The sequence below is a fragment of the Micromonospora zingiberis genome (assembly GCF_004331455.1).
Lineage (GTDB): Bacteria > Actinomycetota > Actinomycetes > Mycobacteriales > Micromonosporaceae > Micromonospora > Micromonospora zingiberis.
Genome location: NZ_SJJR01000008.1, coordinates 1 through 115343, shown reverse-complemented (window position 1 = coordinate 115343; position 115343 = coordinate 1). Strand labels below are relative to the sequence as shown.

Annotated in this window: 80 protein-coding genes and 3 pseudogenes (1 of these 83 running past the window's edge); 40 read left to right on the top strand and 43 right to left on the bottom strand. The window is 71.6% G+C overall.

Annotation, left to right across the window (positions count from 1 at the left end; genetic code table 11):
- Window positions 1-1088 carry the 5' portion of an acyltransferase family protein gene (locus E0H26_RS14220; protein WP_165521867.1) on the bottom strand. It extends 94 nt beyond the left edge of the window, so 1088 of the gene's 1182 nt are visible here — the first part of the coding sequence; its start codon is at window positions 1086-1088; its stop codon lies beyond the left edge, outside the window.
- A 338-nt stretch (window positions 1089-1426) separates the two neighbouring features.
- Between E0H26_RS14220 and E0H26_RS14215 the strand changes: the two genes are divergently transcribed.
- Both E0H26_RS14215 and E0H26_RS14210 read left to right on the top strand, forming a co-directional pair.
- Window positions 1427-2674, top strand: a complete 1248-nt coding sequence (locus tag E0H26_RS14215; protein WP_131304084.1) for a cytochrome P450 — start codon at window positions 1427-1429, stop codon at window positions 2672-2674.
- A gap of 61 nt (window positions 2675-2735) precedes the next feature.
- Window positions 2736-3956 (top strand): cytochrome P450 family protein, encoded by a 1221-nt coding sequence (locus E0H26_RS14210; RefSeq protein ID WP_131304083.1) that lies wholly within the window; start codon window positions 2736-2738, stop codon window positions 3954-3956.
- Window positions 3957-4019: 63 nt separating this feature from the next.
- Here the strand turns inward: E0H26_RS14210 and E0H26_RS14205 are convergent, their stop codons facing one another.
- Together E0H26_RS14205 and E0H26_RS14200 are read right to left on the bottom strand one after the other, a co-directional pair.
- A complete protein-coding gene (locus E0H26_RS14205) occupies window positions 4020-4574 on the bottom strand; it encodes a TIGR03086 family metal-binding protein (RefSeq protein ID WP_165521866.1) in 555 nt (184 codons plus the stop codon).
- Between the two features lie 197 nt (window positions 4575-4771).
- On the bottom strand, window positions 4772-6157 hold the full coding sequence (locus E0H26_RS14200) for an aminotransferase family protein (protein ID WP_240742165.1): 1386 nt from the start codon (window positions 6155-6157) through the stop codon (window positions 4772-4774).
- Between the two features lie 469 nt (window positions 6158-6626).
- Here E0H26_RS14200 and E0H26_RS14195 point away from each other — a divergent pair, with 469 nt between their 5' ends.
- The 3 genes from E0H26_RS14195 (at window position 6627) to E0H26_RS14185 (ending at window position 10801) form a co-directional block, all read left to right on the top strand.
- Complete coding sequence (locus E0H26_RS14195; RefSeq protein ID WP_131304081.1) at window positions 6627-7442, top strand: hypothetical protein; 816 nt, start codon at window positions 6627-6629, stop codon at window positions 7440-7442.
- A gap of 368 nt (window positions 7443-7810) precedes the next feature.
- Window positions 7811-9190 (top strand): FAD-dependent oxidoreductase, encoded by a 1380-nt coding sequence (locus E0H26_RS14190; RefSeq protein ID WP_240742164.1) that lies wholly within the window; start codon window positions 7811-7813, stop codon window positions 9188-9190.
- Window positions 9191-9484: 294 nt separating this feature from the next.
- Window positions 9485-10801, top strand: a complete 1317-nt coding sequence (locus tag E0H26_RS14185) for a DUF4872 domain-containing protein (RefSeq protein ID WP_240742163.1) — start codon at window positions 9485-9487, stop codon at window positions 10799-10801.
- 4 nt (window positions 10802-10805) lie between these two features.
- On the opposite strand, the gene E0H26_RS14180 is transcribed toward E0H26_RS14185, so the two are convergent.
- Window positions 10806-12383 carry a 4-hydroxyphenylacetate 3-hydroxylase family protein gene (locus tag E0H26_RS14180; RefSeq protein WP_165521865.1) on the bottom strand — a complete coding sequence of 526 codons (1578 nt, stop codon included), beginning with the start codon at window positions 12381-12383 and terminating at the stop codon, window positions 10806-10808.
- Window positions 12384-12674: 291 nt separating this feature from the next.
- Here E0H26_RS14180 and E0H26_RS14175 point away from each other — a divergent pair, with 291 nt between their 5' ends.
- Window positions 12675-14303 (top strand): MFS transporter, encoded by a 1629-nt coding sequence (locus tag E0H26_RS14175; protein WP_131304079.1) that lies wholly within the window; start codon window positions 12675-12677, stop codon window positions 14301-14303.
- A 151-nt stretch (window positions 14304-14454) separates the two neighbouring features.
- Here E0H26_RS14175 and E0H26_RS14170 read toward each other — a convergent pair whose 3' ends face one another.
- Window positions 14455-15849, bottom strand: a complete 1395-nt coding sequence (locus E0H26_RS14170) for an FAD-dependent oxidoreductase (protein WP_240742162.1) — start codon at window positions 15847-15849, stop codon at window positions 14455-14457.
- Between the two features lie 287 nt (window positions 15850-16136).
- On the opposite strand from E0H26_RS14170, the gene E0H26_RS14165 reads away from it, so the two are divergent.
- The 4 genes from E0H26_RS14165 to E0H26_RS14150 all read left to right on the top strand — a co-directional run bounded on the left by E0H26_RS14165 (window position 16137) and on the right by E0H26_RS14150 (window position 20204).
- Window positions 16137-17225: an RNA polymerase subunit sigma-70 gene (locus E0H26_RS14165; protein ID WP_131304078.1), complete on the top strand. Its 1089-nt coding sequence runs from the start codon at window positions 16137-16139 to the stop codon at window positions 17223-17225.
- 215 nt (window positions 17226-17440) lie between these two features.
- Window positions 17441-18640, top strand: coding sequence for an acyl-CoA dehydrogenase family protein (locus E0H26_RS14160; RefSeq protein ID WP_206025108.1), 1200 nt, complete (start codon window positions 17441-17443; stop codon window positions 18638-18640).
- A 31-nt stretch (window positions 18641-18671) separates the two neighbouring features.
- Entirely contained in the window at window positions 18672-19094 is a 423-nt protein-coding gene (locus tag E0H26_RS14155; RefSeq protein ID WP_131304076.1) for an SgcJ/EcaC family oxidoreductase, read from the top strand.
- A gap of 93 nt (window positions 19095-19187) precedes the next feature.
- Window positions 19188-20204 carry an SDR family NAD(P)-dependent oxidoreductase gene (locus E0H26_RS14150; RefSeq protein ID WP_131304075.1) on the top strand — a complete coding sequence of 339 codons (1017 nt, stop codon included), beginning with the start codon at window positions 19188-19190 and terminating at the stop codon, window positions 20202-20204.
- 55 nt (window positions 20205-20259) lie between these two features.
- On the opposite strand, the gene E0H26_RS14145 is transcribed toward E0H26_RS14150, so the two are convergent.
- Genes E0H26_RS14145 through E0H26_RS14130 form a run of 4 tightly spaced genes read right to left on the bottom strand, consistent with a single transcriptional unit; the run spans window position 20260 to window position 28058 of the window.
- Window positions 20260-21642, bottom strand: coding sequence for a condensation domain-containing protein (locus tag E0H26_RS14145; protein ID WP_131304074.1), 1383 nt, complete (start codon window positions 21640-21642; stop codon window positions 20260-20262).
- A 15-nt stretch (window positions 21643-21657) separates the two neighbouring features.
- A complete protein-coding gene (locus E0H26_RS14140) occupies window positions 21658-23151 on the bottom strand; it encodes a tryptophan 7-halogenase (RefSeq protein ID WP_131304073.1) in 1494 nt (497 codons plus the stop codon).
- A 30-nt stretch (window positions 23152-23181) separates the two neighbouring features.
- A complete protein-coding gene (gene cmdF, locus E0H26_RS14135; protein WP_131304227.1) occupies window positions 23182-24789 on the bottom strand; it encodes a tyrosine 2,3-aminomutase in 1608 nt (535 codons plus the stop codon).
- 5 nt (window positions 24790-24794) lie between these two features.
- The gene (locus E0H26_RS14130) at window positions 24795-28058 is read right to left on the bottom strand and encodes a non-ribosomal peptide synthetase (RefSeq protein WP_240742161.1); all 3264 of its coding nucleotides are present in this window, start codon (window positions 28056-28058) and stop codon (window positions 24795-24797) included.
- A gap of 282 nt (window positions 28059-28340) precedes the next feature.
- Between E0H26_RS14130 and E0H26_RS14125 the strand changes: the two genes are divergently transcribed.
- Window positions 28341-28625 carry a phosphopantetheine-binding protein gene (locus E0H26_RS14125; RefSeq protein ID WP_131304072.1) on the top strand — a complete coding sequence of 95 codons (285 nt, stop codon included), beginning with the start codon at window positions 28341-28343 and terminating at the stop codon, window positions 28623-28625.
- A gap of 149 nt (window positions 28626-28774) precedes the next feature.
- Here E0H26_RS14125 and E0H26_RS14120 read toward each other — a convergent pair whose 3' ends face one another.
- The 13 genes from E0H26_RS14120 to E0H26_RS14060 all read right to left on the bottom strand — a co-directional run bounded on the left by E0H26_RS14120 (window position 28775) and on the right by E0H26_RS14060 (window position 48126).
- Entirely contained in the window at window positions 28775-29464 is a 690-nt protein-coding gene (locus tag E0H26_RS14120) for an O-methyltransferase (RefSeq protein ID WP_131304071.1), read from the bottom strand.
- Between the two features lie 80 nt (window positions 29465-29544).
- The gene (locus E0H26_RS14115; RefSeq protein ID WP_131304070.1) at window positions 29545-30909 is read right to left on the bottom strand and encodes a cytochrome P450; all 1365 of its coding nucleotides are present in this window, start codon (window positions 30907-30909) and stop codon (window positions 29545-29547) included.
- Complete coding sequence (locus E0H26_RS14110) at window positions 30906-31487, bottom strand: flavin reductase family protein (RefSeq protein WP_420812842.1); 582 nt, start codon at window positions 31485-31487, stop codon at window positions 30906-30908. Before E0H26_RS14110 ends, E0H26_RS14115 begins: the two co-directional genes overlap by 4 nt.
- Before the next feature lie 20 nt (window positions 31488-31507).
- Entirely contained in the window at window positions 31508-31948 is a 441-nt protein-coding gene (locus E0H26_RS14105; protein ID WP_131304069.1) for an acyl-CoA thioesterase, read from the bottom strand.
- A 1-nt stretch (window position 31949) separates the two neighbouring features.
- Window positions 31950-37688 (bottom strand): type I polyketide synthase, encoded by a 5739-nt coding sequence (locus E0H26_RS14100; protein ID WP_131304068.1) that lies wholly within the window; start codon window positions 37686-37688, stop codon window positions 31950-31952.
- Window positions 37685-38695 (bottom strand): RnfABCDGE type electron transport complex subunit D, encoded by a 1011-nt coding sequence (locus E0H26_RS14095; protein WP_131304067.1) that lies wholly within the window; start codon window positions 38693-38695, stop codon window positions 37685-37687. The genes E0H26_RS14100 and E0H26_RS14095 overlap by 4 nt, the downstream gene beginning before the upstream one ends.
- Before the next feature lie 6 nt (window positions 38696-38701).
- A complete protein-coding gene (locus E0H26_RS14090) occupies window positions 38702-40651 on the bottom strand; it encodes a CRTAC1 family protein (RefSeq protein WP_131304066.1) in 1950 nt (649 codons plus the stop codon).
- A 371-nt stretch (window positions 40652-41022) separates the two neighbouring features.
- Complete coding sequence (locus E0H26_RS14085) at window positions 41023-42018, bottom strand: DUF1702 family protein (RefSeq protein WP_131304065.1); 996 nt, start codon at window positions 42016-42018, stop codon at window positions 41023-41025.
- A gap of 58 nt (window positions 42019-42076) precedes the next feature.
- Window positions 42077-43135 carry a carboxymuconolactone decarboxylase family protein gene (locus E0H26_RS14080; protein ID WP_131304064.1) on the bottom strand — a complete coding sequence of 353 codons (1059 nt, stop codon included), beginning with the start codon at window positions 43133-43135 and terminating at the stop codon, window positions 42077-42079.
- Entirely contained in the window at window positions 43132-44787 is a 1656-nt protein-coding gene (locus tag E0H26_RS14075; RefSeq protein ID WP_131304063.1) for an FAD-dependent oxidoreductase, read from the bottom strand. The genes E0H26_RS14080 and E0H26_RS14075 overlap by 4 nt, the downstream gene beginning before the upstream one ends.
- Window positions 44784-45314 (bottom strand): DUF5987 family protein, encoded by a 531-nt coding sequence (locus E0H26_RS14070; RefSeq protein ID WP_131304224.1) that lies wholly within the window; start codon window positions 45312-45314, stop codon window positions 44784-44786. The genes E0H26_RS14075 and E0H26_RS14070 overlap by 4 nt, the downstream gene beginning before the upstream one ends.
- Before the next feature lie 334 nt (window positions 45315-45648).
- Window positions 45649-47145, bottom strand: coding sequence for a polyketide synthase dehydratase domain-containing protein (locus tag E0H26_RS14065; RefSeq protein ID WP_131304062.1), 1497 nt, complete (start codon window positions 47143-47145; stop codon window positions 45649-45651).
- A 30-nt stretch (window positions 47146-47175) separates the two neighbouring features.
- Complete coding sequence (locus E0H26_RS14060) at window positions 47176-48126, bottom strand: DUF1702 family protein (protein WP_131304061.1); 951 nt, start codon at window positions 48124-48126, stop codon at window positions 47176-47178.
- 457 nt (window positions 48127-48583) lie between these two features.
- Between E0H26_RS14060 and E0H26_RS14055 the strand changes: the two genes are divergently transcribed.
- The 6 genes from E0H26_RS14055 to E0H26_RS14030 all read left to right on the top strand — a co-directional run bounded on the left by E0H26_RS14055 (window position 48584) and on the right by E0H26_RS14030 (window position 66367).
- On the top strand, window positions 48584-49390 hold the full coding sequence (locus E0H26_RS14055; RefSeq protein WP_131304060.1) for a TIGR03084 family metal-binding protein: 807 nt from the start codon (window positions 48584-48586) through the stop codon (window positions 49388-49390).
- 468 nt (window positions 49391-49858) lie between these two features.
- Window positions 49859-50602, top strand: coding sequence for a helix-turn-helix domain-containing protein (locus E0H26_RS14050; RefSeq protein ID WP_131304059.1), 744 nt, complete (start codon window positions 49859-49861; stop codon window positions 50600-50602).
- Between the two features lie 1039 nt (window positions 50603-51641).
- On the top strand, window positions 51642-53084 hold the full coding sequence (locus tag E0H26_RS14045) for an MFS transporter (protein ID WP_165521864.1): 1443 nt from the start codon (window positions 51642-51644) through the stop codon (window positions 53082-53084).
- Between the two features lie 56 nt (window positions 53085-53140).
- Window positions 53141-53665, top strand: coding sequence for a winged helix-turn-helix transcriptional regulator (locus E0H26_RS14040; protein ID WP_131304057.1), 525 nt, complete (start codon window positions 53141-53143; stop codon window positions 53663-53665).
- Window positions 53666-53749: 84 nt separating this feature from the next.
- On the top strand, window positions 53750-65656 hold the full coding sequence (locus tag E0H26_RS14035) for a non-ribosomal peptide synthetase (protein ID WP_206025104.1): 11907 nt from the start codon (window positions 53750-53752) through the stop codon (window positions 65654-65656).
- A gap of 288 nt (window positions 65657-65944) precedes the next feature.
- Window positions 65945-66367 (top strand): toxin-antitoxin system YwqK family antitoxin, encoded by a 423-nt coding sequence (locus E0H26_RS14030; RefSeq protein ID WP_131304055.1) that lies wholly within the window; start codon window positions 65945-65947, stop codon window positions 66365-66367.
- A 110-nt stretch (window positions 66368-66477) separates the two neighbouring features.
- Here the strand turns inward: E0H26_RS14030 and E0H26_RS14025 are convergent, their stop codons facing one another.
- Together E0H26_RS14025 and E0H26_RS14020 are read right to left on the bottom strand one after the other, a co-directional pair.
- Window positions 66478-68118, bottom strand: a complete 1641-nt coding sequence (locus E0H26_RS14025; RefSeq protein ID WP_165521863.1) for an amidohydrolase — start codon at window positions 68116-68118, stop codon at window positions 66478-66480.
- Entirely contained in the window at window positions 68115-68699 is a 585-nt protein-coding gene (locus tag E0H26_RS14020) for a TetR/AcrR family transcriptional regulator (RefSeq protein WP_131304053.1), read from the bottom strand. The genes E0H26_RS14025 and E0H26_RS14020 overlap by 4 nt, the downstream gene beginning before the upstream one ends.
- Window positions 68700-68977: 278 nt before the next feature.
- On the opposite strand from E0H26_RS14020, the gene E0H26_RS14015 reads away from it, so the two are divergent.
- Together E0H26_RS14015 and E0H26_RS14010 are read left to right on the top strand one after the other, a co-directional pair.
- Window positions 68978-71728, top strand: a complete 2751-nt coding sequence (locus E0H26_RS14015) for an AfsR/SARP family transcriptional regulator (protein ID WP_240742160.1) — start codon at window positions 68978-68980, stop codon at window positions 71726-71728.
- A gap of 438 nt (window positions 71729-72166) precedes the next feature.
- Window positions 72167-74329 carry an AfsR/SARP family transcriptional regulator gene (locus tag E0H26_RS14010; protein WP_206025102.1) on the top strand — a complete coding sequence of 721 codons (2163 nt, stop codon included), beginning with the start codon at window positions 72167-72169 and terminating at the stop codon, window positions 74327-74329.
- On the opposite strand, the gene E0H26_RS30605 is transcribed toward E0H26_RS14010, so the two are convergent.
- The 8 genes from E0H26_RS30605 to E0H26_RS13975 are packed head-to-tail and all read right to left on the bottom strand — an operon-like array spanning window position 74242 to window position 84458.
- Window positions 74242-75279: a glycosyltransferase gene (locus E0H26_RS30605; protein WP_165521861.1), complete on the bottom strand. Its 1038-nt coding sequence runs from the start codon at window positions 75277-75279 to the stop codon at window positions 74242-74244. The two genes, E0H26_RS14010 and E0H26_RS30605, sit on opposite strands and share 88 nt — an antisense overlap.
- Window positions 75276-76538 carry an FAD-binding oxidoreductase gene (locus E0H26_RS29930; RefSeq protein ID WP_131304050.1) on the bottom strand — a complete coding sequence of 421 codons (1263 nt, stop codon included), beginning with the start codon at window positions 76536-76538 and terminating at the stop codon, window positions 75276-75278. The genes E0H26_RS30605 and E0H26_RS29930 overlap by 4 nt, the downstream gene beginning before the upstream one ends.
- Window positions 76535-77374 (bottom strand): hypothetical protein, encoded by an 840-nt coding sequence (locus E0H26_RS13995; RefSeq protein ID WP_131304049.1) that lies wholly within the window; start codon window positions 77372-77374, stop codon window positions 76535-76537. The genes E0H26_RS29930 and E0H26_RS13995 overlap by 4 nt, the downstream gene beginning before the upstream one ends.
- Window positions 77367-79454: an ATP-binding cassette domain-containing protein gene (locus tag E0H26_RS13990; RefSeq protein WP_131304048.1), complete on the bottom strand. Its 2088-nt coding sequence runs from the start codon at window positions 79452-79454 to the stop codon at window positions 77367-77369. The genes E0H26_RS13995 and E0H26_RS13990 overlap by 8 nt, the downstream gene beginning before the upstream one ends.
- Complete coding sequence (locus E0H26_RS13985) at window positions 79451-80530, bottom strand: glycoside hydrolase family protein (protein ID WP_131304047.1); 1080 nt, start codon at window positions 80528-80530, stop codon at window positions 79451-79453. Before E0H26_RS13985 ends, E0H26_RS13990 begins: the two co-directional genes overlap by 4 nt.
- Window positions 80523-83252, bottom strand: coding sequence for a thiopeptide-type bacteriocin biosynthesis protein (locus E0H26_RS13980; protein WP_165521860.1), 2730 nt, complete (start codon window positions 83250-83252; stop codon window positions 80523-80525). Before E0H26_RS13980 ends, E0H26_RS13985 begins: the two co-directional genes overlap by 8 nt.
- Complete coding sequence (locus E0H26_RS29320) at window positions 83249-84211, bottom strand: acyl-CoA dehydrogenase family protein (RefSeq protein ID WP_165521859.1); 963 nt, start codon at window positions 84209-84211, stop codon at window positions 83249-83251. The genes E0H26_RS13980 and E0H26_RS29320 overlap by 4 nt, the downstream gene beginning before the upstream one ends.
- A gap of 25 nt (window positions 84212-84236) precedes the next feature.
- Complete coding sequence (locus E0H26_RS13975) at window positions 84237-84458, bottom strand: hypothetical protein (protein ID WP_131304045.1); 222 nt, start codon at window positions 84456-84458, stop codon at window positions 84237-84239.
- A 307-nt stretch (window positions 84459-84765) separates the two neighbouring features.
- On the opposite strand from E0H26_RS13975, the gene E0H26_RS13970 reads away from it, so the two are divergent.
- From E0H26_RS13970 to E0H26_RS13955, 4 genes are read left to right on the top strand one after another with little or no spacing between them, the layout of a single operon-like run.
- Window positions 84766-85407 carry a TetR/AcrR family transcriptional regulator gene (locus E0H26_RS13970; RefSeq protein ID WP_131304044.1) on the top strand — a complete coding sequence of 214 codons (642 nt, stop codon included), beginning with the start codon at window positions 84766-84768 and terminating at the stop codon, window positions 85405-85407.
- Window positions 85404-86177, top strand: coding sequence for an SDR family NAD(P)-dependent oxidoreductase (locus E0H26_RS13965; protein WP_131304043.1), 774 nt, complete (start codon window positions 85404-85406; stop codon window positions 86175-86177). Before E0H26_RS13970 ends, E0H26_RS13965 begins: the two co-directional genes overlap by 4 nt.
- Window positions 86174-87052, top strand: a complete 879-nt coding sequence (locus E0H26_RS13960) for an ABC transporter ATP-binding protein (RefSeq protein ID WP_131304042.1) — start codon at window positions 86174-86176, stop codon at window positions 87050-87052. The genes E0H26_RS13965 and E0H26_RS13960 overlap by 4 nt, the downstream gene beginning before the upstream one ends.
- 16 nt (window positions 87053-87068) lie before the next feature.
- Entirely contained in the window at window positions 87069-87809 is a 741-nt protein-coding gene (locus tag E0H26_RS13955) for an ABC transporter permease (protein ID WP_131304041.1), read from the top strand.
- A 139-nt stretch (window positions 87810-87948) separates the two neighbouring features.
- On the opposite strand, the pseudogene E0H26_RS29925 reads toward E0H26_RS13955, so the two are convergent.
- Window positions 87949-88125, bottom strand: a pseudogene (locus E0H26_RS29925) (IS256 family transposase); the annotation flags it as partial.
- 248 nt (window positions 88126-88373) lie between these two features.
- Here E0H26_RS29925 and E0H26_RS13945 point away from each other — a divergent pair.
- Window positions 88374-88661: a hypothetical protein gene (locus tag E0H26_RS13945; protein WP_131304040.1), complete on the top strand. Its 288-nt coding sequence runs from the start codon at window positions 88374-88376 to the stop codon at window positions 88659-88661.
- Between the two features lie 815 nt (window positions 88662-89476).
- Here the strand turns inward: E0H26_RS13945 and E0H26_RS13940 are convergent.
- Together E0H26_RS13940 and E0H26_RS13935 are read right to left on the bottom strand one after the other, a co-directional pair.
- Window positions 89477-90112 carry a response regulator transcription factor gene (locus E0H26_RS13940; RefSeq protein ID WP_131304039.1) on the bottom strand — a complete coding sequence of 212 codons (636 nt, stop codon included), beginning with the start codon at window positions 90110-90112 and terminating at the stop codon, window positions 89477-89479.
- Window positions 90064-91371: a sensor histidine kinase gene (locus E0H26_RS13935; protein WP_240742159.1), complete on the bottom strand. Its 1308-nt coding sequence runs from the start codon at window positions 91369-91371 to the stop codon at window positions 90064-90066. Before E0H26_RS13935 ends, E0H26_RS13940 begins: the two co-directional genes overlap by 49 nt.
- 111 nt (window positions 91372-91482) lie before the next feature.
- Between E0H26_RS13935 and E0H26_RS13930 the strand changes: the two genes are divergently transcribed.
- Window positions 91483-92511 carry a fatty acid desaturase family protein gene (locus tag E0H26_RS13930; RefSeq protein ID WP_131304038.1) on the top strand — a complete coding sequence of 343 codons (1029 nt, stop codon included), beginning with the start codon at window positions 91483-91485 and terminating at the stop codon, window positions 92509-92511.
- Window positions 92512-93198: 687 nt separating this feature from the next.
- Here E0H26_RS13930 and E0H26_RS13925 read toward each other — a convergent pair.
- Window positions 93199-93669, bottom strand: coding sequence for a hypothetical protein (locus E0H26_RS13925; protein ID WP_131304037.1), 471 nt, complete (start codon window positions 93667-93669; stop codon window positions 93199-93201).
- A 31-nt stretch (window positions 93670-93700) separates the two neighbouring features.
- On the opposite strand from E0H26_RS13925, the gene E0H26_RS13920 reads away from it, so the two are divergent.
- Window positions 93701-93928: a hypothetical protein gene (locus E0H26_RS13920; RefSeq protein WP_131304036.1), complete on the top strand. Its 228-nt coding sequence runs from the start codon at window positions 93701-93703 to the stop codon at window positions 93926-93928.
- Here the strand turns inward: E0H26_RS13920 and E0H26_RS13915 are convergent.
- The 5 genes from E0H26_RS13915 to E0H26_RS13895 all read right to left on the bottom strand — a co-directional run bounded on the left by E0H26_RS13915 (window position 93910) and on the right by E0H26_RS13895 (window position 98754).
- A complete protein-coding gene (locus E0H26_RS13915) occupies window positions 93910-94254 on the bottom strand; it encodes a DUF6985 domain-containing protein (protein WP_420812844.1) in 345 nt (114 codons plus the stop codon). The two genes, E0H26_RS13920 and E0H26_RS13915, sit on opposite strands and share 19 nt — an antisense overlap.
- Before the next feature lie 447 nt (window positions 94255-94701).
- Window positions 94702-95190: a flavin reductase family protein gene (locus E0H26_RS13910; RefSeq protein ID WP_131304035.1), complete on the bottom strand. Its 489-nt coding sequence runs from the start codon at window positions 95188-95190 to the stop codon at window positions 94702-94704.
- Window positions 95191-95309: 119 nt separating this feature from the next.
- A complete protein-coding gene (locus tag E0H26_RS13905) occupies window positions 95310-96206 on the bottom strand; it encodes a sulfurtransferase (protein WP_131304034.1) in 897 nt (298 codons plus the stop codon).
- Window positions 96199-97089, bottom strand: coding sequence for an alpha/beta hydrolase (locus tag E0H26_RS13900; RefSeq protein ID WP_206025100.1), 891 nt, complete (start codon window positions 97087-97089; stop codon window positions 96199-96201). The genes E0H26_RS13905 and E0H26_RS13900 overlap by 8 nt, the downstream gene beginning before the upstream one ends.
- Before the next feature lie 306 nt (window positions 97090-97395).
- Entirely contained in the window at window positions 97396-98754 is a 1359-nt protein-coding gene (locus E0H26_RS13895; protein ID WP_131304033.1) for an FAD-binding oxidoreductase, read from the bottom strand.
- A 209-nt stretch (window positions 98755-98963) separates the two neighbouring features.
- On the opposite strand from E0H26_RS13895, the gene E0H26_RS13890 reads away from it, so the two are divergent.
- The 12 genes and pseudogenes from E0H26_RS13890 to E0H26_RS13835 all read left to right on the top strand — a co-directional run bounded on the left by E0H26_RS13890 (window position 98964) and on the right by E0H26_RS13835 (window position 112958).
- Window positions 98964-99941: a LysR family transcriptional regulator gene (locus E0H26_RS13890; protein ID WP_131304032.1), complete on the top strand. Its 978-nt coding sequence runs from the start codon at window positions 98964-98966 to the stop codon at window positions 99939-99941.
- A 483-nt stretch (window positions 99942-100424) separates the two neighbouring features.
- Window positions 100425-101528, top strand: coding sequence for an ABC transporter substrate-binding protein (locus E0H26_RS13885; protein WP_131304031.1), 1104 nt, complete (start codon window positions 100425-100427; stop codon window positions 101526-101528).
- A 60-nt stretch (window positions 101529-101588) separates the two neighbouring features.
- Complete coding sequence (locus E0H26_RS13880) at window positions 101589-102905, top strand: NtaA/DmoA family FMN-dependent monooxygenase (protein WP_165521858.1); 1317 nt, start codon at window positions 101589-101591, stop codon at window positions 102903-102905.
- A complete protein-coding gene (locus E0H26_RS13875) occupies window positions 102902-104083 on the top strand; it encodes an acyl-CoA dehydrogenase family protein (RefSeq protein WP_131304029.1) in 1182 nt (393 codons plus the stop codon). Before E0H26_RS13880 ends, E0H26_RS13875 begins: the two co-directional genes overlap by 4 nt.
- A 38-nt stretch (window positions 104084-104121) precedes the next feature.
- On the top strand, window positions 104122-105174 hold the full coding sequence (locus tag E0H26_RS13870; RefSeq protein WP_165521857.1) for a ketopantoate reductase family protein: 1053 nt from the start codon (window positions 104122-104124) through the stop codon (window positions 105172-105174).
- Window positions 105171-106001: an ABC transporter permease gene (locus tag E0H26_RS13865; RefSeq protein WP_131304027.1), complete on the top strand. Its 831-nt coding sequence runs from the start codon at window positions 105171-105173 to the stop codon at window positions 105999-106001. The genes E0H26_RS13870 and E0H26_RS13865 overlap by 4 nt, the downstream gene beginning before the upstream one ends.
- Window positions 105998-106804 carry an ABC transporter ATP-binding protein gene (locus tag E0H26_RS13860; RefSeq protein WP_131304026.1) on the top strand — a complete coding sequence of 269 codons (807 nt, stop codon included), beginning with the start codon at window positions 105998-106000 and terminating at the stop codon, window positions 106802-106804. The genes E0H26_RS13865 and E0H26_RS13860 overlap by 4 nt, the downstream gene beginning before the upstream one ends.
- Window positions 106801-107655, top strand: coding sequence for a fumarylacetoacetate hydrolase family protein (locus E0H26_RS13855; RefSeq protein WP_131304025.1), 855 nt, complete (start codon window positions 106801-106803; stop codon window positions 107653-107655). Before E0H26_RS13860 ends, E0H26_RS13855 begins: the two co-directional genes overlap by 4 nt.
- 74 nt (window positions 107656-107729) lie before the next feature.
- The gene (locus tag E0H26_RS13850) at window positions 107730-108995 is read left to right on the top strand and encodes an NtaA/DmoA family FMN-dependent monooxygenase (protein ID WP_131304024.1); all 1266 of its coding nucleotides are present in this window, start codon (window positions 107730-107732) and stop codon (window positions 108993-108995) included.
- Window positions 108988-111918 (top strand): FAD-binding and (Fe-S)-binding domain-containing protein, encoded by a 2931-nt coding sequence (locus E0H26_RS13845; RefSeq protein ID WP_131304023.1) that lies wholly within the window; start codon window positions 108988-108990, stop codon window positions 111916-111918. The genes E0H26_RS13850 and E0H26_RS13845 overlap by 8 nt, the downstream gene beginning before the upstream one ends.
- Window positions 111919-112304: 386 nt before the next feature.
- Window positions 112305-112439: pseudogene (locus E0H26_RS13840) on the top strand (LexA family protein); the annotation flags it as partial.
- Window positions 112440-112526: 87 nt separating this feature from the next.
- Complete coding sequence (locus E0H26_RS13835; protein WP_206025096.1) at window positions 112527-112958, top strand: hypothetical protein; 432 nt, start codon at window positions 112527-112529, stop codon at window positions 112956-112958.
- A gap of 260 nt (window positions 112959-113218) precedes the next feature.
- Here the strand turns inward: E0H26_RS13835 and E0H26_RS13830 are convergent, their stop codons facing one another.
- Window positions 113219-113755 carry a GyrI-like domain-containing protein gene (locus E0H26_RS13830; RefSeq protein ID WP_131304022.1) on the bottom strand — a complete coding sequence of 179 codons (537 nt, stop codon included), beginning with the start codon at window positions 113753-113755 and terminating at the stop codon, window positions 113219-113221.
- Window positions 113756-113865: 110 nt separating this feature from the next.
- Between E0H26_RS13830 and E0H26_RS13825 the strand changes: the two genes are divergently transcribed.
- Entirely contained in the window at window positions 113866-114699 is an 834-nt protein-coding gene (locus tag E0H26_RS13825; RefSeq protein WP_131304021.1) for a phytanoyl-CoA dioxygenase family protein, read from the top strand.
- Here E0H26_RS13825 and E0H26_RS30415 read toward each other — a convergent pair.
- Window positions 114699-114805: pseudogene (locus tag E0H26_RS30415) on the bottom strand (IS630 family transposase); the annotation flags it as partial. The gene E0H26_RS13825 and the pseudogene E0H26_RS30415 sit on opposite strands and share 1 nt — an antisense overlap.
- Before the next feature lie 95 nt (window positions 114806-114900).
- Here E0H26_RS30415 and E0H26_RS13820 point away from each other — a divergent pair.
- The coding region (locus E0H26_RS13820) for a TrmH family RNA methyltransferase (RefSeq protein WP_476703377.1) at window positions 114901-115343 on the top strand (443 nt) is incomplete at its 3' end.

The window sequence follows — 115343 nt, the reverse complement described above, 5'->3', positions numbered from 1 at the left end:
AGCACGCAGACGAGGTACACCCCGACGAGGAAGGCGATGCCGGTGAAGGTGCCGAACTGGTACGGCTGGTATGCCGCCCGCACGCCGAGCTGCCCGTTGACCGCCGCGTGCAGCAGGAACAGCACGTGCACGTGGACCAGGAAGAAGGCGTACGAGATCTCGCCGAGCCAGACCATCGGCCGGTTGTTCAGCAACGACGGGCGGCCCTTGACGTCACTCGCGGCGGCGGCGGTGATCAGCAGCGACATGGGAATGAGCAGCGCCGACTGGTAGCCGTCCATCAGGTTCAGCGGAATGGTGGCCACGTAGACGGCCACCAGCAGCAGTACCGGCCAGACCGTGCGCAGCCCGATCCACCGCCCGGAGAGCAGAATCCGGGCCATCACCATGCCGACCAGGAACTCGAACAGCCGGGCCGGCGGGAAGAAGTAGACGAACCACTGTTCGGTCCAGGTGAGCGTGGTCGACATCGGGGTCAGCGGCCCGTCCGGCAGTGCCGCCCGGGCGATCACCGGCAGCAGCATCGCACCGGCGGTGAACAGCCCGGCGGACAGCCACAGCCGCTGCGGCCGGATCCGGTTCACCAGCGGCAGCAGCACCGGGAAGAGGGCGTAGAACAGCAACTCGACCGAGAGCGACCAGGTGACGCCGTTGACCGCGAACAGGTGGTAGTTCGGATCGGGCAGGAAGCCCTGGATGAGCGGCAGGCTGGCCAGCGTCGGCCCGAGCATGACGGGCAGGCCGGCGATCAGCATCAGCGCCAGCACCCCGAGATACACCACCACGTGATTCGGGAAGATCTTGAAAAAGCGGCGGCGGAAGAACGCCCCCGTGCTGTCGCTCGATCGGGCCGACCAGGTGAGCACGAAACCACTGAGGACGAAGAAGAACGCCACGCCGACCGACCCGGCGTTGTGCGCGACGATGCCGTACACCTCGTTGACGTTGCTGTCGCGGAACATCGGAAAAATCAGCCCGTGTCCGATGAATACCAGACTCGCGGCGATGATGCGCAGTGCGGTCAGCGAGGGAAGTCTCGTCGGAACCGATGTGGTGGCCTTTGTTGCCGCCCCGTCTATCGCTGTCATTGTCGCGGCCGTCCTTTCCGGGCGCCGGGCTATATGTAGGTGCATGCGATTGCCGTTCGCGTTGCCGGCAATCTAGCAACGCGAATCCCCCATCAGTTCTCTGGAATTGCGCATTCTCGCGGTCGCGCTCCGGCCCTCGATGACCCGCTGCGCCGCCAGCGCAATCGGGAGGATGCGCTGGCCAGGCGGGGGAGGCGACCGTTGACGGCGTCGTGTCAGCAGTGCCACCGGCCGCGTACGACGGGGTGTCGCGTGGGCGTCGCCACCGGACGGGCGCGCGGCGGCGCAGCGCCCGTCCTGCGGGACGACGGTTCCGCTTTTCCGTTCGAGGGGTGGCCATGGCCGTGCCAACGAAGACCACATCGGAGCCGGGTTCGTCGGAGTTGCCCAGCTACCCGATCCCCCGGGAGTGCCCATACCGCCCATCGCCACAGACCGGCCGGCTGCGTGAGCCCGGACCGATCTCGAAGGTACGGCTCTACGACGGCAAGGTCGCCTGGTTCGTCACCGGCCCCACCGAGGCGCGGGCCCTGCTCGCCGACAAGCGGGTCTCCAACCGATCGGACTTCCCGAACTACCCGGTGATGGACGAGCGCCACACCCGGATGCGGGCCACCCGGGAGATGGCCAAGGAGGAGGAGGGCGGCTTCGCGGGCGCCCTGTTCGGGGTGGACCCGCCCGAGCACACCCGGCAGCGGCAGATGCTGGTGCCGCGGTTCACCGTACGGCGGGTGGCGGTGTTGCGCCCGGAGATCGAGCGCATCGTCGAGGAGTGCCTGGACGAGTTGGTCGACGAGGGCGCCCCCGGTGACCTGGTGTCCACCTTCTCCACCCCGGTGCCGACCCGGGTGGTCTGCGCCTACCTCGGCGTGCCGTACGCCGACCGGGCCATCTTCGAGCCGCTGGCCCGCGACCTGTTCGAGCCGGAACGGGCCGACGCGGCGATGGAGTGGCTGACCACGTACCTGACCGACCTGGTCGAGGCGCGGCGCAAGCAGCCGGCCACCGGACTGATCGACGACCTGATCGCCAGCCAGGTCGCCAAGGGCAACCTGACCATCAAGGAGCTGGTCTCCTTCGCGATGGCGATCCTCGTCGCCGGCACCATCACCACATCGAGCATCATCGGACTCGGCACGCTCGCCCTGCTGGAGCACCCCGACCAGTACCGCCGCCTGGTGGCCGACCCGGACCTGGTGCCCGGCGCGGTCGAGGAGATGCTCCGGTACATCTCCCTGGTCGAGCAGCTCGCCCGGGTGGCCACCGAGGACATCGAGATCGGCGGTCACGTGATCCGGGCCGGTGACGGCATCCTGGTCAGCTTCGCCGGCGCCAACCTCGACCCGAGCGTGACCAGTCACCCGGATCTGCTGGACGTCACCCGGCCGCCGTCGAACCACCTCGCCTTCAGCTACGGCATCCACCACTGCCTGGGCCACAACCTGGCCCGCCTGGAGCTGGACATCGCGTTCCGTGCCCTGGTCCGGCGGCTGCCCGACCTGCGGCTGGCGGTGCCGGCCGCGAGCCTGCCCACCTACCAGAGCGGAGACGTCCAGCGCCTGGCCTGTCTGCCCGTCCTGTGGTGAACGCGCCCGCCGGCCCCGCGCCGGCAACCTGCCCACCCCGCCGCAGTCCCCGAGGAGTCCGATGCACAACGTAGACGGCGCGGTCGCGCTGAGCCCCGAGGTGTTCGCCAACCCGCTGGCGCTGCTCACCCAGCTGGGCGAGCGGCGTCCGGTGCACCGGGTGACCCTGCCCGACGGCATGCCCTCCGTCCTGGTCACCGGCAACCGCGAGGCGCGGGAGGCGTTGTCCGATCCTCGGCTGGTACGCAGTGTCGAGGCCGCCGACCCGGAGCTGCACAAGTTCCATCCGTTGGCCAGTGACGACTACCCACTCTCCCGGCACATGCTCTTCGCCGACCCACCGGACCACGCCCGGCTGCGTCGGCTGGTGTCCAAGGCGTTCACCCGGCGCCGGGTGGAGCAGATGAAGCCGCGGATCCAGGAGATCACCGACCGGCTGCTCGACGCGGTGCACGACAAGGGGCAGGCGGATCTCGTCCGCGACCTGGCCCTGCCGCTGCCGATCGCAGTGATCAGCGAGATGCTCGGTGTGCCGTTCGAGGACCGCGACGAGTTCGAGCAGCACGCCGAGACGCTGACCGGGATCAACGCCTCGGCCAGTTTCGACGCCATCATCTCCGCCGGGGTCTGGTTCGACAGCTACCTCTCCGACCTGGTCGAGTTGCGGCGCAGGGAGCAGCGCGACGACCTGATCTCGGCCATGATCAACGCGCAGGAGCAGGGTGACCGGCTCACCGACCTGGAGCTGCGGTCCAACGCGCTGCTGCTGCTCAGCGCCGGTTTCGAGACCACGGTCAACCTGGTGGCCAACGGACTGCTGGCGTTGCTGCGACACCCGGAGGCCACCGCGTTGCTGCGCGCCGAGCCGGAGCTGATGCCCAACGCGGTCGACGAGCTGCTGCGCTACGACAGTCCGGTCTCCTGCGTGACCTACCACTTCGCCCGGGAGTCGCTGGAGATCGGCGGCTTCGAGATCCGTCCCGGTGAGCACGTGGTGATCGCCGCCGCGGCGGCCAACCACGACCCCGCCGTGTTCGACGAGCCGGGCCGGCTCGACCTGCGTCGGCCGAACCAGGGGCAGATTCTCAGCTTCAGCCACGGCATCCACTTCTGCCTCGGGGCGCCACTGGCCAAGCTGGAGGGTGAGGTGGCGTTCGAGACGGTGCTGCGTCGCCTCGACGGGCTCGCGTTGGCCGTACCGGCCGACGAGCTGACCTGGAAGGCCAGTTTCGTGCTGCACCGGCTGGAACGGCTGCCGGTGACCTTCACGCCCTCCACCTGAGCCACCGCCGCCGGCCGTGGCTGGCGGTGGTGGGTCCGACGGCCGCCGGCCCGGTTCCCCGGGTCAGCGGCCGTCGTCGTAGCGGCCCAGATAGGCCAGCAGGCGGGCCTGTTCGTCGGCGTCGGTCGGCGCCGGGACCGCCGGCCCGAAGCCGAACCGGACCTCCTCCTCGCCGACCAGTTCGATCGTCTGCCAGAGGTGTGCCACGTCGGCGGGGTCGATGCGGGCCCGCCAGCCGAGGGCGCGGGCCAGGTCCCAGTGGTGCACCACCAGCTCGACGCCGACGGCACGGTCGATGATCTCGGCGTACGTCCAGTCGCCCAGCCGCCCGCCGACCGGTACGGAGGCGATGGCGGGATCGGTGAGCCCACGGCACACCTCCCGCTGGATGGACTGCCATGCCGCGAGCGGGTCCCCGGTCACCGACGGGACGGCGGGCGCCGACGTGTCGACCCGTCCGAGGTGGATGGTGTTCATCTCGGCGACGTGGGCGGCCAGGTCCCGTACCGTCCAGTCGCCGCAGGGTGTCGGGGCGTCCCACCCGGTCTCCGGGACCGTGGCGACGGTCCGGGCGAAGGTGTCCGAGCGACGCAGGTAGCGCTGCACGACCTCGTCCATGCCGGCACTATAGGCCGGTCCGGCGGCCGGACCATCCACACACGCCGGCGCACGGTTCATGGGCGAACGCCGTTGCGGCGCAGTGGTGTCCGGCCCGCCCGCACTCGGCCGCCGCGCCGCGACGGCGGCGTCCGGTGCCGAACAGGCCGGTGTCCGGCAGCGGCCGTCGCCGCTGCCGGACACCGGGTGTGTGCCGGTCAACTGGGGTTGATCCGGCCGGCCTCCACGTCGAGCCGGGAGAGCACCTGCACGATCGCCGACGACGCCCGCTTGGCCTGCTGGTCGTCGAGGACCAGCGGCGGGGACAGCACCAGCGTCGGGCCGTAGTTGCGGGTGATGACGCGGTGCTGCTCGTACAGCTCGTCGGCGACGGCGAGGGCGAGATCCGGCGATACCGGCTCCCGCGTCTCGGGGTTGCTGACCAGCTCGATGCCGACGGTCGCACCCTCGACCCGGACCTCGCCCACGGCCGGCAGTGCCGCGGCCGGTGCCAGCCCGGCCCGCAGCCAGTCGCCGATCTCCAGCGACCGCTTGAGCAGCCCCTCGTTCTCCAGCAGGTCCAGGTTGGCCAGCGCCACCGCGCAGGCGGTGGGGTGACCGGAGTAGGTGTGGCCGTGGAAGAAGCTGGCGCTGCCCGCGGCCATCACGTCGGCCACCCGGTCGCGCATCAGCACCGCGCCGAGCGGCAGGTAGCCGCTGGTCAGGCCCTTCGCGGTGACGATGATGTCCGCGTCCATGCCGCGCTCGGCCGAGTCGAACCAGGCACCGGTACGACCGAACGCGGTGATCACCTCGTCGGCGATCAGCAGGATGCCGTACCCGGTGAGCAGCTCGCGCACCCGCGGCCAGTAGTCGGCGGGCGGGGCGATGACGCCGCCACCGCCGAGGATCGGCTCGCCGATCATCGCCGCGACGTTGTCCGGCCCCAGCCGCTCGATGGTCGCCTCCAGCTCCCGCAGCAGGAAGTCGGTCGGGTTCTCACCGCCGTACATCTCGCTGTGGTACGGGTACGGCGGGGTGACCTTCTCCACGTGCGGCAGGTTCGGCCCGACACCGACCTGCATGTCGGGGATGCCGGTCGCGGTACCACCGCCGAGGGTCGCGCCGTGGTACCCGAAGTGCCGGGCGATGATCCAGTTCCGTTCGGTCTGCCCACGCCGGTGGTGGAACAGCCGCGCCAGCTTGATGGCGGTGTCCACCCCCTCCGAGCCGCCGGAGGTGTAGAAGACCCGGTTGACGTCGCCGGGGGCCAGCGCCGCGAGCCGCTCGGCGAGCAGGGCGGACTTGTCGTTGCCGAACTCGAAAAAGCTGGTGAAGTGGGCCAGTTCGGTGATCTGTGCGGCGGCGGCCTCGGCCAACTCCCGGCGGCCGTGGCCGACCTGGGCCACCCAGATGCCGCCGCCGAGCATGTCGAGCAGTTCCCGGCCCTCGGTGTCCCACACCGTGGAGCCGATGCCCCGGACGATCATCCGGCGGAACGGCCGCTGGTCGCGCTGGTGCGAGTGCAGGACGTAGCGCTTGTCCAGCTCCCCCACATCGGCGCCGGACACGGCGCGCCCGGCCCTGGTCGTAGAAATCGTCACGTGACCACTCCCTCGTTGCAGACGATTCGGGCTACCGTTACGCGTGCCGCCGGGACATCCGCAGTGGTGACCCCGGCACGGCGGGCGGTTCTCGGCACCGCCGGCCGCCGCCAGCGGCGACGGCAGCGCGGACGGTGGTCCACCATGTCCGCCGCCACATTCGCCGGCCGGGCGGCACGGCGTGCGCACCCGGCCCCTGCTGGTGGATTCCTCGAAACAATGGCATCCGGCCGTCGCCGGAACATCTTCCGCCGTGCGCAGCGACCGTCACTGGCGGTATCCACCCGATAACGCGCGCCGCGTCGGCTCGGACGGGAAACAAGCACTCTGGAAGATGCCGGCGTGCCGTTTCGCTGATTACCGTACGCGTTCTAGGTGACGCTGGCGGCGCCCCGAAACCCGGGGGCCGCTGGCGCATTTCAACAGCGGCGACCGGAATTGATGCCGCGTTACCAGGATGGGGGAGAATATGCCCGTACGGGGCAGAAAGATAACCGGGGCGCTGGCCGCGGTGGCGCTGGTGTTCGCGGCCGGCTGCGCCGACAGCGGTACGGCCAACAACGAGGCCAAGGTGGAGGTGTCGGCTCCGGCGACGCCCGCGGCTCCGGCGGACCTCAAGGATCTGCTGACCAACCCGCATGAGGACCCCAGCCAGGACGAGGTGCTGACCTTCGACTTCAAGCAGGTCGCCGAGAAGGCGCTGCTGGCACCGCCGAAGGGGATGGCCTTCACGCCGGACTCCTGCGTCAACTACGTGACCATGGGCGATGCGTCGGAGACCCCGCTACAGACCGCACCCGCGGCCACCATCGCCGGACTGAACGGCTGGATGCAGTTCAACACCGCCAGCCCGGTGGGCAAGGACCACAACCTGGGCCACGACAACTTCTTCGCGCAGTTCGTCGTCGAACTGCCGGAGGGGCCGGAGGTGGCGAAGATGCACGCCGCCGCCGTCGCCTGCGCCGACGGCGACATCACCCTGGACGGCAAGGTTCCGGGCAAGCTGAGCAACGTCGACTTCCAGACTCCGCAGCTGGCCGGTGCCGAGGCCATGGGGCTTCAGCAGCGGATCGTCTTCCCGCCGCAGAAGGACGCCGCGGGCACCAAGGTGCTCGAGACGTTCTACGGTGGCGTCGAGCCCAACGGGGGGATCGACCGCTACAAGCACATCGTCATGGTGGTGATGGGCAACGTCTTCTACTACGGCATCGTCACCGACGCCGACACGGCGAACAAGATGGCGGCCAACTTCCACAAGCTGGCCACCGCGCGCGGCCTGGGCTGAGCCCACCCGCACCTCCGTGCCCACGCCCGCCAGGGGCGTGGGCACGGTCGCGTTCGCCGACGGATACGGATTGCGGTCACGTTCCCGACCGAGGCAAAACAGAAGATGCCCACGGCACCATTGAATGCCACCATTACCTCGTGGCCGAAAAGGCGAAATTCAGCCCGCACGGCGGTTTCGGCGATTGCCAGTCAATGGTTCGCCCCTGACCGGATCGACCCGGAACTAACCTCGCAGAACAATTCGGCGCCATTGTCGGCGGCTTACTGATCGACGTTCGCCGCAGGGCGCGAGGGTTGCCGGCCACAACTCGCGCACAACCGCTGACAGCGTCCCCGGTTTCGCTCGACAGGTAGGAGATGGTCGCCGTGGGTTCGGTAGTTGGAAATCGCGTGGTGGTGCTCGGCGGAAGCATCACCGCCCTGTTCGCCGCCAGCGCGCTCAGTGAGGGCTACCGGGAGGTTGTCCTGGTCGACCGCGATGAGCTGATCGACGTCTGGGAGGCCCGGCGCGGTGCCCCGCAGGGCCGGCACATCAACGGCCTCATCGCCCGCGGCGCCCGGGCGATGGAGGACCTGTTCCCCGAGATCACCGCCGAGATGGTCGCGGCCGGGTGCCCGCTGACCGACCTGGCCGGCACGGTCAAGTGGTACATCAACGGCCGGCCACTGGCCCAGACCCGGGCCGGACTGACCTGTGTGGCCGCCCGGCGGCCGGTCATGGAGGCGCACGTACGGCGGCGGATCGCCGCGCTGGGCAACGTCACCTTCATGGAGCGCACCGACATCACCGGCCTGGTCTTCAGCCCGGACAAGTCCCGGGTCATCGGCGCCAGGGTGCAGCGCCAGGGTGAGGGCAACCAGGAGGAGACGCTCACCGCCGACCTGATCGTCGACGCCACCGGCCGCGGCTCGCGTACGCCGGTCTGGCTGGAGGCGCAGGGTTACCCCCGGGTGGCGGAGGAGGGTACGAAGATCGGGCTCGCCTACGCGACCCGCCACTACAAGCTGCGACACGACCCGTTCGGCACCAGTCACTCGATCATCTCGGTGGCCAACCCCGTCAACCCCCGGGGCGCCATCTTCACCAAGTCCGACGGCAACCGGGTCGAGCTGACCACGTACGGCATCATGGGCGACCACCCGCCCACCGATCTGGAGGGCTTCAACCAGTTCGTCAAGTCGCTGTCCGCGCCGGAGATCTACGAGGGCATCTCGGACGCCGAGCCGCTCGACGACCCGGTGCTGTTCAAGTTCCCCACCACCCTGCGGCGGCGTTACGAGCTGATGTCCCGGTTCCCCGACGGGCTGCTGGTGATCGGCGACGCGGTCTGCACGCCGAACCCGGTGTTCGCCCAGGCGCAGACGCTCGCCGCCCTCCAGGCACTGGCCCTGCGCGACCTGCTGCGCACCGGCCAGGCGCCCAAGGCCAAGGAGTTCATGAGGACGGTCGGGCGGATCATCGACCCGGCCTGGGAGATGACCGAGGCGATCAACCTGAGCTTCCCCGACGTGGAGGGCAAGCGCACCCCCAAGGTGCAGGTGCTGCTCGGCTACATGAAGCGACTGCACCTGGCCGCCACCAAGGACGCCAGCCTCACCGAGGCGTTCATGCGCTCCGCCGGTCTGGTCGACCCGCTGGAGGCCCTGCTGCGCCCGAGCGTGGTCTGGCGGGTGCTGCGGCACTCACACGCCGAGATGCCGCTGATCAACGGGCGATACCTGCCGCTGATCGGCGGGCGGAGCTAGCCGGCCCGGGTCGGCGTCCTCGGTGGAACGCGGGACGTCGACCCCGGCCCCTCAGTCGCCGGTCGTCCCCGGGAACCTGGTCGGCATCTCGGGGACGACCGGCCCACTCGGCACGGCACCCCACGGACCCCGTCGCACCCGCGCGGGGTCCGTTCGTCGTCGCGGGTGGGCCACGCCGGCCCACCCGAATCGCCCCCCACCGTCGCCCGGAGCACGTATCCTCCGACGAGGCGCCGACCGGCCCGGCCCGGCCACCCGGACGGCCACCCTGCGACAGCTCGCCTGAGGGGGACGATGACCACCCGCAAGCCCAGCGAGACTCGGATCCGTACCCGGATGGCCCGCACCGGCGAGGGCTACGCGACCGCGCGGGCCGCGCTCTCCGGAGCCCGTACCGGCCCGAAACCGGTGACCGACGCCGGCTGGGCGTTGCGTGGCGGGCTGCACGCCGAGACCTCGAACGTGACCAACGTGCTGGCCCACCTCACCGGCGACACCGCCGGTGAACGCCTCAGCGAGGCGATGCTGCTCGGGGTCGGGGGTGGCCTCGGCGCCGGCTACATGCTCTGGGAGATCAAGGGACAGACACCGAACCTGTTCCTGGGCTTCCGGTACCGGTGGACCTTCCACGACTGGGCCGAGCGGACCATGGACCGGCTCGGCGTCGGCTACCAGGTGAAGACGACCGGCAGCAGCAAGGCCGCGGCCAGCACCCTGCAGGAACAGCTCGCCGAGGGCAGTGCGGTGCTGGTCGTGCCGGACCGGCAGGTGGTCGGCTACTGGCACCTGCCGGCGGAGCCGGCGCTGGCCGGTCGGGGCCGGCCGGTCTTCTCCGGTGCCCGGCGCAGCCCGGTGGTCGCCTACGCGGCCACCGACGACGGCATCCGGCTCGACGACCGCAACCTCGCCCCGCTGACCGTCGACGCGGACCTGCTCGCCGACGCCCGCGCCCGGGTCACCTCCACCAAGAACCGCATGGTCGTGGTGCACACCGTGCCGGAGACGCTGCCGCTGGCCGAGGCGGCGCGGGCCGGCATCGCCGACTGCGTCGCGCACCTGGACGCCAAGGCCGCCACGGTCTCCCTACCGGCGTGGGGCAAGTGGAGCCGCCTGGTGACCGACCAACGCAACGCCAAGGGCTGGCCCAAGCTGTACGGCAAGGCGGGCATGGCCACCACGCTGCTGTCCGTCTGGGAGCACGTCGAGCCGGCCGGGCTCACCGGCGGCAACCTGCGGGACCTGTACGCCGACTTCCTCGACGAGGCGGCGCCCCTGCTCGGCGACGCCGCCGACGCGGCCACGGACGCGGCCCAGCAGTTCCGCCAGGCCGCGCGGCTGTGGCACGAGGTGGCCGAGACCGCGCTGCCCTGGGACGTGCCCGAGTACGCCCGGCTGCGGGAGCTGGTGGCCACCATCTCCGCCGGTGTGGCGGCCGGCGACGGCGCCCTGGCCGAACGTGCCGAGGCCGCCGACGCGCTCTGGGACCTGGTCGCCGAGTACGACCGCAAGCCGCCCGCCGAGCCGGACCTGGCCCAGCTCTCCGCGCAGATCCAGGCGGTCTACGAGGCCGAGCGGGAGGCCGTGGACGCGCTGCGTCACGTGCTGCGGTGAGCCGCTACTGCTCCTCGCGCAGCACGTCGCGCAGCCCGCGCAGGTGCTCGAACGAGCTGAGGTCGTCGACCCGCCAACCGTCCAGGTCGTACTCCGCCAGGCACTGGTCGACGAACGCCTTGTAGCCGTCCAGCTCGCCGCCGAGCACCTGGGCGTTGAGCAGCTCGACCCGGGTGTTCTCGTGGTTGCCGGCGTAGTTGCGCTCGTACAGCTCGTGCCGGCCGCCGAACTCCGAGCCGACCGCGTCCCAGAGCAGTTTCATCAGCTTGACCCGCTGCACCGCGTCGACGCCGCCCGAACCACGTAGGTAGGTGTCGAGGTACCGGCGGATGTCCGGGTTGGCGAAGTCCTCGGCGCTGGAGTTGACGTAGATGAGGCCGCTGGCCACGTCCTGGAGCACGATCTCCCGTACCCGCGCGTAGCCGACCTGCATGAACCATCGGTACGCCATGCCGTACGCCGGGTTGGGCAGCACCGCGCCGTTGTGCCAGGGCACCGGGTTGCGGGCGGCGGCGTCGGACAGCCCCCAGAACAGGTTGCGCCAGGCCAGCACCTCACCCAGCCGGCTCTGTACGCCACGGAAGTCAGCGGTGCCGGTCGTCTCCAACGCCTTGGCCAGCAGTCCGGCGATGAACTCCAGCTTGACCGCCAGTCGGGTGCAGCCGTGGAAGGTGAAGCGCTCGGTGAACCCGGAGCGGCCGGCGAACATCTGCACCTTGCCCAGGTCGCCGTAGATGAACACGTTCTCCCACGGGATGAGGACCTTGTCCAGCACCAGGATGGTGTCGTTCTCGTCCAGTCGGGAGGAGAGCGGGTAGTCGAACGGGCTGCCCATCACCGCGGCACTGGCCGCATAGGACGGCCGGCAGATCAGTTTCATTCCCGGCGCGTCCATCGGCACGGTGGCGACCAGGGCGAACTCGCGCTTGCGTACCGGCAGGCCGTAGTGCGCCAGGAAGTTGTGGTGGGTCAGCGCCGAGGCGGTGGCGACCACCTTCGCGCCGCTGACCACCACTCCGGCGTCGGTCTCCCGTTCCACGTGGACGAAGACGTCGGAGACCTCGTCCGGCGGCCGGGACCGGTCCACCGGCGGGTGCACGACGGCGTGGTTCCAGTAGAGGACCTTCTCCTGCGCCTCCCGGTACCAGCGGCGGGCGTTGTCGGCGAAGGGCGCGTAGAACTCGGCGTTGGCGCCGAGGGTGCCGAGGAACGAGGCCTTGTAGTCGGGGCTGCGCCCCATCCAGCCGTAGCTGAGTCGGGACCAGGCGGCGATCGCCTGCTGGTCGGCCACCAGGTCCTCGGCGGAGCGCGGCGTGGTGAAGAAGCGGTGCGTCCAGCCGTCGCCGCCGGAGTCGGTCGGCGCGGTCAGCACCGGGCGCGTCCGCGGGTCGTGCAGCGCGTCGTAGAGCCGGGCGGTCATCCGGACCGGATTGCGGAAGGCGGGATGGCGGGTGACGTCGCGCACCCGGTCGCCGTAGAGGTAGACCTCCCGGCCGTCGCGCAACGACTCTACGTACTCGTCGCCGGTCATCGGCCGGGTCGGGCGTACCCCGGCCGCCGGGCGGTCTGCCAGTTCGGTCATGGATCGCCTTTCGCCGGGCCGGGTGGGCCGTCGGGGGGCGGAGTGGACCGCGCGGTCGGGCCGGGCCGGGTCCGCCTTCAGCATGCGCAGCGCCACCCGACGGGACAAGGTCGTACGCCGCAGTGCGCAACCGGGAAGACGCCCGCGCCCGGAACCCGGGCGGGGTGCCTGCGGCGCCCGGATCGAGGCTGCGTGATGCCCCGGTGGCGGACAGCGATGACTTTCCGGGGTCGCCACCGTCTCAACATTGAGCCGCAGGACAGCGCGGCCGATATCGAGAGGACCAGAAGCATGACTACAGTCGACGGGCAGGCGGGATCAGCCGCCGCCCCGGGGGTGGCACCGCGGGCCACCTGGCGGGAGTGGCTCGGGCTGGCCATAATGTGCCTGCCCACCATGTTGACGACAGTGGATCTCAACGTCATGTTCCTGGCGTTGCCACATGTCACCGCGGATCTGGGTTCGAGCAGCACCGAGCAGCTGTGGATCTCGGACATCTACGGCTTCATGATCGCCGGATTCCTGATCACCATGGGCACGCTGGGTGACCGGATCGGACGCAAGAAGGTCCTGCTGTTCGGCGGTGCGGCGTTCCTCGCGGCGTCGCTGCTGGCCGCGTTCGCGACCTCCACGATCGTCCTGATCATCGCCCGGGCCCTGCTCGGTGCCGCCGGCGCGACGTTGATCCCGTCGATCCTCGCCCTGCTGCGCACCATGTTCAAGGACCCGAAGCAGATGGGCGCCGCGATGGGTCTCTGGGGCACCTCCCTGATGGCCGGCGTGGTGCTCGGCCCGGTCGTCGGTGGCCTGATGCTCGGCGCCTTCTGGTGGGGCTCGGTGTTCCTGCTCGCCGTCCCGATCATGGGCCTGCTGCTGCTCGCCGGTCCGGCCCTGCTGCCCGAGTCGAAGGACCCGGCGGCCGGCCGGCTGGACCTGTTCAGCGTCGCGCTGTCGCTGCTGGCCATCCTGCCGTTCATCTACGGCCTCAAGGAGCTGGCGCGCGAGGGCTGGGCGCCGCTGCCGGCGGTCTCCCTGGTGGCGGGCGTGGTCTTCTTCGTGGTCTTCCTGCGTCGGCAGGCCACGCTGGCCCACCCGCTGCTGGACCTGAGCCTGTTCCGGATCCGGGCGCTGTCGACCGCGCTGACGATGGCCCTGATGATCGCCTTCGTGATGGGCGGCGCCGGCCTGATGGCCAGCCTCTACATGCAGATGGTCGAGGGGCTCAGCCCGGTGCGGGTCGGCACGCTGCTGCTGATCCCGTCCGTCGTGATGATCGTGGTCGGGAACCTGGCACCGGCGATCGCCCGCAAGGTGCCGCCCGGTTACGTGCTCGCCGCCGGCTCCCTCATCGCCGCGGTCGGCATGGTGGTGCTGACCCAGGTGGGCAGCACCGCCGGGCTGACCACGTTGCTGGTCGGTCTCGGAGTCGTCTACGTCGGCGGCGCCTCGGTCGGCCCGATGACCCCCTTCCTGGTGATGTCCTCCACGCCGCCGGAGAAGGCCGGTGCCGCCGGCTCGGTCTCCTCGGCCGTCGGCGAGTTGGGCGTGGCCCTGGGTGTGGCGATCCTCGGTCTGGTCGGCACCGCCACCTACCGCAGCCAGGTCAGCGTCCCCAGCGAGTTGCCGGCGGACGCGGCGAACACCGCCAAGGAGAGCATCGCCGGTGCCACCGTGGTGGCCGAGCAGGTCGGTGGGCCCACCGCGGGTTCGCTGCTCGACTCGGCGCGGGAGGCGTTCACCAACGGGCTGAACAACGTCGCGGTGGTCTGCGCCGTCCTCTTCGTGGTCCTGGCGCTGGTGTCGTTCATCGGGCTGCGGCACGTGCCCTCGCTCGGCGACATGCCGATGCCGGGAATGCCGCCGAAGGAGCCGAAGGACCCGGAGGCCGCCGGGGACGCCGCGGCCCAGCCGGTGCACTGACCCGGCGGTGAGCTGCATCGGGTCGTCCCGGCCACCCGCGGGGGGTGGCCGGGACGGCTCGCGCCTGCGCTGTCCGTGCCGTCCCGGCACACCGGAGCCCTCCGTCCCACGGCAGCAGCGGGCGTGGGACGGAGGGCTGATCCGGCGGAAGTCAGGCGCTCGGCGGTGCCGCCGAGCCGGCCGTGGGAGCGGCGAGGGAGGGGTTCGCGGGCGGGGCGGCCGGGCGCAACGGCGCGTGGCGCAGCACCCGCAGCACCATCGACGGGCGCATCAACGCCTGCGGCGGGTCGATCAGCCCGGCCACCCGCATGAAGCCGTCGGTCACCCGGGCGTCCCTGGTCGCCGCGTACTGCACGCGGGCCATGTAGGCGTTGCCGATCCGCACCTGGAGGGTGCGTCGACCCTCGACGCCCGGGAAGTCCAGGTCGCCGCCGGCAGAGATGTCCCAGGGCGTGTCGATCACGCGGGACATGGCCGCCATGAAGTCCTGCGGCCGGGGTGCCCGGCCCTGCCGCAGGTGTTCGCGCAACGTCAACGCCTCGATGGTGGCGACGCTCATCCCCTGGCCGTACACGGGGTTGAAGCTGCACACCGCGTCGCCCATGACGAGCAGCCGGTCGGGCATCCGGGTCAGCCGCTCGTAGCGTCGCCGCACGCTCGCCGGGAAGGTGAACGACACCGGGTCGTCGAGCGCCTCGGCGTCGTGCACCGCGTCGTACACGTCGGGCACCGGCAGCGAGCGGACGAAGGCGAGGAAGCCCTCGGGGTCGGTCGGCGGGTGGTCGCCGAGCACCCCGGTCAGCGACAGGATGCAGACGTCCCGGCCGACCTGGCCGAAGAAGGCGCCCCGGGGGTGCGCGGGCGAGGCCACCGGGTTGATCGACTGGACGCCGTCGAACATCTCCGGGCGCAGCCGGTAGTGCCGGGTGGTGTAGGCCAACCCCACCTTGACCCGTTCCTCCTCCGGCCGTTGGTAGCCCAACTCGGCCAGCCAGGCGGGGGTACGCGAGCCGCGTCCGGTGGCGTCGACCACCAGATCGGCGTCCAACTCCTCGGGCTGGGCGCCCTCGGCGCGGGAGCGGACCCGTACGCCGAGCACCCGCTGGCGGTCGTCGGAGGCGACCAGACCGAGGATGTCGTGTTCCTCCAGGAACCGCACGTTGGGCAGGGCCGCCACCCGGCTACGGACGTGGTGTTCCAGCACCGGTCGGGGCGCGGTCACCGAGACCAGGCCGGTGTGGGCGGGGCGGATCTTGCGGGCGTTGAAGAACCAGCGCATCTCCCCGAGGTCTCCGGTCGGCACGCCGGCCGCGGTCAGCTCGTCGGTGATGCCGGGGAACAGTTCCTCCATGTTCAGATGGCCACGCGCGTGCAGCCCGTGCGCGTGGACGGTGTGCGGCGCGCCGCGTCGAGGCTCGCGTACGCCCAGCAGCGCGTCCCGGTCGACGACCAGGACCTCGCCGTAGGACTCGGCCAGCACCCGGGCGGCGAGGACGCCGGCCATGCTGCCGCCCAGCACGACGGCGCGTCTACCGATCTCACTCACTGCCGGAACCTCCCTGTCGACGACCAGTTCGATCCGCCGGCGACAACGCGGCCCGTGCCGCCCGTCGGTGATGGCCGGAATCCGCCGCTGGCACGCGCGGCGGTCGGCTCGCCGGCCACAGGGCCAGCCTCACGGCCGTCGCCCGCCCGCCGCATCCTCAGTCGTGCGCAGGGCGGTGCCCCGCACGGGCGCCGCGACGGCGAAGGTGAGCTGCGCGGCGCCGCGCGCGTGTTACGGTTCTGGCCGACCGTCATCGATCAGTTGCTGTCGGGAGCGGGGCACGATCAGTGAGCCGTGTCAGGGTCAATTCCACCCAGTTCGAGGTACGCCCGTCGGCCTCGTTCAACGAGGCGCCGTCGGCTTCGCTCGACGAGGTGACCTTCGGTCGTCTGGTCGAGACGCACCGCCGTGAGCTGCAGGTTCACTGCTACCGGATGCTCGGTTCGTTCCAGGACGCCGAGGACCTGGTCCAGGAGACGTTCCTGCGCGCCTGGCGCAAGCGGGACACCTTCGCGGCCCGGTCCACCGTCCGTGCCTGGCTCTACCGCATCGCGACCAACGCCTGCCTGGACTTCCTCAGCCGCCATCCGCGCCAGCCCCGCGCCGGTCGTGGCCCGGTGCCGGCCGAGACCGGGCCGCGACCCACCACGTCGGACGAGGTGTACTGGCTACAGCCGTACCCGGATCGGTTGCTGGAACCGGCCGCACCGGCCGACGCGCAGCCGGACGCGGCGCTGGTCGCCAAGGAGACCATCGAGCTGGCGTTCCTGGTCGCGATCCAGCACCTGCCGCCCCGCCAGCGGGCCGTGTTGATCCTGCGCGACGTCCTCGGCTGGCCCGCCGCCGAGGCGGCCGACCTGCTGGAACTCAGTGTCGCTTCGGCGAACAGCGCGTTGCAGCGGGCCCGGGCCAACATCAAGGACCATCTGCCGCCGAGCCGGATCGAGTGGGCGCCGACCGGCGACCCCACCGACGCCGAACGTGCGCTCCTCCAGCGTTACATGGGTGTGCTGGAGCAGGGCGACACCGGGGCGATGGCGCAGTTGCTGCGGGAGGACATCCGGATCACGATGCCGATGCCGGTGCCCTGCGTGCCGGGCATGCCCGATCCGGCCTGGTGGGATCGTTCGTCCTTCCTGGCCAGCCTGCGTGACGTGCTCGACCCGGGTTCGTCGGCCTATCTCGGTCAGTGGCGCAGCCTGCCGACCCGAGCCAACCGGCAACCGGCGGCGGCGCACTACGTACGCCGTCCGGGCGAGGCGACGTTCCGCCCGCAGGTGCTGGAGGTGCTGCGGGTCGCCGACGGCAAGATCGTGGAGATCACCGCGTTCGAGCCGGCCCTGTTCCCGGCGTTCGGCCTGCCCGCCACCCTGTGACGGCGACACCCGGGCGCACCACGGCTGCCTGGCCCCCGCAACCGCGCTGACGTGCGGCGGAGCACCGCCACCTTACGCATTCGGGGAGATGCGGCGCCGCTTCGCCACTGTGATCCTCACAGATGACCGGCCGCGCCGATCGGCGCCCGTTCTCGGCGGGACAGCCACCCAGTGCTCGGCGAGACGACGAGGCGTGGCGTGACCGCCCAGCCGACATGTCCAAGGAGGGTGCTTTGCTCACCACCGATGTCCCGACGGGCGAGCAGCTCGTCCGACGCGCCGCCGACCTCGTGCCTGTGCTCCGCGGTCACGCGGCCTGGTCCGAGGAGCACCGCCGGGTCCACGACGAGGCGATCGACGCGCTCGCCGACGCCGGCATCTTCCGGTTGCGCCGTCCGGTCCGTTATGGCGGCTTCGAGGCGGGTACCCGGACGCTGGTCGAGGTCGCGGCGGAACTGGGACGGGGTGACGGCTCGGCCGCCTGGGTCGCCTCGGTCTACTGGATTCCCACCTGGATGGTGGGCCTGTTCCCGGACCACGTGCAGGACGAGGTCTTCTCGACCACCGACGTACGGGTCTGCGGCACGCTGAGCCCCACCGCGACCGCCACCCCGGTCGACGGCGGCGTCGTGGTCAACGGCAAGTGGGGCTTCATCAGCGGCGCGCTGCACGCCCACTGGCAGGAGATCGTCGCGGTGCAGATCAGCCCGCAGGGCGAGCCGATGCCGATCCTGGCGCTGGTGCCGATGTCGGAGTTGCAGATCATCGACGACTGGCACACCAGTGGCCTGCGGGGTACCGGCAGCGTCAGCACCGTCGCGCAGGACCTGTTCGTCCCCGCCGACCGGGTACTGCCGTTGGGCGCCATCGTGCAGGGCCAGGGCGCCTCGGCGGCGAACGCCGGCTCCGCGATCTACCGGTCGCCGCTGCTGCCGGTCGCCTCGGCGTCCTCGGTGGGCAGCGTGGTCGGCCTGGCTCGGGCGGCCCGCGAGGTGTTCTTCGAGCGGCTGCCCAAGCGCAAGATCACCTACACCAACTACGACAGCCAGCTGGACGCGCCGATCACCCACCACCAGGTGGCCGACGCGGTGCTCAAGAGTGACGAGGCGGAGTTCCACGCGCTGCGGCTGGCCGACCTGGTCGACGGCAAGGGCGTCGACGGCTCCGAGTGGACGTTGGAGGAGCGGGCCCGCGCCCGGGCCGAACTCGGCGCGGTGTGCCGGCGCGGCAAGGAGGCGGTGGACGTCTTCGCCCTCGCCAGCGGCGGCTCGTCGGTCTACAACGACGTGCCGATCCAGCGGATCGCCCGGGACGTGCAGGCGATCAACCTGCACGCGCTGATGAACCCCACCACCAACGCCGAGTTGTACGGGCGGATCCTGTGCGGCCTCGCCCCGAACACCCTCTACATCTGAGGCGTTCCCGCCCTGACGGAAGGAAACATCCGTGACCACGAACAGTCTCGCACCGCAGGTGTCCGCCGACGACCAGGCCGCTGTCGCGGCCGTACCCGGGCGCATCGTGCAGGCGTGGGCGGCCAACGACGCCGACGCCTTCGCCGACGTCTTCACCCCGGACGGCACGATGATCCTGCCCGGCCTGACCCGCAAGGGCCGCGACGACATCCGCGCCTTCATGGCACAGGGCTTCGCCGGCCCCTACAAGGGCACCCAGGTCACCGGGCAGCCCTTCGAAGTCCGCTTCCTCGGCCCCGACGTGGCGCTGCTGCTCACCGAGGGCGGCGTGCTCGCCCCGGGTGAGACCGAGGTGCCCGCCGAGCGGGCCATCCGCGCCTCGTGGCTGCTGGTGCGCACCGCGGACGGCTGGCAGCTGGCCGCGTACCAGAACAGCCCGCGCGACGCGGGCTGACCGCGGCACGCCCTACGGCGCCGGTCGGAGTCCGCTCCGGCCGGCGCCGTCGACGTGCCGCCCCCATCCCCCATCCGAAGGGCAGGAGCGAACGTGCGGGTACTGGTCACTGGCGGCACCGGCTTCATCGGTTCGCACACGGTCGCGGCGCTGTTGCGGGCCGGGCACGAGGTGCGGCTGCTGGTTCGCGATCCCGACACGGTCGGGCGCGCACTCGGTCCGTTGGGCGTCTCCGGCGGGCAGGTACGGACCGTCGTCGGCGACGTGACCGACGGCGAGTCGGTCGCGGCGGCGGTGGCGGGCTGCACGGCGGTCCTGCACGCCGCCGGGGTGTACTCCTTCGACACCCGTCGGCACGCGCGGATGAGGCAGGTCAACGTCGACGGTACGGAGGTGGTGCTCGACGCGGCCCGCGCGGCCGGCGCCGATCCGATCGTGCACGTGTCGTCGGTGGTCGCGCTGGCACCGACCGGGGGTGCTCCACTCGCCACCGATCTGCCGGTGGGCCGGCCCCGGGAGCGGTACATGGCCACCAAGGCGGCCGCCGAGGAGGTCGCCCGTCGACACCAGGCGGCCGGGTCACCGGTGGTCATCACGTACCCGATGGCCACGCTCGGCCCGCACGACCCGTACCTCGGCGACCAGCTCGCCCGGCTGCGGGCGCTGCTGCGCGGGCAGCTACCGATCTGGCCGGGTGGTGGGTTTCCGGTCGGTGACGTGCGCGACGTGGCCGACCTGCATGTCGCGGCGCTGCGCCCCGGACGGGGTCCGCGACGCCTGCTGGCGCCGGGTGAGACGCTGTCCACCCGCGAGTTCGTCGCGGTGGTACGCGAGGTCACCGGCCGCCGGTTGCCGGTCGGCTACCTACCATCGGCGGCGGTATTGCCGGTGGGGGCCGCCGCGTCCGCGCTGCAACGGGTCTGGCCGTGGCATGTCCCGGTCGAGTACGGCGCCGTCTACACCTGCCACTGTGCCCTGCGCGTCGGCCCGGAGGTGCCCGCGCCGACCCGTCCGGTGACGGAGACGATCCGGGACAGTGTGGCCTGGTTGTACCGCACCGGTCAGCTCACCCGACGACAGGCCGGACGCGTCGCCAACCAGGGACTTTGACACACGCGGACGTCGGCGGTGACCCGTGCGGGTCACCGCCGACGTCTGATGGAACTCAGGCCGGGTCCGCGCCCGGCAGTACCGCGTCGAGGGTCTGCCGGAAGGTGTCGACGATCGACACGACCGTGCTCTCCACGAACAGGTTGGTGGTGAAGCCGACGCTGCCGATCACGCCGCCCTCGGTCGACGCCTCCAGCCCGAACAGCAGCCCGTCGGGGATCTGCGAGCCGACCGGTGCCGACACCACCCGTCGGCGCATCGCGGCGAAGTGCAGCTCGCCGTGCTGTTGGCCGAACATCATGTCCGGCGACTGGGTCACCTGGAGCACGCACGCCGCGGCCTGCGGCCCGATCGCGTCGTTCATCACGTCCGGCGCCTCCGCCAGGATCTGGATGAACGGCAGCTCGTGCGCGTACGCGGCCAGGCAGGCCGCCCGGGTCCGGGCGATCACGGCCGGGAAGTCGTCGGCCCCGGTCAGGTCGACCCGGATGGGCAGGAAGTTGTAGAAGGACCCGACGGTGTTCTGCACCCAGGCCGGGTGGCGCCCGGGGGTGAAGGTGGGCACCACCAGGTCGGTGCGCCCGGTCTGCTCCCGCAGCTGGGTCAGGTACGCGGCCAGCAGCACCATGAACGGCGAGCTGCGGGTTCGTGCCGCCCAGTCGGTGGTGGCCCGCCACACCCGCTCGTCGAGCAGGAACCGGTACCAGGAGGTGACGAAGGGCTCCTCGGAGCGGGTGTGGTCGGTGGGTACGGCGACCACCTGGGCGCCGCGCAGGTTCTCCCGCCAGAACTCCCGTGCCCGGCGGACCTTCTCACCGGTCTGCTCCTCCTGCTGCCACCGGACGTACTCGCGGTACTGCCGTACCGGGGGCAGTTGCGCGGCCCGGCCCGCGCGTCGGGCCGCGTAGAACTCGGCCACGTCGCGCAGCACCAGGTGCACCGACCAGCCGTCCACGGCGGTGTGGTGGGCGGCGAGGACCAGCACCCCGTCCCGGGCGTCGAAGCGGCCCAGCACGGCCCGCAACACCGGCATCTCGTCGATGCCGAACACGTCGGCTTCGATCTCGTTGACCAGGTCCTCGGCGACCAGGTCGCGGTCCTGCGACGGGCCGGCGCGCAGGTCGCGTACCTCCAGCGGGACCGGGGCCGGCGGGCGCACCTGCTGGTACGCCTCGTCGCCGGCGCGCACGATCGAGGTGCGCAGCGTCTCGTGCCGGACCACCACGTCGTCCAGGGCCCGGCGCAGCGTGTCGACGTCCACCTCGCCGGTGATCCGCCAGCCACCGACGATGGTGTACCGCGGCCCGAACGGCCCGGTGTGATCGCCGTGGTCGATGTGGTGCAGGAACTCTTGTTGCAGGGAGAGCGGGACTCGCGTCCCGGTCTGCTCGGTCGGCTCCCCCGCCGGGGTCGGCGGGGGCAGCAGGGTGTCGGTCATCGGGCTCCCTTTCGGTCAGCCGACCGGTTCGGACGGCATCGACCAGTGCAGGCCGTCGGCGGACGGCACCAGTCCCCCGTCGCGTACCGGGGCGTTCTCGTCGAGGCTCTCGCCGAGCTCGGCCTGGATCTGGATCCGGGTGCCCTCCTTGGACACCGACCGGGCCAGTTCGGTGCGCAGCAGGTCACGGTCCTCCCCGGCCTCCCGCACCGGCTGCTCCACCGCGGCGGCGAGTTCCTGGTACGCGGCGTCGCGCCGGCCGTACCGGCCCGGTGCCACCAGCGCGGCCTCGTTGGAGGAACCGCCACCCACCAACTCCACGAAGGACTCCACCTCGGAGGCGGCGTTGTTGGTGACCTTCTTCGCCTTCCAGAAGTAGGAGTTCTCGTCCTGGTGCATGTCGTAGAAGGCGACCAGGAAGTCGTGGAACCGGGCGTACTCGCGCCGGTACCGCAGCTCGAACTCCTCGAAGCAGGTCGTCTCGTCGACCCCGCCGCGCAGCACGGTGTTGATCGACCGGGCGGCGAGCAGGGCACTGTAGGTGGCCAGGTGCACCCCGGAGGAGAAGACCGGGTCGATGAAGCACGCCGCGTCGCCGGCCAGAACCAGTCCGGGCCGCCAGAACTTCTCCTGGATGTACGAGTAGTCCTTGCGGACCCGGATCTCGCCGTACGGGCCCTCGGTGACCCGGCGGGCGTCGGCGAGGTACTCGGCGATCAGCGGGCACTGCGCGATCAGGTCGAGCAGCGCCCGTTCCCGGTCGCCCTGGGCGCGGTCCAGCGCCTCGGGCAGCAGGACGGCCCCGACGCTGGTCAGCTCCTCGGTGAGCGGGATGTACCAGAACCAGCCGGCCTCGAAGGCGGCGGCGAGGATGTTGCCACGGTTCGGCGCGGGCAGTCGCTTGCCACCCTCGAAGTAGCCGAACAGCGCCAGGTTGCGGAAGAACTCGGAGTAGCGGCGCTGGCCGCCGACCCGGGTGTGGATCCGGCTCTTGTTGCCGGAGGCGTCGACGACGAACCGGCCACGGATCTCCCGCCGTACGCCGTCCGCTCCGCTGATCAGGACGCCGTCGACCCGGTCGCTGTCGGCGTCGGTGAGCACGTCGACCACCGAGGTCTCCTCCCGGACCTCGACGCCCTTGCGTCGGGCGTTGTCCAGCAGGATCTGGTCGAAGCGCATCCGCTCCACCTGGTAGGCGGTGGCGGCCTCACCGGCGAACTTGGCGGAGAGGCCGAAGGAGAAGGTCCACGGCTCGGGATTGGCGCCCCACCGGAAGGTGCCGCCCCGCTTGGGCATGAAGTTGGCCTGCCGCAGGTCCTCCTCGATGCCGAGGATCCGGCAGATGCCGTGCACGGTGGAGGGCAACAGGGACTCGCCGATCTGGTAGCGCGGAAACCGCTCCTTCTCCAGCAGCAGCACCCGGTGGCCCTGCATGGCCACCAGCGTGGCGACGGTGGAGCCGCACGGGCCGCCGCCGACCACCACCACGTCGTAGTCGTCGTTCGTCATTGGAACTCCCATCTCGCCGTCGGCCGGCGCTCAGCGCAGCTCGACGTCGCCCTGCTCGACGGCGGCGACCAGTTCTCCCCGGGTCAGTGCGGCGGCGACCCGCTCGATCTCGTCGGACATGAAGCGGTCCCGGTCCAGGGTGGGCGCGAGGCGGCGGACGAACTCGTACGCCGCCGCGGCGGCGGGGCTGAGCCCGGCCCGGCGACCGGAGATGTCCACGGCCTGGGCGGCGGCGAGCAGCTCCACCGCCAGGATGTGCTGGTTGTTGCCGAGCACCCGGCGGGCGTTGCGGGCGGCGATCAGCCCCATGCTCACCACGTCCTGGTTGTCACCGTTGGACGGCACGCTCTGGGTGCTCGCCGCGCCGATGGTGCGGTTCTCCGCGACCAGCGCGGTGGCCGGGTACTGCGCGCCGGCGAAGCCGCTGTGCAGGCCCGGGTCGCCGCTGACCAGGAACTCGGGCAGACCGTAGCTGAGGTGCCGGTTGAGCAGCCGGTTGGTCCGGCGCTCGGACAGCACGCCGAGCTGGGTGAGGGCGATCGTCACGAAGTCCATCGCGAAGGCGATCGGCTGACCGTGGAAGTTGGCCCCGTGGAAGACCTCCTGCCCCTCGAAGAAGAGCGGGTTGTCGTTGGCCGAGTTCAGCTCGATGGTGACCTTGTTGCCGGCGTGGTAGAGGGTGTCGCGTACCGCGCCGAGGACCTGCGGGATGGCCCGCAGCGAGTACGCCTTCTGCATGTACACGTCGGTCCGCTGGACGTCGACGCCCTGCTGCTTGCCCGCCTGGAGCTGGCTGCGCAGCTGCCGGTGCTCCACGGTGAGCGCGCTGCCGCGCATCAGCGCCCGCATGTTCGCCGCCGTGTCGATCTGCCCCTGGTGCGGCCGGGCCACGTCGTGTCCCTCGGCCAGGAACGGGCTGGTGGAGCCCTGCAGGGTCTCGATGACCAGGGCCGTGACGATCTCGGCCTGTCGGACCTGGTCCATCGCCCGGCCCACCACCAACGCGCCCAGGCCGGTCATCGCCGAGGTGCCGTTGATCAGCGCCAGGCCCTCCTTGAAGCGCAACTGCATCGGCTCGATGCCGTGCTGGCGCAGTACCTCGCCGGTGGGCACCGGCCGCCCGTCGCGCACCAGGTAGCCCTCACCGATCACGGTGCAGGCGATGTGTGCCAGCGGGGCCAGGTCACCGCTGGCACCGAGCGAACCGATCTCCGGGATGGCCGGGGTGAGGCCGAGGTTGAGATAGAGCGCCAGCCGTTCCAGCAGTTCCGGCCGGACCGCGGAGTGTCCCTTGGACAGCGCGTTGAGTCGGGCCGTGACCACGGCCCGCGCCTCGTCCTCGGCGAACAGCGGCCCCACCCCGGCCGCGTGGCTGCGGACCAGGTTGGTCTGCAACTCCACCTCTTTGGCCGGGTCCACCAACATGTAGATCATCTCGCCGTAGCCGGTGGTGACGCCGTACACCGGGACGTCCTGGCGTACGACGTCCTCGAACAGCATCCGGCTCTTGCCCGCTCGGGCCAGCGACGACGACGCCACCTCGACGGGCGCGCCCTCCTCGGCGATCCGTCGCACACCGGGGATGTCCAGGTCCTCGCCCGTGATTGCGACCGCCTGTGCGGTCTTGGCCAACGTCAATGCACTCACTCCATCGCGTCCGTGACAGCTCTGAGGTCTGCCGAATCCGCTGGTACCGAACGGTCGTGGGCCGTGCGCTCCGCCTCGACCAGGGCAGCCATGCCGGCCAACGTGTTGTGGGTGAAGCACTCGCGCAGCGGCACCGTGACGCCGAAGCGTCGCCGGATCCGCTGGACGAGCACGGGGACGAGCAACGAGTGCCCTCCGGCGCCGAAGAACGAGACCTCGGCGTCGTACGGCCCGGTGCCGAGCAGGGCCGACCAGATCTCGGCCAGCCCCTCCTCCACCGGGTTGCCGGTGGCCCGGCGCGCCGATGCCGACCTCGGTGCCGGCAGCCGGCGGCGGTCCACCTTGCCGGCCACCGTGCGGGGCAACTGGTCGGGCACCGTCTCGAAGGCGACCAGCACCATCGCCCCGCCGAAGCGCCGTCGCAGTTGGGCCCGCCACTGGGCGGCCCCGGCCAGCGGGTCGCCGTCGGGTCCCCGGCGGGGTACGACGTACGCGGTGAGCCGGACGACCAGACCGTCCTGGTCGGTGACCGGCACCACGGCGCAGTCGGCCACCCCGTCGTGGGCCGCCAGCGCCGCCTCCACATCGGCCAGCTCCACCCGGGTGCCGAGGAGCTTGACCTGGTGGTCGCGGCGGCCACGGAACTCCAACGCGCCGTCCCACCGCCGGCGGGCGAGGTCACCGGTGCGGTACCAGCGCAGGTCGGAGTCGTCGTCCGGCCCGCCGGCGGGGGCCCGGAAGGCCGCCTGCCGCCCGGCACCGTCGCCGAGATAGCCGTCGCAGACGTACCGACTCCGCACCACGAGTTCGCCGGTGACGCCCGTCGGGCAGGGCTGGTCCGCCTCGTCGAGGACCAGCACCTGCCGTCCGGGGATCGGGCGGCCGATCGGCACGTTCGCCGGCACCGGGCCGGTGATGTCGTGCCAGGTCGCCGCGATGGTTTCGGTCGGGCCGTAGATGTTCGCCAGCCGGGTGGCCGGCAGGACCCGCCGGAAGCCGTTGACCAACTGGTCCGACAGCGTCTCGCCCATCAGCACCAGCCGGCGCAGGCCGGTGGGCCGGTCGGCCGGCTCCCGGGCGGCGACGACGGCCAGCACCTCGCGGGCGAAGCTGGGCACCGTCTGTAGGAAGGTGACCCGCTCCCGCACCAGCCAGTCGGCCAGCTTCTCGGGGTGCACCCGGATGCGTACCGGCACCGGGTGCAGGGTGCCGCCGCCGACCAGGGTCGCGAATGTCTCGCACAGGCTCGGGTCGTGCTCCGGGGTGACCCACTGGGCCACCCGGGCGCCGGGCGCCAACTCCAGGGCGTCGGCCATCCAGGTGACGAACTGGGCGAACGCCCGGTGGGTGTGGGCGATGCCCTTGGGCCGCCCGGTGGAGCCCGAGGTGTACGCCACGTAGGCGGTGCGGGAGAGGTCGTCGGTGGGCGCTGGGACGGGCTTCGCCGGTGGGCGGGGTAGGCACGTCACGTCGACCAGTCGGCCGTCGAGTTCGTCGCGGTACCAGCGGGCCAGGTCGTCGTCCGGGTCCTCGCCGGAGCGCAGGAGGCAGACCGGGCGCAGTTCGGCCAGGATCGCCTGGCCCCGCTGCCCGGCGTCGCCGGTGCCGAACCAGACCAGGTGGCCCCCGGCGCGCAGGATGCCCAGCGACGCGGCGAGCTGCCACGGGCCCGGAGTCATCCGGACCGCGACCGGCGCGCCGTCGACGGGCAGACCGCGCAGGTACTCGGCCACCGCCTCGGCCCGGCGGTCCAGTTCGCGGTACGTCCAGCGGCCGTCGGGACCGGCCACGGCGACCGCGTCCGGGGTTCGTACGGCGTGCCGGCGAACGATCTCGTGCACGGTCAGCGGTTCGACCGACGGGTCCTCGTCGATCGCGCCGGCCACCGCCGCGACGTCCAGGGGCAGCCGGTGCAACGGCGTGTGCGGGGCGTCCAGCGCGGCCGACAGCAGCGTCCGTACCTGCCCGAGCAGGCCCTCGGCGGAGGTGGACGCGAACCGGTCCGCCCGGTAGCCGAGCGTGCCGGCGAGCGACGGCCAGGTCCGCCGTACGGTGATCGCCAGGTCCGCGACGGTGGGGCCGGCGTCGGTCACCGCCGTCGGGGCGACCGTGGCGCCGGTCAGCCGCAGTTCCGCCTCCGGTCCGGGTACGGCCAGCAGCACGTCGCAGAACGGCACCCGGCCCGGGTCCCGGTCGACGGGCAGTTCCTGCACCAGCCGGGCGAACGGCAGGTCCCGGTGTGCGGTGGCGGCGCGCAGCACGGCCGCGGCCCGATCCACCGCCTCGTCGAAGGTGGGGGCACCGCCGAGATCACCGGTGAGCACCAGCAGGTTGTCGCAGGGGCCGACGAGCGCGGGGAATCCGGGTGGTGGCACCGGTACCGGCATCACCACGGTGACCTGGTCGTCGTCGCCGTACCGGTGCAGGACTGCCTGCACCGCGGCCAGCAGCACCGCCGCCGGGTTGGCCGGCCGGGTCCGGCAGTACGTGGCCAGTCGGTCGGCCAGGGCGGTGCCCCAGTCGAACGAGAGCAGACCGGCGGGGCCGGCGGGCCGGGCGGCGCCGTCGTGGTCGGTGGGCAACGGCACCGATGGCGGCAGCGGGGTCAGCTCGCGGGTCCACCAGTCCAGCAGCCGCCGTCCGGCCGGCCCGTCCACCAGGTCACGCTGCCAGCGGGCGTACTCGGCGTAGCGCAGCACCGGGGCCAATGCGGGGCCGTCCGCGTCGGGGCGCACGGCGGCGGCGTAGCAGATGGACAGTTCGTCCGCGATGATCGAGATCGACCGGTCGTCGGCGACCGTGCGGTGCAGCGCCAGCACCAGCCGGTGCGTGGTGGGACCGATGCGGACCAACGTCAACCGGGCCAGCGGGGTGTCGGTGGCCCGTTCCGGGACCGAGGCGGCCGCCACGCAGACCCGGTCGGCGGCGCGGGTGCGCTCCGCGTCGGCCAGGTGCCCGAGGTCGACGTGCACGAACGCGCTCTCGGTGTCGGTGGAGACCAGCGGCACCGGGGCGCCGTCGACCTCGATCAGCCGGGTCCGCAGCGCCTCGTGCCGGTCCAGCAGCGTCCGCCAGGCCGACCGGAGCGCCAGGGCGTCGACCGTCCCGTCCAGGTGCCAGGTGCGTACCAGCCGGTGCACGCCCCGGTACGGGGCGAGTTGCTCCAGCAACCACACGCCGTCCTGTACCCATGAGGTACGGCCCGGTTCGGCTGCCACGTCGGCGTTGCCGGCCAGCGTCGTGTCTCCGCTCGTTGCCACGGTCGAATCGTGGCACGCGGAATTGCGACGGTCTTCTCAACAATTGCGATCTCGAATGCGAGCTTCGGCGATTCCGTGCCGGGGGTTTTTGGTGACCGGGCGACCCCCGCAAACAGTCGTAGGCGAGGCGAATCTCATCGGTTTCAGCCGCGCAATCGCAAGGATGCACGGATCCGCGACGCGCCCCGAGCATGAGTGCGTGGTATGCCGTGCCTGCCTCGGTCGGGCGGGTGACCGGCCGACCGCGGGTATCGGACCCGGCCAGGGAGGAGAGCACTGCGCATGACGGAGATCGATCAGGGCGGTTTGAGTCGGGCAGAGGTCGAAAAGCGGGTCGCGGCGATCTGGAGCGATGTTCTGCACATGCCGCAGGATCGGCCGGACGCGACGTTCTTCGAATTGCAGGGACAGTCCATCTCGGCGGTTCGCATCATTACCCGCATCGAGGACGAGCTGGGGGTGGTGGTGGACGTCGGGCTCATCTTCGAGGACCCGGACCTGGCCACCTTCACCGCGGCGGTGGTGGCCGCCGCCGGCCAGGACGCGCAGGCGGCCAAGCCCGCCTGACCGCGTACACGACATCGCGGATCCACTCTCGGGGGTGGATCCGCGATGTCGTGCGCGTACGCCGGAGACGTCGCGCGGGCCGGGTGTAGTGCGTGCGCCGGGTCGTGCCGGGACCCCGGGCCGGCGGGCCCGGGGTCCCGGCGGACGGGTCAGCGGCGGCGGGCGATGGTGAGCCCGTCGGCGATCGGCAGCATCACCGTCTCGAACCGCTCGTCGGCCGCGAGCGTGGCGTTGAAGGCCCGCAGCGTCTGCGCCGCTCGGCGGGGCAGGCCGGGTTCGGCCAGCTCCGGGTCCAGCACGTACCCGTCGAGCAGGACGTTGTCGGCCAGCAGCAGGCCACCGGGGCGCAGCAGCGGCACCACGGCCTCGTAGTAGGTGGGGTAGTTCATCTTGTCGGCGTCGATGAAGGCCAGGTCGACGACGGTGTCGGCGGGCATGGAGCGCAGGGTGCGCGCCGCCGAGCCGAGCCGGAAGTCGATCCGGTCCGCTACCCCGGCCCGCTGCCAGTGGGCGCGGGCGATGTCGATCCACTGGTCCGTGACGTCGCAGGTGACCACCTGCCCGCCGGGAGCCAGGCCACGGGCGATGGCCAGGGCCGACAGTCCGGTGAAGGTCCCGATGTCCACCGCGGTCCGCGCGCCGACCAACCGGGTGAGGATGGTCAGCAGGGCGGCCTGTTCGACCGGCACCATCATCCCGGCCGCCGGCCCCACCTCCTGGGTCGAGTCGACCAGCCCGCTCAGTGCGGGATCCGGTGGTGAGCTGGACCGGACCAGGTAGTCCCGCACGGCCTGGTTCACCGGCACGTGTTTGACCTCGGCGAAGCCCGCGTTGCTCATCCGTCACCTCCCCCGGCGGGCCGCCGCCGGCGACCCGCCGTACGTCCGTCGATCCTCGGCCGCGACCATCTGGTCGCCGCTCACACCGTCGCCGAGGAGACCGCCGTGACCCGCATCGGCAGTCCCCCTCTGATCCGCAGGGAGAGCATCGGCTCGGGTACCACCTGGCGTGCCGGGTCTCCGGTCAGCCGCAGTTCCCGCACCACCATGGCGGTCACAAAGGTCGCCTCCATGAGTCCCAGGTGGTTGCCCACGCAGAACCGCGGCCCCGCGCCGAACGGCACGTAGGCGTAGCGGGGGCGGCTACTCGGGCGGGCGGGGTCGAAGCGGTCCGGGTCGAACCGGTCCGGGTCGTCCCAGAAGTCCGGGTGGCGGTGCAGGGTGTACGGGCAGATCAGCACGTCCGCGCCGGCCGGCACCCGGTAGCCGCCGATCTCGTCGGGCTCCTGGGCGATCCGGGAGAGCATCCACACCGGCGGGTAGAGCCGCATCGCCTCGTTGATCACCTGGGCGGTGAACCGGAGCCGGGCCAGGTCCTCGTGCACCGGCAGCCGGTCGCCGAGCACCTCGACCGCCTCGGCGCGGACCCGCTCCCACACCTGCGGATGCCGATCGAGCAGATGGAACGTCCAGCCCAGCGTGCTGGCCGTCGTCTCGTGCCCGGCGAGCAGCAGGGTGACCAACTCGTCGCGCATCCGCAGCCGTCCCACCCGGGGGTCGGTCTCCTGCCCGGTCGAGACGATCAGCCGGGACAGCGCGTCGTCGCCCCCCTCACCACGGGCCCGGCGCTCGGCGACCAGCGCGTCGACCACTCGTTGCATCTCCCGCCGGGCCCGCCGGAAGCGCAGCTGGTGGGGCAGCGGCAGCCAGGTCGGTACGGAACCCATGGTGACCATCTCGAACATCGCCTGGTCCTGCATGACCTCGAAGGTGTGCCCCACCGAGCGGTGCCCGCTCAGATCGCTGTCGAGCAGGGTGCGGCCGAGCACGCCGAGGGTGAGACCGGTCATCTCCTTGACGATGTCGACCGGCGCGCCGTCGCGGTGCGCCCGCAGCCGGTTCACCAGCCTGGCGGCCTCCTCGACGACCACGTCGGCCTGCGCGGCGATCCGCTTGGCCTGGAACGCCGGCTGGATCACCCGCCGCTGCTTGCGCCACAGCTCACCCTCGCTGGTGAGCAGGCCGTCGCCCAGGGCCCGGCGGGCCTGGGCCAGTCCGACTCCCTTGTGGTAGTTCTGGCTGTTGTCGGCCAGCACGTGTTTGGCGTGGTCCGGGTGGTTGAAGAAGTAGAGGGTCTTGAACCGGGGCCCGAGCCGGACGGCGTCGCCGTAGTCGGCCGCCGTGCGCATCATGCCGAGCCGGTCCCGGGCGAGTTGCCAGAGCGTCCGCAGCATGGCCGCTCCGGTCGGCCCCGCCGGGACGCGGTGCGACTCCGTCGTGGTCATCCGGTCACCCCGCCTCGGGCGGCGGCCTGCCACGCCGGTACGCCGTCGGCCAGCTCGGCTGTGTCGCGGTCGAGCTGCCGGAACCGGCCGCGTACGAACAGCACCCCGTCGGCCTCCGGCTCCCGGCGCACCGACAGCAGGTTGCCCACGAAGATGCTGTGGTCGCCGCCCTCGTAGGAGCGCCACAGTTCGCACTCGAAGTGTGCCAGCGCGCCGGTGATCAGCGGTGCACCGGTGACCTGGCCCGGCACCCAGTCGACGGCGTCGAACTGGGCGGCGCCCAGGGGGCGCCGCCGGTTGGCGAAGTGCCGGGCCACCGGCTCCTGGTGTGCGGCCAGTACGGAGATCCCGAACTGGCCGCACTCGATCAGGCTGCGGTGCATGATGGCCTGCTGGTCGACGCAGACGAGTACCAGGGGCGGTTCCAGGGAGACCGACGTGAACGAATTGGCGGTCATCCCGTGTGGACAGTCGCCGCCCACGGTCACCACGGTGACTCCCGTGGCGAACATGCCGAACGCGCGGCGCAGCTGGACCGGATCGGACGGTTCGACGGTGGGCTCTGGCTGTACGTTCACGTGTACCTCCCGTGGGATCGCTACGCCGCCCGCGCCCGCACCCGGTAGGGCGCCAGAGCCCGGGCCAGCGACTCCGGCACCCGGGCCGGGCTGGTGCGGTTGTTCGGTCCCCGCATGCAGGCGACCCGTTGCCGGCCCCGGGCGACCAGCACCTCGCCGTCGGGATGCAGCCGGACGTAGTCGAAGCTGAACTCGACCTGCGTCTGTGCCAGTTCGATCAGCCGCATCCGGATGGCCAGTTGGTCGAAGGCGGTGATCTCCGCGAAGAACTCGCAGTCCACCTTCAACGTGAACAGTTTCAGGTCGCTGCGCAGGTCGGCGAGGACGTCGTTCGCCTTGTCGTACAGGAACATCTCCCGGCACCGTCCCTGCCAGCGCAGGTAGTTGACGTAGTAGACGTTCCCGACCAGGTTGGTCTCCTCGAAGCCGACCGTGTGCCGGTATTCGTAGTAGTCCTCCACCTCAGAACCCTCCGTCGGTGCGGACGGTGAACACGATCGGCGTGGCCCCGTCGCCCACCGTGGTGGCGAAGGTCGCCACCCGCGTCGTGCCGGCGGCGAAGACCAGCCATCCGGCGCGCTGCACCGGGGTCAGGGCCACTGGTGCCTGTTCCGGTAGGCCCACCTCGCGCAGGCAGGTCAGCACCGCCTCGATCTGCGTCCCGGCGGTTTCCGGGTCGGCACCGAAGCCGTTGACCACCTGGTCGAGCAGCACCTCGTGCCGGCCCAGGACCGCCGCCCAGCCGCCGCTCGGCGGGGCCGACACCGGCCGGACGTCACAGCCGACCTGGGTGCGGGCCGCCACGGCGAGGCTGAGCCCGGCGCCGTGGGAGACCGCGACGAGCCGCTCGCCGACCTTTTCCGGCCGCCCGTCCGGGGCGTACCGCAGGTCGACGGCGTGCCCGAGGGCCCGGCCGACCGCCAGCGCGGGTTGGTCGTCGGCGCCCGGTTCCACCGCCACCGCGATCGAGGCGCCGATCAGGTCGCCCAGGGTGCGCTCCAGGTAGGAGCCGAGCAGCGGCGCCACCCACGGTCCCCGGCCGTCCTTCTTGCGTACCGCCCGCAGTTGCAGGCCCTCCCACCGCTCGACTATCTCGCCGGTGCTGGTGCGCAGTGCGATGTCGTAGACGTAGGTGTCACCGTCGCGCTCCCGCTCGGTGGCGCAGTAGCGCAGCGGTTCGCCGGTGCCCATCCGGGGCCCGGCCGGGTAGAGCCGCTCGATCGCCACCGGCAGCAGCGTGGCGTCCGGTACGCAGACCTGGTTGCCGTGCATCAGCGCGTCCCGGACCCCGGGGTCGCCGAGCACCAGGGTGTCCGGCAGGTAGGCGCTGAACCAGTCGGTCTCCGGCACGGTGACCACGTCGGCGTCGACGTCGCGGGCGGCGGCCCGATGGAAACCACGTAGTCGTTGGAAACGTGCGCCCTGGAACAGGGTGTCGCCGTACAGGTCCCGGGCCGGGTCCAGCGGCACCGGTGGCAGGTCGTCGGCGACCTGCTCCGGTGGGCCGGCCGGCACCGGACCCTCTGCGAACCGCAGTGACGCCTCGAAGTGGTCGGCGGCGAATCCGGTGTCCGCGGTGCGGATCACGGCCCGTACCGTGTCGTCGGCGGTCACCAGGGCCGCGATCCGGATGGTCGCGCTGCCGTGCGGTGGCACCACGATCGGCCGGGCGAAGCGGGCCTGCTCGATGACCGGCACCTCGGCGCGGCCGGTGACGGCCATGGCCGCCTGTGCCATCGCCTCCATGCCCATGACCGCCGGGAAGAGCAGGTTCCCGTCGAGCAGGTGGTCGGGCAGGTACAGGTCGCTGCCGGCGGTCAGTTCGACGTCGGTGACCAATTCCACGCCGTGGTAGCGCACCTGCGGCCGGTCCACGAACCGCAGCAGTGGCAGCTCCGGCTCCTCGAAGCGCAGCGTGTCCAGGCCGTCGGCCCGACCGCTGACCACCACCACGGACGGGGTGTCCGGGTCGGCGATCAGCCGGCGCAGCACCGCCACGCCCTGGTCGGGCGTGATCGGGGTGATGCCGTCGCGGGTCAGTGACTCGACGACGGAGAGCCGCTCCCCCATGCCGACGCCCGACCAGACCGACCACTCCAGGCAGATCGAGCGGCAGTGCGGGTGGGCGGCGCCGAAGCGGCGGGTCTGTTCGGCGAGCCGGTCGTTCGCGGTGGCGTAGTGGGCCTCGCCCCGCAGTCCGGCCCGGCCGATGATGCTGCCGAAGGTGACCAGCAGCTTCAGCCGCCCGGTGTCGACCGCGTCCAGGACCGCGGCGAGACCGCCGACCTTGGGTGCCAGGGCACCGTGGAAGCCGTCCATGCCCAGCGAGGTCAACGCTGCCGGTTCGTTGCGCCCGGCACCGTGCAGTACCCCGGTCACCGGGCCGAGCAGGCGCTGGGCCTCGTCCACCGCGGCCCGCACCGCGACCGGATCGGTGACGTCGGCTCGCAGGTACCGGACCTGCACGCCGGCGGCGGCGAAACGCTCCAGGTTGGCCGTCAGCTCCGCGTCGGCGGTCAACTCGGAACGTCCCAGCACGGCGAGCTTGGCCCCGGCGTCGGCGGCCAGGGCCAGCGCGCACTCCGCGGTGATGCCCTTGCCGCCGCCGGTGACCAGCAGCACGTCGCCCGCGCCGAGGGTCGGTTCGGCGCGGCCCGCCTCGATCGGCAGGGCCCGGAGGGTCTGCGTACGGCGGGCGCCGGTGATGTCGTAGTGGACCTCGTGGTAGGTCTCGGTCGAGGCGACCTCGGCCAGCACCCGGTCGGCGACGTCCAGGGTCGGTGGCAGGTGCACCACCGTGGTCCGGATCCGGGGGTCCTCCAACCGTAGGGTCCGGGCCAGGCCGCTGGCGCCCAGGCCGTACTGCACCAGCACGAAGCGGTCGCCCGCCCCGCCGGTCAGCGCCGCCCGGGCGCCCTGCAACGCCGGTTCGAGTTGCTCCGGGGTGCAGTCCGCCGGCAGCCAGACCAGTACGCCGCCGCCGACCCCACCGCCGGCCAGTGCCTGCCGTACCTGCTCGGCGCGCGGGTCGGTGTGGCCACCGAACAGTTGCCAGGCGGCGTTCGCCTCGGCCGGGCCGGGCAGTGGGGTGGGCGCCTCGGTCAGGTCGACCGCGAACGCCCGGATGAAGGTGTCCACTCCGGGCACCGACGCGGGCTGCGTCAGGTCCTCGGCGAGTCCGGTACCGACCAGCGCCTCCAGCGCCTCGGCGACCTCTCGTACGGTGGCCGTGGCCACGTTGGTGGGCAGCCGCGACGGAGGTACGCCGAGCCGCTGTGCGGCCTGGTTCACCACCTGGCTGACCGTGATCGAACTCAGGTGCAGGTCGTCCAGGAGCCGGCTGTCCTCGCCGACCATTTCCAGCGGCAGTTCCGCCCGGGCGGCGACGAGCTGGCGCAGCACCAGCGCCGCCGGTTCCCCGGTGGGCGCGGTGCCGACCGCCGCCTCCGCCTCGGCGACCCGCTGCGGCGAGTCGGGCAGCACCACGTCCGAGTCGGTCTCGCACGGGCTGGCGAAGAAGCTGAACTCCTCGACGTCCTTGAGCGGCCGGGCCAGTCGGCCGTCGAAGAGCTGCGGATGCACCCGGGCGGCCCCGACGACGTACGCCGCCGCGACGACCCGTAGCACGCTGGCCAGCGTCTCGTCGTCGGTGTCGAGCGCCACCGTCGGCACCGACACGTCGGTACGGCCGAGGTCGGACAGGATCCGCCCGGGGCCGACCTCGACGAACAGGTCCACCTCCTTGGCGGCCAACGCGATGGCCTGTGCGAACAGCACCGGTTCGGTGATCTGGTTGCGCAGCAGGACGGTCAGGTCGGCATCCGGTGCCAGTACGGTGCCGGTCACGGTGGAGACCACCTGCCGTTGCAGCGGGTCGAACCGTTCACCGGCGAGGTACCCGCCGAATGCCTCACCCGCCTCGGCGACCAGCGGCGAGTGGAAGGCGTGCGAGACCCGCAGGCGCTTGCCGGCGACGCCGGCCACCTCGGCTCGTTCCAGCACCCGGTCGACGGCGTCGACCGGGCCGGAGACCACCGTCTGGCGCTGGCTGTTGTAGCCGCCGATGACCACCGGTTCGCCGGTGAGCAGCCGGCGTGCGGTCTCCGGGTCGGCCGGGATGCCGGCCATGGCCCCGCCGGGGCGGCCGTGTTCGGCCATGGTCCGTCCCCGGGCGGCGGCCATCCGCAGCACCGATGGCAGGTCCATCGCCCCGGCCCAGTGCAGCGCGGTCAGCTCACCGAGGCTGTGCCCGACGGCGACGTCCGCCTCGATGCCGAGCGCGGCAAGCACGCTGAGCCCGGCGACCGATCCGGTGACGATGCGCGGTTGGGCGACCTCGGTGGCCACCACGTCACCGGTGGGCAGCGCCGCCTCGGTGACGATCCGGTCGGCCTGGGTGAACCGGCGACGCAGCGCCTCGGCCGGCCGGCCCCGGCCGGTGCCCTGGCCGGGGAAGAGGAACCCGACTCGGGCGGCGCCGCGTACGTGACCGAGGAAGGCCCGGCCGTCCGCGGCGTACAACCGGTTCTCGCCGGCCTGGAGGGCGGCGTGCACCCGCAGCAGCTGACGTTCGGCGTCCTCCGGTGACCGGGCCACCACCGCGGCCCGGTACGGCCGGTCACCCAGTTCGGCGTACCGGCTGGCGGCCAGGTCACCGAGTTGGGCGTAGGAGAGCCGGATCACCTGCTCGGCCAGGGCGTGGACCCGCTCGGCCAGTTCGGCCGGAGTGTCGGCGTCCAGGACGAGCAACTCGACGTTCTGTGCCCGGGCGGCGATCGTCCGGGTCCGGGCGTCCGGCGAGCGGCGGACGCCGTCCTCGCCCTGCACCACGAGGTGGGTGTTGATGCCGCCGAAGCCCATGGCGGTGATTCCGGCGCGCAGTTGGGCGTCGGCCGGCCACGGCTCGGCGGTGGGCAGTACCCGCAGCTTCGCCTCGGCCGAGGTGAGCACCTCGTGTGGCTCCTCGCAGCCGACGGTGGGCGGCAGCATCTGGTGGTGCACCGCCAGGACCGCCTTGAGTAGGCCGGCGACTCCCGCCGCCGCCTTGGTGTGCCCGATCATCGCCTTGATCGAGCTGATCGCGGCCGGGGTGCCGGCGGCGCCGGCGACCCGCCGTGCCTCGGTCAGCGCCCGCAGTTCCGTCGCGTCGCCGACCTCGGTGCCGGTGCCGTGCCCCTCGAACATGGTCACGGTCTCGATGCCGAAGCCGGCGCGGGCGTACGCCCGCGCCAGCGCCAGCCGGTAGCCGTCCTCCTCCGGCCGGGTGATGCCGCCCTTGCCGTCGGAGGACATTCCCCAGCCGGCGACCGAGGCGTAGATCCGCCGGCCCTGCGCCACCGCGTCCTCGTGGCGCATCAGGACGACCATGCCGCAGCCCTCGCCGGGCCAGAAGCCGTTGGAGCCCCGGTCGTAGACCTTCATCTCGCCGCGGGCCAGGGCGCCGGTCTTGGCGAAACCGATGATCTCGAACGGGTCGATCGACAGGTCGACGCCGCCGGCGACCGCGACGTCCAGTTCGCCCTCTACCAGGCTGCGGCAGGCGGTGAGCACCGACAGCAGTGAGGAGGAGCAGGCGCCGTCGACGGTGTAGCCGCCGCCCTTGAGGTCGAAGTAGTTGCAGATCCGGCCGGCGATGGTGTTGGACAGGCCGCCGGCCAGGGTGTCCTCGTCGATCACCGGGAACGGTGCCTTGTACCGCTGTTCCAGGGTGCCGAGGAAGTCGGCGAGCTGGTCGTCGTCCCAGCCCTGTTCGCGCAGGGCCGCACCGACCGTCCGCCGGACGTACGGCCAGCGCAGGCGCAGCACGTTGGCCCGGGCGAACTCGCCGGTGAGGGTGTTGCCGACCACCACGCCGGTCCGCTCGCGGGGCAGTTCCGCCCCCATCGGGAAGCCGGCGTCGCCGAGGGCGCGGGCGGCGGTGTCCAGCGCCAGCCAGTGCGTCAGGTCGGTGGAGCGGTACGTGCTGCCGGCGATGCGGTACTTCTGCCGGTCGAACTCGTACCCTTCGATGACGGCGGCGTTGCGGGCGTAGAACCGGTCCGGAACGCTTCGGTCGGCATCCCAGTAGTCGGCCAGCCGCATCCGCTCGTCCGGCAGGCGGCGGAAGGCCCGCCGGCCGGTGACCACGTTCTCCCACAGTTCCCCGGGAGAGGCGGCGTCGGGATATCGGCATGCCAGGCCGACGATGGCTATCTTGCTCATGCCGGCACCGCCTCCTTGTGCGAGTTGGGGCCCGCGGCGAGGGCGTCGGTGGTGGCGGCCACCGGGGCCGGCACCCCGTCGGTGGTCGCTGTTGCGGCGGCGGCTTCCCGCTGCTCGCGGACCTTGTTGGAGATGTGCAGCGCCCACAGGAACATGCCCCGGACGAGGCAGACGGTGGCGGTGGCGAAGAAGAGGCCGTACGCGATGCCCATACCGGTGATCACGCCGTAGAGGGTGGCCACCCCGGCGCCGAAGGCGATCTGGGAGGCTGGGCTGGAGGGGCTGGTACCCGGGTCGGTGATCATGTAGTTCGTGAACAGCACGAACGCCACGCTGGTCATCATGCCCAGGGCGCCCAGGATGGAGATGTCGAGGATCACGCCACGAACGACCGCCTGGAGCACGAACGCGGAGAGCCAGCCCATGATCAGCCACGTCCGGCCGGTGAGCTTGGCGTTGAGCATCGTCCCGGCGGTGAGAATGATCGCCGGGACCAGCCAGTCGCCCAACGCCGGAGTGTGCTCGGTGAAGTGGTACGGCGGGGCGATGCTGGCCCACGGGAAGAGGATCAGGATCATCGCGATGCCGAAGTTCGACGGGTTCATGTAGTGCCGCAGTCGGCCCCGGACCGGAGCCCGCAGGATCCACTTCGCGGCGATCGCCACGGTGACCCCGAACATCATCACCCAGACCCGGTCGTTGACGTAGGTCAGCATGTTGACGGCCAGCGAGGTGATGTGCGCCGGGAAGAGGAACTCGATGAATCCGCGTCGTCCGTCGCCGAGGAAGCGCGGCGCGCGGCCCTCGGCCCGGGCACCGATGATCTCCAGCACGATCTCCACCGTGTAGCCGGTGGCGAGCGCGATGAACGGCCACAGCCAGGGCTGCTCGAAACCGAGGTAGACGTAACCGACGATGTTGAAGATCGTGATCGAGATCGCGAAGCGGCGCAGCGCCGTCGTGGTCTTGGCGTCGTGTCGGACGGGGCTGGTCTTGGTGTCGGCCATCTCCGTTTACCTCTCGTTGGCCTGCGAGCCGAGCTGCACGTCGTGCCAGCCCGGGGTCAGTTGAAGGTCCTGCTTACGGATCTGCCCGGTGCGGTCGCGCCAGCAGAGGGTGACCTGCAGCGGACCGGTGACGTCGGCACCGAGACCGATGTGCACCTCGTTGCTGCGCTTGCCGGAGTGCCCGCCGCCGCCGTCGACCCGGGAGACGAACTTGCGCCCGTCGGGGGTGGTGACCATGACCTGGGCGCCCACCGCCGGGGAGCCGGTGCCGGCCGGGTCGGCGGTCTCGTGGGTCAGCCGCAGGCCCAGGAAGGCGCCGGGGTCCGGGCTGGTGTTGCGGTAGAAGATCGGTTCGGCCCACTGCCGGGCCACCGCCATGTCGAGCCGGCCGTCGCCGTCGGCGTCACCGGTGGCGATACCTCGGGTGGGCAGCGGAATGTCGAGGCCGAGCTCGGGGGCGATGTTGACGTACCGGCCGTCCTCGCCCCGGACGAAGAAGTGCAGGCGCTGGCTGCCGCCCAGGTCGTCGCCGGCGCGCACGTTCGGCCACCAGGCCGGGTGGCGTACCAGGGTGTCGTTGGTGGTGGCCAGTTCCTGTAGCTGGGGCCACCGGTTGACCTCGCCCCGGACGAAGCCGGTGGCCTGGGCGATGGCGAGCCGGCCGCCGTTGTCGAAGTCGGCCATCTTGACGTCCCAGCCCCAGCCCGACCAGGCCAGGCCGAGGTCGGCGCTACGGTCCCGGAAGGGTGCCTTGCCGCTGCTGAACGCGGTCTTGACCTCGCTCTGGTCGGCGGCGGTGTTCATGAACGTGTAGTTGCTCTCCTGGATGCCGAAGGGGGTGGTGATGTTGCTGACGAAGAGGTCGTACAGGCCGTCGCCGTCGATGTCGCCGAAGTCGGCGCCCATCCCCTTGAACGAGTCCCGGCCGAGCACCTTCGACTTCGGGATGGTCGCCGTTCGGACCCCCTCGACCAGGGCGAACTCGATGTTGCCCGGGGTGGAGCGGTTGTAGAGCAACCGGTCGGGGCCGAAGTCGTGGGCCAGGTACAGCTCGGGCAGCAGGTCGCCGTCGAGGTCGGCGGCGGCAGCGGCCAGCGCCCAGCCCTTGGAGGCGCTGCGCGGGATCACGTTGTCCACCCGCTGGAAGGTGGCGGTGGGTTCGGCGCCACCGGTGCCGCCGGTCCACCGGAAGACGTAGTCCTCGCCGCCGTTGAGGCCGTAGGACATCGAGTCGTTCATCTCCACGCCGCCGTCGACGGTGTCGTCGAGGACCGGGCTGTGCGGGAAGTAGTTGCCGACGTAGATGTCCACGTGGCCGTCGCCGTCGAAGTCGTCGATCGCCACCGCGTTGGTGTTCCACAGCGGGCCGCTGTACTCGTCGACACCGACGCCGGGCACCAGCTCGACGGGGCGGAAGGCGGCGTTGCCGAGGGCGAGCGCACCGCCGTTGTTGAGGAACAGGATCGGGGTCCGGGCCCAGTAGTAGACCAGCAGGTCCATCCGGCCGTCCTCGTTGAAGTCACCCGGCGCACAGCCCATCGGGGCGGTGATCCGGCTGATCGGCAACGGGGCGGCGTCCAGCGCGAACGCCTGGTACCGGTGCTCGCCGAGACCCGGTGTCGGGGTGATGATCGTCTGGTCGGTGCGCGGGTCGGTGAGGCACAGGTCGTTGGCCAGGCCGTCACCGTCCAGGTCGTTCATCGCGATGCCGGCGCCCACTGAGGAGATCCAGGCGTCGATGTGGGTGTAGGCCTGGTTCACCTTGCGCACGGTCTGCTGGACCTGGCCGGAGGGCAGCGCGATGCCCATGGGCTCGAACGCGTACCGAGATGCCAGCTCCGTCCGCTCCGTCGCCGAGGCGCTGGGCAATCGGACGGCGAAGAACATCCCGACCACGAGTGCGAGGCCGATGATTCCGGCCAACTGCCGGCGCAGCAAGCCAATCGTCACTGACATGAACTCAAGACCTCCCGTTGGTGACGGACTCGTCGGTGGCGACTCCACCGCGCGTCGTGGTGGACTACCGGCCTGGGCCGGTCCGGCCACAGGCCGTTCGGCCACACGCATCGCCGGTGGCTCCCGCCCGTCCGGCTGGCGGTCGGCACACCGGATGTCCCGCCGCGAAAAGGCTCGGATCGGACCGCTGGGTGCCGCCCCACCATTCGGGGGACGTGTCAGCAGATCCTCACAGGAGGCCAGAAACCCGGGCTACTCGAAAATTGCCGAGCATTGCCGTCCATCGAATTGATGACACATAAAGATATGCTTCCCAATCCCCGGAACTGAGTCCCCAAAAAGGACTGGGAAAGACGCGGCAATGTTGGGCATTACTCCGTCGCGGCGGCCGCCGTACGGTCAAAATGCCGACGGATGTTGACCCGCCACGTCTCGTACGGTGGGACGGTGCCGTCGTCGCCGGGGGCCGGCGCGGTGTCGTCGGCCAACGCGACCGCCGCCGACACGGACAGCCCGGCCAGCGCCGCCGCGGCCACCGCCGAGTGCGCCGGCACGAAGCCCGCGTGCACCCGTGCCCGCAGCGCGAACACGCTGCCCAGCGCCAGCTCCGAGGCGTACCCGCCGGCCTCGCGGCGCAGCGTGGCGAGGTCGGCCTCACCGCACCCACCGGCGAAGGTGGCGGCCAGCCCGACGCCGCTGAACAGGTCCGCTCGGCGTTCCGGGGCGAACCGCCGCACGGCGGCGTCGACGTCGCGGACCCGGGCGCCGTGGATGAACCACAGGGCCCGGCCGATGCCCTGATCCACCGCCCGGCCGAAGTAGGCCGGGTGCCCCTGCCAGTCGTACGGCGCGGGCACCCGCTGCTCGTCGACCCACTTACGGACGTCGAAGTAGGCCAGGTCGAAGCCGTACCCGTCCACGGCCAGCCAGGTCATCGTCGGGTGGAACGGGCCCGGCTCCAGTTCCGGCACCACCTTGCGCCAGAGCGGTCGGGGCAGCCGGGCCATCGCGAAGCCGATGCCGATGTAGGCCAGGAACAGGTGCGGGGCGCCCGGGCCGACCAGCAGCTCACGGGTGCGCCGACGCCGGCCGCCACCCATCGCGTCCAGCACGGTGAAGGCCATCGTGACGCCCTCGTAGGCGAAGCCGCGCATGCCCTCGTCGACCAGCTCGACCCGCTGTTGCACCTCGGCGAGGTCGCGGCAGTCGATCCCCCATTCGAAGCCGCAGACCACCGCCCGCGGAATCGCCTCCAGTCGCGCGGTGGCCGGCGACGACGGCCCTGGGAAGCCCCGGCGGGCGAAGCCGACCTCGCTCAGCGCCGGTGCCAGCGCCAGCCGGCGCAACGAGCCCATGACGGTGGACATCGTGGTTCCTCCTCGGACGGAGTCGTACCGGACAGCATGCCCGTCGATGGCTCGGCGGTCACGAGGTTGCCGGTGAGGTCGGATCGAGCGGGACCCAGGCCGCCACCCGACGGGCGGCGGCCATGCTGGCCCAGGCGGTCAGCTCCACCAGCGCCCGGTCATCGGCCCCGGTGGCGCGGACACCGGCTACCACCTGGTCATCGACCTGGTAGGAGGCGAACGCGGTGAGCAGCGCGAGGCGCGCCGCCGGGTGGTCGGCGGCAGGCAGGTCACGCAGCGCCTCGCCGACCCAGGCCCGGCTGATCCCCGGCGGTCGGCCGTCCCAGTCGTCGAGCCGGGCGGTGACCAGTTCGCGTACGGCGGCGGGCACCGACCGCCGGCCGGCGGTGTCGATCGCCGCCCCGCCCCGGGCGAGGGCGTCGGCCAGCACGGGACGACCGGTGCTCCAGGCCAGATCCGGCGCCACCGGCGCGGCCGGTAGCAGCTGCTGGGCGGTACCGGCCGGGCGGTCGCCGCGCGCCCCCCGGGCCATCAGGGCACCGAAGATCCGGCGGACGCCGCCGCGCATCGGCGACGGCAGGCTGGCCGGCAGCGGTGACGGGTCGAGGAAGACGTTCACCATCCGGTTGAGGTAGTGGAAGACCAGGGCCACACCGAGCAGCTCGACCGCCTCGGCGGCGGCGACCGGCGGTACGGCGTCCCGGGCCTGCGCCCGGTCCGTGCCCGCCCGGGCCCACTGCGCCACCTGGACCCGGCGGGCGTCGGCGGCCGGGTCGGTGGTCGACCGGAGCAGACCCGCCATCGTGGCCGAGTGCACCTCCACGCAGTACGGGCACGAGTTGGCCGTCGAGACGGCGGCGGCCACCGCCTCCCGGGTGGCCCGGTCCACCCGGCCGGCGGCGACCAGCGTCTCGCGCAGCACGATCCAGCACGCGGCCAGCACCTGCGGTGCGGGTGAGTGCAGGCTCACCGGTGGGGCGAGCATGCCGAAGTCCCGCTCCACCTGCTGGTACACCTCGGCGACGAGGCCGTCGGCTCGCTCGATGGGCACCGGGGTGACCCGGCGTACGTGCCCCCGGGAGGGACGCCGGGCCACCCTGGCGTACAGGCCACTCACCGTTGCAGCGCGCCGCGTACCAGCGGCAGCACGGCGTCGCGGCTGCTCGTGCCTCCGTCCGGGGCGGGAGCGCCGTAGCGGACGTCCACCCCACGGGCCCGCGCCGCCGCGACGATGCCGGGCACCGCCCGCTCGGCCAGCGCGGCGATCGTCATGGCCGGGTTGACGGTCAGCCCTCCCGGCACCGCCGAGCCGTCGGTGACGAAGATGCCGGGGTGGTCACGCAGTTCGTGCCGGTCGTCCAGCGCCGAGGTGGCCGGGTCGTCGCCGATGCGGCAGGAGGCCAGCGGGTGCACCGTGTACGCCCCCACCACGTCGTTGGTCCACGGCATCACCCGGGACAGCCCGTCGCGTTCGAGGATGTCGCGCACCTCCGCGTCGGACAGCGCCCAGCCACGCAGGGTGTTCTCGGTCGGCTCGTAGCGCAGCGCGCCCCGGGCCAGCATCTGTTGGGACAACCGCATCGCGTTGCCGCTGGGCGGCGGTGGCCCGAACACACCCTCGTTGTCGTCCTCGCTCATCGTGAAGATGGTCAGCCAGGACTGCCAGCTACGCAGTAGTTCCTTCTTCTCCGCGCCGAACCACGTCGGCCCGAGGGCGTCGGGCACCTGGGCCAGGATGGTGCCGAAGCCGGGCGGGAAGTAGAGCTGCTCCAGCGAGTACCGCTCGTACTCGGGCAGCGACCCGTCCAGCCGGTCCCAGGTGGCCACGCAGGGCCCCTTGCCGATCTGGTACGCCTCGTAGGGCACCCCGTCCGGCCGGCTCAGACCGAGCACGTCACGGATGCGCTCCTCGTCGAAGATGGCCGTGTTGAGCCGTTCCCCGTTGCCGGAGAAGTACCGGCCGACGGCGTGCGGCATCGGGCCGAGGGTCGGCTCCGAGCGCTGGAGGATCACCGGCGTGGCCCCGGCTCCGGCCGCCAGTACGACGATCTTCGCGTCGATCGTGCCGCTGCCCACCTCGACGCGGTAGTCGACGTCGTCCAGGACGGTGTAGTGCACCCGGTAGCCACCGTCGTCGGTGCGGGTGAGGTGCTGCACCTCGTGCAGCGGACGGATCTGTGCGCCGTGCGCCAGTGCGGCGGGCAGGTAGTTGAGCAGCAGCGAGCGCTTGGCGTCGAACCGGCAGCCGGCCATCATCCAGTTGCAGTTGGTGCACTTGGCCTGGTCCAGCGCCGCCGGGACCGGGTTCGCGGTGCGCCCGGCGTGGTCGCAGGCGGCACCGAACAGCCCGCCGGAGTACGGCACGCTCTCCCAGCTCGTCTGGGTGATCGGCAACGCCTCGGCGACCCGGTCGTACCAGGGTTCGAGCGTGTCCCGGGAGATCGTGGTCGGCCACATGCGCCGGCCGATGCTGCCCTGCCGCTCGAAGACGAACCGGGGCGCACGGGGCATCGCGGCGAAGTAGACGACGCTGCCGCCACCCACGCAGTTGCCGCTGAGCACGCTCATCCCGTCGCCGATGACGAAGTCGAAGACGCGCGTCGAGGACGAGCCGAACTTGAAGTCGTGCTCGAAGTCCTCACCGGACAGCCATGGGCCGCGCTCCAGCACGACCACCCGGGCACCACCGGCGGCGAGGTGGTAGGCGGTGATCGCGCCGCCGAAGCCGCTACCGATCACGAGGACGTCGGTGCTCTCGGAACTCGTCATGCGGGGCTCCCGGAGGGCGTGGTGTCAGGGTGCGGCTGGGCCAGTTGCCGGCCGTAGCTGTAGGTGTCGAACCGCCACAGTCCGTCGGAGTCGGGCGGCCGGAAGCCGATGATGTTCAGGCCGACGTGGCCGGCGGCGAGCGCCTCCACGGTGTTGGAGTGCGCGGCGGCGTCGAAGGCGATGACACTGAACATGGCGAGGCTGATCCACGCCTCCCGTTCGGGGTGCGTGGGGTCGGTCAGCCGCTGTACCAGGCGGATCCGGTCCGGGTAGTCGAGCGAGACGAACGCCGGGACCTCCGGGTCCAGCTCAATCTCGGTCTCGGCGGCGTAGGCTCGGGCGTGCTCCTCGATACCGTCGGCCAGCGCGTCCAGCGCCGGGGCCATGCCGCCCTCGACGGAGCGGAGCACCAGCAACGCGCCGGCGGCGACCGCACCGCCGCCGGACGAGACCCCGGCCACGGCCCGGTCCCCCGGCCACCGCTTCTCGCCCGGCAGAATCGTGTCGGCGTACGCCTCCAGCACCATCGTCCGCCCCTGGTTGGTTTCCATTGCCGCGGGCACGGGCATCACCTCAGACGCTCAACTCGAATTGACAGGAAACGCAGGGCGCGAACCGGCGACCGCGGGCAATTTCAGGTGCCTATCGAAGGCTCCCGACACCCCCGCGACATTCATTCAGCCTGGCGTACACCAATGGTGTACGGAGATCGCCGCATCGACATCTCGCGTTATGCTGTCCACGTCCACAAAGGACTGTCGCGTTATGGGAATGGCGCGGGCGTGACAATGCGCCGGGCCAGTGCCGGGCGGTGGTGTGGGTTGTCCGGGCCAGCGCCGGCCGGGGCGGGTCGATGCGGTGTCAGTTTGCGGACGCCACCGCCACCACCAGTTCGTCCGGTCCGCCGCGCAGCCCTACGGCACAGGTGGCGACCCGCCAGCCGCCCGCGGTGAGCAGCACCCAGCCGTCGGTGGTGTCCTGGTTGTAGGTGAGCGGGGTGAACGCGGTGACGCCGACTTTGTGCAGTGACTCCAGCGCCGACCAGACCCGGGTCCCGGCCCGGTGCGGTGACTCGCCGGTCTCGGCGACGATCAGTTCGGCCAGGGCGAGGTGCGCGCCGAGCAGCTGTCGCCACTCGGCGGGCTCGCGCCGCACCACCGGTTCGAGATCGCAGCCCACCGGGGTGCGGGCGGCCACCGCGAGGGTGTGCCCGGCGCCGTGTGCGGCCGAGACCCACCAGCCGCCGCCGACCTCCGGTCGACCGTCGCGGCGGTAGCGCACCGTCGTACCGTCGCCGAGCAGCCGGGACACGGCCAGGGCGGTGTGCTGTCGGCGCCACCCACGGCGCAGGCCCGGCTCCAGCACCGTGGCCACGTCGCGGGAGACCAGGCCGGCGAGCCGGCGGTGCAGGTACGGCCCGAGCACCTGCGCCGGCCACGGACCGGGTGCCCGGCGGACGGGCAGCAGTCGCAGCCGCAGCCCGGTCCAGCGCTCCACGATCCGCCCGCCGGCCCGCGTCTCGAGGTCGAACCGGTGCACCTCGTCGTCCTGAACCCGCCGTACGGCGCGCAGCGTGACCTGTTCGTAGGGGCCGATGCCGGCCAGCCAGATCCGGTCGACGCCCAGCGGTTGCAGCACCGTGTCGGGTGCCCAGGGCCGCAGGGCGCGCAGGAAGGCGTCCCGCGCGCCGGGGTCACCGAGCACCAGCGGGCCCGCGACCGCGGCGAGCGATCCCGCCGTGCCGTCCCCGGTCAGCTCCACCAGGCAGCCCGACGCGGTGATCTCCCGGTAGCGCAGCCGGTGAGCTGAGCGTCCGGCGAACCACGCGCCGGGCGGTCGGTCCCCCGCCGGGCCCGCGGGCGCGACCGGTAGCGCGGTCGGAACCGGCACGGTGGCCGCCGGACGGACGACCGGCCGGGCCGCGACGTCGGACCGGCCGGCTCCCGGATGCCGGAGCCGGGCGTACGCGTAGGTCACCTGCCGGCCCCGGTGCTCACCGCGCAGCGTGACCACGGCGGTGCCCGCCTGTGGCTCGGCCGCCGCGGTGAGCCGGAGTTGTACGACGCCCTCGCGGGCCGCGAGTGGTTCACCGAACTCGACGGACTCGAACACCGGTGGGCCCCGATGGCCGGTGAGCGCGGCCCAGGCCTGCGCGAGCGCCTCCAGGACGTAGGCGGCGGGTAGCAGGGGTGAGGTGGGGTTTCCCGGCTCGTCGAGGCAGGGTTCCTCGCCGGGGCCGAGGGTGGCCGTGGTGACCAGCAGCCGACCGGGGTCGTGGACGAGCACCGCGCGGGTGAACCGCGCGGCGAACGCCACGGTGTGGGGCATCGCGCCGTACGTCGCCGCCGTCGGCTCCACCGCGTCCACCCTCTCCGGCCGCGTCGTCGCTCAGACGAAGTGCGCCTGGATCCGCTGTCGCCACAGCTCGTAGGCCGGTTCGGTGCCGTCCGGCGGAAGGTTGTCCCGCTCCCGCTCGGTGATCACCGCCGCCTCCTCGGGCGTGCATCCGCAGAAGACGTCGGTGGCCAGGGGGGTGTGCTCGGTGACCAGGCCGGCGCGCAGCCGTGCCTGCGCGGCGAAGGCCGAGCCCTGGGCCAGTTGCGGGCGGTACCGGCCGGCGTGGACGGACAACTTCTTCAGGTCGTCGGGGTCGGCTCCGCCGGCATAGGTGGCGGCCAGACCGAGGCCACTCCACAGGTCGCCGTGGCGGGCCGGGTCGAAGCGCTCGACGAGCTGCGCCGCGACGTCGGGATCGGCGCCGGCGACGAACCAGCTGGCCCGGCCGATGCCCTGGTCGATCGCGCGCTGGGGGTAGTCGCCGGGCACGTCCGGCGGCCAGGGCACCGGGGCGACCTCCTGGCGGCGGACGAACCGGTCGGTCTCGAAGTAGGCACGGTGGAAGCCGAGGCCGTCGAGCACCAGCCAGCGCAGCAGCGGGTCCGGCGCCGCAACGGCCGACCAGCGCCACCGGGGAAGCTTGGCGTACGCCCATCCGATCCCGACGTAGGCCATGTAGATGTGGGGGGCGCCGGCTCCGGTCAGGAACCGGTTGGTACGCCCACCGCCGGGGGCGACACCGTCCAGGATCGCGTACCCCATGGCGGCGCCCTCATAGGCGAAGCCTCGGAACTGTCGCTCGATCAGGTCAAGGCGGCCGATGTCGGCGTCGTCGCGGGCCTCGACCGCGGCCCGGAAGCCGGTGAGGAAGCTGACGCCGACGGACTCCAGCCGGTGCCGGGTGGGCTCGTCCTTGACGTGGAATCCACGCCGGCTCATCGTCGTCTCGGCGGTGTCCGGCGTCATGAGCTGCGCGCGGAGGCTGCGCCACAGGCCTGCCATGGGCTCTCCCCAGGGAAGACGGACGCCGATGGCGTCCGGGTCCTCGTCCGGTGTTTCCAGACGAGCCGAGGCTATGGGCCGCGCACGATGGTCGCCTACTTCCCGGTTGCTCTGCGTGACAGCGTGATCACGGGAATCATCCCTGCCCCGGCGACAGGAACACCCCTCGGCCGGTGGCAATTGACACTGCGGGTCGACCGCCTGACGGCACGAACAAAGAAGGAATAAGGACGCCGGCTGGGGCACACTCGGAAAGTCTATTCGACGTGATCACGCACCACAGGGCGCTCCGTCGCATATCAGGCAATTTCATCAACCGACCGCAGTGCCCACCAAAAATCACTATATCCGCCCCATCGGTAATGACGTCCGCTAATTGGACGAGCACCTAGCAATACGCCCGACCACCCGTGGCGGAACGGGCCGCCGACCACCCATTCAGGAAGAGGACATCGACGTGACACAGGCACCCGACGTGATCGCCGACCTCACTGCGGAGAGCGAGGCTCTCGACGCCCTCGTGGCGGGGTTGGACGCCGACCAGTGGGACATCAGCACGCCGGCCCCGGGCTGGGCGATCCGGCACCAGATCGCCCACCTGGCCGCCACCTTCCGGCTCGCCGGGCTGGCCGCCGCGCAGCCGGCCACGTTCCAGCAGGTGGCCTCGCGGCTCAGCGACGACTTCGACGCCAACGTGGCGGCCGCCATGGCCGACTTCGTGGTCGAGCCACCCGCGGTCCTGCTGTCGCGCTGGCGGACCGAGCGGGCCACCGCCGAGAAGGCGCTCGCCGCGGTCCCGCCGGGCCAGCCGGTGCCGTGGCTGGTGCGGCCGCTACCGGCGCCGGTGCTCGCGGCGGCCGGCATGATGGAGGTCTTCGGGCACGGCCGGGACGTCGCCGACGCACTGGGCGTCCGCCCTACGCCCACCGACCGGCTCGGCCACCTGGTCGGGTTCGCCGTTCGGACCTGGGACTTCGGCTACCTGGCGCGCGGCCTGACCCCACCCGACGTGGAGTTCCGTTTCGAGATCACCGCACCCTCCGGCGCGCTGTGGGAGTTCGGCCCGCACGACGCCGAGCAGCGGATCAGTGGTCCGGCCGAGGACTTCTGCCTGCTCGTCACGCGCCGCCGGCACCGCGACGACCTGGCCGTCCGGGCGGTCGGCAGCGACGCCGAGCACTGGTTGGACATCGCCCAGGCGTACCGGGGTCCGGCCGGGCCGGGACGCAGCCCCGGGCAGTTCGCCCGGGTGCGTCATCAGTAGCCCCGGTCAGTCAAGCGGATACCACGCGATGGGGCGTCGGATATCCGTCTCGCACAGTTCGTCCACCCGCCGGGGCGGCGGATCGTCCCATTTACCAACGTTCCGCCGGGTGGACACCCCGACAAACTGGATGGAACAGTCAACCGGCACCGGCAACAAATGCTGCTGTCACCGCATACGAGGCAAGCGTCCAGTTTCTCCTGGCCTGACCAGTCTCGAAGTAAACCGCGCATTGACCTGCATGAGTTTGCAGTTGATTGCGGCGTCCAGCAGGGCTAGCATAACCCAGCGTCACCGCGTAATTTCCCTACGTCAATCGCCAAGGTATTTTCACCCGCAATTGGTACCCGGGTTAACTGAACCCGGTACGCGGGACGGCGTATCGCCACGCGCCACATCTGACGTGTCTACGCCACGGACACAAAACCCCTCGCCACAAGCGCACCAGCCATCGGATTGGGGGATGCGATGGAAGACAGTATCCAGCGAGCCGTCGGTCGAGTAATCGAAGCCATCCGGGAGGACCTAGCGGAGCAACACACCGTGGACGGCATGGCCCGAACAGCCATGTTCAGCAAGTTCCACTTCACCCGGATCTTCCAGCGAACCACCGGCATCTCCCCGGGACGCTTCCTCATGGTCATGCGGCTGCACCGCGCCAAACAGTTGCTGCTGTCCACGTCCATGAGCGTCACCGAGATCACCCACGAGGTCGGCTACGCCAGCGTGGGCACCTTCAGCTCCCGCTTCAGCAGCAGCGTCGGGGTCTCGCCGAGCACCTACCGCCGGCTGCGTGGGGTGACCCCGGAGGTGCCCCTCGACCACCGATCCGTTCCCCAACCGCCGGTCACGGCGATCCAGGGCACGGTGCACGCACCCGAGTCCGAGCACACCGAGGATCGGCTGATCTTCGTCGGACTCTTCCGCGATCCGGTCCCGCTCGGACGTCCCGTGCGGTGCACCATACTCGACCGGCCCGGACCCTACCGGTTGGACAGTCCACCACCCGGGCAGTGGTACGTGCTGGCCTGCTCCCGCCTGCGGGATCGCCAGGACTACTGGCACGCCAACTCGGCGGACGACGACGCGCTGATCGGCACCCACGGGCCGCTGACCATCTGTCGCCGGCCCGGCTCCATGGAGGCCGACCTGAAACTGCGCCGGATGACCCCACTCGACCCACCTATCCTGCTGGCCCTGCCCGTGCCCTGAGCCCTTCGGTCCAGAAGCGCGGCCAGGTCGGCACCGTCCACTGTCCATCTCGCGGTCACCGATGGCGGCGCCGTCCGCACGGCGCCATCACCGGCACCGAACTCGATCCACCGGGCCCCGGCACAAGCCGGCCCACGAGCCGGCGGGCCAGCGACGGGGCGCCGACGATCCGGTCCGGTCCGACCTCGTTGACGACGATGAGGTCGGCCCGCTCGCGGACCCACGGGCCGGCGGCCGGTTCGGGACGCTCGGCCCCATCCCTGGTGGGACCGGCACCACGACCGCAGACCCGACCCGGTGCGGCTTGCTGGTCCCCGGTCGTCCCGCCTGCGGGTCGGCCGTACCGCCGCCACCGCCCGCCGAGCCGGTCTCGCTGCCGTCCACGGCTCGCCTCACCAGCGCCCCGGTCTCCCCGTCCGGAACCGCCGGGCCGCCCCGCCCGTCGAGGCATGCCCGTCGCCACCGGACGCCCGACGTGCCGGTACACACCGCCCGGTCCTGGCGACCGTCTGCCATGGGTGACCCGCCCCGGCCCGCCGGACGCATCGACCTCCCCGGCCGATGGGGTTCCTCGACCGCGTCCGACGGATGCCCGGTCCCCGGTCCCGGCCGGGCCCGCACCCAGGTCACGAACGAAGAAGGCACGCTCCTCCCGGGTGGAGGAATTGCGCTTACCTACCCCCACCCGAACGCAGCCCACCGCCGCGACCTGCACCCGAAACCCACGCCACCGGCCGGTGACCCGAGACGACCGCAAGGTGGGCGCGGCATAGCCGGGCAACTCAGACACGACAGGGTCGTGCTGGGGACGCCCGACTGCTATCTTCATTGGCCCACGTAAGTTTCAAAACCGGACCGACGTGGTGGTGGGCGGTCCCGCACGCGCGACAGCCTTGGCCACCCACCCAGAGACAACCCGGTCGCACCCCGGGTCCGTTCGTCGTACCCGTGGCCACTGCGGCCGTTAACCGCTCACGGCACGTCTGACGCGCGCCAGATGCAACTAGCTTCCGCACCACGGGGGAACCAAGGGGCTGGCATGGTGGACAACTTCAGCGGAGCGTCCGCATCGGCGGCACATCTCGGCGGACGGCAGTGGCTGGCCCTCGGCGCACTCGGCGCGTCGTTCCTGATGGTGGCGGTGGACAGCACCATCGTCTACGTCGCGATTCCGAGCATCCAGCAGGCGTTGACCCTGTCCACGGCGACCGTGCACTGGTTCATGTCGGCCTTCCTGATCAGCTTCGGTGGCGTACTGCTGTTCAGCACCCGGTTGGCCGAACTGTTCGGCCGCCGCCGGCTGTTCACCACCGGCCTGGTGGTGGTCACCGCCGCCTCGCTGCTGTCGGCGGTGGCCTGGTCGGGTGGGGTGCTGATCGGTGCCCGCGCGTTGCAGGGCATCGGCGCCGCACTTGTCGCGACGACCGCGCTGCCGCTGCTCGCCACCGCTCTCGGCAACGGTCCCGCCCGAGCCCGCGCGCTCGGCCTGTGGACGCTGATCGGCGCCTTCGGCGGCACCGCCGGGCTGCTGCTCGGCGGCCTGCTCACCGATGGTCTCGGCTGGCGGTGGGTGTTCCTCGTCAACGTGCCGGTGGGGATCGTCGCCGCGCTGCTCGCCCCGATCCTGCCCGCCGATGGCTGCGCCACTGCCGGGCATCCGCTGGAGGTGGCCGGCGCGGCCAGCCTGATCGGTGCCCTGGCCCTGATCGGCTGGACGATCGTCGCGGCGTTCGTCCCCGGTGGTTCCACCGGCATTGCGCTGCTGCGGTTGGCCGGTGCGTTGGTGCTGTTGCTGCTCTTCCTGGCCATCGAGGCGCGGAGCACGCGTCCCCTGGTGCGCCCTGGGTTGCTGCGTTCCCGCACCCGGGTGGGTGGCCTGGTCGTGCTGTTCACCGCCGGCACGGTGGTCGACGGGGTGCTGCTGCTGATCACCCTGTACGGCCAGGAGACGCTGGGCCTGTCCGCCACCGGGTTCGGTGCGCTGATGGTCGCCCTGACCCTGCCGTCGGTGGTCGGCTCGTACGTGGGCCAGGCCGTGGTGCTACGGCACGGGCTGCGGACGGTCGCACTGGCGGGCATGGCCCTCGCCGGTGCCGGCCTGCTGGCCCTGGCCATGGTCAACGGCCCGCTGGCCACCGGGAACTTCCTCAGTGTGCTACCCGTGGTCGGCGTCGGCGCCGGAGCCGCCTTCGTGGCCGCGCAGATCGCCGTGACCCTTGGCGCCACCGAGGCCGACTCCGCCACCACCTCAAGCCTCACCGACGCCTCGTTCAGTCTGGGTGGGGCGATCGGGCTGGCCGTCATGTCGGCCGTACTCGTCGCGCACCAGGCGGCACCTGTCACCGCCCAGTTGCCGACATCGGTGGACGGCGGCCTGCACACGGCGCTCGCGGTGGCCGGTGGCCTCGCCGTGGTCGGCCTGCTCGCGGCGTTGCTGTTGCTGCGGCACGAGGGCGCCCCGGTGCCCAGGGGAAAAACGTAGTGAGGTTCGCAATTTCCACCACGCAAGGCCGACCTGGTGGCCTCTACGATGGATCAATGTCTTCCCGCGGGTATGGACAGGACTGCTCGATCGCGCGTGCGCTCGAAGTCATCGGTGAACGCTGGACGTTGCTCATCATCCGCAACGCGATGGTGGGTGACTGCCGTTTCGAGTCGCTCCTGAGCAACCTCGGCATTGCCCGCAACGTGCTCGCCCAGCGGCTCAACACCCTGGTCGAGGCCGGCATCTTCGAGCGTGTCCCCTACCGGGACCGGCCGGTACGCCACGAGTACCACCTCACCGCGCGCGGACGGGAGCTGGCGCCCGTGCTCACCGCGCTGATGCAGTGGGGGGACAAGCACTGCGGTGACCATCAACCGAACCGGGAGATGGTGCATGCCCGCTGCGATCACCCGGTCGAGTTGGTCGTGGTCTGCCCGTCCTGCGCGGGACCGATCCCGACCGACGAGATGGTCTCCCGTCCGATCACCGACCCGGCCAGCATGAACGGTGCTCCGGGGGCCACGGTGGACACTGCTCGGCCGGTGACCGCCGCGGGCACCGGTCCAGGCGTCTCCTGACCGCAGCGGCACGAACGGGTCCGCCCACTGGCGATCGCCGCCACCGGCTGTCAGCCGAAGATCATGGGGACCTACCATCCTGCTGTGTCGACTGCGATCGGGCCCGGTGCCCGCCGAGGTCTGCTGGACGTGCTCCTCGGCGCCGCCGACCGGACACCGGACCAGGTCATCGTGCATGTCCGGGAGGACGGCGCGGAGCGGACGGTCAGTTTCCGGCAGCTGCGGGACGAGGCGCTGCGGGTGGCCGGCGGTTACCGGGCGGCGGCGGTCGCGCCCGGAACACCCGCGCTCCTGCTCGCCGACGCCGGTGACGACTTCCAGCCGATGTTCTGGGGTGCGCTCGCCGCCGGACTGGTGCCGGTGCCCCTGCCACCCGAGCCGAACCGGGTTCGCGCCGTACGGGACCTGCTCTCCGACGCCGTGGTGGTGACCGACGACGCCACCGCCGCCGTGGCGAGTGGGCTGCCGGCGCCGGTGCTGCGGCTGGCCGAGTTGCGCACCGGGACGCCACCGGCGGAACTGCCCACGTTCGCCGGGGACGACGTCGCGTTCCTCCAGTTCTCCTCCGGCAGTACCGGTGCGCCCCGGGGCGTGCGGCTGACCCACGACAACGTGCTGGCCAACCTGGAACAGGCCAGGCTGGCCAGCGCGGCAGGCCCGGACGACGTGCTGGTCACCTGGATGCCGTACTTCCACGACATGGGGCTGATCGGCACCCACCTCACCCCGCTCGCCATCGGTCTCAAGCAGGTACGCATCGGTCCGCTGGCGTTCGCCAAGCGCCCGGCCCTCTGGTTCACCACCGCCCACAAGCACCGGGCCACCCTGCTGTCCGCGGCGAACTTCGCGCTGGCCCTGGCGGTACGCCGGGTGCCGGCGCAGACCCTCGCCGGTCTCGACCTGAGCGCGGTGCGTTGCGTGGTGGTGGGGGCGGAGCCGATCTCGCCGGCGGTGTGGCGTTCCTTCCTGGCGCACACCCGCCCGGCCCGGCTCGACCCGGCGGCCCTGCGACCGGTGTACGGGCTCGCCGAGGCGACCCTCGCGGTGACCTTCCCCCCGCCGGGTGAGGTGGCCGTGCCGCACGTGCTGGACCGGGTCGAGTTGAGCCAGGGCCGGGCGGTGCCGACGCAGCCCGGCCCGCACGCGGTCGAGCTGATGGACCTGGGCCATCCGGTGGCCGGCTGCGCGCTGCGGGTCGTCGACGACCACGGCCGTCCGCTGGCCGAGCAGCGGGTCGGCCAGATCGAGGTACGCGGCCCGAACGTGGCCCCGGGCTACCACCGGGCGCCGCAGGCCAGCCGGGAGACCTTCGTGGACGGCTGGCTGCGTACCGGCGACCTGGGTTTCCTGCGCGACGGGCGGCTCTGCGTCACCGGCCGGGCCAAGGACGTGGTGTTCGTCAACGGTCGGACCTTCCACGCGGCGGACCTGGAAGCGGTGGCTGTGGCCACTGCGGGCCTGCCCGGCCAGGTGACCGCGGTGGTCGGTGCGACCGACCCGGGCTCCGGTGGCGAACGCGTGGTGGTGTTCGTGCCGTGGGCTCGCCCACCGGCCGAGGCGGGTGTGGTCCTCGCCGCCGTGCGGGCGCGGGTGGCCGAGGCCTGCGGCCACGACGACGTGCGGGTGCTGCCGTTGCCGCCCGGCGCGTTCGCCCGGACCACCAGTGGAAAGCTGCGCCGACGCCGGATGCGCGAACGGTACCTGGCCGGCGACTTCGCCGACCGCGAGCGGCGCTGGTGCGCCCCGGACGCCAGCACCCCGACGGACAGCGTCCCGGGCGCCAGCACCCCGACGGACAGCGCCCCGGGCGCCAGTACTCCGACGGACAGGGTCCCGGCCGATCCGCGCGTCGCGGCGTGGTCCCGGCCTGAACTGGAGGCGCTGGTCCGCGAGGTCTGGGCCCGGGTGCTGGGCCGCTCGCCCGCCACGATCGGCCCGGACGACCGGTTCCTGGCCATCGGTGGATCGTCGTTGAAGGCCATGGAGGTGCTCGCCGGGCTGGAGGACGCCCTGGGTACCCCGTTGAACCCGGCGGACCTGCGGGACTGCCCCACCGTCACGGCCCTCGCCGACCGGCTTGCCGCCGGACCGGTCAGTCGGCCGTCCGGCGACCCGGCTGGTGGTTCGCGCGGGGGCGGTGCCGGCCCGGCGCTCGCGGTGATCGGCATGGCCTGCCGGTTCCCCGGCGCGGACACCCCCGAGGAGTTCTGGCAGCGGCTGGTCGACGGCGTCGACGCCGTCGACACCGTTCCCGCACACCGGTGGACCCCGTCGGAGGGCGCCGCCCGGTGGGGTTCCTTCCTCGATGACCCGATGCTCTTCGACGCCGGCTTCTTCGGCCTCACCGAGCAGGAGGCCCGGCTCACCGATCCGCACGCCCGGCTGTTCCTGGAGATCGGCTACGAGGCGTTGGAACGCGCCGGGTACGCCGGCCCCCGGCGGCACGGGCACCGGATCGGCGTCTTCGCGGCCGTCGGGGAGAGCGCGTACCCGCAACTGCTGGCGACCGACGGCCCGGCCGGCGGGGCGGCGGCGCTGATCGGAAACCTGCGCAACCTGATCCCGGCCCGGTTGGCGCAGGCGCTGGACCTGACCGGGCCGGCGATGGCGGTGGACACGGCCTGCTCGTCGGCGCTGGTCGCGCTGCATCTGGCCGCCCGCAGCCTGGCCGCCGGGGAGTGCGACGTCGCGGTGGTCGGTGGGGTGAATCTCAACCTCACCGAGACCGGTTACCGGTTGCTCGACGCCGCCGAGGCCCTCTCCCCCACCGGAAGGTGCCGCGCCTTCGACGCCGACGCCGACGGGTTCGTCCCCGGAGAGGGCGGTGCCGCGCTGGTACTCCGCCGGGTCGACGACGCGCACGCCGACGGGGACGAGGTCCTGGCCGTGGTGGCCGGGACCGCCGTCGGCAACGACGGACGGTCACTGAGCCTGCTCGCGCCGAACCCGCACCGGCAGTGGGAGGTGATCGCGCAGGCGTACCGGGACGCGGGGATCGATCCGGCGACGGTGTCGTACGTGGAGGCCCACGGCACCGGCACCGAACTCGGCGACCCGGTGGAGGTCCGGTCCCTGGCGGCGGCGTACCCACCGCCCGCCGACGGGGTGCCGCGCGGGTTGGGTTCGGTGAAGACGAACCTCGGCCATTTGCTCAACTCTGCCGGTCTGCCCGCGCTGGTGAAGGTGGTGCTGGCGCTGCGGCACCGATACCTGCCGCCCGCCCTGCACCACGCTCGGCCGGCGGTCCGCTGCGATCTCACCGGAGCCGGCTTCGCGGTGGTCACCGAGGGGCGGCCGTGGACCGCACCGGGTCCACTGGTCGCCGGGGTGAACGGATTCGGCTTCGGTGGTACGAACGCACACGCGATCCTGCGGGAGGCCCCGACCGCACCGGCAGCGGCCCTGGACGGTTCGGCTGCTGGCCTGGCCACGCTCGGCGCGCACTCGGCGACCGCGCTGCGGCAGGCGGCGCGGGAACTCGCCGCGTACCTGCGGGCCCATCCGGAACTGACCGAGGCGGACGTCTGCGCCAGCGCGGGTACCGCCCGCGACGACGCCCCGTACCGGCTGGCGGTGGTCGCCGACGGTGACCTGGCGGCCCGGCTCGACAGCGCCGCCGACGCCCTGGGCGCGCACACCGAGCCGGTCGGTCGCCGGCCGCGGACCGTATTCGTCCTTCCGGACGACGGCGTGGCGCTGTCCACGGCGGCCGTACGCGACCTGCACGACCGGCTGCCGGTCTTCCGCGAGCGGCTCACCGAACTCGGCGCCACGCCGGTGCGGGGACGTCCGCTGCTGTCCTGGTGTCTGACCGGACCGGTGGCCGATCCGCGGGTCGCGGGCCCGGTGGCGGTCGCGGTGGGGCTCGCCCTCGCCGGTCAGCTCGCCGCCTGGGGCGTACGGCCGGACCGGCTGCTCGGTCACGGCGTCGGCGAGTTGGCGGCTGCGGCGGCCCGAGGTGAGCTGGATCCGGCCGAGGCGATCCGTCGTGCCGGCGCGGTGGCGGAGGGCTCCGTTGGGCCGGATTCGGGCGTGATCCTGGGACAGGTGCGCGACGACGGGCACGACACCGTCGTCGACCTGGGGGCGACGGGCCTGGCCGCCGCGTCGCGGCAGGCCGGGGCGGTGCGGGTGCTGACCGTGCTGGATCGGGCGGCCCAGTCGGGTGCCGCGACCACGGCGCTGCTGGCGGCGGTGGGACAGCTCTGGACTCTGGGCGGACCGCTGGACCGGGCCGCCCTCTACGCCGGCCGGCGACGGGTGCCCGTGCCGACGTACCCGTTTCAGCGGCGGTCGTACCCGCCGCCGGCCGTGGTGCCGCTGCATCGCATCGCCTGGCGGGAGGCGCCGTTGGGCACCGGTGAGTTGCCGGCCCGGGTGCGGTTGTGTGGCCCCGGCGCCGACGGTGACCTCGCCGTCCGGCTCGCCGCCACGCTCACCGAACGTGGCGTCACGGTTCAGGTCGGGCCGGAATGTGCCGGCGACGGCGCACCACCGGAGCTGACCGTGCTGCTCGCCGGTGCGGCGGCCGACCCGCCCGACGTGGCGGCCCTCGACCTCGCCGTGGAGGGGCAGGTACGCGCGCTGCGGGCCGTGCTCGACGCGCCGGACGCCCGACTCGGCCGGCTGCTGGTGGTCACCGAGGACGTCCAGGTCACCGGGGACGTCCAGGGCGCCGGGGACGTCCAGGTCACCGGGGACGTCCAGGTCACCGGGGACGTGCGGGGCGCCGGGGCGCAGGAGCGTCCCCGGCCGGTGCAGGCGGTGCTGGGTGGGCTGTGCGCGGCACTGGCCGACGAACGTCCCGGCCTGCGTACCCGGGTGATCGATCTGTCGAGTGTGGATGATGTGCCGTCCCGGGTGGAGGCGGTGTGCCGGGAGGCGTCCGGAGGGCAGCTCGCCGACGCGACGACGCACGGCGGCCAGCTGACCGGGACGGCCTGGCGGGCCGGACGCCGGCTCGGCCGGTACCTGGTGTCGACTGGCGGTACGGCCGCACGGTCCGGCGCACCGCAGCCCTCCGACGGGGTGCACGTGATCGTCGGCGGTGGCGGCGGGATCGGCGCCGAGTTGGCCCGTACCCTGGCCCGCCAGGGACAACCGACGCTGTTGCTCGCCGGGCGGTCGGCGCAGGCCCCGGACGGCCTGCTCGACGAGCTGACCGCGGCCGGTGCCGCCGCGACGTACCAGCGTTGCGACGTGAGCGTGCCGGCCGACGTCGACGCGCTGTTCGCCGGGCTGCCCCGGGTGCAGACCGTCTGGCACGCCGCCGCAACGGTCCGGGTCGGCACCCTGGCGGCGAAGTCCGTTCCGGACGTGCTGGCCGTGCTGGCGCCCAAGGTGCGCGGCAGTTACCTGCTGGCCGAGGCGCTGCGCCGGCATGGTCACGGCCGGGCGGCCCTGGTGGGCTTCTCCTCGGTCAGCGCGGTGCTGCCCGGCCTGGCCGGGGCGATCGGCGACTACGCGGCCGCCAACGGGTACCTCGATGCGTTCGCCGCCGCGCAGCGGGCCGCCGGACGTCCCTTCCAGTCGGTCGGCTTCGCCGCCGTCACCGACACCGGGATGGCGGCCCGAGGCGGCGCCGGGTCCCGCCGGGAGTCTCCCGGTGCACTGACCGTACGGGCCGCCGTGGGGGCCTTGCAGGCCGCCCGGGACGTCGATGCCGCCCACCTGATCGTCGCGGACCTGCGTCCGGGTGGCGGTGGTGTGCCTGCCGTGCGGCCCGAACCGACGCCGGCCGCTGCGGCCCCGAAACCGGCCGGGCTTGCGGTCGCCGGTCTGCCGCAGGTCCCGGCCGGCGTTCGGGTCGACGGCCCGGACGTGGGCCAGCCGGGCGTCGAGGAGTTGGCTCGGTTGCTGCGCCGGTTGCTCGCCGAGCCGCTGCACCGCGCGAGTGAGGAGATCGCCGACGACGTCTCGTTCCTCGCCCTCGGGCTGGACTCGCTGGCCGCCGTGGACCTGGTCAAGCGGTTGGAGGACGAACTCGGCCGGCAACTGCCGGTGACCCTGTTCTTCGAGTACACCACCGTCGCCACGCTGGCCGCCGCCCTGGCGGAGTCCGGTACCGCACCGCCGGCACCACCAGCCGAGAAGGCCGTACCGCCGGCACCATCGCTCAGCCAGGCCGTGCCGCCGGTCGGCGCTGCCGCGTCCTCGGCGCTGTCGGCGGGGGCAGTGTTTCCGGCCGTGCCGGTCGCCGACGGGGAACCGGTCGCGCTGACCGCCGTGCAGCGGGCGTGGTACGTCAACGAGCGACTGCACCCGAGCGTGGCCAGTTACGCCTTCGTCCGGCAGACCGTCACCGGGCCGCTCGACGCGAACCTGCTCGGCCAGGCCCTGGCCGGTCTCGTCGCCCAGCATCCGATGCTGCGGGTCCGGTTCGTCGCCGACGCCACCGATCCACGCCAGGTGATCGGTGCGCCGGCCGGCACGAGGTACGAGGTGCAGCCGCTGACCGGCCCACTGACCGCGCTGGAGGAGCGGCTCTGCAACACCCCGGTGGACCTGACCCGGCAACCGCCGCTGCGCGCGGTGCTCGCCCAGGAACGCCCCGACCTCGCCCACCTGATCCTGCTGCTGCACCACGCGGCGGCCGACGGGTTCAGCCTCAACCTGCTCAGCGAGCAACTATGGGCCGACTACACCGCGCTGGCGGCCGGACGTACCCCCACGGTCCGGCCCGCCAGCGGGAGTTTCGTCGGCTTCGCCGCTGCCGCCGTCCCGCCCCGCGAGGCGGACCTGGCCTACTGGCGCCGGACGTTGGACGAGCCGGGGTGGACGCTGCGGCTGCCGTACGACGGCGATCCGGCGGGGCTGCCCGCACCGCCGTGTGTGACTCACCTGGAGGAGTTGGACGACCTGCTGGTGGCGCGGCTGCGGGAGCGGGCCGCCGAGGCCGGCGTCTCCCTGTTCCATCTGCTCCTCGCCGGGTACCTCCGGTGCCTGGCGAGGTGGAGCGGACAGCGGCGGGTTCCGGTCAACGTGGCGCGGGCCGGGCGCGACGCCCGGATGCCCGGCATCGAGCGGATCGTCGGCCCGTTCGCCGACACCTTGCCGCTGCTGGCCGAGGTGGACCCGGCCGAGCCGGTCGCGCGGATGGCCGACCGGCTCCGGCGGTCCTGGAGTGAGGCGCAGCGCCATGGTTCGGTGTCCAGCCTGGATCTGGCCCGGTTGCTGCGCCCGAGCGGCGGCGGCCCGCGTACCGCCAGCCCGGCCGGGTTCAGTTTCGCCCGCTTCCCGGTCACCACCGACCCCGACTGCCCGGTGGCGGTCGCTCCCACGGCGGCCGGCTCCGGTTCCGCCGCCACCCAGCTCAGCCTGCTGTGGTGGGAGTCGGGAACGACGCTTCGACTGTCGTGGAACTTCCCGCTGCGGTTGTTCCGGCGGCAGACGGTGGCCCGGCTCGCCGCCGAGCATCACCGCGAACTGGTCGACCTCGCCGCCGGGCAGCAGCGGGAAATCGTCGGTCTCGACGGGTGGCAGCCGGCGCGCGGGGTCGCCGGGGCACGCCCGGAGCCCGCCGACACGGTACGGCAGGTGGCCGAGACCGGGGACGTCAGTGCCCGCATTCGGCTGGTCTGCCGGCGTACCCCGGACGCGGTGGCGGTGACCGACGGCCGGCGGGCACTGACCTATCGGGAGCTGGACCGGGCCGCCGACCGGGTGGCAGGGCAGCTGGCCGCCCACGGGGTCCGCCCCGGCCAGCACGTTGGGCTGCTCACCGCACCCGGCCCGGACTCGATCATCGGGGTGGTCGGGATTCTGCGCGCCGCAGCCGCCTGGGTGCCGCTGGACGCCGCCCATCCCCCGGCCCGACTCGACGGCCAACTGCACCGCGCTGACGTCACGGTGGTGCTGCACGACGACGACTGCGCGGGCACCGTCGCCCGGCTCGCCGGCACCGCCCGACCGGTCCGGCTGGGCGCGGAAACCCACCCGGTGCCGACCGGGATGCCGACGGCCGCGCCGCAGGACACGGCGTACGTGATCTTCACGTCGGGATCGACGGGACGACCGAAGGGGGTGCCGGTCACCCACCGGTCGATGATGAACTACCTCGACTGGGCGATCGACACCTTCGGCTACCACGCCGGGGATCGGCTGGCCCAGACCGCGTCGATCTGCTTCGACGCGGCGGTCCGGCAGATCCTGGCGCCGCTGCTGGTCGGGGCCACCGTGGTCACCTTCGGCCGGTCGGAACTGCGTGACCCGGCGGCGCTGCTGTCCCGGCTGGAGCGCGACCGGCTCACCGTGTGGAGTTCGGTACCCACCCTCTGGGAGCGGCTGCTGCGGGCCGCCGAGGAGCGTACGACGCGCGACGGCGTACCGCCGGATCTGCGCGCCCTGCGCTGGGTGCACGTCGGCGGGGAGGAGCTGTCCCCGGTGCCGGTACGCCGTTGGTTCGACCTCTTCGGCGCCGGCTGCCGGATCACCAACCTGTACGGCCCGACCGAGGCGACGATCAACGCCACCTGGCATCTGATCGACGCCCGTCCCGACGACGTGGTGCACCGGTTGCCGATCGGCCGGCCGGTCGGCGGGGCCGAGGTACGTGTGGTCGACCCGCACGGGATTCCCTGCCCACCCGGCGTGGCCGGTGAGCTGCTCCTCGGCGGCGTCGGTATCACCGCCGGTTATCTCGGCGAGCCGGAGCTGACCGCCGCCGCCTTCGTCGAGCAGGGTGGCGAGCGCTACTACCGCAGTGGCGACCGGGGCCGAGTCGCCCCGGACGGCACGCTGGAGTTCCTCGGCCGCCTCGACGATCAGGTGAAGATCCACGGGTACCGGCTGGAACCGGGCGAGATCGAGGCGGTGCTGCGCACTCACCCGGCGGTGGCCGCCGCGACGGTGTTGCACCAGGCCGAGCCGCACCCACGCCTGCACGCCTTCGTCGCGTCGGCACCCGGAACCGAACCGACCGTGGCGCAGCTGCGCGGATATCTCGCCGACCGGTTGCCGGAGCAACTGATCCCGGCCCGCCTGCACCTGCTGGAGGTCCTCCCGCTGACCCCCACCGGCAAGGTCGACCGGGATCGGCTCCGCGCGCACGCCGGTATCGCACCGGCGTCCGCGCCGGTTCCGCCGTCCACCAGTCGGCAGGGCCAGCAGCCCTGGACCGAGGTGGCCTGCGGCCGCGGCCACCAGAGCGCGACCGCCGCCGGGTCGGGCGCCGCCGAGGCCGGCGACCGGGACACCGAGGCGAGACTGGCCCGGATCTGGGGGGACCTGCTCGACCTGCCGACGATCGGGCCGGACGACGACTTCTTCGTCCTCGGCGGCGACTCCATCCTGGCCCTGGAGGTCTTCGCCCGCGCCGCGCGGCAGTTCCCGGCCACCCCGCGGCCCACTGTCATCTACCGGCACCGCACCCTGCGGCAACTCGCCACCGCCATCGATGCCGCCGTCGCCGCGGACGCTGCCGCGATCGCCGGGGTGAACGGCCAGGTCGCGGACCGCACCGACGGTCAGGCCGCAGCTGGTACGAGCAGCGCGGACAGCGGCGGCGATCCGGTCGGGACCATCGTCGCGGGCCCCGGCGACGATTCGGCGGGGCCCTATCCGGTGACGGCCACCCAACGGGGTTTTCTGCTCGCCGACGCCGTCACTCCCGGTGCCGGCACCGCCTGGCTGGCCCGGCTGCGCCTGCGTGGCCGGTTGCGTCGTGACCTCCTCCAACACGCCGTCGACCTGCTGGTGGCCCGGCACCCGATGCTGCGTACGGTCTTTCCCGCCGGGGTCCGTCCGCCGGTCCAGCAGGAGTTGCCGGCATCGTTGCGGTTGCCGATCGGCTACGAGACCCTCACCGACCCGGCCGAGCTGGCCGCCCGGGTCGCCGCGGAACGGGGTCGGCCCTTCGAGGCGTGGGCGTGGCCGCTGGTGCGGCTGCGACTGCTCGCGCTCGCCCCCGACGAGCACATCCTGTTGGTACACGCCCACCACCTGATCGGTGACGGGTACAGCGCCGCGCTGCTCGGCCACGAGCTGCTGACCGTCTACCACCAGCTGGTCGCCGGCCGCCCCGGCGACCTGTCCCCGCTACGCACCCACTTCCGGCAGTACGTCGCGCTGCTGGCCGACCGTGCCGTCGGCCCGCCCGAGCCGGCCGCGTACGCCTGGTGGGCGGGGCGCTTCGGGACGCCGTACCGGCCGCCGGTGCTCCGCGCCGACGGAAACGCCACCGCACCGTCCCCGGCGTGCGGCTTCACCCTGGACGCGACGGTGGTCAGCGGGCTACGCCGGCTGGCCGCCGACGCCGGGACCACCCTGTACGCCCCGGTGCTGACCGCCTACCACCGGGCGGTGGCCCGGCTCACCGGGCAGGACGACCTGGTGTTCGGTTTGGCGCTGACCGGTCGGGACCATCCGTTGCCGGACCTGCACCGGGTCTTCGGTCCCTGCGCGGCGATGCTGCCGCTGCGCCTGGGCGGATCGGCCGGTTTCGCCGAGCAGGTGGTGGGCGTGGCCGCCGAGGTGACCGCCGCCCGGCAGTACGACGATCCGCCGTCGATCGCGGCGGCCGTACCCGCCGGAGCCGGCGGCACCCCGGCCGGGGCCCAGTTCTTCTTCAGCTTCCTGGACTTCGCCGCCCTCGACCCGCCCCCGTCCGCCACGCCCGCGGCTGCGGCGGACGAGGCCGGGGCGGGCCGGCTCAGCCTCGACTGGGACGCCGAGAGCGAGTTGACGCCACCGCCGTTGGGCACCGACCTGTTCCTGACCGCGCGGCCGGGGCCGGACGGGCTGCGGGTGACCCTGCGCGGCGCACCCGGGGCGGTGAGCCCGGCCGAGCTGGACCGGCTCGCGGACTGGCTGCGCGCCGACCTGGAAGCGGCGGCGCGGCCGGTGGACGCGACGGTACGCGGGACCGACCGGACGCGCCGGTCCAGGTTGGCGGCGGCGATCGTCGGCTACCTGCCGCCACCGGCGCAGCTCGCCGAGATCGCCGGGCTGCCCGCCGGGAGCCTGCCTCGGGCCCAGGTACGCGACCTGCTCTTTCCGGGCGGTCGGCCACGATTGCTGGAGGAGTTGACCACCCCGCTGGGCGTCACCGGCTTCGTCTGCCTGCCCCGGTTCGCCGACGAGCTGGCCGCCGCCGGGGACGCGCTCGCCACCGAGGCCGGGGCGGCGGTCGACCTGGCCGCCAGCCTCGGCGCCCGCTGCGTGTCGCTGGCCGGCATGATCCCCGCCCGCACCGGCTACGGCGTGGGCGTGCTGCGTCGTACCCACAGCGGGGTCGCGGTGACCACCGGTCACGCGGCCACCGTCGTCTCCGTCGTGCGCACGGTGGAGGCCGCGCTGGCGGCCGCCGGCCGGGACCTCGCGGGTCACAGCCTCGCCGTGGTCGGTCTCGGCTCGATCGGGTTGTCCTCGCTCCGGTTGCTGCTGGCTCGTACGCCGTACCCGCCCGCCCGGTTGGTGCTCTGCGACGTGCCCGCCGCCGCGCCCCGACTGGCCGAGCAGGCCGCCCGGCTGCGGGCGGACGGCTTCGCCGGCACCATCGAGGTGTCTCCGTCGACACCGGGGATCGCCGCCGCCGGTTACACCGCGCAGGTGGTGATCGCGGCGACCAGCGCGGCCACCCAGCCGGTCGAGGTCGACCGGCTGGTCGCGGGCACGATCCTGGTGGACGACTCGTTCCCGCCGGCGGTGCACCCGGGCCGGGCCCTGGCCCGGATGCGCGGCGACCGCGACATCCTGGTCACCGGTGGTGGCCTGCTGCACGTCGGGGAGACCCGACGTGACCTGCCCGCCGACCTGCCACCGGTGGCCGGGTACGGGGCCGCGCTCGGACTGCCTGGGACGATCGCCTCGTGCCGGTTGGAGTCGCTGTTGTGGACCGCCGTCCCGGATCTGCCGCTGGTGCACGGACTGGTGGACGACGCGACCGCGGCGGCGTACGCGCAGGCGATGACGGCGGCCGGCATCGGCGCCGCGCCGCTGCATCTGCTGCACCATCTGATCGACCCGGATCTGCCCGGCAAGCTGCCCGGGTAGGAACGGGATCCGGCCGGCGCTCGGAGGGATCCGTAAAGTGTCCGGGCCGGACAGTATGGTGCCGCCGTGACGTTGGAGATCATCACGTGGGTGGCGAGTGGACGGTCGGTTTCCCATCGAGCGGGTGGCCTGCCATCCGCGCCTGCCGCTGATCGCCGGCTGGGACGGCTTCCTTGACGCGCAAGTGTCAGCTTGCATACTGTCGCGGCACCGGGCTCGAACCATTCCACCGGTACTGGAGGCGGCGATGCGCGACGACACCCGCGGGCGCGGGATCCGGCCGGCGGCATGAGCGGGCGGCAGCAGCGACCCGACACGGCGCCCACCACTCCCAACCTGCTTGACGACGATGGGCGCAAGCAGGGCCAGTGGACCGACGACGACCCGCACGGCGGGGTCATGGTCGGCGCGTACGCCGACGGGCTGCGCGACGGCGAATGGCGGCACTACTTCGCTGACGGCCGTCTCCGCGCGCAGGGCGAGTTCCGCGGCGGCGAACTGGCCGGCGAGTGGACGTGGTACCGCGCGAACGGGCGGGTCATGCAGCGCGGCGGCTTCCAGCACGACGCGAAGCACGGCGTCTGGGAGCGGTGGAACGCCGCCGGTGAGCCGATCGACCGGGGCACCTACGACATGGGACGCAAGGTCGGCGAGTGGCGCACCTTCCACCCGGACGGCAGCGTCAAGAGGGTCACCACACACCGGTCGTGAGCGCGGCGGCGCGCCGCACCGGCTGATCCGCGTGTGCCCGAAGCCGTCCCGGCGGTATGGCGGGCCGGGTTACCGCCGAAACGGCGTGCCAACCCGCCACGAGAGGCGGGTCAGGCGGTGCGGTGGCCGGCGCACCAGGTGCCGGTGACCTGGATCCCGGCGATGCTCTCGGGCTCGCTGCGGACCGGGTCGCGGTCGAGTTCGACCAGGTCCGCGGCGGCGCCGGTCCGCAGCACGCCCGCCTGGCCGGCCACGCCCAGCGCCACGGCGGCTTCCCTGGTGTACGCGGCGAGGGCCTGTTCGATGGTGAGGCCCTCCTCCGGGTGCACGAGGCCGCCCCCGGCGACCCGGCGGGTGACGGCGGCCTGGACGCCGACCAGTGGCGACAGGGTGCCGGCCGGGTAGTCGCTGCTGGCCGCGACCGACGCGCCCGCGTCGAGCAGTGTGCGCAGCGGAATGAGTTTGAGGGGTGCGGGCAGCGGGAGCATGGTCAGTTCCGCGCCGAGGTCGTACAGGAAGGACGGTTGTGCGACCACCCGTACGCCCGCGTCGGCGAGGCGGCGGGCGGTGGCCGGATCGCAGACCATGGCGTGCTCGATCCGGACCGGGACGTCGAGCCCGTCGACGGCGGCGAGCGCGTCGGCGAGCGCGCCGTTGCCGACGGCGTGCAGGGCCGGGGTGAGGCCGTGGGAGACGGCGGCGCGCACGGCCGTGGTCAGTCGGTCGCGGTCCAGGACCCGAAGGCCGTTGTGCCAGCGTCCGTCCGGCTGCCGGGTGGGGGTGCCGCCACGGCGGGACAGGGCGAGGGCCCGGCGGCCGTGGCGCAGCAACGCCCGCGGCATGCCGGCGGTCGAGCGGAGCAACTGCGTACCGGTGAGGCACAGGTCGCACCGCTCGCCGCCGTCGACCAGGAGCTTGAAGCCGCCCAGTGGGGTGCGCGGGTGGCCGGGGTCGAGGTCGGGCACGGTCGGGTCGCCGATCTCGCCGGCACCGACGTGCCAGCGGTGCACGGTGACGGCGAGGTCGGGTGCGGCTGCGGCGTACCGGGCGACGCCCTCCGGTGGTACCGCCAGATCCCCGACGCGGGTGATGCCGTGCCGGGCGAGTAGCCGGCTGTGTGCGGTGGCGCGCTGCACCCAGGCGTCGTCGCTGGCGGTGGCGCGCCGGGTGAGTGACTCGGCGATGAAGCTGGCCTGTTCGATGAGCACGCCGGTGGGCCGGCCACGGCGGTCCCGTTCGAGGTGGCCGCCGCCCGGGTCGGGGGTGGCGGTGCCGTAGCCGAGGGCGGCCAGGCCGGCGGAGTTGAGCGTGGACTCGTGGTAGCTGACCGAGAACAGGTGCAGTGGCCGGTCGGGGCAGGCGGCGTCCAGCTCGGTCGCGGTCGGCAGGCGCCCCTCGGCCAGGTGGAGCGGGCGGACGCCGTGCAGGCGCAACCAGCCGGTGCCGCTGTCGGCGTGCGCGGCGGCGGCGATCCGGTCGAGCAGTTCGCGCAGCGTCGCCGGGTGTTCGTCGAAGGTCCGGGTGTACCGGTCGCTGGCGACCAGGTAAAGGTGGTGGTGCGGGTCGATGAAACCCGGCAGCAGGGTACGACCGGCCAGGTCGTGCCGCTGGGCACCGGGGCCGGCGGCGGCGCGGACGGTGGGCAGGTCACCGATCGCGGTGATGGTGCCCTCGTCGATCGCCACGGCCTCCGCCACCGGCTGGCGGGGATCCATGGTGCGGATCGTGCCTCCGCTGAACACCATTCTCATGGCCGGGCTCCGAGCTGTGCGAGCAACCCGTCGGTCCAGGCCGCGAGGAAGCGTTCCTGGGCGATGTCGCCGGGCGGGCAGCCGTAGGTGAACTCGCTGATCGCGAAGTAGCAGAGCGAGGACAAGGCCACGGCGGCGACGGCTGCCGCGTCGAAGTCGCGGCGACCGGCGGCGAGCTGCGTCAGCCATCCGGCGACCTCGTCGAAGCCGGGTTGGAACAGCCGCTGGTACAGGTCGGTGAGGTCGACGGGCAGGTCGGCGCCGCCGCGCAGGACGAGCCGGTACAGGTCGCGGTCGGCCGCGACGTAGCCGAGGAAGGCCCGGCCGGCGATGCTGATCGCGGTGCGCGGGTCGGCCGGTTCGGCGATGCCCGGTGCCTGCTGGGCGGCGCGGCGGCTGTCGATGACCCGGTCGAAGGCGGCGACGAGCAGTTCACGTTTCGACCCGATGTGCCGGTAGAGCCCGCCGGCACCGGGTGAGAGGCCGGCGGCGGCCTCGATCTGGGTGATCGTGGTGGCCTGGTAGCCCTGTTCGGCGAAGAGCCGCAGGGCCACGTCGATGATTTCGTCACGCCGACTCACCCCGCAAGTAAATACTTACTTACGAAGGGAGCGCAAGCCACCACGCGATGGCGCGGGAGCAATGCCTGGGGCCCCAGCGAGGGCTTGATCGTTGCGGGAGAACGATACGGTGGAACCCATACAACCGTTGCACGGCTGACGAATAGGCCACCAACTCGCCCCCGTCATCGGGTACGGTGCACCCGGTGACAGCGCCCACATTTGAGGTGCTTTTGCGTTTCGACCTCCTCGGCCCCATCCGCGTGTACCGCGATGGCCAGCCAGTTCCGCTGGGCTCGGTGAAGCAGCGTCTCCTCTTGGCCACCCTGCTGCTGCGTCCGAACGAGATCGTCGGCACCAACGAGTTGGCTGCGATGCTGTGGGGCGACGATCAGCCGGCGTCGGCCGCGGCGAACCTGCGCACCTACGTACGCGGCCTGCGGCAGTCGCTGGGCGGCGGGACGTCCTGGGAGGGGATAGCCGCTGCGGCCGGCGGCTACCTGCTGCGGGTGGGACCAGGCGAACGGGATCTGGACCTGTTCGACGCCGCGGTGGCGCGGGGCCGCGACGCTCTCGCCGCCTCGGATGCACACCGGGCCGAGGCCGAACTCTCCGCTGCGCTGGGGCTGTGGCGTGGGGAGTCGCTGTCCGACCTGCCGCTGCGGCCGGCGTTGGCCCGCCGGGTGGCGCAGTTGGAGGAGCGCCGGCTGCTCGCCGAGGAGGACTACGCCGGGGCGCTGTTGGCGCTCGGCGCGCCGGCCGACGTGGTACGCCGGCTGCGTGCCCTGCTCGACCGGCACCCGCTGCGGCAGCGGGCGTGGGGGCAGCTGATGGTGGGCCTCTACCGTATCGGCGATGTGGCCGGCGCACTGGATACCTTCCGGCAGGCTCGGCAGATGCTGGCGGAGGAAACCGGGCTTGATCCCGCGCCGGAACTCACCAAGTTGTACGACGACATCTTGCATCACCGCCCGGGACTGGCCGGGCACCCGCCATCGGGGCTGGACGGACCGGCACCGGAGACCCCGCCGGGGCCGCTCGTCCAGCGCCCCGAACAGCTGCCGCGTGCGGTGCCGGAGTTCGTCGGCCGCGGAGTCGAACTGGCCAGCCTCGACGCTCTCCTGGACAGCCGGGCGCAGGGGCCTACGACAGTGGTGATCGCTGTGGTGTCCGGCATGGCTGGAGTCGGCAAGACCGCCTTGGCGCTGCACTGGGCGCACCGGGTGGCCGACCGCTTCCCCGACGGCCAGCTCTACGTGAACCTTCGCGGGTACGACGAAGCCGGAGTGGTGTCGCCGCCCGACGCCCTGTCCGGCTTCCTTGAGGCGCTCGGGGTACCCCCCGCCCGGATACCCTCCGATTTGGAGGCCCGGACGGGTCTCTACCGCAGCCTGCTGGCCTCCCGCCGGATGCTCGTGGTGCTCGACAACGCTCGCGACTCCGCCCAGGTTCGTGCCCTGCTGCCCGGTGCCGGCGGCTGCATGGTCGTGGTTACCAGCCGCGACCGGCTCGGCGGCCTGATCGCCGCCGAGTGCGCGGCGCCGTTGACGCTGAGCGTGCTGACCGTCGAGGAGTCGACGAGCCTGCTCGCCAGCCGCCTCGGCGCCAGCCGCCTCGCCTCCGAGCCGGCGGCGGTGGCCGACATCGTCGAGGCCACCGGTCGGCTCCCGCTGGCGTTGTCGATAGTGGCGGCCCGCGTCGCCACCCATCCCACATTTCCGCTCGGCGCCATCGCCGCCGAACTGCACTCGGCCGAGGCGAGGCTGGACGCGTTGGCCGACGGCGACGTGCGGCGTGTCTTCTCCTGGTCGTACCTGGCTCTGGGGCAGGATGCGGCCCAGCTGTTCGCCCTGCTGGGGCTGCATCCGGGCCCGGATCTGACCCCGGCCGCGGCCGCGGCGCTCGCCGGCATGTCGGCTGCGGCCGTCACGCCGCGACTGCGGGAGTTGACCCGGCTTCATCTGCTGGCCGAGCACACGCCCGGCCGGTACGCCTTCCACGATCTTCTGCGTGTGTACGCGGCCGAGCTCGCGGAGTCGCCGGAGCGCGCCGAGGAACACGAGGCGGCCCGAGCGCGCCTGTACGACCATTATCTGCACGACGCCTATCCGGCGGCTCTGCTGCTCCAGCCGCAGTGGCCCCGAATCGAGCCGGTGCCACCGCTGCCCGTACCCGCGAGGCGGCCGGTGACCGATCACGACGGGGCGCTCGCCTGGTTCACCGCGGAGCACCGGGTGATGATGCGGGTGGTGCAGCAGGCCGCCGAGAACGGCTTCGAAGCGTACGCCTGGCAGATCGGCTGGGCGTTGAACACCTTTCTGGCACCGCGCGGCCTGTGGCAGGACCAGTTCGCCACCCAACTGGTGGCGCTGGCCGCGGCGGAAAAGATCGACGACCTCGCCGGGCAGGCCGTCGCCAATCGGCTGCTCTCTCGCGCGTTGACCCGACTCGGTGACCACGACACGGCCGAGCACCGGCTGAAGCGCGCACTTGAGCTGCACGAGCGTCTCGGCGATCCCACTGGTCAGGCCCAGACGCTGCACAACTACTGCGAACTCTGCTTTCTGGACGGCCGGCTCGACGAGGCGCTCACCCACGGTCGCGAGGCGCTGCGGCTGTACCGGCTGGTCGGCAACCGTTCGGGGGAAGCCCGGACGCTCAACGCGATCGGTTGGCTGCTGGCCACCACCGGCGACTATGTGCAGGCCATTGCGAGCTGCACCGAAGCGCTCGTCCAGCAACGACGGAGCGACGACCGCAACGGCCAGGCCGCCACGCTGGACAGTCTCGGCTTCGCCTACGACCGCCTGGGTGATCGCGCCCGCGCGGCCGACTGCTATGAGCAGGCGATCCAGCTGTTCCGCGATTCCGTCGACCGGTATCACGAGGCGGAAACCCTCATCCGGCTCGGGGACACCCGGGACAGGATGGGCGACCGGGTCGCTGCCTCCGCTGCCTGGCGTCAGGCGGTGCGGATCTACGAGGACGTGGGCGACCCCGCGGCGGAGGAGACACGTCGCCGCCTCGAACGCTACGAGTCAGAAGGTTAGGGTTCGGGGCCGGAAGAACCCGAGGTGCGATGCGCTGTGCGCCTCGCCCCGCCGTGCCGGGCCGCGCACGCTGGGCAACGGTGTTCGGCACGCGCTGCTACCTGCACGGCTTCAGGCGCGGTGTATCCGGTGCGGTCGGGATCCGGGTAGGCCGAGCATGTACGCCACTTGTGCCGGAGTTGTGCGGGGATCGCCATACCCTTCATCCGCGCGGACACCCTCAAGCGCAACGGCATCCGTGTCGTGTCCGATCCACCGGCCTGCGCTGGCACTCCACAAGAGGGCGCGGGGCCGTTGGCCTCGACCGGACATTGGGCGACGGATTCAGCGACGCCGCCAACCGATCCAGGAGCCCTGGTGCATACGGTCCCGTCCTCAGCGATTGCTACCCGAGCGGCAACGCTGCGCTTCACGGTGCTTGGTCCGGTCGGCGCAGCGGTGGATGGCGAGCCGGTCGACGTGGCGCGGCCGCGCCGCCGTGCGGTGCTCGCCTACCTACTCCTGAACGCCAACCGTGTGGTGTCGGTCGATCAGCTGACCACGGCGATCTGGGAAACGGCGCCGCCGGCCACGGCACGGGCGCAGATTCAGTCCGAGATCTCGGCGCTGCGCTGGACGTTGCGGCGGGCCGACGACGCGATGGTGCCGCTGCTCACGAAGCCCGGCGGCTATGTGCTGGACCTCGCCCCGAACGAACTCGACCTGGCGACCTACACCAGGCTCGCCGAGTTGGCACGAGTCGAGGGCAACCGCCGTCGGCTTTCCCACGCCCGCGAGCTCATGCGGGAAGCGCTGACGCTGTGGAAAGGCCCGGCACTGACTGGTGCGGTCGCCGCGTTCGTTGCTCCGACCCGTGAAGGGCTGGAGGAGACCCGGTTGGCTGACCTGGAGTGGTTGATCGACATCGAGCTTCAGCTCGGTTCGCACCGCGACCTGATCCCGGAGTTGACCCAGTATGTCGCCGACTATCCGTTGCGGGAGCTACTACGCGCCCAGCTGGTGGTGGCGCTCTACCGAAGCGACCGGCAGGCGGAGGCGCTCAGTGTGGCCCGGCGGGGCCGCCAGCTGCTGGCAGACGAGCACGGGCTCGACCCGGGTCCGCTCCTGCGTGAGGTGGAGCAGGCCGTTCTCCGGCGGGATCCGAGCCTCGCCGTCACCGTTGATGGGCTGCCGACCCTGCATTTCGCCGACCAGCCACGGCCAGCCCAGCTGCCGCCCGCGTCGCCGCTCTTCGTGGGGCGCCAGGCCGACCTGGCGGACCTGGTCAGGCGCCTGGGTAGCGACCCGGACCGGCCTGCGAACGCCGGTCCGCGCGTCGCGCTGCTGCACGGCATGCCCGGAGTCGGCAAGTCCGCGCTGGCGCTGCAGGTCGCTCATGCGGTCGCCGCCGCCTATCCGGATGGTCAGTTGTACGCCGACCTCGCTGGCAGCGGGCAGCCGCGGAACCCGGACGAGGTGCTCGAGGAACTCCTCCGCGCGCTGGGCGTCGCCGACGCGGCGATGCCGGCCGAGCTGGCGGCACGGGCCGCGCTGCTGCGTAGCCTCTTCACGGACCGGCGCTGCCTGCTGCTGCTCGATGATGCCCGCGCGGTCGATCAGGTGCTGCCGCTGCTGCCGGCCGGGGCCGGCTGCGCAGTGCTGGTCACCGCCCGCTGGCAGCTCTCGCTGCCCGGGGCGCACCGGCACCTGGTGGCGCCGATGTCGGACGGGCAGGGACTCGAAATCCTCGCCGCTCATCTCGGCCCCGATCGGCTGTCGGCGGAGCCGGTCGCGGTCCGCGCGCTGTCCGCGCTCTGCGATGGCCTGCCGCTTGCCCTGTGGTTCGCCGCCTGCCGGATGCACCGGGGCCGGTGGGCCGCCGACCTGGTGGCGCTGCTGGGGGACCCGCAGCACCGGCTCGATGAGCTGAGTACCGACGGCGGGTCGATGCGAGACAGCCTCGCACCGTCGTTCCGGGCGCTCGGTGCGGCGGCGAGCCTGACGCTACGTCGGATCGCCATACTTCCGACTGTCACCGTCCCGGACTGGGTGCCGACGGTTTGCGCGGGGCTGGCACCCCGCGAGGCTATGCAGGCACTGGACGAGTTGGTTGGCTCTCATCTGCTGACGCCGGTGCCGCGCCGGACCGTCGGCCCGCACCGCTACCTGCTCCCCCACGTGGTCCGGTCCTACGCGCTCACCGTGGCGGCGGACGAATCGCCCCAGACCGCCGTATCCGCCGACCAGGTGCTGGCGTGCGCGGTCGACGGCTGGAGCGTCCTGGCGCAGGAGGCCGTCCACCGGCTGGCGCCGTCTCGCGGACGGCGGATGGACGATCGGCATCCGCAGCCGGGCCGCTCTCCTCGGCGGTTGTTCTCGCCGGCGGAGCTGGACCGGCTGCTCGCCACGCCGCGGGACTGGCTGCGCGAAGAGCAGGAGAACCTGGCGACGGTGGTGGCGGTGGCCGACGAGCGGCGCTGGACCACGCCGGCGTCGGTGATCGCCGGCGCCATGGACCGGGCCGCCGTACGCGTTCACCTCGACGACGAACCGAGCACGGCGCGGTACGCGCGCACGCTGTCCGCGGTGGCGCGGGACAGCAGGCCTGGTCGTGGCCGGTGAGCGCCGCGTAGCGCCGTAACCACGGCGGCCAGCCAGGCCCTGACCTCGGCCGCGGTCATGCTGACCTGGTAGCCGTTGCCCCACTTTGGCGGTTCGAGGCATACTCCCCCGTCACGGACCGCCTGGGGCAGCCCGCCGACCCGGGTGGCCACCACCGGTACGCCGTGGATCACGGCTTCGCGGGCGACCATCCCGAAGCTCTCCTGCCACAGGCTCGGTACGAGCAGCAGGTCGGTCTCGGCGTAGAGCGCGCAGATGTCGGCGTGATACTCGACGATCTGCACCCCGGGCAGGTTCGCCGGGCCGATGCCGAGCCGGGCGAGATCGACCGCGGTCCATCGTCCCTCGACGAACCGGAACCGGAACGGCAGTTTCGCCCCGTTGGTTGCGGCCACGAGGTGCATCACCACCCCGAGCCCTTTGGCCGGCTCCGGGTTGATGAAGGTCAGCCGGTACGGCCCGCTACGGGCCGGGTCGCGGGGCGGGTCCGATGGGCAGGCGCAGCCGCGCAGGCATGGCTCGATGGCGTGAGCCTGGCGGCCGGTCTGCGACCCGAACAGCCGCCGTGCGAATTCGGATGGGACCACCACCTCGTCGATCAGGCGCAGGGTCTCCGGCACCGGCGGGAGGTCCGCAGCCGGATGCTCCAGCACGGTGGGAACATTTGCCGCCGCCAGCCGCCGCACCAGCTCGGTCTCCTCGCCCAGATGCCCCCAGAGCAGGGCGGCGTCGGGCCGGTCCCGGGCCAGCAGGGTGTCCAACTGGTTGGCGAGCGACCGCAGTGCGGCCTCGTGGCCGGCGCTGGATCTGCCTGGGTCCATCGGACCGTCCAGGACAGTTACTCGCTCGCCGGCGGCGCGGAGCGCCTCGGCGAGTTGGCGCAGGTGGATCGCTTCGCCGGACTGTCCGGTGTGGATTCGGTGGACGCTGGTGATCAGCACATGGTTCATCGGTCGCTCCGGACGGCGCCGGACCGGTAGGCCGGGACGGCGAACTCGTCGCGGAGCCGGGCGACGGCGGCCACCCGACGCCGCAGCAACGCGACGCTGTCCGAGTTCTCCTTGCGGTAGACGATCGGTGCCAGCCAGACCAACGCCCGGGAATCGAGCGGGCGCAGGGTCCATGGAATGTCCGCCAGCAGCGGGTCCGTCCGCACTGCCCGGGCGAAGGCGGCGACGACCGAAGGGATGAACGGCAACGCCGCGGTCTGCCATTCCAGCCCTTCCGGAAGGTGGCCGACCGCCTCCGGATGGTTCCGATCGCCGCCGAGGATGCTCAGGTCGTCGTAGCCGCCACCGAATCGTGCGGCCAGCCGTTGCCCGTGTTGGCGGGCCAGCCGCTGCACGTCGAGGACCTTGGCGCGCAGCATCGTGGCCGAAGTGGCGGCGATATACAGGTTGAGGACGAGCCCGTCGTAGCTGACGGTGATGCCTTGAGCACGGCGGCGGGCTGGCGAGGCGAGGATGGTGGAGGTCACCAACTCGCCCAGGAGCAGGTCCCGCCAACAGCGCAACAGGTCCTCGGTCAGCTCGGCACCGGCGAGCAGCACCGGCTCGGTCGTCAGCTCCGTCGCCACCGGCAGGACGTGCGTCAGCTCCACCACCACAGGTCCGTACCCGCCGGTTTGGAACAGTGACCCTTGCAGGTGTGGGCCGGGTGGATACGGTAGCGCCCGCCGAACCCGGTCGTCGGCGGCCTCCTCCCAGCCCAAACGGGTGAGTTCACCGTCGCGTCGCAGGACGAGGAAGTCTCGGCAGTGGCGTTCCCGCTCGCCGAGGCCGGCGAGCAGGCCTCGCTCCAGAGCGTTGCCGAGCACGGAGGTGTGCGGGCCGGAGCCCGGCGAGGGCAGATAGTAACGGGCATCGGCGGCCTGCAACGCCTCGTTGAGCTGCGCGAAGGTCACCCCGGGTTGCACTGTGGCGAGGCCGAGTTCGACATCGAGATCCAACCGGTCCAACCGGGCGAGGCGGACGATCAGTCCGGGCTCGCGGACCCGGGAGTCGTCGTACCCCCAGTTGCGGCCACGGGCGTCTACTCGCCAGTCCACTGCGCTGGCGTGCAGAATCCGGACCAACGCGGTGAGCTGCGCCAACGATTCTGGCTGCAGCACCCAGTCCGGGAACAGTCCACCGGGGACGGTCGATCCGGTGGGCCGGGTCACCTCGGCGCCGGTGTTCGCCAGCCGATCGAGCAGCTCGGTCGGGATCATATCCGCTCCATGACTGCGCGTACCCGGTCCGGGGCGACGCCGTAGTCGTGCTGAAGCGTCCGGGTGACTGACACGTACGCGGCGAGCAGGTGCGCGGCCGGCGCCCCTCGTTTGAGGTTCCACAGATGGCCGAAGCGGGGTGGTTCGGTCAGCCAGCGCAGCGTCCGCGGGCACCAGAGCGCGTCGAACAGGTTGACCACCTGCTGCCCGGCGACGGTGGTCAGGTGGGTGGCGAGCACCTGTTCGGCGACGGTCATGTGCAGGTGGACATCGCGGCCGGGGGTGCTCGGGTTGTCGGCCAGGAAGCTGAGTCCGGCGTGGCTGATCCGGCGTGCCAGGTGGGCGTTGGCTGCCCGGAACAGCGAGGTGTTGCCGACCGTTGGCGGCGAGTCGGGCAGCTCCACCTGGGCGGGGTTGCGTAGTTCCCGCAGCCGGGAGTAGAAGTCGGCGTCGCCGTGCTCCAGATGCGCGAAGACCGATCCGGTGGCGGGTAGCCGCAGCGAGCTGTGGAGGTAGGCATCGGTGTCTACCAGCGTCGCGTCAGGGAACCGGTCCAGGGCGAGCAGCTTCGGCAAGGCGAAACAGGCGACTCGGTCGTAGCGCTGGTCGAGGTCCCGGTCGTCCAACGTCTCGATCTGGTCGTAGCAGCGGAGCCAGCCGAGTCGGTCGAGCCATTCCATCGTCGGCGGGTCGGCGTAGAGCGTGATCGGCCCGGCGTGTCGCTGCCACGAGCGGATGCTCAGCAGCCAGGTGACCCGGGACAGCTGCTGGTAGGCCCGGGGCAGCCGGCTGGGTAGCTGCCAGTAGGCGTGGACACCACGTACTCCCTCAGGCACTGACGACCGCCGCGGCCGCCGTCGATTCGAGCGCGGATACGCCGGTGTCGTCGCGCACGATCCGAACATGCCGGCTGTCGAGGTGCTCACCGACCGGGCGATGACTGATCACGATGAGGGTCTCGACCCGCCGCCGCGCTTCGGCGAGCAGCCGCAGTTCCAGGTCCCGGTCCAGGGAGTTGGTCGCCTCGTCGAGGATCAACAGCGATGGTCGGCGCAGCAGCGCCCGGGCCAACGCGAAGCGCTGCACTTCTCCGGCGCTGAAGGTCGAGCCGTTGATCCGCAGTCGGGTGCGCAGCCCGAGCCGCAAGGGGCGTATCACCTCGGTCAGCTCCAGCACGGCGAGCAGGTCGTGGATCTCCTGGTCGGTGATGTCGGTCGCCCCGCTGGACAGGCTCTCCCGGATCGTCGTGTGCAGGAAGTCGGACCGGGGCGGGACGTAGCACACCTGCGGGCGGAGCCGATCCGGGTCCCAGTCGGCGATCGGCACTCCGTAGACGGTCACCTGCCCTGCGGGCGCCGGGTCCAAGCCGCTGATGATCTGGGCCATGGTGGACTTGCCGGCTCCACTGGCACCGCTGACGGTTACCGTCTCGCCCCGCTCGACCCGCAGGTCCAGCCGCAGGTCGAAATGCTCCCTCGGGCGGTGCACCCGGACGCCCTCCAGCAGCACTGCCGGGGCGTCGGCTACCGGCTCGGTGCGGGTTCCCCGTTCCATCACCGGCAACGTGAACAGACTTGTCACGTAGCGCAGTTGCCGCTCCAGTGTGGCGGCGGTGGTGAGGCTCTGCGCGATCGTGGTGACCGAGAACAGCACCGTACCCCCGAGGGTGAGGAATCCGAACAGCTCTCCGGTGCTGACCAGACCTGCCGACAGGAGCACCGAGCCGATCACGAGAATCACGTACAGGCCGGCGAACCGCAGGGCACTGCTCGGCCCGTACACCCAGGCCAGCCGGTACTCGAGCTCGCGGATCGACCGTTGCAGCCGGTCCAGCCGCTGGGAGTGCTCGACCTGCAGGTGTGGGATCGCCCCGAGCCCTCGGTAGGTGGTCAACCCTTGCGAGATGCTGATCAGCAGGTCCTGGAGTTCGGCGTCGAGTTGCAGTTGCTCCTCGGTACGGCGGTTGATCGGGATCCGTCCGAGGATCGTCAGGACGATGTGCAGGGCGGCGACGCCGGCCACCACGCCGGTCAGCGGCAGCGACATCGTCGCCATGAACGCCAGCAGGATCACCACGGCGACCATGTCGGTGAACAGCGACAGCGCCAGACCGCTGCCGGCCTCCCGTACGGCGCGGGCGCTCTGCACCCGGTGCAGCACGTCGCCGGAGGTCAGCTCGGTGCGTGCGGACGTACGGGTCAGCCGGTCGACCAGTTCACGCAGCATGGCCCGGTCGAAAGACAGCCCCAGAGAGGTGATCTGCCGGTGTCGTAGCCAGAACAGCACGCTGGCCGCGACGCTGAACGCCACCAGCGCGGTGACCAGGGTGCCCGTGGCGACGGTGCCGGCGACGGTTACCTCGTTCAGGTAGGGCAGCAGGATCATGTTGAGCAGGGTCAGGCCGGTGTAGAGCAGCAGGCTCATCGCGAGGACCGGTACGACCTGCCGGAACGTGATCTGCCCGGAGCGCAGCATCGGCCAGAGCCAGGCGGCCCGGGTCGCGGCCCGCGGACGCCGAGGCGCGCCCGCCGCCGGGGCCGGCGTGGCGGGCAACAGCACCCAGCTGCTGGCCTTCTCGTGGTACGCGGCCTCGGTCAGCCACAGGTACCCGACCGAGGGGTCGAAGATCCGTACCCGCCGCCCTCGCCATCGTTCGACGGTCACGAAGTGATCGACGCGCAGGTGGATGATGGTGCCCGGCGTCAGTTCGGCGAACGGGAAGTCCCGCCGGCCTCGGTAGCGCACGCCCACCACCGCGGCGCAGGTGTCCCGCAGGTCCTGGAGCGACAGCGCGCCCCGGGTTGCCAGCGCATCCCGCAACTGTGGCTCGGAGAACTGGTGTCCCTGCAGGCGCAGGCTGGCGACGAGGGCCGACACGCCGCAGTCGTTGTCTTCGGTCTGTAGGTTGATGGTCATCGGTTGTTCTCCATTGCTCTGCCGCCGGCCACGGCGGCCGATCCGTCACCGAGACTCACGCAGACCCCCCACCATGGCCGTGACGTGGTCTCGGTCTCCGCCAGCGTCAACGCCATTCCGAGCGTCCCCTCGAGCACCGACAGCAGGAACGGCGTGTCGAAGATGGCGGCTATCGCCTGGTCACTGGTCTGGTCGAGGTGGTGGGCCAGCCGGACCGCCAGCCGGGTCCGGCGGTCTGGGCCGATCAGTTCCCGCCACCCGGGGGCGAGCTTGGTGACCAGGCTCAGCCCGGCCAGTCCGTGGCAGACCGTCAGGTCGGCGTCGACATCGCCCAGCAGGTCATCCAGCCGATCGAGGGCCGGGTCGGTGACGGCCGCATCGACGAATCTCGCCAGCACCGCCGGGTCAACCTCCGGCCCCAGCGCGGTCAGCATCCCAGGCTGGCCGTAGCACAGGCCGACGCCGCCCATGCCCAACCAGCCGGTGTCGGGCGCGGCGGGGGTCAGCTGCGCCAGATGCCGGACCAGTGCGTCGACCGCCGCGGTCGTCAGCTGGTCCTGGCCGTAGCGGCGGTCGAGCATCCGCAGCAGCAGGATGCCGCCGCTGCGGCCGTGGTAGAGACCGGGCGAGTCCTGCTCCATGATGCAGCGTGCGATCTCGGTGATGGGCTGTGTCATCCTGGCGCGAGCCGCCTCGTCGGCGAGGTCCCACAGGGCCATCCCGACTCCCCCGGCGCCATTGATCAGATCGACGTCACCGGCCTCGACGTAGTACCGGTAGAAGGCATCGAGCACTTCGTCCGCCTCCGCCCGGGTCCGGGCCAGTGTCTCGGCGTGGCCGGGGCCTGGTGAAAGGCACTCTCCCACCAGCCGGTGGCGCAGCCAGCCCACCCGAAAGTCGGGCACCTGCCCGCCGCGTAGGGCCAGTTCCGTCAGGGACGCCGCCAGGGCCTGATGACCCAGCCGGGACGCGAGCAGGGCAAGGGCTGCTGCCGCCGTCGGGCTGGCGTGCCCCCGCCGCCGTAGCTCGGCGACAAGCCGACGCAGCAGTCGCCGGGCGGCATCGGCCTCAGCCATCGACCGCTCCGCTTCGGGTTGCCCGCGCCTGCCGTCCCTTCAACAACCGCGCCGCCGCCAGCACAAGTTCCGGCTCGCGAGGTGTCGCCTGGCCGAGTGGCAACCCACGGTTGACGCTCATGTGGACAAGGCTGCTCAGCGCCGTGGCATAGGCGTCGCTGTCCAGGCCGGCCAGGTAGTCCAGGGCAGGTTCCGGCGCGGCGAGCGTGGCGTCGAGGGCCTGCTCCAGGTCCGGCCGAGCAGCGCGGTAGGTTGCCATCCACTCCCGCTGAGCCCGCGAGCTGGGCAGCCGTGGGTCCAGCCCGCGCAGCCCGCAGAGCAGGGTCAGCGCCTGATCGTCGCCGGCGAGCTGCCGGCACCAGGCGGCGATCCGGGCCACCGCCTGCGTGTACCTGCCGGCCTGGTCAGGGCCGGGGGCGAGCCGCTGCGCCCACCAGGCGGAGTCGGCGCAGAACAGCCGTATGGCATCGGCCCGGTGCGCGGCACCTCCGTAGCGGTAGTCCTCTGGGGTCCAGGTGCGGAGTTCGACCTCGCAGGGCTGCTGCGGCACCATCGCGGCCAGGTGGGCGCGGAGGTCGGCCAGCAGCGGCGCGGCGTCGACGCTTCGGTGTACCCGTACCCGCAGATGCGGCCGGTCGTCGTGGTAGCGGATGTAGAACAGGTGCGCCCGGCGCATCAACGTCATCACTTCGGTGCGCGCCAGCCAGAGCTCCACCACCCGCTCCGGGGCGTAGACGAACCAGCTGGTCCACTCCGGGTCCTCGGCCGGCTGCCGGTCCACCAGCCGGGTCGGCGACATCGGCCTGACCGGTTGCGGATCCGGGCGCAGCCACGGCACCCACACGTCGTGGATGTGCCCGCCCAGTTCCGACTCGATCAGGGTCGCCACCGGCAGGGCCTCGTGCAGAATCAGCAGACCCTCGCGACGGAGCCGCCGGGTGAACCACCACCGCTGAGTGGCGTCGGTGAGATCCAACCGCATGGTCACATCCGGTCCCTCGCTCACCTCCAGCTGCGGCCCGAGCCCCACCTCGGTGAGCACGTCGCACAACTGCGCCGGGTCCTCGGCCAGGGCCAGCAGATCGGCGCGGTGCTGCGCGTCCAGGACGACGCTGCGCCGAGCCACCAGACAACGGCCGGCGGTGATGCGAGGGACCATCGCGCCCGGCGGCGCCCACAGGCTGGGGTCGGCGGCCAGCGCCGGGCCGTGGGCCTCGTCCAGCAGCAGTCCCAGCAGTTGCACCGACCAGGGGTTGACCTTGTTGCTCAACGTCAACGGGCTGTCCCATCGAAGCTGCACGTGGCGTCCGTCGGACCGGTGCACCAACTGGAGCCGTCCCGCCGTCATGGTCACGGCCAGATCCGCTAGTCGCAGGTCACCGGCGCGGTACGGCAGGTTGAGGTTGAGCCGGGGCAATCCGCTCTCGGGCCGGCGAACCAACGGCGCCCGCCGATCCGGCGGTACCCACCCGAGCTCCACGGGAAGCCAGCCGGGGACCGTCGGACCGAGTTCGGGCTCCGGAATTCCCAGCTGTTCACTGAGCCGGGCGCCGGGCCCGCCCCAGAAGCCGGGCAGGACCAGTTTGAGCCAGGCGTCCGCTCCGGCCACCGGCTCGGCCAGCAGCGCGCCGTTGGCCATCCCGAACTGCGGCTGGGTGACCACGGCGGCGTTGGGGGGCGGAGTGCGGCGGGTCTGCCACTGGTCCAGCGTGAGCGCTTCCTGCCACCAGTGCACCGCGCCGTTGTCGCGGCGGGTCCGCGGCACGAACAGCCGTCGGGTCGGAGCCAGGCGGTCGGCGTCCTCGACCTCGGCTTCCTGCCGCCGCCAGCTGCCCAGCGGGTGGTCCACCGCAGCGGTCAGCAGCCACACCAACGGCACGGCCCCGCCGCTGTAGGCGCCGGCCACGTGGTCCCGCACCCGGTCGAGTCGCCGGGGTCGCCAGTGTGCTCGCAGAAGCTGTGCGGCGCCGTCCAGTAGCGCCGCCGCAGCCGCGTCGGGCACTCGGGCCCGGACCTCGCTGAACGCGTCCACGAACTGGTCGTCCCGGAACGGCCGCTCGGCGGTCAGCGCCGCCTTGACGGCCTCGGTCGGCGCGGTCGGGGCGGCCGGGTCAGTCAGTATCGGTGGCGCCTGCTCCGGCAGCAGCAATCTCTGGCGTACCCCTAGGTCGAACGGGGTGTCGCCACCGAGCACGGTCGCCCATTCCTGCGCTGATCGGGGTGCGGCGGCGAGGTGCGCGGCGAATCGCTCCGCGAGCTGGCGCACGCCCGGGGCGTCCGACATCGAGGTGACCCCACCCTTGTCCGGGTGCAGATAGGACCATCGGCCGTGCGCGGCGGTGAGGGTGGGATTGACGAACCAGCGGCCGGTCTGCTTCGGCAGGTCGAGGCGGTGCAGCCGGACATCGGTCTCCAGATCGAGTCGGGTGGCCGGTGCGGCGCCGTCGTTGTCGCTGATGTCGGCGAGCAGGCTCAGGCTGAACACGCCGAACGGGGTTGGCCGGTACCTCGCCCGGCTGCCGTAGACGGCCAGTCGGGTCGCCGGGTCCTGCCAGTCCCGGTGTTCCTCCGCCGCGCGCTGGAACACGGTCGCGTAGTCGATGGCCAGGTCCAGCAGTTGCCGTGCCAGGCCCTCGGGTGCGGCGGCAGCTGGCGCCGCCGGCAGTACCGGAATCCGGAGCAGGCACCAACCCGGCGTCGACAGCATCGGAGCCGAGGTCATCGAGGCCTCCCCGCCGGGGCCGACGCACCCGGGTTGACCAACCTGGACGGTCGCATCGCGCCGTGCGGTCGCATCGTCGCGATGTCGACCCGCGCCTGCTCGAGTTCCTGCCGGATCTCCGGGTCCGTCGAGTCGCATCCTTGTGCCAGCGCGAGCGCGGCATCCAGCCCGATGTGAAAGGCAGCGCTCAACATCAGCAGGAACTCCTGCCGCAACGCCGGCGAGAACAGCGTGAGTTTTCCCGCCCGGGCCGCCGTGTCGAAACTGTGCAGCATGGCGGCCAAGCCGCGCCGGGCGAGGGTGTTGCGGGCGGCTGCTTCGGCGTAGGTGGCCTGCCAGACGCCGGGCGCCGGACCCGGGCCGAGCAGCGCCAGCAGCCGTTCGGTGAGCCCGAGCGTCACGCCGGGCATGTTCGCCAGGAACAGGTCCGGGTCGGCGTAGATTCCGATCGGTCGACCGGCCGGGATGTCCGTCATGTCGACCACCTCTGCCGGCGAGACGCGGACACCGTTGGCCCGTAGGGTGTGGCTGGCGGTAGCGAGCAAGCCCGGTCCCTCCCATGGGTGCGTCACCTCGAGCAGCAGGCGGTTGACGAGGACGGTGGTGCGGCGTCCCGCTACCGGCGCGCATCCCATCGCCATGATGGCGGCCCGGTGAGAGCCCGAGCCGAACCGCCAGCACCCGTCAAGTACCAGGCCACCATCCGTGCCGGTGCGTAGCCGGCCGACCGGGGCGACCACGCCGTACAGTTCGTTTCTAGTGGCATAGAGCCTGGACAGCAGTTCCGTCGGCGCGTAGGTGGACAGGTAGTGCGCGGTGCCATTGGCGATCATGCAGAGCCAGGCGTGGCTGGCGTCCTCGTGCGCGGCGGTCCGAACGAGGTCCAGGCCCGCAACTAGGCTCTGGACCTCTTCCGGACCATTCCGCAGCCACAGCAATGGAGGGCTGAGCTGTTTCACTGGTCTTCAACCAACCTGACGGAACTCAGTAGCTGCCACCGGGCGGCGGCGGGCCGCAGTCGATCGAACCGCAGACAGCCCGGGTGACCACCGTGATCGTCCGCGTGACGCACGCGATGGTGGTGGTACCGCCCGCGGTCTTGTCCCAGGTGTCGACGTCGACTCCGGCGAGGTCGAGGTCGTCGAGGTCGAGGAAATGCTCGGCCTGGTTGCCCGCGGTGGGATCCGCGGTCGTGTTGTCGGCCATACCAGTCCTTTCTCGTTAGGGCGAGTCGCTTACGCAGGGTTTCCGCGCCACGCTCTGTGGACGGTCAGTGTGCTCGGGTCGCTTATGCGTCGGCTATGCGTTCGCTATCGGCTCGGCCGCCTCGTCCCGGCGCGTCCCGGCGGCGGTGGGGTTCCCGCCAGGCTGCGGGCCGCGGATGCGTGCCTACGCCAGGCCGCCGAGGCGGGGCGGACCCGACTTCGACCTACTACGGGATCGCTTCAAGGTCGCCGACCTGCTGATTTGGCCACGCTGGCAATCCACTGGCATCACATGCTAAATTTTGGCCATGGTGCCAAAATCTGATCGGGACGGCCAGTCGCGCTCCTTCATCGAAGAGGCGCGGCGGGCTCAGATTGTGAACGCCGCCGTGGAGACCATCGCGGAGGTCGGTTACCACCGCGCGTCGATGGGCAGGATCGGCACCCGTGCGGGGATCAGCCGCGGACTGATCTCGTACCACTTCGCGGGGAAGTCCGAACTGATCGCCCAGGTCGTCACCACCGTCTACACCGATGCGGCGGCATTCATGACACCGTTGATCGACGCCGAGACCACGCCGGCGGGCCAACTGCGCGCCTACCTCAGCTCCAACCTGGAGTACATGCGCCGCTACCCGGCCCGGATGATCGCGCTCGTGGAGATTCTCACCGGCGGTGGCCTGGCTGACCTGCCCGACGCCGACCCGGCCGAATTCGACCGGCAGCTGCTGCTGCCGCTGGAGCACCTGTTCGCGGCGGGGCAGGAACGCGGCGAGTTCCGGGACTTCGACGTCACCGTCATGGCCCGGATCGTGCGCGGCGTGATCGACGCCGTACCCACCGCGCTGTCCCGCGATCCCGACCTCGACATCGACCGTTACCTGCGGGAGATCACCACCGCTATCGACCACGCCACCCGGCCGGTCCCGTCCACCACGAAGAAGACATGAACCCCCTCGACGGCACAGTCGCACTCGTCACCGGCGGAGCCAGCGGAATCGGGGCGGCCATCGCGCGCCGCTTCGCGTCGGGCGGCGCCCGCGTCGTCATCGCCGACGTCGATCCGGCCGGGGAGATGGTCGCCCGGGAGGTTGCCGGCGCCTTCGTCCGTACCGACGTCGCCCGGCTGGCCGACAACGTCGCCGCCGTCCGCACCGCGACCACGCTCTTCGGCAGCCTCGACGTCGCCGTGCTGAACGCCGGAATCGGTGAACAGGGCAGCTTCATCGAGGATTTCCGGCCCGAGCACTACCGCGATCTGGTCTCGGTCAATCTCGACGGGGTGGTCTATGGGCTGCACGCCGCCCTGGAGGTGTTCACCGAGCAGGGTTCCGGCGCTGTCCTGGCCACCGCCAGCCTGGCCGGCTTGAGCGAGAGCCCGATGAACCCGCTCTACGCGGCCACCAAGCACGCCGTGATCGGGCTGGTCCGCTCCGTCGCGCCGACCGTGGCCGACCGGGGCGTCACCGTCAACGCGCTGTGCCCCACCTTCATCGACACCCCGATCCTGGGCGAGGCGATCCCGTTCATCAGCGACATGGGAGTGGCGGTCCTGTCGCCCGAACGGGTCGCCGAGGTCGCCGAGCTGGTGCTGGCACGCGGCGGGACCGGACAGGCGTGGCCGGTCGTCCCACACGGCGAGCCGGGCCCTTTTGCCTTCCCCGCTATCCCGTCGATCATGTCCGACCCGAACCGACAGGTCCCGGAGGCCGCCTCATGACCGTCCTCGCCCGCGCCCTCGACGTCACCCGCCGATACCACGACACGACCGCGCTGGACGGCGTGTCCCTGGATATCCCTGCCGGGCAGGTAGTCGGATTGCTGGGCCCCAACGGTGCCGGAAAGTCCACATTGATCAACGTGATGACGGGCCTGTTGCGGCCCAGTTCCGGCAGTGTCGAACTGTGCGGCGGCGACCCGCGCAGCGAGTCGACCCGCCGCGTGATCGGCGTGACGCCGCAGGAGACCGGGCTTCCGGAGACCTGGCGGGTCACCGAACTGGTGGACTTCGTCGCGGCGCACTTCCCCGATCCGGTGGACCGGGCCGAACTACTTGACCGCTTCGACCTCACTGCGCTGGCCGACCGGCAGGCCGGCGGCCTTTCCGGCGGACAGCAGCGGCGGGTCGCGGTCGCGCTGGCCTTCGTGGGGCGGCCCCGGCTGGTGTTCCTGGACGAGCCCACCACCGGTCTCGACGTGGACGCCCGGCGGGCGCTGTGGGACGGCATCCGTTCCTTCCACGCCGACGGCGGAGCCGTCCTGCTGACCAGCCACTACATCGAGGAGGTGGAGGCGCTGGCCGACCGGGTCGTGGTGATGGACCACGGTCGGATCATCGCCGACGGCAGTGTCGCCGAGATCCGCGGCCGGGTCCGGCTCAAACGGGTCACCCTGACCGACCCGATGCTGCCCGCGCTGAGCGGGGTCGCCTCGATCGAGCGAGACGCCGACCGCACCCATCTGCTCACCAACGACGCCACCGCGCTGGTCCGGGAACTGGTGACCTCCGGCGCATCCTTCACCGACATCGAGATCGAATCCGCCTCGCTGGAGGACGCCTTCCTGGCGATCACCGGCGACCGGCGGACCGGCTGACCCGGAGGGCCGTTCCATGTCCTCCTTGACCATGACCTACACCCGGCGGAACCTCGCCGAGACCATCCGGACGCCCACGATGTTCCTGACCGTGGCGCTGGTCCCGGTCGGAGTCATGGTGTTCTTCGTCGTACCGTTCATCGGGCAGGACGCGGCGGCGATCACCTCGGCCACCGCGACCCTGGTGGTGTTCGGGGTGCTCATGGCCTGCGTCGCCCACTTCAGCGTCGCGATCGCGGCGCAACGGGAATCGGTCTGGGGGCACTATCTGCGCACCCTGCCCGGCGGGATCGCGCCGCAGATGTTCGGCTACCTGCTGGTCGGGCTGGCGGTCGTCGCTGCGGCGATCGTCCCGATCCTGCTGGTGGCCGGAGTGTTCACCGCCGCCTCGGCTCCGCCGTCACGGGTGCTGCTGGCGGCGGGAGCGCTGCTGATCGCGGTGGTGACCTTCACCCTGCTGGGGCTGGCGATGGGCTACCTGATGTCGATGCGGGCGGCCGCCATCGCCAACAGCATCGGCTTCCTGCCGCTGGCGGTGGCCGGCGGGATGTTCTTCGACCAGGCGGACACGCCGGAGATCATCGAGCAGATCGCACCCTTCGTACCCACCCGGGGCGCGACCGACCTGGTGCTGGTCGCGCTCACCGGGGAGCCCGTCGGGCCGCTGTCACTGGTGATGCTCGCGGTATGGATCACGATCTTCGCCGGGCTCACCGTCTGGGGCCACCGCCGCGATCAGGTCCGCCGGTTCGCCTGAGGCCGCGCCCTCGCCCGTCGGGTGGAGTGTCCCGCTGCGCAGACCCTCACGATGGTCCACCCGAGAACGATCAACCGGATGAGGACTATCCGCGCTGAGCCGGCTACCACGGCCCTGGTCACGGCAGCCACCACAAGGGCGACCGCCCCCGCTCAGCGCTGCGCTGCCCGTAGCCAGCGCCGCAGATCGCGTCCGCCTCGGCGGACATCAACATCTACGCGAACCTCTTCACCATCGCCTACAACACATCCGGCGACGCGCCCTCGATCTGCTCGCGCAGCAGGTCAACAGGGTTCACACTCTCAGAAGCGGCCATCGCGTCCTCTCTTCCTTCTCTGACTTGGTCGTCTTGAAGGATCGACGCGATGGCCGTCTCTCATCTACGCAAAACGCCCGTCACGGGCAAGTCGCACACCACTCCCGTGGACGCAACCCATTCGCCTTCCGGGATCGGGTGTGGCCAATGGGCACCGATCCTCGGTGATGGCCGCAACGCGGTCGCCGCTGTGTCGGCTGGCCGACATTCCAAAACCTCACTCAGCGCGTCAGCAGCAGACTGCGCTGATGGAGAAGTGGGAGTACGGGCAGCTTTATAGCGCCTACGTGCCGGGAAGCCCCTTCGCGGCGGGCTCAGACACGGTCTACCTGTGGCTGACGGCAACCCAGCAGGAGGTGATGAGCGGCCACATGCTGTCCTTATGCGACAAGCTTGGGGCGCAGGGGTGGCTTCTTGACGCTCCCGGCCCGTGGTTTGATACCGCGCCCGCATGGTTGGTGACCGCTGTGGGTTTTGATCCGGCGCGCCATTCCATGAAGTGGACGACACAGTTCGCGCGCCGCAAGACCATGTAGGCCCGGGTGGTCGGTCAACGCTGAATTCGCATAGTCCGTACCTGCACCTCGGGACGCACCAACGTCGTCTCGCCTATCTGAAACCAGCCGCCCCACAGGCCGCGGCCGCGATACTCGCCCATGCAAGAGCCTGCCGGGTGCCGTGACACCTCGATACGCTCGATGATCGACGCGAGGATGGTCCGCTTCCAGGTGTCGTCCCGGTCGTTCCACACCGCGCAGTTCGGTGCCGGACGGCAGGCGGGTGTGGACCCGTGACCGGGTGGCCTTCGCGAGCGCGGCGCGGTCAGCGTCCACCTGCCTCATGATCTTGGCTCGGCGTCGGCGGTACTCGCAGCCGACAGCTGGCCGCTGACACACGTTCGGGCGGGGCTCCGGGCCGTCTTCGAGGTGAACAACGATGCCTCGATCGGGCTCTACGTTATCTACGGCTCGGGACGATCGACCGAGGCCGCGAGGAAAGGACCAGCTGTGGTGCGGAAGACCGAGCCGGCAGCCGCACCGATCACGTCGCCGAACGAACGTGCGGACGTGACACTCATTGTTCATCTCGGCGTCACGGCGGGCACAGCGGTTGTGGTCACGCTCGACAGCGGGCCCGACGGGCCGATCCAGGTCGTACTAGCCACGAGGCCCAACGACCCGCCTGGATTCTCGGTGCTACCGCTGACTGCCGGCAGTGAGGTACGGGTGTAAACGCTCGTCGACCGGGGCAGGCGAGGGTAATGGCTGAAGTGACACGGAACGCCATGGACCTACCAGGTGACCGTAGGCCGGATGCGGCGAGCCGCGTCTGCCATCCGCCTTCCACCCGTTCAGCCGTTGAGGTACGCCAGGACGGCGAGGACGCGCCGGTTGTCATCATCTGAGGGCGGCATGTCAAGTTTGGTGAATATGTTGTTGATGTGTTTGCTCACGGCTTTCTCGGTGATGCGGAGCTTGGCCCCGATCGCCGCGTTGGAGCGGCCTTCGGCCATTTCACCGAGCACTTCCCGTTCTCTGGGGGTGAGCACCGCCAGCGGCTCTCGGCGGGCGAGGAGTTGTGAGATCACCTCAGGGTCCATGGCGGTACCGCCGGCGGCGACCCGGCCGACGGCGTCGATGAACTCGCCGACGTGGGACACGCGATCCTTGAGCAGGTAGCCCACACCGCCATGTGGGGTGCTGAGCAGTTCGCGGGCGTACAAGGGCTCGACGTGCTGGGAGAGCACGAGGATGGGCAAGCCAGGAATCTGGGTACGAGCCGCGATCGCGGCCTGCAGACCTTCGTCGGTGAACGTCGGCGGGAGGCGGACGTCGATGACCGCCACCTGAGGCCGGTGGGTGATCAGGGTGGGCAGCAGGGCCGGGCCGTTGTCGACGGCGGCGACGACGTCGAAGTCGAAGGCCCGCAGGATTCGGGTCAGCCCTTCCCGGAGGAGCGCGTGGTCCTCGGCGATGACAACGCGCACGGCAACTCCATGGTGATGACGGTGGGCCCCCCGAGCGGGCTCGACAGGGCCATCGTGCCATCGAAGGCGGCGAGGCGGCGTTCGATGCCCCGCAGACCGGTACCAGCCGCGGGGTCGCCGCCGCCCACGCCGTCGTCGGCGACCACCATCGTCAGCGTTGCGTCCGCGTGCCGCAGGGACACCGATCCGGTGTGGGCGCGGCTGTGACGGACCATGTTGGTCAGTGTCTCCGCGACGGCGAAGTACGCGGCCGACTCGACGGGTGTGTCGAGTCGGCCGGGCAGGTCGACATCGACTGTGATCGGCACGGGCAGGCTGAGTGCCAGCGCCCGCACCGCGCCGTCCAGTCCGCGTTCGGCCAACACGGGTGGATGGATACCACGGACCAGGTGCCGCAGCTCGACAAGTGCGGTGCCGCTCGCTTCACGCGCTTCAGCCAGCATTTCGTGGGCTGCGGCCGGGTTCCGGTCGATCAGTTCGTCGGCGAGACCGATCGTCATGCCCAGCGAGACGAGCCGCGCCTGGATGCCGTCGTGTAGGTCGCGCTCGATGCGGCGCAGCTCGGCTGCCTGGGCGTCCACCGTGTCGGCGCGCGTCACAGTCAGCTGGGTTACCCGCAGGCGGAGTTCGGCGGCCCTGGTCGGAGCGAGGAGGAGTCGGGCGAAGTACGCGTCGACCCGCCGTAGCCACGGCGCCACCCACAGACCGCCGGCGAGGATGGCGGCGCCTTGCGGCAGGCAGATCAGCCCTTCACTGAATGTGTCGATGGACCAGACGGCGCCGTATCCGTACCAGTCGGTGCCGAGCCAGATCCACAGCGGTGTCAGCGTCAGACCCATGATCCCGTACAGCGGCACGGCCAGGGAGATCACGCCGAGGGCGGCCCCGACGATCCCGCCGGGCAGGAGCCAGGCGAGGTCGCGCCAGGTGGCCGGGTCCGTGACGATCCACCGGAAGCGCCGCCAGCCGCCGGCAATGCCCCGTTGCGGGGGCGGATGGTAGGGACGTGGCACCGGGACCCCGGCCCGTGCGGCACGCCTACGTTCGAGATCCGCCCGCTTCCGGACCAGCGTCGTCGTCCAGGACACCAGCGCCATGCCGAGCAGCGGCACCGGGACCAGGACCAGCGCCAGCAGCGATACGCCGAGCAACGCGACGTTGGCCAGGGCCAGGCCGATCGCGGCCAGACCGGCGAGCACCGCGCGCACACCCCGCCGCGCCCACTCGTACGTCCGCTCGTCAGGCCTGGCCACGTCCACGGGTGCCATTGTGCCCGCGCGATCGCCGTTTCTCGGTGGTGTTAGCACCCCGTTCGACGGGGAGATAGCGTTCCTGACAGCGCCCTTCCGAGGCGGTCTGCTGGAATCATGATGACTACCGTGAGACCGTCGCAGTCGACGACCGGCAGTGATTTCGCCATCCTGTCCCGCCGGATCATCGACGCGGGGTTGATGCGCCGCCGGCCCGCCTATTACGTCGTCCGGCTGAGCGTCGTCACGCTGATGTTCGTCGGCGGCTGGGCGGCCTTCTTCGCCATCGGCTCCTCCTGGTGGCAGATGATCACCGCCGTGTTCCTCGCCGTCACGTTCGCCCAGGTCGCACTCGTGGCGCACGACCTGGCGCACCGGCAGGTGTTCCGCACCAAACGTCCGAGCGCGGTCGCCGGACTGCTGGCCGGCAATCTCGGCATCGGAATGAGCTACGGCTGGTGGCTGGACAAGCACACCCGTCACCACAACAACCCCAACCACGACGACCTCGACCCGGACGTGGCCCCCGAGGTGCTCGTCTGGGCCACCGAGTCGGCCGTCGGCCGTCGCGGGCTGAAGGGCTTCATCACCCGGCACCAGGCCGCACTGTTCTTCCCGCTGCTCACGCTGCTCGCCGTCAGTCTGAAGGTGTCCAGCGTCAAGGCGTTGCGCCACGGCACGGTGAAACAGCGGGGTGTGGAGAGTGCATTGCTGATCCTGCACGCCGTCGGCTACCTCGGCGCGCTGGTGCTCGTTCTCTCGCCGCTGCAGGCCGTCGCCTTCCTGTTGCTGCACCAGGCACTGTTCGGCGTCTACCTCGGCATGACCTTCGCCCCCAACCACAAGGGCATGCCGCACCCGACCGGCGCCGAGGACTATCTCCGCAAGCAGGTGTTGACCTCCCGTAACGTTCGGGGAAGCCGGCTGGTCGACGCGGCGCTCGGCGGTCTGAACTACCAGATCGAACACCACCTGTTCCCCGGCATGCCGACGCCCCACCTGCGTAAGGCACAACCGATCGTGCAGGCATACTGCGCCGAGATCGGCGTCGCCTACGTACAGACCAGTCTCGTCACCTCCTACCGCCAGGCCCTGCGACACCTGCACGAGGTGGGCGCGTCCGCACGCGCCGAACACGCGCGGCGTTGACCCAGCGGCCCCGCCGGTGTCAATCCCGTCACGACAGTGGGCTCGACATAACATGCACGCGCTTGGATCCGTTTAGGGAAGCCAGGCACACCCCACCGCTTCCAATCTGCGTGCGGGAACGTCGATTCGCCTCCGGAAACCCGTCCCATCGATCACGACGCCGTCGCGAACCCTCGCCGTGCTCTGTTCGACCGCGCTCGTCGCGGCCATCACCAACCCGGGACATCGAGGCTGTCCGAGCCGCCGTCGACGCGCCGGTGGGTGGCGACCGTCGCCGCCCGTGGCGCCAGCGCCTCGCCCCCGCTCGCTGGGCGGCCCGCCGTGAACTCCGTAACTAAGAGCGACCGGCAATAGGCCGACACGCCCTGATAGCCAGCCCACCACCCTGGGCAGGGAAGATCTTGGTACGAATCTGCCCCTCGAGGGGCGCACTCGTACCAAGATCTCGGATGCCTTGGCGTGGCAGCGAGCCTGCCAGATGGTTGCCTGCGGTCAGTGACGGGCCCATGGGCATGTGCCGCGTCCGCCTCCGGCCGCTCGACCTCCCGCTGCGTCACCACCACCAATTGCCGGCCGCTCTAATTTGAGAGTGTTTGAGATTCCGGCTGAGGTGGCTGCCCAACTTGATCTTTAAGTTGTGCGGCGTGGACGGGGATACTCCTAGGAACGTCGGCCGGTGAGGCGGCACTACCCGAACGAAAAGACACGTTCCTCCGGGTCCACGACCACGGCCAAAATCGCTCCAGGCACGAGGGTCGGGTCATCAGCGCGCATCGTCTCCGCCTCGAAGCTGGCGAACCCAGTACCGCTAATCCGCAGGCGGAGTTTCAGCCGGGAATCCTCCCCACCCAGATGGTTGGCCACCGCGAGAATCTCCGCCGTCGCGGCGACACCAGTTGCGGCGAGCCGCCGCGCGTCGCGGCGCGAGCGAGTGACCAGGCGCAAGCCCCAAACTCCGAAGCCGCCGCCGACGACCGACGTCAGTAGGCCCCCGGCGAGCAAGCCCCAGAAGTCTGCGGCAGGCAGGTTCCGGCCCTGCGATACGCCGACGGACAGCAGAACCGGTCCGGGCAGACAGATCGCCAAGAACATCACTCGACAAAGTAGTGCCCCGATCGGACCGATGCGCGTCTCCGCCTCCCGGGGCACAGTCGACATCCCCACACCCTAGTTGTTCTTCCCAAAGAGGTTGGCGACGCAACTGGTGGGTGGGTGGCTGCGCGATCGGCCGTCCCAGCCCGGCGCCGGCGTCACCCGTACCGGGGTGATCGAACAGCCCGGACAGTGGCTGCTACCGATCGGCGACGGCATCGCCGACTGGCGGACCTTCTCCACCCTCGCACCGGACCGCCCGGTCGACCTCGGTGACCTGCTCTATCAGGTGCAGCTCGACGGGCGCTACCTCAGCCGGTGGTAGACGACGCCTTCGAGGTCGTCGCGGTTGAAGGCGGCTGCGTTGGTGAGGTGGCCGTCGTATGGGCCGACCTTGGTCACTGCTCGGCCGTCGCGCAGGATGATCTGGAGTCCGTGTTCAGGCTCCCAGTCGCAGTTGCATTCCGCTGTGACGTAGACGTGCTGGTCGTGGAAGCCGTCTCGGTCGAGGGCGATCTCGACGGGGTGGATGTACGCCCATGAGGGCCTCGCCCGCACTCTCGCGACACTCATGACCACCCGCTCGGACGCACTCGCCGCGGGCGCCCATGCCCTGCACCAGGCCATCACCGACCTCCGGGCCGCCGCCACCAAAGACCGGAACAATCCGCGACGACGTGGGAGCCGGCACCGTCATGATGGCCCTTCACGGCATCTGCGCGGCCTACGGCCACCCGACCTACCGCACCGACGCGGACGGCGTCATCATCCTCGTCCTCGCAGGCCCCCGCCGCACGGCGCCATGAGTGATGCCCGCCCGGTGATAAGGCCGAGACCGGCCGGGACGCGTACGTCCGCTGGGGCACCGGTCGCCGGGCTCAGTCCTGCTCGTCGGCCGCCCGGCGCGCTGCGCGCTCGTGGCGGTCGTCTGCTCGGGCGTGAGCGATGGCAAGAAGCGGGTTCTCGGGCACGCCTGCGGGCCGGGCATGACGACGCTGCCGACGCCGTACACCGCATTGCCCGGGTGTGACACGAGAGTGCCCAGCCGGGGCGAGGACGTACGGCAAGCTGTTGGACAGGTCCCGCTGACGGGGGACCTCACGGCGCCAGCTGATGGAACCGGCTGCCGTGGAAGACCAAGGGCCGGACGGTCTGTTCGACGCCCAGGTCGTGGATGCGCAGCAGCACGATGTCGTGGTCACCGGCCGGGATCTGTTGTTCCACGCTGCACTCGAACCAGGCCGGTGCGCCCTGCATGAGCACCGCCCCGTGCGTGGTGGCGTGCCAGTCCAGGCCGACGAACTTGTCCGCGTTGCTGGTAGCCAGTTGTCGGCAGACCTGTTCCTGGTCGGCGGCGAGCACGCTGATCCCGCACCGGGCGGCCGACCGCAGCCGGCGCCACGTCCGCGACGAGTGGGCGATGCAGATCGAGACCAGTGGTGGGTCCAGCGATACGGAGGTGAAGGAGTTGGCGGCGAGCCCGGCGGGTCGGCCGTCGACCAGGGCGGCGACGGCCGTCACCCCCGAGGGAAACGCACCGAGGACGCGGCGCAGACGCGCCCCGTCCAGGGAGCTCTCGTCGATCATGCGAACCTCCGTGGTCACGGCCCGAGCAGGCGACGGCCGGCGGCGACCGGCGACCGGTGGTCGGCGAGGGCGAGCCTCTGGACGGCGACGACGTTCAGGCGGTGTGGCATCGGGGGGAGTCACCTTCCCGCCGTCGTCGGCGGCGGGGCGGTGTCCCCGCTGGGCTCCGCTCCGGTCGCCACCGGCCGCTGTGGGTCGGTGGACCACTGCGACCAGGAGCCGGGATACAGGGCGGCCGGAATGCCGGCGATGGCCAGCGCGGCGATTGCGTGCGCGGCGGTGACACCGGAACCGCAGTAGACGCCCACCTGGCCGGCCGTGGCGAGTTGTCCGAACCGGGCGCGGAGCGCCGCCGCGGGCAGGAACCGTCCGTCCGGGGTCAGGTTGCCGCTGGTGGGCAGGCTCACCGCCCCGGGGATGTGACCGGCGCGTGGGTCGATCGGCTCCACCTCGCCCCGGTACCGCTCGGCGGCTCGGGCGTCGAGGAGCGCACCGCGCGACGGCAGGGCAGCCGCAGCGTCGGTGTCCAATACGGGTAACGCCCCTGGGGTGAGGGTCACGTCACCCGCCTTGGGCGGCGGCTGCGCACCGGTGTGCAGCGGGCCGCCCGCACCGGTCCATGCGGCCAGGCCGCCGTCGAGAATGCGGACGTTGGTCAGGCCGGCCCAGCGCAGCAGCCACCAGGCCCGGGCCGCGCCGAGCGCGCAGTGGTCGTCGTAGACGACGATCGGTGTGCCGTTGCGTAGACCCCAGCGGCGGGCTGCGGCCGTGAGGTCCGCGATCGGCGGCAGGGGGTGACGGCCCTCGCCTGCGGCGGCGGGCGCGGCGAGCTCCGTGTCGAGGTCGACGTAGTGGGCACCGGGGAGGTGCCCGGCGAGGTACCGGTCCCGGCCGTCGCTGCGGCCCAACTCCCAGCGGACGTCGAGCAACGTTGGCGGCTGCGGCGCGGCCAGCTCGGCGCGCAGTCCGGTGGCGTCGACCAGCACCGGTGGGTGGGTGGTTACTGGCTCAGACATCGTGGCCCACCGGTGGGGCGGTGGTGGAGTACTGCTGCTCGGCGGTGGCGATCGGGGCCAGTTCGCCGCCGAGGCGCAGGCGTTCGAGGAACAGGACGACGGTTGCCGCGACAGTGCGGTGGGTCTGGTCGTTGAGCGCGTCGTGCCGGCCCTCGGTGATGGTCACCAGTTCGGCCCGGGGCGCACCGGCGTACCAGCGACGGGCGGCGTCGACCGGGCTGACCTCGTCGTTGGCGCCGTGGATGCCGAGGAGCGGTACGGTGATCCGCTGCGGGACACCGGGGTCGAGCCATTCGGCCGGTAGGTCACCGAAGAGGTCTCCGGGCCGTACGCCGGCTTCGCTGATCTTGGTCCGGTGGGTGCCGCAGGCGGTGCGCAGGTCCAGCTCGTCGTTCCATCCTGGCGCGGAGTCGCCGCCGGTGGTGGTTCGGGCATTCGCGGGTAGGCCGGCGAGGACGAGGCCGGCGACCGTACCGTTCGCCAGGTTCGCCGTGTCGGCCGGCAGCGCGGTCAGGTACGCGGCGTAGGCCGCCCCCGCGTCCGAGCCGACCAGGACTCGGGGCGTGCTGGGGTCGGCCTCGGCCAGGAGGCCGAGCACCTGTTCGCGGGTCCGGTCGGCGTCGTCGCTGGGGGCGGTGACCGCATGCACCCGGTAGCTGTCGGCGGCGAGTCGTCGACCGAACCGCTCATACACGTGCGGGGTCTCGCCCCGCCCGGGCAGCACGATCAGGGTTCCGCGCAGCGGCAGCTTGTCTGGTTCCCGCCAGCTGATGGTGGTGTGCGGGTGGGTGAGGGCCATCGGAACCTTCCGGGGCAGGGGTGCGGAGCGCGGAGTCCGGCCGGTCAGGTCGACCAGCGGGTGTGCGACAGGCCGGGGTGGCATCTGACGAAGGGGCGGGGGCGGCTCGCGCAATCGGCGCCGGGCGAGCGGTATGGGTGGCCGTGCCCGGCCACTACGGTCAGCCTCGGCGTCAGGGCCGGCGCGTGGCGTGGCGAACCGGTCGGCCCTCCGCGCGGCACCGACGCGTTGGTGGCGGCGATGAGAGCGCGGCCGGAGCCAGGTCGATGCAGCGAAGCCGCGAGCTGCGGCGGTGCGCCGGCACCATCTCTACCATGCCTAGCAGGTTAGTGGGGTTAGAGATCCGCCGTCCAACCATGATTCGTGATCACGACCGATCGCGGATGCTGATCAGAGTGCCTTGCCCGGGTTGAGGATGCCCGTCGGGTCGAACAACGCCTTGAGATCCCGCTGGAGGGCCTCGACGTCGGCGCCGAGTTCCGCGCGCATCCACCGGCGTTTCAGCACCCCCACCCCGTGCTCGCCGCTTATCGTCCCGCCCAGCTCCAGAGCGGTCCGGAAGATCCGGTCGGCGGCCTCCTGCACGATGGGGTCGGAGGGCTGCCGGTCGGCCGTCAGGACGATGATCGGGTGCAGGTTGCCGTCCGCGGCATGGGCAAAGGTGTGGATCGCCACACCGGTGACCCGCGCGATCTCGTCCACCGCCGCGACCGCGGCGGGTAGCTGCGACCGTGGCACGCTGATGTCCTCGATCAGGACCTGCCCCACCCGCTCCAGGGCGGGCAGGGCCGCCCGGCGTACCGCGACCAACCGCGCCGCCTCCCGCGGATCCGTGGTGACCGCGAGGTCCGTGGCGAACGGCCGCAGGGCCGCCGCGGCCATCTCGGCCTCCGGTGCCGCCGCCGCGCCGTCGGTCTGCAACAGGGCGAACGCCGTGCCGCGTCCCCGCAGATCGCTGCCGGTGTGCGCGTCGATGCACGCCAGGGTCGGCCCGTCGATGAACTCGGCGACCGCCGGCACCACCCCGGTCCTGCGGACCTCCCGGACGGCCGCGAACGCCGCCGCCGGGTCGGGGAAGAAGGCGGCGATGGTGGCGGTGGCGACAGGCTGCGGCCGTAGTCGCAACGCGGCACCGACGATCACCCCGAGGGTGCCCTCCGATCCGACGAAGAGGCTGGTCAGGTCGTACCCGGTGACCCCCTTGAGGGCTCGGCGGCCGGTGCGCACGAGGCGCCCGTCGGCCAGCACGACGTCCAGCCCGAGCACCGCGTCCCTGGTGACGCCGTACTTGGCGCAGCGCAGCCCGCCGGCGTTGGTGGCGATGTTCCCGCCGATGGTGGAGATTTCCACGCTGGCGGGATCCGGGGCGTAGCGCAGGCCGTGCCGCAGCGCCGCCCGGTCCAGGTCCGCCGTGATCACCCCGGGCTCGACCACCGCCAGTTCGTCCTCGACGGAGATGTCGACGATCCGGTCCAGCCCGGTCAGGTCGAGCACGATTCCGCGGTCGGCGGCAGTCGCCGCGCCGGCCAGGCCGGTCCCCGCGCCGCGGGCCACGAGCGGGGTCCCGCTGCGGTGCGCGTACCGGACCACGTGCTGCACGCCGGCCACGCTGCGTACGGAGGCCACCGCGGCGGGCCGCACCGGTGGGGTCCACCCCGACCGGTCGAACCGGTGTGCGTCGAGCGCCGCATCGTCGACGCGCCATCGGACATCCTCGTGCGGGGGCAGAGGATCGACCGCGGCGCTCATCGCGTGCCCGCCCGGCCCGTCGGGTCGGCTCCGGCCGGGCGACCGCGCTCGGCAGACTGATCACGGCTTGAAATCATGCATATCCTATCCAGGCGGTGTGATATCCGACGCCGTCGGCGCGGCGCCGGCCCCGGGGCACCCGGGTCCCGGGCGTGTCCTGCGGTTTCGCAGGTTGCACCAAACCCTATCGACTTGATAGACATTAGAACGTGAGCGTCTCACTCGACCTGGAGCACCTGCGGACGCTCGTGGCCATCGCCGACTGCGGCGGCTTCGGGCGGGCCTCCGTGGCGCGCCACATCAGTCAGCCGGCCCTGAGTCAGCACGTCCGACTGCTGGAGCGGAGCCTGAATCGCAAGCTCTTCGCCAGGGACGGGCGCGGGATGAAGCTCACCGCCGACGGGGAGCAGGTGCTGGCGGAGGCTCGCAAGATCCTTGCGGTGCACGACGAGGCCGCCGAGCGGTTGCAGCTCTCGGCCGAGCGGATCGTCGTGATCGGGTCGAGCGAGCACTCCGCCGAGCAGATGCTGCCGACAATGATCAGCATGGTCAACGAGGCGTTCCCGGGAGCGGTCACGCGTTTCGAGATCGGCCGTTCGACGCTGTTGGCAGAGTCGGTCGCCAAGGGGTCGGTGGATTTCGCCATCATCCTGGCATCGCGGGGCAACGAGGGTGGATACGAACTCGGTCGCATGCAGTTGCGCTGGTACCAGGCGCCCGGCTGGACGCCTTCTTCGGCTGCCGAGGTGCTGCCGCTCGTCGCGTTCGAGGAGCCCTGTGCGCTTCGGGAGCGGGCGATGGCGGCGCTCGCCACCGCGGGCCTACGGGTCGCCGTCGCGGGGCAGTCCTCCACGCTGGATGGTGTCCTCGCCGGCGTCCGAGCAGGGCTCGGCGTGGCGTTGCTGCCCACCAGCGGCGGCCAGCTCGCCGGCCTGGTGGTGCACGAAGGGCTGCCTGCGGTGGGCACCGTCGGGGTGAACCTGCTGACCCGCCGCGGGCTCGATCCTGCCATCAAGGAGGCTGCCACCCTCGCCGGAAGGGAGTTCTTCCGGCGCCGCGGGATTCCGGTGCAGGCGCCTGCGGGAGACACCGCTAGCGGGTCCACCGAGTTCACCGCGTTGTCGCCGGATCGGACCGGTCCTGCCGTCGTCGAGCGGGACGGGGAGCCGGTTCTCCCTCGGGGGTAGCGGGCACGGGTAGTGGCCACTGAGCGCACAGCCGGCGGGAGATCGGCGTCGAGGCCGCCGCAGCACGTGATCCGCTCCTCGTCGTCGTGCGACCCGTGCTGCTCGTCGACGTTGATGTGGGCGGCCATATCCCTCTCCCCTGGTCGGCGGCGTGCCGAGCGTACGTTCGCCCGCCGCCGGGCGTCCAAGAGTGGTCGCTGATGCGAACCGATCAGCAGGATCGATGAGAACGGCGGCCGCCGGGTCTGCCCGCCGGCCGTACGCAGGAAGAACGTTCCTCCAGTCATAAGGGATTCCAATCATTTCCTATCGGTATTGTATGTTGGACGTCGCCGAGCAGCCGCTCCTATCGTGGCTCCGAGGTCGTCGATGATCCCCACGCCCTCGACGTCCCCGAGCCACATGGGTGCCGTCCGTCGGCGCGCTTGGCGTGGCGTTCACCGCCGTCATGAGGCTCATGCGGCATACAGCTAAGGAATTGCCATGAAACTCCGACGCACTGTGCGCGCCGCCGCAGGTGCCGCAGCGTTGACGCTCCTCGCCACGCTTGCCGCGTGCGGATCAGCCGACGGTCGAGGCACCTCGACTGCTGGCGATTCGAGGTCGCAGACCCTGAAGATCGGCACGGCGGACGTCACGCTCGGTGCGGGTTGGGCGGCCCAGGGCATCCTCAAGGACCTTGCCTACAACGTCGAGTTCGTGCGTTTCCAGAACCAACTCGAGGTCACCGCGGCACTACAGTCCGGTGAGATCGACGGTTCGTTCGCGGCGCTGTTCACGCCGGTGCAGGCCGCCGCGGGCGCGCCGACGCCGTGGACCGCCGAGACGGCACCGTTCAAGGTCATCCTCGCCTCCAGCCCGGCTGACCTCGGCGAAGGCTACCCGTACGGCACCAGCGCGGCACCGAAGTCAGGCATCACCGAGCTCACGGCCAGCACGGTGCGGGGCAAGCGCTGGACCGCGGTCCCGGGTGCCGGCAACTACCTCACGCTGCTGGCCACCCTGAAGCACCTGGGGCTGACGCTCGATGACATCGAGTACGTGCCGTTGAGTCCCACCGACGGTCCGGTCGCCTTCGCCCAGAGCTCGGTCGACCTGCACAGCGGGCTCTACTCCAGCATCAACGCCGGCCTGCAGGCCGGTGGCCGCAAGTTGCTGAACGCCAACACGATCGGCGCCACGACGCAGGCCGGCCTCATCGCGTCGACGGCGTCGCTCAACGACTCGGCCAAGTCGAAACTGTGGGAAGACTTCGTGGTGCGCTGGGTCCAGCACTTCCACTGGAAGGTGACCCATCCCGACGAGGTCCAGGCCGACCTCGTGGCGACGGTGAAGTACGACGCGGAGCGGGCCCGGCTGAGCTGGCTCGGGCTGGGCCGCAACACGGCCGAACCGATCAGCGAGAAGTACCTGACGACCACCCAGACCGTGGCGGCCCTCGCGCTCGAGGGTAAGGCCATCGACCGCGCCGTCGACGACGTCTCGATCCTCTTCGACGACCGGTTCAACACGCTGATCGAGGCCGAGGCCAAGCGCCTCGGCTACGACGAGGCCATTCGAAACTCGGTCGCCACCCACTCCGAGTAACGAGTCGGGCGGGAGCAGCGCCGCCGCCGCTCCCGCTTCCGCTTGCCGATCAGGAGCATCGTGTCCTACCAACCCGACCACCGGCTGTTGCTGACCGTCGTCATCAACGCCACCGGCACCCACCCACGCTCGTGGCTGCACCACCCCGATCCCGGTGCCTTCGTACAACTGGAGCACTACCTGCGCCTTGCCCGTACGGCGCACGAGGGCACCTTCGACGCGATCTGGCTGCCCGACGCCGCTCACATCGGTGCGCCCGCGAGTACCCATTTCGCCAGCCTGGATCCCTTCGTCCTGCTCACCGCGCTCGCGACACAGGTCCCCGACATCGGTCTGGTGCCCACCTTCTCCACGAGCTACCGCAACCCGTACGAGGTGGCGCGCATGGTGACCAGTCTCGATCAGGTGTCGGGTGGCCGGGCCGGGTTCAACGCGGTGACGTCGGTCAACCGGGACGAGGCCAGGAACTTCGGCCAGGACGGCCCAGAGGCATACGCCACCCGATATGCGCGTGCCGACGAGTTCCTCACCGTGCTCACCAAACTGCACCGCAGTTGGCCGCTGACGGACTTCGAGGCGCTACGCGCCCGGGGCCTGTGCTACGACGCCGAGGTGACCAGGCCGGTCGACCACCACGGCGAGCACTTCCAGGTGCGTGGTCCGCTGAACGTGCCGCAGGCACAACCCGGAGGACCTCTCGTCGGCGTCGCCGGCGGCTCGGACCACGCCCAGCAGCTCGCGGTCACCCACGCCGACGCCTTCTACACCGCACTGGTGAACCGGGAGGCCGCGATCGAGTTCTCGCACGGCCTGCGGGCCCGGGCCGGCCGGCCGGTACGGGTGATGCCGGGCCTGGCCCCGATCGTCGGTTCGACCACGGAGGAAGCCAACCGGCTGCTGGACGAGGCCGCCGCCGACTACGGGTTCAGCCTGGACCCGGTGGATCGGGTGAGCGAACTGCTCCAGATCGACCCGAGTCGGCTGCACCCGGACCGGCCCGTGCCGGCGGAACTGCTCGCCCGTCCACCCGCGCAGTGGTCACGGCCACTCGGCTTCTGGACCGCGATCGTCGACGCCGTCCAGCGCGAACAACTGCTCGTCCGGCAGATCGCCCGGCGCTTTCAGGTCTTCACCGGTCATCACGTGGTGGTCGGCACACCCGACCACATCGCCGACTACATCATCGACTGGTGGGCGCGGGGCGCCGTCGACGGCTTCGCCATCCTGTCCCTGTTCAACTTCCGCGACATCCCGACGTTCGTGGACGAAGTTGTCCCCGTGCTCCGTCAGCGCGGGGTGTTTCCCAGCGGCTATCGAAAGGAAGGCCTGCGGCAGCGCTTCGGCATCCCCCAGGCCTTGGAACAGGACCGCCAATGAGCACACCATGGGCAGACATCTTCGCCGCCGAACTGAAGCTCCTGCGCGACACCGCGGCCGACCGGGACCGTCGCGGCGGTAGCGACCGGGAGTCGGTCCGCGCACTCAAGGCCGCCGGCGTCACCCGGGTCCGTCTCGCCGTCGACGAGGGCGGCCACGCGGCGTCCGTCAGCGACCTGTTCGACCTCGTCGTGGACCTCGCGGCAGCGGACTCGTCGATCGCACACGCGCTGCGGGCCCACTTCGTCTTCGGCGAAGGCGCGCTGCACTCGCGGGGCCGGGGCGGCGACCGGTGGTTGGCCGAGATAGCGGCCGGCCGCACCTTCGGCTCCGCCGTGTCGGAACAGAGCGACCTGCGCCCGATGGATCTCCAGGTCACGATCGAGCGCGACGGCGACGGTTACCGCCTCAGCGGAAACAAGCACTACACGACCGGCTCGGTCTACGCGGACTGGATCCAGGTGCTGGCCCGCGACGAGAGTGGCGGCATCGTCCGCACCCGGATCCCCACCGACCGCGACGGGGTCGACATCCGCGACGACTTCGACGGGATCGGCCAACGCGGATCGGCCAGCGGCTCGATCCGGTTCACGAACGTGCGGCTCGCCGCGGACGAGGTGAGCGCCGACGACGGCACCGGGCCGAGGTCGGCCCGCTACCGCAAGACGTTCTCGCAGCTCTATCTGGCGGCGCTGCTGGCCGGCATCGCCGAAGCCGCCCGCGACGAGGCCGCCAGGTACGTGCTGACCCGGGCGCGGGTGGCAGCCCACGGCCATACCGACCGACCCCGCGACGACCTGTTCGTGCAGCGGGGCATCGGACAGATCGCCGCCGACGCGGCGGCGGCGCGATCACTGGTCCGGACCGCCGCGCAACGTCTGGACACGGCCAGCGAGCTCATCACACGCACCGGCGACGCCCCCTCGGTGGACGAACTGGCGGCGTTGTCGGTCGAGGTGACGCAGGTACACACGGTGGTCTCGCGGCTGGCGATCGCCGCCGCGGAGCGGGTCTTCACCGTTGGCAGCGGTTCGGCGGTGTCGGCCGCGCTGAACCTCGACCGGCACTGGCGCAACGCCCGCACCGTCAGTGCCCACAGCCCGATGGACTACAAGGACCAGGTTGTCGGCGCATACGTGCTCAATGGTGCGCACCCGCCCGACAACGGCTACTTCTGATGCCGGCCGGCTGGGCGACGGATGGGGAGGCGTACCGCATGACGCAGACGTACCAATCGCGGCGGATCGTGATCATCGGTCCGGGCGCGACCGGCGGTGCCATCGCCGCGGAACTGCACGACGTGGGCGTTGAGGTATTGCTGGTCGCGCGGGGCGACGAGTACGAGGCGATCAACCGCCACGGGCTGCGATACCACACCACGGACGGCGTACGGGAGTTACGCATCCCGGTGGTCGACGGGCCGGCGGGGGCGGAGCTTCGGCCAACCGACATCCTGCTCATCGCGACCAAGGCCCAGGACGTCGAGCCGGCGTTGCGCGCCTGGGCATGGCAGCCGGTGTCCCACCCGGACGGCTCGACGACCCCGGCGGCGCGCACCTTGCCGCTGCTGACGATCCAGAACGGGCTCAACACCGAGCGGGTCGCGCTGCGCTGGTTCGCGACCGTCTACGCCGCCGCCATCGGCTGCCCCGCCGGGAAGGAGGGCCCCGGCGAGGTCCTGAACTTCGGCGCGGCGGCACGGGTCCTGTGCTGGCTCGGCCGTTACCACGGCGGCAGCGACGCGCAACGGCGGGAGATCGCCACGCTGCTGCGGCAGGCCGCGCCGATCCGGGTGCAGGAGGTACAGGACGTGGTGGCCTGGAAGGCGTGGAAGTTGGGCTACAACACCGTCAATGCCCTCGAACCGGTCTTCACGGCCAGTGCCCTGCGCGACGAGCTACGCCAGCGACTTCGGCGTGAGGCGCTGGACGTGTTCGCGGCGATGGGGATCCGCCCGGTCGATCCGTATCACGATTCCTCGTCGGAACTGGACTTCGCGCTGATCGCACCGCAACCCGTGCCGGGCAGGACCCGCGCGGGCAACTCGACTCTGCAGAGCTTCCTGCGGGGCGCCACCCTCGAATCTGACTACCTCAATGGCGAGGTGGTGCTGCTGGGGCGTCTGCACGGCGTGCCGACGCCACTCAACGCCGCGTTGCAGGAACTCGTGCAGCAGGCGGCGGCCGAGTCGCGCGCCCCGGGCGCGCTCGGCGACGACGCGATCCGAGAGCTGCTGGACGGCGCGCCGGTCGGACAGGAGTCGGCATGACCGTCACCGGCACGAGTGAACTACACCGGCTACGAACGGTGGCGGCGGTCGCGCCGCGACGGCGGATGTTCGGGCTGCGTAATCTGTTGCGCGCGATGGTGCCGATCGCCGCCGTGCTGTTGTGGCACCAGGTGACCACCTCGGGAAGCGTGAGCACCCAGTTCTTCCCACCTCCGCTGGCCGTCGGTGAGGCGCTGGTCGACCTGGTCAGGAGCGGCGAGCTGACCACGGCGCTGGGCACATCCCTGTCGCGGGCCGGCATCGGGCTGGCCTTCGGAGTCCTCATCGGAATCGCCTTCGGCATCGTCAACGGCCTGTTCCGGCTCGGCGAGGAAATCTTCGACTCGTCGTTACAGATCGTGCGTCAGGTCCCGTTCATCGCCATGGTCCCGCTGTTCATCATCTGGTTCGGCATCGGCGAGGAACTCAAGGTCATCATCATCACGCTCGCCTGCGTGTTCCCCGTCTACCTGAACACGTACATGGGCGTGCGGTACGTCGATCCGAACATCATCGAGGCAGGTCGAGTGTTCGGGCTGTCCCGGCCGGGCATCATCTTCCGCATCATCGTGCCGGCATCGTTGCCGTCGGTGCTGGTCGGGATCCGCTACTCGATGGGTACGGCCTTGCTCGCACTCATCATCGCCGAGCAGGTGAACGCCAACAGCGGCATCGGCCAGACCATCAGCGTCGCCGCCAGCGCACTGCGCATCGACATCGTCACGGCCGGCATCGTCGTCTACGCGCTGCTCGGCATCGCCGTCGACGTGGTGATGCGTCTCCTCGAACGGATCCTGCTCCCCTGGGCACGAAAGGCGACGCCATGACGACCAGCGCCCCCGACCGCACGGCAACGCCGGACGTCCCGACGTCGCAGGACCCGCAACCCGCGCCCGAACTTGTGGTGGACCTCAAGCGGGTCGACAAGACGTTCGGCAGCAAACCCATCCTGGCCCAGGTCGACCTGCAGATCCGGCGGGGTGAGTTCGTGGCGCTGCTGGGCGCCTCGGGCTCCGGAAAGTCGACCCTGCTGCGTATCCTGGCCGACCTCGAACCTGCCAACGGCGGCCAGATCGAGGTCTCGGCACGGCGTTCCGTGGTGTTCCAGGACGCCCGTCTGCTGCCATTTCGCCGGGTCGCGGCGAACGTCCGGCTCGGTCTGCGCCGTGCTGACCTCCCCGACGACGATCTTGCGGCGCTCCTGGCCGAGGTCGGCCTGGACGGCTACCAGCGGCGCTGGCCATCGACGCTCTCCGGCGGGGAAGGCCAGCGGGTCGCCCTGGCCCGCGCCCTGGCCCGCGAGCCGAGACTCCTGCTGCTCGACGAACCGTTCGCCGCACTGGACGCGCTCACCCGCATCCGGATGCACGACCTGGTGCTCGCCCTGTGGCGCCAACACCACCCCGGTGTCCTCTTCATCACCCACGACGTGGACGAGGCCATCCTCCTCGCCGACCGGGTACTCGTCCTCGCCGACGGCGGTTTCCGCGAGGACGTCGCCATCACGGTGCCCCGGGAGTCGCGACGGTCGTCGTGGCCGGAGGGTGGGCAGGTCCGCCGCCAGTTGCTCGCCGCGCTCGGGGTGCAGGACGGCCGGACCGACAACCCCGACATTGGGAGGCAAGCATGACCCGGATAGCCGCGTCGAAGGGCAGAGTGGTCCTCGCCCGGGGCGACGAGCACGTCGACGTCGCGGTCGCCAGTGGGGGGAGGTTCGGCCCGGACCCGCAGCAGGTGTTCGCTCACTGGGACGACTTCGTCGCCTGGGCGGCCCGCACCAGTCCCGGCGAACCCCAGCTGCCCGCAGACGGTTCCTGGGACAGTCCGGTCGGCCGACCACGGATGGTGATCGCCGCCGGCGTCAACCACCCCGGCAAGTTCGCCTCCATCGGCGTGGACGCACCGGCGTCGCTCGGCATCGTGAGCAAACTGCCCACGGCCTACGCCGGACCGGACGCCCCCATCCCGGCCGCAAGCCAACAGGTGTACGTGGAAGTCGAACTGGCCCTGGTGATCGGCCGCCCGATGTGGCGGGTGCCGGCCGCGACCGCGCTCGACCATGTGCTCGGGGCGACGATCGCACTCGACATCACCGACGCCGCAGCGCTCGTCGTCGCGCCCGCGAACCGGCCCGGCAGCCGTGACGTCGTCTACTTCAATCCGGCCAAGTCGCTGCCCGGCTACTGCCCGTTCGGTCCGGTCGTCGCCGGGCTGGACGACCTTGGCGATCTGACCTCGCTCGTCCTGGAACTGCACATCAACAACCAGCTCGTGCAGCGGGGCACGCTGACCGATCTGCACTTCTCGGCCGCCGAGATGCTCGCCCAGGTCAGCGCACTGCTTCCACTGGAACCGGGCGACGTGGTGCTGACCGGCAGCCCGGGGTGGGTCGACGGTTCCCGTGCCGTCGCCGTCGGTGACGAGGTCGTCGCGACCATTACCGGGCTCGGCGAACAGCGCCACCGTGTGGTCGCGGCCTGACCCTGCCCCGTTCTGATACGCCGAGGCTGGAAGGGTCAAGCCGGGTGAACAACCGCCACGTACCTCTCAATGTCATGTTCAACGCGTTCGGTACCTATCCGTCGGGCTGGCGGGCGCTGCCAGACCCGATCCGCTTCGGCACGACCGATCGGTACGTCGAGTTCGCTCGCACCGCCGAGCGAGGTGGCCTCGACGCGCTGATGCTCGGTGACGTGCTGGTGGCGCCGCGCCACCCCAGCACCGGGCCGTGGACCGGACTGGACCCGTTCGTGGTGCTGAGCACGGTCGCGGCCCACACCGACCAGATCGGCTTGATCGTCACCGCGTCCACGACGTTCCACCACCCGTTCCACGTCGCCCGGGCCGTGCTCTCCCTCGACCAGGTCACCCGGGGGCGGGCCGGCTGGAACATCGTCACCACGGCCGACCGGCGGGCCGCCAGTCAATTCGGCAGCACGCCGGTGAACACCTCGACGGAGCGGTACGCCCGAGCCCGGGAGTTCGTCGAGATCGTCCTCGGCACCTGGGACAGTTGGCCGGCAGACACGCCGTTCGGCGCCGACCTGACCGGCGACTTCGTCGACGCCACCGCCGCACGCCCGTTCAGCTACCACGGCGAACACCTGCAGGTCACCGACGTCGTCTCGCCGGTGCCGCCGTCCGCCCAGGGCCGTCCGGCGCTGGTGCAGGCGGGCGCGTCCGGTGACGGACGCGACCTCGCCGCCCGCTACGCCGACGCCGTCTTCACCGTGCAACACGAGGTGGGGGCGGCCCGCCAGTTCCGGGCCGACCTGCTGACCCGAGCGCGCCAGCACGGTCGCCCGAGCGTCGCCGTTCTGCCGGGCATACAGGTCTACCTCGAGTCGAGCACCGCCGGCGCGCAGGCAGTACTGCAGGAGTTGGAGCACAACCCGGACGACCGCAACGCGTTGGTGTTCTTCGCCGACCGGGTGGGACTGCCGGTGGAGGAACTCAGGATCGACCGGGCCCTCTCGCCGGACCAGTTGCAGCGGGCGCGCCCGCCGGTGCCGGCCTTCTTCCACCAGATCGCGGCGCTCACCCGGAGCGAGGCGCCTACCGTCGGTCAGCTCATCACCCTCGGGCTGCACCACAACCGGTCCTTCGCCGGAACGCCCGAAGAACTCGCGGACCTCATCGAAGAGTGGGTCACGACCGGCGCGGCCGACGGCTTCAACCTCTCCACCGGACGCGGCATCGTGGACCTGGAGCGAATCGTGGACCACCTCGTTCCGCTGCTGGTCAAACGCGGACTGCGACCGCCGACGTACACGGAGCCGACCCTGCGTGGGCGCCTGTCCGGACCGCACGAGCATGCCTGACACACCGTCGGCACCCGCCGGCATCGGTCGCGGCAGACCGGCCGCCGCGACCGATGTGGTTCGTGAGCTGCGCCGCGCGGGACTGGACGTCCGCGACGACACGACCACGAAGGCCATGTACGCCTCCGACGCGTCGCTGTACCGCATCACGCCGACGGCCGTGGTCCGCCCCCGGGAAACAGCCGACGTGGCAGCCACGCTCGACATCGCCCGAGCAGCCGGAGTGCCGATCACCTCGCGTGGCGGAGGCACATCCATCGCGGGCAACGCCGTCGGGCGCGGCCTCGTGCTCGACTTCAGCCGGCACATGAACCGGGTGTTGGCCATCGACGCCGAAGCGCGTACCGCCCGCGTCCAGCCCGGCACGGTGCACGCCGTCCTGCAACGGGCCGCGCTGGCGCACGGTCTGCGCTTCGGTCCGGACCCGTCCAGCCACACCCGGTGCACGATCGGCGGGATGATCGGCAACAACGCCTGCGGCAACCGGGCCCTCGGCTACGGCCGGACCTCGGACAACGTGCGGAGCATGACGCACCTGCTCGCCAACGGGGAAACCCTCACCACCGGCCACGACGCCACCGGCGCCCCGTCCGCGCACGGCCCGACGGCGCTGCTGACCGACCTGAATCAGGTCATGGCCCGTCATCTGGCCACCGCCCGCGTCGAGTTCGACCGCTTCGGCCGGCAGGTCAGCGGCTACGCGGTACAGCATCTGCTGCCGGAACGCTTCGATCTCAACCAGGCCCTGGTCGGCGCCGAAGGCACCCTCACCATCGTCACCGAGGCGACGGTGCGGCTGGTCAGGGATCCCGCTCATCGCGTGCTGGTGGTGCTGGGTTTCGCCGACATCGCGGGCGCCGGCGAGGCCGCCCCGATGGTGACGACGTTCCGCCCGACGGCCTGCGAGGGCATGGACGAGCGACTCGTCGCCGTGCTGCTGTCCCGGCGGACCGCCGCCGTGCCCCCGTTGCCGAAGGGGCGGGCCTGGCTGTTCGTCGAGATCGCCGGTGACGATCGGACCGAGGTGCTCGATCGGGCGCAGCAACTCGCCTCGGCCGGGCTGGGACTGGAATCGGTCGTGGTCACGGATGCGGCCACCGCGGCGCGGCTGTGGCGCATCCGCGAGGACGGTGCCGGCCTGGCCGGCCGTGCCCCGTCCGGCCGGCCGGCCTGGCCAGGTTGGGAGGATGCCGCCGTACCGCCGCAGCGGCTCGGCCCCTACCTCGCCCGATTCGACGAACTGGTCGCCGCCTTCGGGATGACCGCAGCACCCTACGGGCACTTCGGTGACGGCTGCATGCACGTGCGGCTGGACTTCCCGTTCGACCGGCCCGACGGCACACAGGTGTTGCGCGACTTCCTCCGGGAGGCGGCCGACCTGGTCGCCGAGTACGGCGGTTCGCTCTCCGGAGAACACGGCGACGGACGGGCCCGGGCAGAACTGCTGCCGAGAATGTACTCGGCCGACGCGCTCGTGCTCTTCGGTCGGATCAAGCATGCCTTCGACCCCGACAACCTCCTCAATCCGGGTGTACTTGTCGACCCGGATCCGGTGGACGCCGACGTACGGGCCGCGGGTGTGGCTCCGTACCGCACCCGGTTGGCCTTTGCCTACCAGGACGACGCCGGCGACCTCGCGCAGGCGGTGCACCGATGCACCGGGGTCGGCAAGTGCCGAGCGGACAATTCGGCCACCGGCGGAATCATGTGCCCCTCGTACCTGGCCACCCGCGAGGAGCGCGACTCCACCCGGGGCCGCGCCCGGGTGTTGCAGGACGTCGTCCGGGGCGCCCTCGACTGGCGTTCCCCGGCGGTAGCCGAGTCGCTGGACCTCTGCCTGGCCTGTAAGGGCTGCCTGGCCGACTGCCCTACCGGCATCGACATGGCGACCTACAAGGCCGAGGCGCTCGCCCAGCGCTACCGCGGTCGGCTCCGGCCACGCTCGCACTACACCCTCGGTTGGCTACCGCGTTGGAGCCGGCTGGCCGCCCGCGCGCCGCGGCTGGCCAACCTCGCCGTCGGGCTTCCGCTGCTGCGTCGCCTCACCGCCTCCGTCGCCGGCATCGACCACCGCCGCAGGCTGCCCGCGTTCGCCCGTACGCCGTTTCGTCGCCGGTGGGCCGCGCGGACCGCCGCCGCGGCGAGCCGGACCGGGCAGCCGGTCGTCCTCTTCGTCGACACCTTCAGCGACGCCTTCTCCCCCGCCGCGGCCGAGGCGACCGTCGAGCTGCTGCGCCAGGCGGGCTTCGCGCCCCAGCTGCCGGCAACGCCGACGTGCTGCGCACTGACCTGGATCAGCACCGGTCAGCTCGACGCGGCCCGGAGGATTCTCGGTCGGACCGTCGCCGAGCTGGCCATCGCGGCTCGCGCCGGAATCCCCGTCGTGGGCATCGAGCCGTCCTGCACGGCGGTGCTGCGGTTCGACGCGGTCGAACTGCTCGCCGGCACCGACCACGCCGACGACGCGCGTACCGTCGCGGCGGCGACGCGAACCCTGGCCGAGGTGCTCGCCACCGCGTCGAGCTGGACACCGCCCGACCTGACCGGGGTCAGCCTGGTGGTGCAGCCGCACTGCCACCACTACGCCGTGCTCGGCTGGACGGCGGATCGCGCGCTGCTGGAGCGAACCGGGGCGACGGTCACCGCCGTGTCCGGCTGCTGCGGCCTCGCCGGAAACTTCGGCGTCGAGCAAGGCCACTACGAGATTTCGGTGAACGTCGCCGAAGGGAACCTGCTACCGGCACTGGACACCAGTCCGGACGCGATCGTGCTCGCCGACGGCTTCTCCTGCCGTACGCAGATCGCCGACCTTCGCGACCGACCGTCGATGCATCTCGCCGAATTGCTGGCCGGCAGTTCCGACGCGGCGAGAAGGCCGGCGCACACCGAACTCGCCGAGGACGTCGACCGCCCCGGCCGGTAGGGCACCGGCCCGACCCGCACTTGTCGGTGGTCGGATAGCAGGCCGGCGATGGCGCGGACGGTAGCGCCGAAGTGTTCGCGTCGGCCGTGGTAGCGGGCCAGGATCCGCCAGCTTCTTCAGGTGTCCGATCACATGCTCCAAGCGGAGGCGCTTGATGGATCCAACGGGTGCCGGCGCGTCGGGCTGCCGTTGGGGATGTCCTGCGTCGATGGCCACGTCTCCTGTGAAGGCACCGCTGGGCAGGGCGGCTATTCCCGTGGCCGCCCTGCCCAACGTCTGCAGCTCGGGATACGCCAAACGTCGGCCCTCTCTCGAAGACGCACGCAGACCCAACCCCGACACAACCCGTTAGTACAGTTGTTCCACGTTCCGGGTATCGTCCTGGGATGACCGCTCCTGACACCCCGCCCGATCCAGCCTCATTGACTGGCCGGCAGCGGCAAATCCTCGTCGTGATCCGTGGCTGGGTTCAGCGGCATGGCTATCCGCCGACGGTGCGAGAGATCGGCAAAGCGGTTGGCAGTGCAGGGCGTCGGCGGTAATGACGGTGTCGCGTAGGTCGCTGATCTGCTCGGACCAACGAGATCACCCGCTTCGCGCCGCTGCTGGTGCCCACCGATGTCGCCCACCTGCTCAAGGCCGGTGGCGACGACATCCTCGCCACCGCGCTGGCCCGGCTGGTAGACCGCGACGCCCGTGATGACCATCCGGGCGACCCGGCCACGGATCGCCCGACCCGACGCCGCATCGCACTCATCGCACACGGCGCGGCCGTCCGATCCGGCCACCATGCCACCAGCGCCGACCGGACCGCCCTGATCGAAGCGGCGCGGTGGCTCGCCGGCTGGCCCGCCTTCACCAGCACGGCCACCGGGCTGCTGGTCGACCTCGGCCGACTCGACAACCTCGACGAGATCGCCGGGCTGTGCGCAGGCCGGCCTGTCCTGGCCGCTCGCACCGCCAACGCGTCGCCACCCGCCTACAAAGCCTCCGGGAGTGGCCCGACCCGGCGGCCCTCACCGACACCATCACGCGGCTGACGGGACGCGGCGACCTCACCAGCGGCCTGTTCGCGGTTGCCCTGGTCCGCCACGGGACCGGCTCGGGTGGAAAACCCCATGGCGGGACCTGCTGATCGGGCTGCGCCGACATCCGGACGCCGACGTACGCGAGGAGGCATACGCAATCGACATGAGCTAACCGCCCGACCAAGCAGCAGCAGCACTCGCTTGCCGCGGCCGGGCCATCCTGTTGGCCGCCGGGCCGGACCCCTGACGTCGTCTGGATGCTCGCCAGATCGTCACGCCGGTTCGACGGGCAGCCAGAGTTCACAGGTCGCGGTGCTGAAGTCGTTCGTAGGCTCAAGAACCGCGACGATCTCCGGACCTGGCCGCAGACGCCAGGGGTTGAACGGGAACCACGCGGCTGCGGCCGTGGCCCAGGCCTTCTGCAGGGTCTGCGGATGCGGCCCCGTGGTCCGGATGACCACCCACCTGCCAGCTGGAACTTCGATGATCTCGAGGCCGTCGGGGATCGGCGTACCCGGGGACACGGCGACGCCGTGGAGGTAGGTCAGCTCGCTGCCCTCGGTGTAGTCGGGGTCAAGGTCGTCGCTCACCGCGAGCAGGCCGCCCGGCTCAGTGTTGCCGAGAGCCTTCAAGCGCAGGTGCTCCTCCGTCGGCAGTGCGTTGATGTGCCGCTGGATGTGCGGGTTGATGCCTTGACGGACCAGCCGAACGCGGGCCGCATGCCCCACGAGCCGGAACTCGGGATGGTCGACGATGCGGGTGTCCACGTGTTCGCTCCCTTCGGCGATCAGGCGGAAAGCCGAGATCATCAAGCCTCCGTCCGACGTCAACCTTGGTCGCAGCGCACCGGTGGGCACCCGACAAAAGCGGCGTGGAAAATGTCGGGTGATCGAGACCGACGCCGCCGCACGATGGGGGCATGGATGACACGACCTTGGTATCCCGCTTTCTTCGCGACGGCTTCGTAAAGCTGGAGGGCGCCGTCGCGCCGCGCGTGGCAGCGGACTGCGCGCGGCTGCTGTGGCGGGAGACGGGCTGTGACCCGGACGATCCAGCGACGTGGACGCAGCCCGTGCACTGGGTGCCCGGCATGGCGCAGGCGCCGTTCGCCGCCGCTCCCAACTCCCCGTTCCTCCATCACGCGTACGACCTGCTCGTCGGCACGGGACGCTGGGAGCCGCGCTACTCGCTGGGCACGTTCCCGCTGCGCTTCCCGCACGAAGAGGAGCCGGACGACGCGGGCTGGCACATCGAGGGCAGCTATCTGCCGGAGGGTGAGAGCTGGTACTTCACCAATGTGCGCTCCCGGGGCCGGGCACTGCTGATGCTGTTCCTGTTCAGTGAGGTCGGTGAGAAGGACGCCCCGACCCGGATCCGGGTCGGCTCACACCTCGACGTGCCGAAGGTGCTGGAGAAGTACGGGGAGGACGGAGCGAGCGGACTGGCCCTTGCGCCCGACCTGGTGGCGGCGTCCGACCACCGGCCGGTCGCCCTCGCCACCGGATCTCCGGGCGACGTCTTCCTGTGCCACCCATTCCTGGTGCACGCGGCGCAACCGCACCACGGAGCACGGCCTCGCTTCATGGCCCAACCGCCGCTGATGCCAGCCGCACCGTACGAACTGGAGCGGGCCGACGGCGCATACTCACCCGTAGAGATCGCGATCCGTCGGGGTCTCGGACAAGACACCCTCGGCCCGGACGGGGACGGCACCGACCGCGACGCCGGGGCGACTTGCTCCGTCCGTTCCTGAGCGCCTGGCCTAACGTCTTGTCGGAAACCTCGGGGAGCCAGGGTGAGGTCCAGGGCGCAGCGCCGGTGAGGTTGCCGTCGCCAGTGCGGTGCCGGAAGAAGGCGTGCGTGGCGGATCCCGGCCGGCATCCAGCACAGCGCCCCGAGACCAGTGAAATGTGGCAGGCCGGGCACGGGCCGGCTACGTACGACGGAGGCGGGGTTGATAGTGGTTCTGCGAGTAAGTGGCCGCAATGCGCGGTTCCAGCAGTGGAAAGCTCTCCTCGGCAATCGGACCAAGCGGCAGCGACGCGGCGAGTTCCTCGTGCAGGGTGTCCGCCCGATCACCATGGCCGCGGAAAATGGCTGGCAGATCCGGGAGCTGCTCTACGACACCAGCGCTCAGCTGTCCGGCTGGGCACGCGAGGCCCTGGACACAGTCCGGGCCGAGAAGTTCGCCGTCTCGCGCGACCTGATGCACGAACTGGGAGGTAAGGCAGACACGGTCCCGGAGCTGCTGGCCGTGGTCGCGCTGCCAAAGGACGACCTGCGCCGTATCCCGGTCGGTCCGACCATGCTCACCGTCGTGTTCGACCGGCCCACCAGCCCCGGCAACATCGGGACCCTCGTCCGATCAGCGGACGCCTTCGGCGCCGGCGGCGTCAT

Bases quoted from the DNA above. Each gene is read 5' to 3' on its own strand.
- E0H26_RS14030 (WP_131304055.1), top strand. From the start codon at position 65,945: ATGAGCGGGCGGCAGCAGCGACCCGACACGGCGCCCACCACTCCCAAC.
- E0H26_RS14175 (WP_131304079.1), top strand. From the start codon at position 12,675: ATGACTACAGTCGACGGGCAGGCGGGATCAGCCGCCGCCCCGGGGGTG.
- E0H26_RS13845 (WP_131304023.1), top strand. From the start codon at position 108,988: ATGCCTGACACACCGTCGGCACCCGCCGGCATCGGTCGCGGCAGACCG.
- E0H26_RS13980 (WP_165521860.1), bottom strand. From the start codon at position 83,252: ATGACCTCGGCTCCGATGCTGTCGACGCCGGGTTGGTGCCTGCTCCGG.
- E0H26_RS14120 (WP_131304071.1), bottom strand. From the start codon at position 29,464: ATGAGCAACGCGGGCTTCGCCGAGGTCAAACACGTGCCGGTGAACCAG.
- E0H26_RS14040 (WP_131304057.1), top strand. From the start codon at position 53,141: ATGTCTTCCCGCGGGTATGGACAGGACTGCTCGATCGCGCGTGCGCTC.
- E0H26_RS14045 (WP_165521864.1), top strand. From the start codon at position 51,642: ATGGTGGACAACTTCAGCGGAGCGTCCGCATCGGCGGCACATCTCGGC.
- E0H26_RS14185 (WP_240742163.1), top strand. From the start codon at position 9,485: ATGACCACCCGCAAGCCCAGCGAGACTCGGATCCGTACCCGGATGGCC.
- E0H26_RS14195 (WP_131304081.1), top strand. From the start codon at position 6,627: ATGCCCGTACGGGGCAGAAAGATAACCGGGGCGCTGGCCGCGGTGGCG.
- E0H26_RS14160 (WP_206025108.1), top strand. From the start codon at position 17,441: ATGTCCAAGGAGGGTGCTTTGCTCACCACCGATGTCCCGACGGGCGAG.
- E0H26_RS13955 (WP_131304041.1), top strand. From the start codon at position 87,069: ATGTCCTCCTTGACCATGACCTACACCCGGCGGAACCTCGCCGAGACC.
- E0H26_RS13865 (WP_131304027.1), top strand. From the start codon at position 105,171: ATGACCGTCACCGGCACGAGTGAACTACACCGGCTACGAACGGTGGCG.
- E0H26_RS14215 (WP_131304084.1), top strand. From the start codon at position 1,427: ATGGCCGTGCCAACGAAGACCACATCGGAGCCGGGTTCGTCGGAGTTG.
- E0H26_RS13850 (WP_131304024.1), top strand. From the start codon at position 107,730: ATGTTCAACGCGTTCGGTACCTATCCGTCGGGCTGGCGGGCGCTGCCA.
- E0H26_RS14100 (WP_131304068.1), bottom strand. From the start codon at position 37,688: ATGAGCAAGATAGCCATCGTCGGCCTGGCATGCCGATATCCCGACGCC.
- E0H26_RS30605 (WP_165521861.1), bottom strand. From the start codon at position 75,279: ATGAACCATGTGCTGATCACCAGCGTCCACCGAATCCACACCGGACAG.
- E0H26_RS13870 (WP_165521857.1), top strand. From the start codon at position 104,122: ATGACGCAGACGTACCAATCGCGGCGGATCGTGATCATCGGTCCGGGC.
- E0H26_RS13990 (WP_131304048.1), bottom strand. From the start codon at position 79,454: ATGACCATCAACCTACAGACCGAAGACAACGACTGCGGCGTGTCGGCC.
- E0H26_RS14205 (WP_165521866.1), bottom strand. From the start codon at position 4,574: ATGGACGAGGTCGTGCAGCGCTACCTGCGTCGCTCGGACACCTTCGCC.
- E0H26_RS14140 (WP_131304073.1), bottom strand. From the start codon at position 23,151: ATGACGAACGACGACTACGACGTGGTGGTGGTCGGCGGCGGCCCGTGC.
- E0H26_RS13875 (WP_131304029.1), top strand. From the start codon at position 102,902: ATGAGCACACCATGGGCAGACATCTTCGCCGCCGAACTGAAGCTCCTG.
- E0H26_RS13945 (WP_131304040.1), top strand. From the start codon at position 88,374: ATGGAGAAGTGGGAGTACGGGCAGCTTTATAGCGCCTACGTGCCGGGA.
- E0H26_RS14210 (WP_131304083.1), top strand. From the start codon at position 2,736: ATGCACAACGTAGACGGCGCGGTCGCGCTGAGCCCCGAGGTGTTCGCC.
- E0H26_RS14090 (WP_131304066.1), bottom strand. From the start codon at position 40,651: ATGTCAGTGACGATTGGCTTGCTGCGCCGGCAGTTGGCCGGAATCATC.
- E0H26_RS14085 (WP_131304065.1), bottom strand. From the start codon at position 42,018: ATGTCCACCGTCATGGGCTCGTTGCGCCGGCTGGCGCTGGCACCGGCG.
- E0H26_RS14070 (WP_131304224.1), bottom strand. From the start codon at position 45,314: ATGGTGCTGGAGGCGTACGCCGACACGATTCTGCCGGGCGAGAAGCGG.
- E0H26_RS13930 (WP_131304038.1), top strand. From the start codon at position 91,483: ATGACTACCGTGAGACCGTCGCAGTCGACGACCGGCAGTGATTTCGCC.
- E0H26_RS13975 (WP_131304045.1), bottom strand. From the start codon at position 84,458: ATGGCCGACAACACGACCGCGGATCCCACCGCGGGCAACCAGGCCGAG.
- E0H26_RS14180 (WP_165521865.1), bottom strand. From the start codon at position 12,383: ATGACCGAACTGGCAGACCGCCCGGCGGCCGGGGTACGCCCGACCCGG.
- E0H26_RS14145 (WP_131304074.1), bottom strand. From the start codon at position 21,642: ATGACCGACACCCTGCTGCCCCCGCCGACCCCGGCGGGGGAGCCGACC.
- E0H26_RS13905 (WP_131304034.1), bottom strand. From the start codon at position 96,206: ATGTCTGAGCCAGTAACCACCCACCCACCGGTGCTGGTCGACGCCACC.
- E0H26_RS13970 (WP_131304044.1), top strand. From the start codon at position 84,766: ATGGTGCCAAAATCTGATCGGGACGGCCAGTCGCGCTCCTTCATCGAA.
- E0H26_RS13910 (WP_131304035.1), bottom strand. From the start codon at position 95,190: ATGATCGACGAGAGCTCCCTGGACGGGGCGCGTCTGCGCCGCGTCCTC.
- E0H26_RS13900 (WP_206025100.1), bottom strand. From the start codon at position 97,089: ATGCCACCCCGGCCTGTCGCACACCCGCTGGTCGACCTGACCGGCCGG.
- E0H26_RS13825 (WP_131304021.1), top strand. From the start codon at position 113,866: ATGGATGACACGACCTTGGTATCCCGCTTTCTTCGCGACGGCTTCGTA.
- E0H26_RS29930 (WP_131304050.1), bottom strand. From the start codon at position 76,538: ATGATCCCGACCGAGCTGCTCGATCGGCTGGCGAACACCGGCGCCGAG.
- E0H26_RS14125 (WP_131304072.1), top strand. From the start codon at position 28,341: ATGACGGAGATCGATCAGGGCGGTTTGAGTCGGGCAGAGGTCGAAAAG.
- E0H26_RS13885 (WP_131304031.1), top strand. From the start codon at position 100,425: ATGAAACTCCGACGCACTGTGCGCGCCGCCGCAGGTGCCGCAGCGTTG.
- E0H26_RS14075 (WP_131304063.1), bottom strand. From the start codon at position 44,787: ATGACGAGTTCCGAGAGCACCGACGTCCTCGTGATCGGTAGCGGCTTC.
- E0H26_RS13895 (WP_131304033.1), bottom strand. From the start codon at position 98,754: ATGAGCGCCGCGGTCGATCCTCTGCCCCCGCACGAGGATGTCCGATGG.
- E0H26_RS14060 (WP_131304061.1), bottom strand. From the start codon at position 48,126: ATGGCAGGCCTGTGGCGCAGCCTCCGCGCGCAGCTCATGACGCCGGAC.
- E0H26_RS13925 (WP_131304037.1), bottom strand. From the start codon at position 93,669: ATGTCGACTGTGCCCCGGGAGGCGGAGACGCGCATCGGTCCGATCGGG.
- E0H26_RS13855 (WP_131304025.1), top strand. From the start codon at position 106,801: ATGACCCGGATAGCCGCGTCGAAGGGCAGAGTGGTCCTCGCCCGGGGC.
- E0H26_RS14025 (WP_165521863.1), bottom strand. From the start codon at position 68,118: ATGAGAATGGTGTTCAGCGGAGGCACGATCCGCACCATGGATCCCCGC.
- E0H26_RS13965 (WP_131304043.1), top strand. From the start codon at position 85,404: ATGAACCCCCTCGACGGCACAGTCGCACTCGTCACCGGCGGAGCCAGC.
- E0H26_RS13960 (WP_131304042.1), top strand. From the start codon at position 86,174: ATGACCGTCCTCGCCCGCGCCCTCGACGTCACCCGCCGATACCACGAC.
- E0H26_RS13830 (WP_131304022.1), bottom strand. From the start codon at position 113,755: ATGATCTCGGCTTTCCGCCTGATCGCCGAAGGGAGCGAACACGTGGAC.
- E0H26_RS14095 (WP_131304067.1), bottom strand. From the start codon at position 38,695: ATGGCCGACACCAAGACCAGCCCCGTCCGACACGACGCCAAGACCACG.
- E0H26_RS14115 (WP_131304070.1), bottom strand. From the start codon at position 30,909: ATGACCACGACGGAGTCGCACCGCGTCCCGGCGGGGCCGACCGGAGCG.
- E0H26_RS13860 (WP_131304026.1), top strand. From the start codon at position 105,998: ATGACGACCAGCGCCCCCGACCGCACGGCAACGCCGGACGTCCCGACG.
- E0H26_RS13985 (WP_131304047.1), bottom strand. From the start codon at position 80,530: ATGGCTGAGGCCGATGCCGCCCGGCGACTGCTGCGTCGGCTTGTCGCC.
- E0H26_RS14050 (WP_131304059.1), top strand. From the start codon at position 49,859: ATGGAAGACAGTATCCAGCGAGCCGTCGGTCGAGTAATCGAAGCCATC.